Origin of the sequence: Actinospica acidithermotolerans (assembly GCF_018139625.1) — a bacterium.
Classification (GTDB): Bacteria; Actinomycetota; Actinomycetes; order Streptomycetales; family Catenulisporaceae; genus Actinospica; species Actinospica acidithermotolerans.
Map to the genome: position 1 here is coordinate 1 of NZ_JAGSOH010000019.1, position 82,603 is coordinate 82,603.

Annotated in this window: 60 protein-coding genes and 1 pseudogene; 32 read left to right on the top strand and 29 right to left on the bottom strand. The window is 71.4% G+C overall.

Annotated elements, in window-relative coordinates; all coding sequences use genetic code 11:
* From KDK95_RS38175 to KDK95_RS09580, 4 genes are all read left to right on the top strand, one after another.
* Positions 1-113: SHOCT domain-containing protein (locus tag KDK95_RS38175; RefSeq protein WP_372463296.1), on the top strand; the 113-nt coding region annotated here is incomplete at its 5' end.
* Between the two features lie 74 nt (positions 114-187).
* Positions 188-613, top strand: a complete 426-nt coding sequence (locus KDK95_RS09570) for an SHOCT domain-containing protein (RefSeq protein WP_212517704.1) — start codon at positions 188-190, stop codon at positions 611-613.
* A 126-nt stretch (positions 614-739) separates the two neighbouring features.
* On the top strand, positions 740-1,429 hold the full coding sequence (locus KDK95_RS09575) for an alpha/beta hydrolase (protein ID WP_212517705.1): 690 nt from the start codon (positions 740-742) through the stop codon (positions 1,427-1,429).
* Between the two features lie 30 nt (positions 1,430-1,459).
* Positions 1,460-1,861, top strand: coding sequence for a DoxX family protein (locus KDK95_RS09580; RefSeq protein ID WP_212517706.1), 402 nt, complete (start codon positions 1,460-1,462; stop codon positions 1,859-1,861).
* Between the two features lie 12 nt (positions 1,862-1,873).
* Here KDK95_RS09580 and KDK95_RS09585 read toward each other — a convergent pair whose 3' ends face one another.
* Both KDK95_RS09585 and KDK95_RS09590 read right to left on the bottom strand, forming a co-directional pair.
* A complete protein-coding gene (locus KDK95_RS09585) occupies positions 1,874-4,111 on the bottom strand; it encodes an MMPL family transporter (RefSeq protein WP_212517707.1) in 2,238 nt (745 codons plus the stop codon).
* Positions 4,112-4,420: 309 nt separating this feature from the next.
* Complete coding sequence (locus tag KDK95_RS09590; RefSeq protein ID WP_212517708.1) at positions 4,421-5,116, bottom strand: TetR/AcrR family transcriptional regulator; 696 nt, start codon at positions 5,114-5,116, stop codon at positions 4,421-4,423.
* A 159-nt stretch (positions 5,117-5,275) separates the two neighbouring features.
* Between KDK95_RS09590 and KDK95_RS09595 the strand changes: the two genes are divergently transcribed.
* On the top strand, positions 5,276-5,851 hold the full coding sequence (locus KDK95_RS09595; RefSeq protein WP_212517709.1) for an NUDIX domain-containing protein: 576 nt from the start codon (positions 5,276-5,278) through the stop codon (positions 5,849-5,851).
* Positions 5,852-5,892: 41 nt separating this feature from the next.
* Here the strand turns inward: KDK95_RS09595 and phoU are convergent, their stop codons facing one another.
* From phoU to KDK95_RS09610, 3 genes are all read right to left on the bottom strand, one after another.
* Positions 5,893-6,543 carry a phosphate signaling complex protein PhoU gene (gene phoU, locus KDK95_RS09600; protein WP_212517710.1) on the bottom strand — a complete coding sequence of 217 codons (651 nt, stop codon included), beginning with the start codon at positions 6,541-6,543 and terminating at the stop codon, positions 5,893-5,895.
* Positions 6,544-6,607: 64 nt separating this feature from the next.
* The gene (locus KDK95_RS09605) at positions 6,608-7,180 is read right to left on the bottom strand and encodes a Clp protease N-terminal domain-containing protein (protein ID WP_212517711.1); all 573 of its coding nucleotides are present in this window, start codon (positions 7,178-7,180) and stop codon (positions 6,608-6,610) included.
* Positions 7,177-7,401 carry a helix-turn-helix domain-containing protein gene (locus tag KDK95_RS09610; RefSeq protein ID WP_212517712.1) on the bottom strand — a complete coding sequence of 75 codons (225 nt, stop codon included), beginning with the start codon at positions 7,399-7,401 and terminating at the stop codon, positions 7,177-7,179. The genes KDK95_RS09605 and KDK95_RS09610 overlap by 4 nt, the downstream gene beginning before the upstream one ends.
* Before the next feature lie 251 nt (positions 7,402-7,652).
* Here KDK95_RS09610 and KDK95_RS09615 point away from each other — a divergent pair, with 251 nt between their 5' ends.
* Positions 7,653-9,410, top strand: coding sequence for an esterase (locus KDK95_RS09615; RefSeq protein ID WP_372463295.1), 1,758 nt, complete (start codon positions 7,653-7,655; stop codon positions 9,408-9,410).
* 129 nt (positions 9,411-9,539) lie between these two features.
* Here KDK95_RS09615 and KDK95_RS09620 read toward each other — a convergent pair whose 3' ends face one another.
* Entirely contained in the window at positions 9,540-9,869 is a 330-nt protein-coding gene (locus KDK95_RS09620; protein WP_212517714.1) for an antibiotic biosynthesis monooxygenase family protein, read from the bottom strand.
* Positions 9,870-10,047: 178 nt separating this feature from the next.
* Here KDK95_RS09620 and KDK95_RS09625 point away from each other — a divergent pair, with 178 nt between their 5' ends.
* Positions 10,048-10,728, top strand: coding sequence for a GAP family protein (locus tag KDK95_RS09625; RefSeq protein WP_212517715.1), 681 nt, complete (start codon positions 10,048-10,050; stop codon positions 10,726-10,728).
* Here KDK95_RS09625 and KDK95_RS09630 read toward each other — a convergent pair.
* Together KDK95_RS09630 and KDK95_RS09635 are read right to left on the bottom strand one after the other, a co-directional pair.
* Positions 10,725-11,072 (bottom strand): hypothetical protein, encoded by a 348-nt coding sequence (locus KDK95_RS09630; RefSeq protein WP_212517716.1) that lies wholly within the window; start codon positions 11,070-11,072, stop codon positions 10,725-10,727. The genes KDK95_RS09625 and KDK95_RS09630 overlap by 4 nt on opposite strands.
* Positions 11,073-11,194: 122 nt before the next feature.
* Complete coding sequence (locus KDK95_RS09635; protein ID WP_212517717.1) at positions 11,195-12,070, bottom strand: aldo/keto reductase family oxidoreductase; 876 nt, start codon at positions 12,068-12,070, stop codon at positions 11,195-11,197.
* Between the two features lie 142 nt (positions 12,071-12,212).
* On the opposite strand from KDK95_RS09635, the gene KDK95_RS09640 reads away from it, so the two are divergent.
* A complete protein-coding gene (locus KDK95_RS09640; RefSeq protein WP_212517718.1) occupies positions 12,213-13,076 on the top strand; it encodes a helix-turn-helix domain-containing protein in 864 nt (287 codons plus the stop codon).
* A gap of 119 nt (positions 13,077-13,195) precedes the next feature.
* Positions 13,196-13,630: a hypothetical protein gene (locus KDK95_RS09645; RefSeq protein ID WP_212517719.1), complete on the top strand. Its 435-nt coding sequence runs from the start codon at positions 13,196-13,198 to the stop codon at positions 13,628-13,630.
* Between the two features lie 98 nt (positions 13,631-13,728).
* On the opposite strand, the gene KDK95_RS09650 is transcribed toward KDK95_RS09645, so the two are convergent.
* Positions 13,729-15,150 carry an FAD-binding oxidoreductase gene (locus KDK95_RS09650; RefSeq protein ID WP_212517720.1) on the bottom strand — a complete coding sequence of 474 codons (1,422 nt, stop codon included), beginning with the start codon at positions 15,148-15,150 and terminating at the stop codon, positions 13,729-13,731.
* A 291-nt stretch (positions 15,151-15,441) separates the two neighbouring features.
* Between KDK95_RS09650 and KDK95_RS09655 the strand changes: the two genes are divergently transcribed.
* Entirely contained in the window at positions 15,442-16,605 is a 1,164-nt protein-coding gene (locus KDK95_RS09655; protein ID WP_249160803.1) for an alpha/beta hydrolase family protein, read from the top strand.
* Here the strand turns inward: KDK95_RS09655 and KDK95_RS09660 are convergent.
* Complete coding sequence (locus KDK95_RS09660; RefSeq protein ID WP_212517722.1) at positions 16,594-18,084, bottom strand: GntR family transcriptional regulator; 1,491 nt, start codon at positions 18,082-18,084, stop codon at positions 16,594-16,596. The two genes, KDK95_RS09655 and KDK95_RS09660, sit on opposite strands and share 12 nt — an antisense overlap.
* Positions 18,085-18,202: 118 nt before the next feature.
* Between KDK95_RS09660 and KDK95_RS09665 the strand changes: the two genes are divergently transcribed.
* Positions 18,203-19,891, top strand: a complete 1,689-nt coding sequence (locus tag KDK95_RS09665) for an APC family permease (RefSeq protein WP_212517723.1) — start codon at positions 18,203-18,205, stop codon at positions 19,889-19,891.
* 104 nt (positions 19,892-19,995) lie between these two features.
* Here the strand turns inward: KDK95_RS09665 and KDK95_RS09670 are convergent, their stop codons facing one another.
* Complete coding sequence (locus KDK95_RS09670; protein ID WP_212517724.1) at positions 19,996-21,159, bottom strand: glycosyltransferase; 1,164 nt, start codon at positions 21,157-21,159, stop codon at positions 19,996-19,998.
* 202 nt (positions 21,160-21,361) lie between these two features.
* Between KDK95_RS09670 and KDK95_RS09675 the strand changes: the two genes are divergently transcribed.
* Entirely contained in the window at positions 21,362-21,841 is a 480-nt protein-coding gene (locus tag KDK95_RS09675; RefSeq protein ID WP_212517725.1) for a cupin domain-containing protein, read from the top strand.
* Here KDK95_RS09675 and KDK95_RS09680 read toward each other — a convergent pair.
* Both KDK95_RS09680 and KDK95_RS09685 read right to left on the bottom strand, forming a co-directional pair.
* Complete coding sequence (locus KDK95_RS09680) at positions 21,832-22,281, bottom strand: PNPOx family protein (RefSeq protein WP_212517726.1); 450 nt, start codon at positions 22,279-22,281, stop codon at positions 21,832-21,834. The genes KDK95_RS09675 and KDK95_RS09680 overlap by 10 nt on opposite strands.
* A gap of 332 nt (positions 22,282-22,613) precedes the next feature.
* Entirely contained in the window at positions 22,614-24,020 is a 1,407-nt protein-coding gene (locus KDK95_RS09685) for a glucose-6-phosphate dehydrogenase (RefSeq protein WP_212517727.1), read from the bottom strand.
* A gap of 208 nt (positions 24,021-24,228) precedes the next feature.
* Between KDK95_RS09685 and KDK95_RS09690 the strand changes: the two genes are divergently transcribed.
* Positions 24,229-25,143 (top strand): serine hydrolase domain-containing protein, encoded by a 915-nt coding sequence (locus KDK95_RS09690; RefSeq protein ID WP_212517728.1) that lies wholly within the window; start codon positions 24,229-24,231, stop codon positions 25,141-25,143.
* Between the two features lie 547 nt (positions 25,144-25,690).
* On the opposite strand, the pseudogene KDK95_RS38180 reads toward KDK95_RS09690, so the two are convergent.
* Positions 25,691-25,783 (bottom strand): annotated as a pseudogene (locus KDK95_RS38180) (dihydrofolate reductase family protein); the annotation flags it as partial.
* Between the two features lie 174 nt (positions 25,784-25,957).
* Between KDK95_RS38180 and KDK95_RS09700 the strand changes: the two are divergent.
* Positions 25,958-27,562: an MFS transporter gene (locus tag KDK95_RS09700; RefSeq protein ID WP_212517730.1), complete on the top strand. Its 1,605-nt coding sequence runs from the start codon at positions 25,958-25,960 to the stop codon at positions 27,560-27,562.
* Positions 27,563-27,819: 257 nt separating this feature from the next.
* Here KDK95_RS09700 and KDK95_RS09705 read toward each other — a convergent pair whose 3' ends face one another.
* From KDK95_RS09705 to KDK95_RS09715, 3 genes are all read right to left on the bottom strand, one after another.
* Positions 27,820-28,611: a citryl-CoA lyase gene (locus KDK95_RS09705; RefSeq protein ID WP_212517731.1), complete on the bottom strand. Its 792-nt coding sequence runs from the start codon at positions 28,609-28,611 to the stop codon at positions 27,820-27,822.
* The gene (locus KDK95_RS09710; protein WP_212517732.1) at positions 28,608-29,795 is read right to left on the bottom strand and encodes a CaiB/BaiF CoA transferase family protein; all 1,188 of its coding nucleotides are present in this window, start codon (positions 29,793-29,795) and stop codon (positions 28,608-28,610) included. Before KDK95_RS09710 ends, KDK95_RS09705 begins: the two co-directional genes overlap by 4 nt.
* 108 nt (positions 29,796-29,903) lie before the next feature.
* The gene (locus KDK95_RS09715; RefSeq protein ID WP_212517733.1) at positions 29,904-30,704 is read right to left on the bottom strand and encodes an IclR family transcriptional regulator domain-containing protein; all 801 of its coding nucleotides are present in this window, start codon (positions 30,702-30,704) and stop codon (positions 29,904-29,906) included.
* A gap of 130 nt (positions 30,705-30,834) precedes the next feature.
* Here KDK95_RS09715 and KDK95_RS09720 point away from each other — a divergent pair, with 130 nt between their 5' ends.
* Genes KDK95_RS09720 through KDK95_RS09730 form a run of 3 tightly spaced genes read left to right on the top strand, consistent with a single transcriptional unit; the run spans position 30,835 to position 33,547 of the window.
* A complete protein-coding gene (locus tag KDK95_RS09720) occupies positions 30,835-31,695 on the top strand; it encodes a DODA-type extradiol aromatic ring-opening family dioxygenase (protein ID WP_212517734.1) in 861 nt (286 codons plus the stop codon).
* On the top strand, positions 31,692-32,054 hold the full coding sequence (locus KDK95_RS09725) for a hypothetical protein (RefSeq protein ID WP_212517735.1): 363 nt from the start codon (positions 31,692-31,694) through the stop codon (positions 32,052-32,054). The genes KDK95_RS09720 and KDK95_RS09725 overlap by 4 nt, the downstream gene beginning before the upstream one ends.
* Before the next feature lie 29 nt (positions 32,055-32,083).
* On the top strand, positions 32,084-33,547 hold the full coding sequence (locus tag KDK95_RS09730) for an amidohydrolase family protein (RefSeq protein ID WP_212517736.1): 1,464 nt from the start codon (positions 32,084-32,086) through the stop codon (positions 33,545-33,547).
* 189 nt (positions 33,548-33,736) lie between these two features.
* Here the strand turns inward: KDK95_RS09730 and KDK95_RS09735 are convergent, their stop codons facing one another.
* The 5 genes from KDK95_RS09735 to KDK95_RS09755 form a co-directional block, all read right to left on the bottom strand.
* The gene (locus KDK95_RS09735; protein WP_212517737.1) at positions 33,737-34,300 is read right to left on the bottom strand and encodes a DUF4383 domain-containing protein; all 564 of its coding nucleotides are present in this window, start codon (positions 34,298-34,300) and stop codon (positions 33,737-33,739) included.
* A gap of 47 nt (positions 34,301-34,347) precedes the next feature.
* Entirely contained in the window at positions 34,348-35,811 is a 1,464-nt protein-coding gene (locus KDK95_RS09740; protein ID WP_212517738.1) for an SDR family oxidoreductase, read from the bottom strand.
* Positions 35,812-35,940: 129 nt separating this feature from the next.
* Positions 35,941-39,015 (bottom strand): glycosyl hydrolase, encoded by a 3,075-nt coding sequence (locus KDK95_RS09745; RefSeq protein WP_212517739.1) that lies wholly within the window; start codon positions 39,013-39,015, stop codon positions 35,941-35,943.
* Positions 39,016-39,118: 103 nt separating this feature from the next.
* Entirely contained in the window at positions 39,119-42,508 is a 3,390-nt protein-coding gene (locus tag KDK95_RS09750) for an alpha-L-rhamnosidase (RefSeq protein ID WP_212517740.1), read from the bottom strand.
* 522 nt (positions 42,509-43,030) lie between these two features.
* A complete protein-coding gene (locus tag KDK95_RS09755) occupies positions 43,031-43,234 on the bottom strand; it encodes a hypothetical protein (RefSeq protein ID WP_212517741.1) in 204 nt (67 codons plus the stop codon).
* Positions 43,235-43,596: 362 nt separating this feature from the next.
* Between KDK95_RS09755 and KDK95_RS09760 the strand changes: the two genes are divergently transcribed.
* The 4 genes from KDK95_RS09760 to KDK95_RS09775 all read left to right on the top strand — a co-directional run bounded on the left by KDK95_RS09760 (position 43,597) and on the right by KDK95_RS09775 (position 47,631).
* Positions 43,597-43,782, top strand: a complete 186-nt coding sequence (locus KDK95_RS09760) for a hypothetical protein (protein WP_212517742.1) — start codon at positions 43,597-43,599, stop codon at positions 43,780-43,782.
* Between the two features lie 86 nt (positions 43,783-43,868).
* Positions 43,869-45,671, top strand: a complete 1,803-nt coding sequence (locus tag KDK95_RS36795) for a serine/threonine-protein kinase (protein WP_212517743.1) — start codon at positions 43,869-43,871, stop codon at positions 45,669-45,671.
* The gene (locus KDK95_RS09770) at positions 45,668-46,531 is read left to right on the top strand and encodes a patatin-like phospholipase family protein (RefSeq protein WP_212517744.1); all 864 of its coding nucleotides are present in this window, start codon (positions 45,668-45,670) and stop codon (positions 46,529-46,531) included. The genes KDK95_RS36795 and KDK95_RS09770 overlap by 4 nt, the downstream gene beginning before the upstream one ends.
* Positions 46,528-47,631 carry a 1-acyl-sn-glycerol-3-phosphate acyltransferase gene (locus tag KDK95_RS09775; protein WP_212517745.1) on the top strand — a complete coding sequence of 368 codons (1,104 nt, stop codon included), beginning with the start codon at positions 46,528-46,530 and terminating at the stop codon, positions 47,629-47,631. The genes KDK95_RS09770 and KDK95_RS09775 overlap by 4 nt, the downstream gene beginning before the upstream one ends.
* Before the next feature lie 49 nt (positions 47,632-47,680).
* Here KDK95_RS09775 and KDK95_RS09780 read toward each other — a convergent pair whose 3' ends face one another.
* The 5 genes from KDK95_RS09780 to KDK95_RS09800 all read right to left on the bottom strand — a co-directional run bounded on the left by KDK95_RS09780 (position 47,681) and on the right by KDK95_RS09800 (position 64,725).
* Complete coding sequence (locus KDK95_RS09780) at positions 47,681-48,439, bottom strand: ABC transporter ATP-binding protein (RefSeq protein WP_249160798.1); 759 nt, start codon at positions 48,437-48,439, stop codon at positions 47,681-47,683.
* Positions 48,436-49,422 (bottom strand): ABC transporter ATP-binding protein, encoded by a 987-nt coding sequence (locus KDK95_RS09785; protein ID WP_212517746.1) that lies wholly within the window; start codon positions 49,420-49,422, stop codon positions 48,436-48,438. The genes KDK95_RS09780 and KDK95_RS09785 overlap by 4 nt, the downstream gene beginning before the upstream one ends.
* On the bottom strand, positions 49,419-52,094 hold the full coding sequence (locus KDK95_RS09790) for a hypothetical protein (protein WP_212517747.1): 2,676 nt from the start codon (positions 52,092-52,094) through the stop codon (positions 49,419-49,421). The genes KDK95_RS09785 and KDK95_RS09790 overlap by 4 nt, the downstream gene beginning before the upstream one ends.
* A complete protein-coding gene (locus KDK95_RS09795) occupies positions 52,091-54,769 on the bottom strand; it encodes an FtsX-like permease family protein (RefSeq protein ID WP_212517748.1) in 2,679 nt (892 codons plus the stop codon). The genes KDK95_RS09790 and KDK95_RS09795 overlap by 4 nt, the downstream gene beginning before the upstream one ends.
* 299 nt (positions 54,770-55,068) lie before the next feature.
* Positions 55,069-64,725: an RHS repeat domain-containing protein gene (locus KDK95_RS09800; protein WP_212517749.1), complete on the bottom strand. Its 9,657-nt coding sequence runs from the start codon at positions 64,723-64,725 to the stop codon at positions 55,069-55,071.
* A 137-nt stretch (positions 64,726-64,862) separates the two neighbouring features.
* Between KDK95_RS09800 and KDK95_RS09805 the strand changes: the two genes are divergently transcribed.
* Positions 64,863-65,948, top strand: coding sequence for a LamG domain-containing protein (locus KDK95_RS09805; RefSeq protein ID WP_212517750.1), 1,086 nt, complete (start codon positions 64,863-64,865; stop codon positions 65,946-65,948).
* Positions 65,949-66,002: 54 nt separating this feature from the next.
* Here the strand turns inward: KDK95_RS09805 and KDK95_RS09810 are convergent, their stop codons facing one another.
* A complete protein-coding gene (locus tag KDK95_RS09810) occupies positions 66,003-66,965 on the bottom strand; it encodes a transglycosylase SLT domain-containing protein (RefSeq protein WP_212517751.1) in 963 nt (320 codons plus the stop codon).
* 64 nt (positions 66,966-67,029) lie between these two features.
* Positions 67,030-68,964 (bottom strand): right-handed parallel beta-helix repeat-containing protein, encoded by a 1,935-nt coding sequence (locus KDK95_RS09815; RefSeq protein WP_212517752.1) that lies wholly within the window; start codon positions 68,962-68,964, stop codon positions 67,030-67,032.
* Positions 68,965-69,081: 117 nt separating this feature from the next.
* Here KDK95_RS09815 and KDK95_RS09820 point away from each other — a divergent pair, with 117 nt between their 5' ends.
* The 10 genes from KDK95_RS09820 to KDK95_RS09865 form a co-directional block, all read left to right on the top strand.
* Entirely contained in the window at positions 69,082-70,923 is a 1,842-nt protein-coding gene (locus KDK95_RS09820) for a right-handed parallel beta-helix repeat-containing protein (RefSeq protein WP_212517753.1), read from the top strand.
* Entirely contained in the window at positions 70,920-71,960 is a 1,041-nt protein-coding gene (locus KDK95_RS09825) for a hypothetical protein (protein ID WP_212517754.1), read from the top strand. The genes KDK95_RS09820 and KDK95_RS09825 overlap by 4 nt, the downstream gene beginning before the upstream one ends.
* Positions 71,960-73,243: a hypothetical protein gene (locus tag KDK95_RS09830; RefSeq protein WP_212517755.1), complete on the top strand. Its 1,284-nt coding sequence runs from the start codon at positions 71,960-71,962 to the stop codon at positions 73,241-73,243. The genes KDK95_RS09825 and KDK95_RS09830 overlap by 1 nt, the downstream gene beginning before the upstream one ends.
* A complete protein-coding gene (locus tag KDK95_RS09835) occupies positions 73,243-74,052 on the top strand; it encodes an alpha/beta hydrolase family protein (protein WP_212517756.1) in 810 nt (269 codons plus the stop codon). Before KDK95_RS09830 ends, KDK95_RS09835 begins: the two co-directional genes overlap by 1 nt.
* A gap of 86 nt (positions 74,053-74,138) precedes the next feature.
* The gene (locus tag KDK95_RS09840; RefSeq protein WP_212517757.1) at positions 74,139-76,484 is read left to right on the top strand and encodes an ATP-binding protein; all 2,346 of its coding nucleotides are present in this window, start codon (positions 74,139-74,141) and stop codon (positions 76,482-76,484) included.
* Positions 76,485-76,696: 212 nt separating this feature from the next.
* A complete protein-coding gene (locus tag KDK95_RS09845; protein WP_212517758.1) occupies positions 76,697-77,368 on the top strand; it encodes a sigma-70 family RNA polymerase sigma factor in 672 nt (223 codons plus the stop codon).
* 15 nt (positions 77,369-77,383) lie between these two features.
* Positions 77,384-80,227: an ATP-binding protein gene (locus KDK95_RS09850; RefSeq protein ID WP_212517759.1), complete on the top strand. Its 2,844-nt coding sequence runs from the start codon at positions 77,384-77,386 to the stop codon at positions 80,225-80,227.
* A 91-nt stretch (positions 80,228-80,318) separates the two neighbouring features.
* Positions 80,319-81,227 carry a hypothetical protein gene (locus KDK95_RS09855; RefSeq protein WP_212517760.1) on the top strand — a complete coding sequence of 303 codons (909 nt, stop codon included), beginning with the start codon at positions 80,319-80,321 and terminating at the stop codon, positions 81,225-81,227.
* Positions 81,228-81,335: 108 nt separating this feature from the next.
* The gene (locus KDK95_RS09860; protein ID WP_212517761.1) at positions 81,336-81,653 is read left to right on the top strand and encodes a hypothetical protein; all 318 of its coding nucleotides are present in this window, start codon (positions 81,336-81,338) and stop codon (positions 81,651-81,653) included.
* A 140-nt stretch (positions 81,654-81,793) separates the two neighbouring features.
* Positions 81,794-82,603: protein kinase domain-containing protein (locus KDK95_RS09865; RefSeq protein ID WP_249160809.1), on the top strand; the 810-nt coding region annotated here is incomplete at its 3' end.

Below are 82,603 nucleotides of genomic sequence, written 5' to 3' on the forward strand. Positions count from 1 at the left end.
GCTCCGACATGGACAGCAAGATCTCCCGGCTCAAGGAGCTCGGCGCGCTGCACGACCAGGGTGTGCTCACCGACGCCGAGTTCGAGGCGCAGAAGGCCAAGGTCCTGGCCTAGCCGGCCGGGCCTCGGCAGGTGCTCGACGACAGGCCCGGCTCGCCCGAGCCGGGCCGAAGGGAAAGGAAACCCCGGTGAACTACCCGTTGCTCAACGTCTTCCTCACCACCATGTGGTTCTTCCTGTGGATCCTGTGGTTCTTCCTGCTGTTCCGGATCTTCGGGGACATCTTCCGCGACCACGAGCTGAGCGGCTGGGGCAAGGCGGCCTGGTCCGTGTTCGTCATCGTGCTGCCCTTCGTGGGCGTGTTCGTCTATCTGATCGCGCGCGGGCGCGGCATGGGCGCCCGGGAAGTCGCGCAGGCGCAGCGCAATGAGCAGGAGTTCCGGGCCTACGTCCGGGAGGCCGCGGGAACCGGCAGCGGACCGGTCGAGGCGGCCGACGCGAAGGGCGGCGGCGGCCAGGCCGACCAGCTGGCGAAGCTCGCCGACCTCAGGGCCCACGGCGACATCAGCGAGGAGGAGTTCCAGCGCGCGAAGGAGCACGTGCTCGCCGCGTAGCCCGCGCCGGCGACGGCGTGTCGCGGGTCGCGCGAGTGGCCAGGGACCACGCCGTGGGCTATCACAGAGCATGTGACCAATCCGGATGACCGATGGCCCCGAACCGGGTTCGTGCACGATATCGACATGGGGCAGACGGGCGGCGCGGGCGGCAGGCTCGTGGGGCTCGCGGCGGCGGCCGGTTCGACCAGCGAGCCGGCCGCCGTCGTGCTGCTGCTGCACGGCGGCCGCGCCCACTCGTACGACCCGGTCTCCCGGGGCAACCTGGCCGCCGCGCGGATGGACGCGCTGGCCAGGGGGATCCGGCGGGAGCGGACGCTGCCGGTCCTCGCGCTGCGCTACCGGGTGCGCGGCTGGAACGACGAGGGCGGGTCGCGCACCCCCGACCCGGTCAGCGACGCGTGGCTCGCCCTCGAGGCCGTCGAGAACGGCCTCGGCCCGGTCCCGGTGATCCTGGTCGGCCACAGCCTCGGCGGCCGGACCGCGGTGCGCGTCGCCGAATACCCCACGGTCCGCGCGGTCGCCGCGCTCGCGCCCTGGCTACCGCCGGACGAGCCGGTCGACCCGCTCGCGGATCGCACCCTGCTGGTCGCGCACGGGCGCCGCGACCGGGTCACGGACGTCGGCGACTCCGTCGCGTTCGCCACCCGCGCGAGCGCCGTGGCCGACGCGGTCTACCTCAAGGTGCTCGACGACGGCCACGCGATGCTGCGCCGGCCCGGCGAGTGGCGGCGGCTCGTCGTGCGCTTCGCCGCGCTGGCCGCGTTCGGCTCGTCGGCGGGCGCCCTGGACGCAGATCGGGTCGGCGGAGAATGATTTCAGACCACGAAGACGAGGAGCGGCAGAGTGTCGAAGACCCGTGAGGCGGGGAAGTCCACGGCCGCGAAGTCGGCGTACGCCCTGGCCGGGCTGCTGGCCGCGGCCGGCTTGACCCATCTGGCATACCCGAAGCCGTACGACCGGATCGTGCCGCGGGTGCTGCCCGGCCCGGCGCGCTGGTGGACGTACGGCAGCGGGGCCGCCGAGCTCGCCGTCGCCGCCGCGGTCGCCCACCCGCGCACCCGCCGGAGCGCCGCCGCCGCGGCGGCCGGCCTGCTGGTCGCCGTCTTCCCGGCCAACGTCCAGATGGCCAGGGACTGGCGCGGCCGCGGTACCACGGCGCGCAACCTGGCCTACGCCCGGCTGCCGTTGCAGGCCCCGCTCGTCGCGTGGGCGCTCCAGGTGCGGCGCTCCGCGTCTCGCGGATAGCGCGCGGCACTGTCACGACGAGACGGGTTCGGCATCGGCTTCCGCGACGCGCTCTGCGATCGGCTCCTCGCCAAGGTGCGGCAGGATCCTGTCGAGCCACCGCGGAATCCACCAGTTGACGCTCCCCATCAGGAACATGGCGGCGGGGACGATGACCAGCCGGACGACGGTCGCGTCGATCAGCACGCTGACTCCCAGGCCGAGTGCGAGCATCTTCACGACGACGCTGTTCGAGAGCATGAACGCGAAGAACACGCTGGCCATGATGAGCGCCGCGCAGCTGATCACCCGCGCGGTCACGGACAGGCCGGTGGCGACGGACTCGTGGTTGTCGTGCCGGGCGAGCCAGGCCTCGCGCACGCGGGAGAGCAGGAAGACCTCGTAGTCCATCGAGAGTCCGAAGACGATCGCGAACATCATCATCGGCACGTACGACTCGATCGGCACCTTCTCGCCGACGCCGAGCAGCGAGCTGCCCCAGCCCCACTGGAAGACCGCCACGACCACGCCGTAGGCGGCGCCGAGCGAGAACAGGTTGCACAGCGCCGCCTTGAGCGCGAGCACCGGGCTGCGGAAGCTGGCCAGCAGGAGCAGGAACGCGGCGGCGATCACCACGACGATGATCAGCGGCAGCCGCGAGCTGACCTGGTTGCGGAAGTCGAGTTGCAGGGCGATGGTGCCGGTGACGTACCCGGTCGCGCTCGTGCCCGCGACGGCCTTCGGCAGTGTGCTGTCGCGCAGGGTGCTCATCAGCGTGACCGTCGCGGCGTCCTGCGGTCCCGAGACCGGGGTGACCGTGGTGATCAGCACGTCGCCGTCCGAGGTGGCCTTGATCGGCGCGACCGAGGCGACGTCGGCGGTCGAAGACAGACCTGACCGCAGCGACGTCTTCAGGCCGGAGACCCGGCCCGCGTCGATGCCCTGGACGTCGACGACGATGGTGAACGGGCCGTTCGTGCCCGGCCCGAAGGCGGCGCTCATCTGGTCGTACGCGACGCGATCGGTGTAGCCGACCGGATCGGCGCCGGCGTCGATGTGGCCGAGCCGGAGGGAGAGCGCCGGGATCGCGAGCGCGCACAGGACGAGCAGTCCGCCGAGCAGGAAAGTCACCGGGCGCCGTCCGACGAGCGCGGCGTACGCGTGCCAGCCGCTGCCGGTCTGCGCGCTCTCGGCGATCGGCTTGCGCACCCGCAGCCGGTCGATGCGCCGACCCGCCATGCCGAGCAGCGCGGGGACCAGGGTCAGGGCACTGAGCGCACCGACGGCCACCGTGATTCCGGCGGCCAGGCCGAGCTTGCCGATGAACGACAGGCCGGAGGCGTACAGGCCCAGCAGCGCGACGATGACCGTGAGCGCGGCGGTCAGCACCGCACGCCCGCTGGACGCGAGGGTGCGCGCCGCGGCGAGATCCGGGGCGACGCCGTCGATGACCTGCTGCCGGTGCCGGGTGATCAGGAACAGGCCGTAGTCGATGCCGACGCCGAGCCCCATCATGATGGCCAGCGTGGGGGAGACGGTCGCGAAGGTGGTCGCGGCGGCCAGCATCCCGAGCAGCCCGAGCCCGGCCGCGCCGCCTATCAGAGCGCTGATGATCGGCAGGCCGGCCGCGAGCACGCTGCCGAAGCCGACGAGTAGGACGATGATCGCCACGGCGATTCCGGCGCCCTCGGAGGCGGTGTCCTTGGTGACGGGCCTGGCCGCCGTGCCGAGCGTCTCGCCGTAGTTGACCTGCACCCCGGCGGCGCGCGCGGGGGCCGTGGCCTGCTCGACCTGCGCGACGTACGAGCTGCCGAGGTCGACGGGGTTCGTGTCGAACTGGACCGTCGAGTACGCCGTGCGCCCGTCCTTCGAGGTCGTCGCGCCGGCGAGCGGGTCGGTGGCGGACAGGACGTGCGGCAGTTTCCGGACGTCGCCGATGCTCGTCTCGATCGCGCTCTCGGCGGTGGACAGTTGGCCGGAGGCGACCGCGAACACGATCTGGCCGCTCTGCCCGCCCGCCGCCGGATCGTGCGCCTGCAGCACGTTGATGCCGGTCACCGACGGCGAGCCGGAGAGGTTGAAGTCGTCGGCGTACGTGCCGCCCAGTGCGCGGTGGCCGACCGTCGCGCCGATCAGGATCAGCAGCCAGACCGCGACCACGGTCCACGCGTGCCGGGCGCACCATCCGCCGGCCCGGGCGAGCAGGCCGCGCGGCCACTCGCCGTCCGAGGCGGGGAGATCGGGCGTGCGGGTTCTGTTTCGTCGGAGCATCGAAGGCCCTTCCCGGGTGCGTCCGCGCGCTGGCGGCCCTGTCGAAGTGGATCCTATTCACATAGTGGCCACTATCGCAATAGCGCCTGCTCGCATCGGCGTGGGACAATCGCGGGGCACGGTGGGAACTCTGGGCATGGTGGGAACAGTGCGAACGCAGGCGCGGTACGGCATGGATTCGACGGCCGAGCGCCCGCCGGAAACGCCGGGAACGCCGAGAGCGCTGGCCGGGGAGATCCCGGGCAGCGCTCTCGGCGGCCGTTCGACGGCGATCACATGTTCTAGAGGCGGGACCCCGCCGCGCTCAGCTCAGTCGTCGGCGTTCTCGCCGGATCCTGACTGCTCGGCACTCGGTCCGGGCAGCTGAACACCCGTCATCGTCGCCTCGGTGAACAGGCAGGCCAGGGTGCGCTCGAACAGGTCCTCGGAGACGAAGCCGGGGTCGATGCGCCGCAATTGGACGAGCCCGTGGAAGAGCGCGATCACGACGGTCGAGATGCTCTGCAGCGGGTAGTCGGTGCCCCGCCCCTGACCCTCCAGGAGTCGGGCGATCACCCCGGTCAGCGCGTCGCGCGACTCGCCGACGCGCTCGGCGAACGTGGCCATCGACTCGGGATTGCGCACGGCGTAGAGCCAGAACTCCGCGCGCAGCGATTCGAAGGCGACGTCCTCGTCCGCGGTCTCGATCAGCAGCTTGCCGAGCCCCGCGGCGGCCGTGCCGTCCGGTTGCCGGCCGTCGATCAGCTGCGCGGCCTCGGCGATGCGGTCGCTCGCCCGCGACTCGAGCAGCGCGAGGAACAGCTCCTGCTTGCCGCCGAAGTTGGAGTAGAGCGCGCCGATCGAGAACCCGGCGCTCTCCGCGATCTCCTCGACCGAGGCTCCGGCGTATCCCTTGCGCGCGAACGTCTCCGCCGCGGCGTCGAGGAGCAGCTCGCGCGTGCGCGCCTTCGACTCGGCCCGGGTGAGGCGCTTCGGCCGCTGCGGGGCCTCCTCGTCTGTCGCCATCGTGCGAGACTATCCAGATAGTGATCACTATGTCAACGGCGCTGCCGCAACACGGCACGGCGGCGAACGGCCGTGCGGTGAACGGCTGCGCGGCGAGCAGCTGTGCTGGGAACGGGTGCGCGGCTGCACTGTCGGCGGCCCTCGGTAGGTTTTCGGTCCGTGATCAGCAACCGCGAACAGATCGCCCGAATCATCGCGTCGATCGACCCTGTCGACGCCGTCGAGCAAGACCACCGGCGCGCGGCGCTGGAGTGGATTGATTCGGGTGCCGAGCTGTACCGATCGGTGCCGCCGGACCAACCGCCGATGCACCTGGTCTCCTACTTCGTACCCTTCGACACCCGTACCGGTTCGGTACTGCTGGCCGCCCATCGCAAGTCCGGCCTCGAACTCCCTCCCGGCGGCCACTGCGAGGCTGGGGAGCTGCCGTGGCAGACCGTGCAGCGCGAGTGCGTCGAGGAACTCGCCGTCCCGGCAGCCGCCTTACCGGGGCTCGGCACCGACCCGCTGTTCGTGACGGTGACGCAGACGCAGGGCTCTGCGGTCCGCCGTCACACCGACGTGAGCCTGTGGTTCGTGATCGACGTCGATCCGGCCGATGCCCGACTTCGCCCGGACCCCGGCGAGTTCGACGGCGTGCGCTGGCTGTCGGTCGAGCAGCTACTCGCGGAACCGATCGAGGCCTTTGATCCACACATGCATCGCTTCGCGCGCAAGCTGATGTCGGCCGTCTGACGTGGTCGAGCGCGTGAGACGTCGAGGGCCGGCCGTCCGCACTACGGCTGATCGTCCCAGGGCTCGCCGGTGCCGAGGTTCTCCACGCGGTGCGCCACCGAGACCGCGTGGTCGGCGAAGCGCTCGTAGTAGCGGCTGAGCAGGGTCACGTCGATGGCCGTCTGCATCGGGTACTTGTCCTCCGCGCTCAGCAGTGCGGCGAACACGCCGCGGTGCAGGCGGTCGACGGTGTCGTCCTGCGCGTCGAGGGTGTTGGCGGCCGTGACGTCTCGCGTCTCGATGATCCGCGCCAGCCGGTTCGACAGCTGCACGCCGATCTCGCCCATCTGCGCGAAGGTGTCGCGCAGTTCGTCCGGGACCGCGCAGTCCGGGAAGCGCATCCGCGCCACGGTGGCTATGTGCCGGGCCAGGTCGCCCATGCGCTCCAGGTCCGCGCTCATCCGCAGCGAGGTGAGCAGTGCGCGCAGGTCGCTCGCGACCGGCTGCTGCTCGGCCAGCGAGCCGGGGGCCTGCACGTCCATTTCGCGGTAGAGCGCGTCGATCGCGCGATCGCCCGAGATCACCGTCTCGGCCAGCCGGAGGTCCGTTTCGAGCAGCGCCTCGGTCGCCTGGGACAGCGCCTGGCCGACCAGCCGGGCCATCTCCGCCAAGGCGTGGCCGGCGTGTTCGGACTCGTTGTAGAGATCGCGCATCGTAACAGTCTCGCAGACCATTGCGGAGGTTCGCACCGCGAACCGGCCGCGGCCAGGCCATGGCCTAGAGAGCACCGCTGATCTCCGCGCTGAGTTCTGGCGCCGAAACCCCGAGCGTGGCGAGAATACTGCGCGCCGCGCTCGCTCTCACATCCAGCAGGACCAGCGCCAGCTCCGCGGTGTCGGGGCGGCCGTCCGGCCGGGCCTCGGCGGCGCGGATCGATCGCTTGAGGCAGGCGCGCGCCTGACGGGTCACCCGCAGGTGACCGGTGACGTCGCGTTTCGCGCGGCTGGACCGTGCGGCGCCCGCACGGTCCAGCGAGCCCGGACCGAACGCCTGCTCGACGCGCGCACGGACGGCGTCGAGGTCGACGCCGATCGTGTCGAGCGCCTCACCGTCGAGATCCCTCTGCCGCGCGGCGGCCGAACGCGAGCGACGGACCAGGGCCGCCAGCTGCTCGTCGACGCGCTCCGGAGTCACGCCCCGCGCCCGGAGAATGCCGCCGACCGCGTCATCGGCCCCGGCCACCCCGTAGAGCAGGTGCTCGCAGCCGATGAAGTGCTGGCCGAAGCGGCGTGCCTGCTCCTGCGCGCGGATGACCGCGCGCCGTGCCTCGCCCTCGATGCGCCTCGTCACGATCGCCTCCCGATCCGTGGCCCGTGCTTGCGGTGCACGGTCTGCTTGGTCACGCCCAGCCGGTCGGCGATCTCCTGCCACGACCAGCCGAGCCGCCGCGCGTTCTCGATCTGCAGCACCTCCAGCCGCTCGGCCAGCTCCCGCAGCGCGGCCACCGCGCGCAGCCCGACGTCCGGGTCCTGACTCGCGGCGCCCTCGGCGATCTCGAGCGTGCTTTCCATGCCGTCAGCATATGCTGACGATCCAGCCGCGTCAACATATGCTGACGCGGCGTCCGGCGCGGCCCGGCCGGACCGGCCGGCGCCCGCTCTCTCACGAAACTGTCATCTAAATTGTTAACAATGTTGAAACCAGGGTTCTACGGTCTGGGTCTCGTACCAGCCGCGCGGTTCGACCCGCCCACGACGCCCCCCGGGCCGGGGGGAGGGGCCGGACCGTGTCCACCTTTCCCGATGCACAAGGAGGTACACGGGTGGAAATCAATCGTAGAACCGTGATTCGGGGCGCCGCGGGGGCCGCGGCCCTGACCGCGATCGGAGTCGCCGAAGGCGCCGCGGGCACGGCTTTCGCGAGCAGCTCGTCGACGAGCGGTTCGTCGACGTCGAGCGCGGCCTACTCGATCGCGCTCGACTCCGCCGCGTGGTCGTACGACGCGACCAACGACGTCTACTACCAGATCGGGAAGATGTACGTCGCGAACCCGGCGGCGACCGACTACGAGAACCTCTCGATCTACGTACCGGGCGCGTATCTGACGGCGACTCTGAACAGCGACGGGTCGACGTATACCGCGACGGTCAACAAGAAGGGCACCGTCGGCAAGTACTCGGCGCAGACGGCGCCCTTCGTCATCCCGGTCAACACCCCAGGCTACGCGGGTCAGGCCCCTGCCACGTCGTACAGCTACAGCAGCGTGTCGGCGTACCTGGAGGCCGGCCTCATCTACGTGTGGCCGGGCCTGCGCGGTCGGGACACCTCGACCAGTACGCGCAACGACGCAGCGCCCTGGGGCGTGACCGACCTCAAGGCCTCGGTGCGCTACCTGCGCTACAACCGGGACGCCCTGCCGGGCAGCACGAACAACATCTACCTGTTCGGCATGAGCGGCGGCGGCGCCCAGGACACGGTGGCCGGCACTTCCGGCGACAGCCCGCTTTACACGCCGTACCTGCGCTCGATCGGCGCTGCGATGCAGGACGCCAAGGGTCGTCCGCTCAGCGATGCCGTCGACGGTGTCATGGCCTGGTGCCCGATCACCAGCCTGCACGAGGCGAACCTGTCGTACGAGTGGAACATGGGCCAGTTCTTCTCGACCAGTACCCGGGCCTCCGGCACCTGGACGAGCGCCTACTCGGCCGACCTCGCGAAGGCCTGGCCGAACTACGTCAACAACCTGGGCCTGCGCGACAAGCACGGCAAGCGCTTGCAGCTGAGCAAGTCCAGCAGCGGCACCTACCTGGCCGGCAGCTACTACGACTATGTGATGGAGGTGATCACCACCTCGCTGAACAACTTCCTGTCCGACACCACGTTCCCGTACACCGTCACCACGCAGGGCGGCCCGCCCGGATCCGGCCAGACCGGGACCTCGACCACGTATGAGACGGTCGCGGACTACTTCGCCGCCCTCAACTCGAGCAGCACGTGGGCCACCTACGACTCCGCAACCAACACGGCGACGATCTCCAGCCTCGAGGGCTTCGTCACCAGCCAGAAGAGCGCGAGCAAGCCGGTCGGCGCGTTCGACGGATACTCGCGCGGGCAGACCGAGAACAACGTCTTCGCGATGGGACTCGACGAGCCCTCGCACTTCGCGCCGCTCACCCGCGACGTCGTCAAGGCGAACCAGGCGACGTACGCGACGTACTCCGACTGGGACTCGTCCTACGGCTACGCCGAGTACGACAGCGACTTCGCCCAGAAGGACGCCGTCGGCAAGGACATCGCCTGGCGCGTCGACGCGTACAACCCGCTGTACTACATCTCGCCGGCCTTCGGCGGCTACCGGCAGTCGCAGGTGGCGCCGAACTGGCGTATCCGCACCGGTATCGCGCAGACCGACACCGCCAACACCACCGAGATCAACGTGATGCTGGCGCTGGAGAACTACGGCATCAAGAGCATGGACTTCGCCACGGTGTGGGCCGAGGGCCACACCGAGGCCGAGCGCGCCGGCGGCGACCCCACGACGAACTTCATCGACTGGGTGGCCTCGATCGTCGCCAAATGACGCCTGACAGCTGACAGCCGGCGGCTGACGACCGGCGGCTGACGGCTGACGACCGCGAAAGCCGGATGCCCGGGTGCCCGACCGCCGATCCACGGCGGCCCGGCACCCGGGCTTTCGTCGCGCTGTGCCCTACTGCGCCTTCGGGCCGCTCTGCTGGACGACGTCGAACGACCAGATCTGCGAGGCGTGCGCGGCGGGGCGCGGCGGCTGGCCGCTCTCGGAGCCGCCGGCGTGCCCGCGGGCGAAATCCTGGGAGGCGTGCCACTTCTGGAAGTCCTCCTCGCTGCGCCAGCGGGTGTAGACGAGGTAGTCGTCCGTCCCCTCGACCGGCCGCAGCAGTTCGAACCACTCGAAGCCGTCGCTGGCCTCCACCGCGCCGGCGCGTCCGGCGAAGCGCTTCTCGAGGGTCTCGCGTGCCTCGGGCGATACCGACAGGACATTGATCTTGACGACAGACATAAGTCGGACGAGCCTTTCTGGAGGGGCGCGGGTGACGTCGCGGTCACCGCCGTTTCCGAGCATATGCCGGGACCGGACCCGCCACGCCGTGCCGTCGGGGTGCTGCCTGATTCGCTCCGTATTACCCTAATTTGGTGCTCGCGCGGGTTCAGGTACGACGTGCGGAGCGGAGTACGAGATGCTGGAAGCGGTGCCCACCGCGCTGGTCGCGGCCTTCTCGCCCTGGACGTTGCTGATCGTCGCGGGGCTGCTGAACAAGGAGCGCCCGCTGCGCCGCGCGCTGGTGTTCCTGGCCGCGGCGGCCGTCGTGACCCTGCTGGTCGGCTTCCTCGTCGTCGAGGCGCTCGGCGGCAGCGGCCTGGAGGACCACCAGCGGCACCCCACCTTCTCGCCCGCGGTCGATCTGGGCCTCGGCCTGGCGATCCTGCTGTCCGTGCCCTTCCTCGCCCGGCGCGCGTCGCGTCCGCCGAAGGACAAGTCCGCCAAGCCGCCGCGCACGTCGCGGTCCGCGCGCAAGAGGCGGCGCCGCCGTCGGGAGGAGGCCGGGGTGCTGGCGGTCATCGCGCTCGGCCTCTTCGCGGGCTCTCCCTCGCCGATGTACCTCGCCTCGCTGCACTCGGTCAGCAAGGGCCAGCCCGACGCGGTGGCCAGCACGTTCGAGGTCCTGCTGATCGCCTTCCTGGTGCTGCTGATGGCGGAGATCCCGATCCTGCTCTACGCCGCGTCCCCGGAGCGGACCACCGCGTTCCTGACCTCCGCGAACGCCTGGCTGGCGCTGCACGGCCGGATGCTCGTGGTCTTCGGCGCCGCGGCCGTGGGCAGCTATTTCACCATCGAGGGCCTCGCGCACCTGCTCTAGGCCGACGGACCGCCCGGGCCCGCGGTCCCCTTGTCGGGCACCGGCCTGGCCGCCCCGGCGCGTTTGACCACCCGGGTGCCGACCCGGAACTGGTTGCCCCCGAAGATGGGCGTGGTCATGGTGACGGTATTGCCGTCGTCGCATTTGATCTTCACGCGGCGGGAGTACCCGGCGTCGAACGCGTGCGCCACCTCCGTGTTCTCCACCACCACGCCACGGAACTCGAGTTCCAGCAGCCGCGGATCCACCTCGCGCTCGGCACCGCCGTCCTTGCCTCCGGACACCGAGACCGCGATCGTAGCGATGAAGACGACTACGCAGAAGATCAGGACGGCGGCGATCATCGGCACTCCGGTGGCGAGTCGCGTATGTATCAGAGGTCTTCGTATCATCGAAGCGCGGCGCCGCCGTCGCCGCAACCCGCGCGTCGTGGCGCGGGCTGCGTTCCCGAGCCCCCTTCGCGGGGCTACTGCTTCTCGCTGCCCACCGTGTCCAGCTCGGCGATCGCGTCATCGGGCAGCCGGAGCGCGGCGCCGGCGAGGTTCTCGCGCAGGTGCCGCGCCGAGGACGTGCCGGGGATGAGCAGCATGTTGGGCGAGCGCTGCAGCAGCCACGCGAGGGCCACGGACAGCGGCGTGGCCTCCAGGCGCGCGGCGACCTTGTGCAGCGTGTCGGACTGCAGCGGAGAGAAGCCGCCGAGCGGGAAGTACGGCACATACGCGATGCCCTGGCCGGCGAGGTGCTCGATCAGCGCGTCGTCGCGGCGGTTGGCGATGTTGTAGAAGTTCTGCACGCACACCACCGGCGCGATCGCCTGCGCCTCGGCGATCTGCTCCTGATTCACCGTGCTCAGCCCGAGGTGCCGGATCAGTCCCTGCTCGCGCAGCTCGGCGAGTGCGCTGAAGCCTTCGGCGATGGAGCCGGGCTCGGGGGAGTCGAAGCCGCCGACGCGCAGGTTGACCACGTCGAGCGTCTCGAGCCCGAGGCGCTTGAGGTTGTCGTGCACCTGCTGGACCAGTTCGGCCGGCGTGCGGGCGTGCGGCCAGCCGCCCTGCTCGTCGCGGCGCGCGCCGACCTTGGTCACGATGTGCACGTCGTCCGGATAGGGCGCCAGGGCCTCGCGGATGATCTCGTTCGTGACGAACGGGCCGTAGAAATCGGCCGTGTCGATGTGCCGGATCCCCAGTTCCACGGCCGTGCGCAGGACCTCGATCGCCGCCTCGCGGTCCTTGGGCGGCCCGAAGACGCCGGGTCCGGCCAACTGCATGGCGCCGTAGCCGAAGCGGGTGACGTCCAGGTCCCCCATGCGGAAGCCGCCGCCGGGGAGCTCGTCGCCGCTCATGTGTCCCTTCCCGCTCGCCGGTACCTCCGGGAGCTTTCCTGCGGCCACGCTAGCCACCGCGGCCGGAAACAGCCTGAGCCGCGCCGATCCTGGGAGCGAGGGGACCAGGCACGCCGCCGCCCGGGCTCGTACTGTGGAGGACATGAGCAAGACGGCGAACGCACTCGGGCACTACCTGCGGGCCCGCCGGGAGCTGATCGACCCGGCGCAGGCGGGTCTGGCGGTCGTGGGGGTGCGGCGCACCCCGGGCCTGCGCCGCGAGGAGGTCGCCACCCTGGCCGGGATCAGCGCCGACTACTACCTGCGCCTGGAGCAGGGCCGCGACCGCAATCCGTCCCCGCAGGTGCTCGAGGCCCTGGCCCGGGTGCTGCGGCTGGACGCCGCCGCCACCGAGCACCTGCTGAGCCTCGCGGCCGCCCGCCCGACCCCGGCCCGCCGCGTGCGCCGGGAGACGGTGGCAGCCGGGATCCGGCAGCTGCTCGACGTGATCAACCTGCCCGCTTTCGTGGAGAGCCGCACGTTCGAGGTGCTCGCGGCGAACCGCTTGGCCACCGCCGTCTCCCCGAACATCCGGCCGGGCGCCAACCGGCTGCGCGCGATCTTCCTCGACCCCGGCGAGCAGGAGCTGTACCCCGACTGGGAGCAGACGGCCAGGAACCTGGTCGCCGGATTCCGCGCCTCGGTCGGCAGCGACGTCGAGGACCAGCGGATCGTCCAGCTGGTCGGCGAACTGTCGTTGGCCAGCGAGCAATTCCGGCGGCTGTGGGCCCGGCACGACGTCACCGCGCTGGCCGGCGGCGCGATGCGGCTGAACCACCCGGTGGTCGGCATGCTCGAACTGCGCCGGGAGAAACTGCCGCTCGCCGACTCCGGCGGCCAGATCCTGGCGATCTACCACGCCGAGCGCGGATCCGAGGCCGCACGCCGGCTCGAGCGGCTCGAGCGGCTCGACCGGCTCGGCGCGGAGGCGTCCACCGCGCAGGAGACGGCGCGGCAGACCGCCTGAGGGTCTCGCGCAGACGCGTAGGGTGAGCACCCTTCCACTCTGAGGTTTGTTTCAAGCGTGCGCGGGCAGTAGGCAGCTCTCGAAACAAGCGCGTTACCGGGTCGGAAGGAGCCGTCGGGATGTCGGAGATCGAGCACGACCCGTCGGCGGTTCGCGAATACGAGCGGACGCTGGCCGAAGTGGCCGGGCAGCTGGCGGTGGACGAAGCCGAGGAGACCGTGGCGCTGGCCTGGATCTACGAACTCGACGAGATGCGCCGCGAGGGCCTGCGCCTGGCGCTCACGGCCCGCATCGCGGAGCGCACCGCCCGCGAGACCCTGCGCGCGGCGCAGGTCGCCGGCCGCCCGGGCGAGATCATCCGCGCCCACAACCGATTCGCCCAGATCGAGGCCGAGACCGTCGACGGCCTCGACCGTGCCGACGCCGTACTCGCGACCGTGGACGCCGCCCTGGACGCCGTCTGCCGCGCCGCCCTGGACCGCGGCCGCCGCAACGAGCAGGCCCAGCTGCGCCTGCACGCCGCCTGGGCGGCCGCCTACGGCCCCCGCGACTGATCGCCGCGTCTCAAGAACTCCCGGCCGAGGGCCGGGATCGGTTCGCATCCGGCTCGGCGTCCGCCGTTCCCCGCAACGCCGAGCCGGAAGTCTTTGCGCTAGGCCGCTGCGACGTCGGCGACCTCGGCGAGCCAATGGTTCACGTTGAGGCTGTCATGGTCCTTGGCGAGGTAGCGGTGGAAGCGGCCCTGCGGGTCGCGGGCCGCGATGATCTCCCGCAGCCGTGCCCAGTTCTCGGGCGCCATGAAGCGCAGCTGCCGATGGGTCATGTCGGAGTCGCCGAGGTACTGGCCGGCGGTGACCGGCTGCGCGTAGGCCATCGCCTCGGTCAGCCATTCGCGGTTGCGCGGGAACTCGGCGGCGTCCTCGTAGACGGTGTAGCTGGCGACGTACGCCTCGGTCTGCAGCGAGAAGGCCATGTCCGGTAGGTCGCGCATCGGCGCGTTGCTCATCCAGATGGCGAAACCCTTGTCGGTCGGGTTCGTCGTGAAAAGCGGGCGCAGGTGCTCCACGGTCCGGGCGATGCCGTCCGGTGTGTTGTCGCAGTCGATCCAGGCGTTGTCCGTGATGTACTGCCAGTGCTCCGGGTTCTGCAGCGTCTGCTGGCCGCGCTGCTCGGCGAGGGTCGAGGCGGCGCAGTCCTGGACGAAGATCGCCCGGTCGATCGCGGGGCACTCGTTGAACGGGGCCAGCGCGGCGCGGGCGGTCTCCTCGTCGTCGACCATCGCGAGGCCGGTGATCAGGAACGCGCGCTTCTCGGTGCCGTCCGGCAGCGGGATCGGCGTGGAGACGGCGACGATCTCGACGTCGGTCGAGATGCGGTGGTGCGCCTCGTAGAGCCAGGCCATGACCTCGGCGAAGTCCTCGAGTTCGTAGCCGTGCACGGTGTGGCCCAGGAATCCGAACAGCGGCCGGGTCGCGAGGTGGAAGCGCACCACGACGCCCGGGAACGCCGGTCCGGAGCCGCGCGCGGCCCAGTACAGGTCGGAGTTCTGCGTTTCGTCCGCACGCACCAGCTCGCCGTCCGCCGTCACGACGTCCACCGCGACGACGGATTCGGCGGCCCAGCCCCAGCCGCGCTGGTTCCAGCCCTGGCCGCCCTGCAGCAGGAAGCCGCCGAGCCCGACCGACGGGCAGTGCCCGCCGTTGAAGAACCGGCCGCGCTGCTCCAGGAACGGCGAGAGCTCGTCGCCGCCCTTGACCGCGGGGTTCGCGGTCACGACGCGCGTCTCCTCGTCGTAGGACATCTCGCGCAGCGCCCCGAGGTCGATGAGCAGGCCGCCCTCGCGCACGCTCCAGGCGGCCCACGAGTGGCCGCCCGAGCGGACGGCGACGGTCCAGCCCTTCTCGTTCGCCAGCCGCACTCCGCGCTGCACGTCCTCGACCGAGCCCGCGATGAGCACGGCGTCCGGCTGCCGGTCGGGACGCCGGCCGTTGAAGACCCGGCCCACGCGCGCGTCCTCCCAGTCGGCGTCGCCGGGCAGCACCAGACGCCCGTCGAATCCCAGGCTCTGAGCCATCTTCAACTCCTCGGAGGTCACCGGACCGCGCCGTCCTGCGGTACCGCTACCGATAGTAGGGATCACCCGGGCCCGGCGGTGATGCGTAAATCCGATACCTACCATCGGGGGAAACAGCAGCCCAGTGGCCGTGTGGCGGGTCGGAAGGCGGGCTGTCGCGGCTTCGGTCGAATGGATGCCATCCGTAACGCGGATATCCGGAACGGGGCTCGGACCTAGGGACGAGGGCGGCTCATGCCATAGCGTCGCAGGGGCCGCCAGCGATCACTCTCCAGGAGCAGCACCGTGTTCATGTACTTCCCCACCAACTACGTGTGGAGCCTCTCCGTCGTCGCGACGCTCAACAACGGCGGCTACATCGACGAGGTCGACCGCGCCTGCAAGCCGGTCCTGCTGGCGTCCCAGAACGGCGACGACGCCGGCACCGAGGAGCTGTACGCGTCGTGGGCCGCCGTCGCGGACCGGCTCGTGCGCAAGGCGCAGGACGACGAGGCTCGCGGCCGGCTCATCGGCGCGGGGGAGACCTACTACCGGGCGTCGCTCTACACCTCGCAGTCCGAGCGGCTCCAGTCGCCGAAGTGGGAGGGGCGCAACGCCGCGTATCAGAAGTCGATCGACCTGCTGCTCAAGCACGTCGAGCTGAGCGGCGTGCCGCTGAGCACCGTGGAGATCCCCTACGAGGGCGCCTCGCTGCCCGGCTACCTCTACCGCGCGCCGGGCAGCGGCCCGCACCCGGTCGTCATCCAGTGGAACGGCCTGGACTCGACCAAGGAGATGATGTACTACTCCGGCTTCCCGCAGATGCTCGCCGAGCGCGGCATCTCCACGCTCATGGTCGACACCCCCGGATCCGGCGAGGCGCTACGGCTGCGCGGCCTGACCGCCCGGCACGACACCGAGGCGTGGGCCGGAGCGATCATCGACCACATCGAGCAGAACGCCGGCGAGCTCGGCGTCGACCCGGAGCGCGTGGGCATCGTCGGCTGGTCCCTCGGCGGCTACTACGCCCCGCGCGCGGCGGCCTTCGAGAAGCGGCTCAAGCTCGCCGTCGCCTGGGGCGCCAACCACAACTGGGCCGAGGTGCAGGAGAAGCGGCGCAACCGCGAGGGCGAGAACCCGGTGCCGCACTACTGGGACCACGTGAAGTGGGTGTGGGGCGCGGCCGACATGGACGAGTTCATCGAGAAGACGAAGGGCATGCACCTCAACGGCGTCGCCGAGCAGATCACCGTTCCCCTGCTGATCACCCACGGCGTCGGCGACCGTCAGATCTCCGTCGACTACGCCCACCAGACCTACGAGCAGGCCGTGAACAGCCCCAAGCGCGAGCTGCGGCTGTTCGAGGACCCCGAGGGCGGCACCGAGCACATCTCCATCGACAACATGCCCTACGCGGCAGGCATCATCGCCGACTGGGTCGCCGAGACCTTCAGCGAGCTGGCGTCAGGGGCCTGACGACCGGACGCTCCAGCCGGTCATCGCGCACAACCGGGCCAGCGCGGCAGATCGGTCCACGGCGACATCTCCCGAATGCGCCGCGAACCGATCGCCCGGTGCCAGCCCGGTCGTGTTCGCGGCGATGAGGCGGCCGTCCGAGTTCAGCAGCACGAGCTGTTCCGGCTCCGCGCACAGGGCCGGCATGATGCGGCGTTCGAGATGGTCGCAGAGTACGTCCATCGCCGCGATGCCGAGGGGCCGTTCGCCGTCCTCGAACATCGGCACGGCGAACGTGAATGTGTACTCATTCGTACACGCGTAGTCGACGTACGGCCCGACCACGTGCTGCCGTCTGGTGCGGATCGGCACGTCGAACCATTCGTCGTTGAGGTAGTCGAAGTAGTCCGGCGCGTCCGGATCGAGGTTGACGCGCAGCGCCTCAGGCGTGCCGTCGCTGCGCCGCCACCACCACTCGAGCCAGTGCGCCGCGTCGTGCAAAACGTCGGGCGCGACGACGATACCGGTGCCGACGGCGAGGTCGCTGAACGACTCCAGCGTCTCGTGGAGGCGGGGCCGGAGCATGCCGAGGTCGGCGAGCGCGTATCGCTCGGACGCCTGCGTGGCCCGCACGTAGGAAGCCTGGAACGCATCGGCGGTCTGGCGCAGGCTGTGGAATACGCGCGCGATGTCGTCGGCGAGCGCGGCCCAAGTCCGTTCGAGGTTCATCGGCGCGCTCTGCCCCTCGGCTCGGTAGAGCTCGATGCGCCGCTGGATCAGCAGTTTCGCCTCGTATGCGATCTCTGTTTCGGCCGACCGGCGGGCCAAGTCCGGGTCCGCCTCGGCGATGGCGTCGACCAGTGCGTGCCGGGCGCGGACCGCCTCGGCGTGCTGCTCGACGTCCATCAGGGACCAGACATAGTCGCCGAGCTCGGCGCGCAGGTTCGCCTCCTGCTGCGCGAGGCGCGGCGATTGGGCGGCGGCGGCGAGTTCGGTGGCGAACTCGCTGTCCGCGCGACGGCGCTCGTCCGGCGTCGTCGCGGTGGCCAGCTTGTCGGCTCGCCTGCGCAGCGCCTCGATCTCCAGAGCGGTCGCGCGCTGCGCCGCCAGCGCCGCCGCGGTGCCCGAACTGGCCTGCCGGAGGTCGGCGACCTCCCGCAACTGCCGGGCCGTCAGCGTCGCCAGTCCCTCGCGTCCCAGGATGCTGCCGGACGAGCGCGCCACGAAGCTTCCGCCCGCGCGCCCGCGGCGGGTGACCACGAGGCCTCGCTCGCGCAAGGTCGCCAGCGCCTCGCGCAGAGTCAGCGTGGAGACGCCGAGCTGCTCGGAGAGCGCGGCCTCGGGGGGAAGCCGTTCCCCGGCCGGGATCAGCCCGAGCCGGATCGCCTCCGCGAGCCGGTCGGCGATCTGATCGGCGCGGCCCGGCTGCCCGCCGCCGAGGGTCTCGATCGCGCGGACCGCCGCGGTGGTCAGTGCGGGGACGCTGGGCGCCGTCGCCATCGCAGCCCTCCCTCTTCGCTCGCCGAGAAGCCTTGACGGCATACATTTAAGGTTACATGATTTACGCGATTCCGCACGTCAGCCAACCCGGTTCCCCCTCAACGATGAGCGAGGCACGATGAACGACACCGCCGGCGCGCCGGCCGAGCACGACGAGGACGCGGCCCATCTCGAGCGCCTCGGGTACAAACAGGAACTCCACCGCGTACTCGGACTCTTCGACAACTTCAGTGTGGCCTTCTCCTACCTCTCGCCGATGGTCGGGGTGTACTCGCTGTTCGTCCTCGGCGTGGGCACCGCCGGACCGCGCTATCTGTGGCTGATGGTCCCGGTCGTCGGATTCATGCTGCTGGTCGCCCTCGTCTTCGGCGAGCTGGCGAGCCACTACCCGATCGCCGGAGCGCTGTACCAGTACGGCAAGTGGAGCGTCGGACCGCGCTACGGCTGGTGGATCGGCTGGATCTACGGCCTGGCACTGCTGGTGACGGTCGCGAGCGTCGACACCGGAGTCGTCAGCTACCTGACGACGCTGCTGAACAACATCTTCAAGACCGATCTCAACGGCAGCTCGCACGGCACGATCCTCGTCGTCACCGTTCTGCTGATCGTCATCCAGACGCTGATGAACACGGTCGGCGCGAAGCTGATGGGCCGGATCTCCCGGATCGGCGTGTTCGTCGAGACCATCGGCACGTTCGGCGTCGCCATCGCGCTCGCCGTCGCCGGCTTCCACCACGGCTTCGGCTTCCTGTTCAGCTCGCAGGGCGCGGAGCACGCGGCGTCGAACCCCCTCGGCGTCGACTTCTCCGGCAACTGGCTCACCGGCGCGGCCCTCGTGGCGATCCTGGCGCACGCCTACATCTTCTACGGGTTCGAATCCGCCGGCGACATCGCCGAGGAGACGAAATCGGCCTCGCGCACCGTGCCGAAGGCGATGAGCTCCGCCCTGCTCTACGGCGGCCTGGCCTCGGCCGTGCTCGTCGTCGGCCTGCTGCTGGCGATGCCCGCCGACGCGAAGGGCTACGCCTCGGCCGCGTCCTTCAGCGGCGGCGTCCCCGCGATCCTCGCGCAGCTCCCGTCCTGGGCGCAGGACTTCTTCCTCGTCGTCGTGTGCGTCGCGTTCTTCTCCTGCGGCACCGCGGTCCAGGGCGCGGGCTCCCGCCTGATGTACTCGTACGCCCGCGACGGCGTGCTCCCCTTCAGCAAGAAGCTGAGCTCCGTCTCGAAGCGCTTCCACACCCCGGTCGTCGCACTCGTCGTCGCCGGCGTGGTCCCGATCCTGTTCACGCTGCTCGTCAACGTGACGCCGTCGAAGAACATGCACGTGCTCTGGTTCGACGTCCCCGCAGGCGTCAACGCGCTGACGCTCCTGGTGTCCTTCGGCGTATCAGGCATCTACCTGTCATTCCTGCTCACCGTCATCGGCTCGATGATCGCCCGCGCCCGCGGCTGGCAGCCCGCCGGCTCGTTCCGCCTGGGCCGCTGGGGCTGGCCGGTCAGCATCGCCTCCGCCGCGTACCTGGCGCTGATGCTGCTGAACATCGTCTGGCCCTCCAGCCTGAGCAGCCCGCGCGGCAGCCTGTTCAACTACGGCTGGCTCACGCTGGTCGTCATGCTGGTACTGCTCCTCATCGGCGGCGTCTACGTCGCCATCGCCCGCCCGCACCTGCGACTCACGACGGCGGCGCCCGTGGCGGCCGCGGCAGCCGCCGAGGCCACGGTCCCCGCGCCCGCAGTCGCCGGCGACGCCGCGGGAGCTGCGGAGGCTGGGGCTGCGGAAACTGAGGCAGCGGAGGCCGCCGAGTAGCTGAACGGTCGAAGAGACCGGCGCCGCGCACACCTCTCCCGTACGCGGCGCCGGTCTTTTCGCATCCGCTACACGAGTCGCGTCCGCTTCATGCGTCGCATCCGTTACACGGCTCGCGTCCGCTGTGCGAGCGCTTCCATCAGCGGGAGTGCCTCGGCAGGCTCCGGCAGCCCATTGATCTCGTCCTGAATCCGCCGCGCGGCGGCCGTGTACGACGTGTCGCTCAGCAGCGAAGTCACGGCCCGAGCCGCATCCTCGGCCCTGAACGCCACCGGATCGAGCTCCACCGCCGTACCGAGCTCGACGCACCGCCGCGTGTTGTGCGGCTGGTCCGCGCCCATCGGCAGCAGCACAGACGGGATGCCGTGCGCCAACGAGCCGATGAGCGTGCCCGACCCGCCGTGCGCGATCACCATGTCCGCCTCGGCCAGCACCTCGTCCTGCGGAATGAACGACTCGATGCGCACGTGCTCCGGTTGCGGCCCGAACGACGCGGGATCAAGCTGCCGACCCACGGTCGTCACCACCCGGACCGGCAGGTCGCGCAGCCCGGCGAGCACTCGCTCGAAGACACTCCGGTGCGTGTCGAACGTCCCCAGCGTGAAGTAGATCAGAGGCCTGCCTCCACCTCCGCCTCCACCTCCAGCGCGCTCGCGTCGCACCACCCGGTCACCCGATCCACACCAGAACGTCCCCTCCGGCAGCGGATACCGCGGATCACGCAAGCTGGGCGGCGCAGGCATGATGACCAGTTCCCCGTTCAGCCGCGCCATCTGCGGGTCGGCCACGAGCCCCCACTCCGTCCGCAACGCCGCGATCGGGTCGCGAACGACGTCCGGCCGGGCCAGCCCGCCGGCCAGCAGCACGATGACGTTCACGCACGGAATCCCGAGCACCTCCGCCGCGATCGCCGACCCGAAGTCGACCTCGTCGCGCACGATCACGTCCGGCTTCCACTCCAGCGCGATCTCCCGCACAGCCGTCGCATGCCGCCGAGCACCCCGCCCGGCGAATCCGTCCCGCATGACCTGCTCCTCGCGCGCCAGGTCGACCGGCTCGAGCTGCGGTTCGGCCTCAGCCGCCACGCCGGCCCGCGGCTTGGGCTCACTCGTCCGAAAGGCCGCGAACCCGGCCCCCCGGATCTCCTCGTACCGCCTCCCGGAACCCGCCACGGCCACGGTGTGCCCGGCCGCCTGAGCAGCTCGGGCGAAGGGGACGAGCGGCCGGAAGTGCCCGCTGCCGCCGATGAACGTGAACAGAATACGCATTTCGCCGAGCCTACCCGCCCAGCCCGTGGCACGCGGCGTGCGCTGCACGGCTGGCGGCGTTCCGGTGCTCGCTGCGCGGCGTGCTGCGTGCCTGCGTGCGGCGTACATGCATGCTGCGTGCCGAGTACCGCGAGCCGACTTGCGCAGTGCGTGCGACACGACTAGCTTCGTGAGAGTAAACTCTCATCACTTAGGGGGACCCATGCCCGCAAACCCCGCGGCCGTACCCGTCGCCATCACCACGGCCGACGGCGGCGAGACGATCGATCTCGGTCCGGCGCGTATCAGGATCCTGGAGGACGGCTCGACGACCGGCCACCGGCTCGGCATGGCCGAGATCACCATCGCCCCGCACACCGACGGCCCGCCGCAGCACCGGCACGCGCGGCACGACGAGGGCTTCTACATCGTCTCCGGCACGGCGGTGTTCACCGTCGGCGAGGACCGGCACCGCGCGACGGCGGGCACGCTGGTGATGGTGCCGCCGGGAGCCCCGCACACGTTCGCCAACCCGGGCGACGAGCCGCTGGTCATGGTCAACACGTTCACGCCCGACCTGTACGTGCAGTACTTCAGAGACCTGCGAAAGATGATGGAGTCGACGGGCGCCCCGCTCAGCCCCGACGCCACGGCGACGGTCATGAGCAGCTACGCCACCGAGACCGCGACGGACTACGCCTGATCGTCTGGTCCCATCGCTGGCGGGGCGACGCGCAGAATGCGGTAGTGCTTCTTGCGAAGGACGGTGAGCACGAGTCGGGCCGCGAAAGGGAAGGCCGCCCGTCCGCGCTCAGCGTCGCAGGGACCGACGCCGGTCACACGAAGGGTCGCGCCGCCGTGGATGAGCGTGCAGCCGCCGGCCGCCTCCACGTTGCGCAGCCAATCCACGTTGGGCCCGTAGGTGAGCTCGGCGACGAAGCCCTCGGGCACGCTCGCGAGGAGAAGCGGCGTCCGGTACTCGCGACCGCTCTTGCGCCCCCGGTGGACGACCACGGAGAACGGCCCGCGTCCTGCGAGCGCGAGGCGGCTGGTGGCGCGGTTCAGCGTGTTGTTGAGCGTGCGCAGGTAGCCCTTGCGCAGTCGTTTGAGCAGGTCCCCGCTACGGCCGGCCGTCCTCGTCACGCTCACCGATCTTACGCCGCGGTTTCCGAGGTCTCCGGCGTGAGCGCGCTCACCGCCCAGCGGGAACCGTCCGCCGCACTTTGTCAGGGGCCGGGTCGGCTGCATGATGGGTTCGGTAGCCGCGGACGTGGGTGCGCCGCGGTGTGAGGTGGGACGCCATGGCCGCCGCCGTCATGGACGTCGTCCGCGGCACCGAGCGGGCGAAGAAGGCGACCGCGGAGAAGTAGAAGCACAGCCGGAAGCGGAGAGGGGAACCGGCGGACGGCCCGGCAACCCGCGTACGAGCGGGCGCCGGGCCGTCCGGTGTGCCTTCTGGCCTTACATCAAGAGCCTCATACTTCGTCCGGCGTCCACGGCTTGTGCCACTTGGCGTGGCCGCGCACCAGCTTGTCGGCCTCGGCGGTCGGACCCCAGCTGCCGCGTTCGTAGGAGTGGACCGGCGGTGCGGCGTCGATCAGGGGCTGCACGATGCGCCAGGACTCCTCGACGCTGTCCTCGCGGGCGAACAGCTGGGCGTCGCCGACGAGGGCGCCGTGCAGGAGGCGCTCGTAGGGCTCGAGGGGCTCGCCGAGCTCCTGGGCGAACGAGGAGTCGAGGGTGAGGGGCACCCAGCCGCCGTCGTTGTCCTTGGCGGTCAGCGCGAGGCGCAGGCCCGGGTTCGGGTCGATGCGCAGCACGATCTGGTTCTGCTCGGCCTGCTGCAGCTTCGGCAGGAACGCGAGGCGCGGGGACCGGCGCAGGTGCAGGCGGACCTCGGTGACGCGCTCGGCCATGGCCTTGCCGGCGCGCAGGAAGATCGGGACGCCGGCCCAGCGCCAGTTGTCGATCTCCAGGCGCAGCGCGGCGTACGTCTCGGTGTCCGAGTCCTTGCGCACGCCCGGCACGTCGAGGTAGCCGGCGTACTGTCCGCGCACATAGTGCTTCGGGTCCGCGGCGCTGACCGACTTGAGCAGCTCGCCGGTCTTGTCGCGCAGGTCGTCCGCGCCGGCGCCGACCGGGGGCTCCATGGTGACGAGCGCGAGCACCTGCAGCAGGTGGTTCTGCACCACGTCGCGCAGTGCGCCGACCGGATCGTAGAACGCGCCGCGGTCCTCGACGCCGAAGTTCTCCGCCATCGTGATCTGTATGGCCGAGACGCTGTGCCGGTCCCAGAGTTCGGCCAGCGCCAGGTTCGCGAAGCGCAGGTACTCGACCTCGATGACGGGGGCCTTGCCGAGGAAGTGGTCGAGGCGCAGCAGCTGCTCCTCGGCGAGCACCGCGCGCAGCCGCGTGTTCAGGTCGCGGGCCGAATCCAGGTCGTGGCCGAACGGCTTCTCCACGGCGACGCGTGCGCCGGTCAGCATGTCGTGCGCGCCGAGCTTCTCGACGATCGGCCCGAACAGCGACGGCGGCATCTGCAGGTAGTGGACGGCGCGGGCGTCGGGGCCGAGCTCCTCGGCGAGCCGGGCGTAGAGCGCGTCGTCCGTCACGTCGCCGGAGATGTAGGACAGCCGCTTGGCGAACCGCTCGAACACTGTCTCGTCGACCTTCTCGCCGGAGTCGGCGATGCTGGTCTTCGCGTGCTCGATCAGTTGCGCGAGAGTCCAGTCCTGGGCCGCGACGCCGATGATCCGGCAGTCGAGCAGCCCGCGCCGCTCCAGGCGGTAAAGGGCGCGCAGAGTCATCTTGCGCGCGAGGTCGCCGGTGATTCCGAAGTCGACCAGGGTGTCGGCCGGCTTGCGGTTGTCGTCGCTCGCCATGTCCTGCCTTCCGGGTAAGTGCCTCTCCGGGCGTTGCACCGGATGATTCCACACCAGCGGCCTCCATGCGCCCAGCGTGACGTGGTTCCGAACGCGCCTCGGGGGCGACCGCCGCGGCGAGGGTGACTCCGGGGTCCGGGGCCATGAGGCCAGGGTGACGCGGCGCACGCGGCCGCGAATGTCAGACCCCGCTATTAGGCTCGCCCCCATGCGAGAACTCGTTGACGCCCTGGTTCGGTCCGCCGCAGGAGAGGGCATGGAACTCTACGGCGTGCACGTCTACCGCCGCGGTGCCGAGCCGGTGGAACACAGACTGCGCTCGGACGACCGAGTCGACGTGCGGTCGGTCTCGAAGACCTTCACGTCCGTAGCGCTCGGCATCGCCGAAGCCGAAGGCCGCCTCGCCCTCGACGACCCGGCCCTCGTGTACTATCCCGAGCTGGCCGGTTCCGCCGCGCCCGGCCTGGACCAGGTCACGCTCCGGCACTTGCTCACGATGACGTCCGGCAGCCCGCACTCCTGGTCCGCCTACGACCCCGTCGTGGTCCCGGACCTGGCCGCCGACTTCTTCGCGACCCCGCTGGCGCACGAGCCCGGCACGTATTTCAGCTACACCGGCATCGGCCCCTACATAGCGGCCCGCGCCCTGCGCGTCGCGACCGGCGCCAACGTCCGCGACTACCTGCTGCCCCGTCTGTTCACCCCGCTGGGCATCCACAACCCCCAGTGGCACACCTGCCCCCTCGGCCACCCGGTGGCGGAAAGCGCCCTCCACCTGACGACGTCCGAACTGGCCCGCTTCGGCCGCCTGCTGCTCGACGAGGGCCGCCACGAAGGCCGACAGCTGATCCCCGCCGAATACTGCGCACGCATCGCGACAGAGACCGTGTCGACCGTGCGGGACCCAGCGTACGAAGGCTTCCGGCTCTCGGACCGTTACGGCCTCGGCGTCTGGTGCACCCCCGGGGACAGAACGTACAAGATGGCAGGCCGCTACGGTCAGCTCTGCATAGTCTGCCCGGACAAGGAAGCGGTGGTGACCGTGACGGCGCACGTGGAAGGGGGCTCCGGGCGAACCTCGATAACGGCCCTCGTAGACGAGGAGATCGTGAGCCGCCTATGAAGGCGGCCGCTCCTCGAAAGCGGCAGCGCCCGTCCGCACTCGGGCGGGCGGACAGGCGGCCAGCTCCGGCGGCCGCCGTGGACGCTCCGGCGGTGCGAGGTGTGACCACGGCGCCTGTGAAAATGCCTGTGACAACGTTGTCATGCCATTCCAGACAGCCCCGGACAGCAGACAGCCCGCAGGTCGCTTCCTGCCGGATCGGTGCGCAACCGCACCGGTCCGGCAGGCACCGTGGACGAGACGGTGGATCTGCGGGCCGGGTGTCTGTCTGGAATTCGCCTACCGCCGGTCACCACGACGGGTCGGCCGGCGGCTAGCGGACAGCCACCTCACGCGTCCTGAAACTACACAAGTCAGGATCACCTCCTTTCGGTGTGCCTCACACGCTATGCACGCCGCGGGAGAGACGCAAGGGATTATTTGATCTGCGCGTAGCTCGTGTACGTGATCCCGCCCCGGAACGACTTCGCCGCGAGCGGCCGCAGCCGCGGCACGACGTACCCGTCGGGGAACAGCCGCCGCCCGCGACCATCAGGTCCGACGGATCCTCGCCGCCCTGGCCCTGCGGATCGAACCAGTCGTCGAGCATCTCGATCGAGCCGTCGACGGTGATGTTCTGCGTGATGGCCAGCGTGCGCATGACAGCTCCTTAGTCTGAGGGCCCCACTGATTTCACGTCGCGCCCGCCCTGGGTCTCGGCCATCCGCATCAGCATTACCTGTTGTGAAGCTGAAGTCGACGAGGTGGGCGCGTGCGACTTATCTTGACCGATTACCCGGTGCCATGAACTGGGGCGCCGCGTGATACTCCCGGAATGACGATGATGTCTCAGCGCTTGTCAACTCGCCACGCCAGGGCGACGATCGCTCTCGCCTGTGTCGGGGTGTTCGTCTCCTACCTGCCCGTCGTCGGGGTCTCGACCGCCCTCCCGGTGATTCAACAGGCGCTCAACGCGTCGACAGCCGGACTGCAGTGGATCACCGACGCGTTCATCCTGCCGACCACCGCGCTCCTGCTCTCCTTCGGTGTGATCGGCGATCTGTTCGGACGCAAGAAGGTCTACCTGGCCGGACTCGGCTTCACGGTGATCGGCTGCCTGATCGCGCTGACCGCGCACAGCGTGCTGCAGGTGTGCATCGGGCAGGCGCTGACCGGCGTCGGCACGGCCGCCCTGCTGCCGTCGACGATCGGCCTGATCGCGCACGTGTGCCCGGACCACCGGGCGCGGGCGAAGGCTATCGCCGCGTGGACGGCGTCGCTGGGGCTCGGGCTGACGCTCGGGCCGCTGATCAACGGGCAGATCCTCGAGCACGTCGGCTGGCGCTGGATCTTCCTGCCGACGCTCGTGCTCGGCGCGGCCATCGCCGTGCTCGGCGCGTTGACGGTGGCCGATTCACGGTCCGACCGTGAGCGGCACCTCGACATGCCCGGCCAGATCCTCGCGGTCGTCGGCATCACCGGCCTGGTGTACGGCGTGATCGAGGGCGGCGGAACGGCCGGCTGGAGCTCCCCGCTGGTCATCGGCGCGTTCGTGCTGGCGGCTGTGGCGCTCGTCGCCTTCGTGTTCGTCGAGCGCGACACGTACCCGATGCTGAATCTGCGCCTCTTCCGCTCGCCGGCGTTCTCCGGCGCCGCCGTCGTCATGGCGGTGCTGCTGTTCGCTCAGGTCGGCCTGGTGTTCGCACTCAGCGAGTACTTCGGCCTGGTACGCGGCGCCTCCGCCTGGGACATCGGCGTGCGGCTGATCGCGCTCAACGGATTCACCGTCGTCCTCGGCCCGCTGGTCGGCCGGATGATGAACCGCCTCAACGCCGGGCTGGTGCTGTTCATCGGCCTGCTCATCGCGGGCGTCGGCGCCCTGCTGGTGAACCTCATCGACGCCGGCACGAGCACGCTCAAGGCCGCGCTCGTCATCGGCGTGCTGGGCATCGGGATCGCGCTCGCGATGGCGCCGATCACCACCATCGCCGTCGACAGCGTCCCGCGCCGCCTCGCGGCGACCGCCGGGTCCGCCAACAGCGCGCTGCGGCAGATCGGCAGCGCGCTCGGCCCGGCGATCTTCGGCGTGATCCTCACGGACCGGACGCTGGCCACGCTTCCCGGCCACCTCGCCGCCACCGGTCTGAGCCAGGCCGACCAGGGGCAGATCAACGGCACGGTGTCGGCCGTCGGCATCCAGGCGGGCGCGTTCCTGCACCTGTCGACGGAGCAGTCCACCGGACAGGCGCTCGCGGCGTACGGCGAGAGCTTCACCGACGCGCTGCACACGTGCGCCTGGGTCGGCGGTATCGGCATCCTCGCCGCCGCGGCCGTCTCGCTCGTGCTGATCGGCGTGCGCAAGCGCAGCGGCGATGGGAACGCGGACGACGGCGTTGCCGGGGCGGACTCGACTCCCGCCGCCCGGGAAGCGGTCCGCTGACGGGGACGATGGAAGAAGGCTGACGGGGACGATGGAGGAAAGAAGTCGCCGGAGGTCGGTGCGTCGCGGCAATCGCCGGTCCGCACCGACCTCCGGCGTTTCGTGCGACCTGCTGCGGCGTTAGGTATCGGCCTCCGCCGTTACGCGCCGACTTCCGCCGTTCCGCTGCCCCCGACCGTTACGCACCGACCTCCGCCGTTCCGCGGCGCCCCCCGACCGTTACGCACCGACCTCCGCCGTTCCGCTGCCCCCGACCGTTACGCGCCGACCTCCGGCGGTACGTAGCGGGCGTTGCGGTCCACGGTCAGGTAGATCGAGTTGGCGACAGGTCGGGTGATCTCCTCGGCGATGTGCCCGATCAGCCCGGCGCAGCGGGCCAGCAGCACCGCGGCCCGTAGCAGTTCCTGGGGCAGGCCGAGGTCCGCGAGGGCGGCGCCGCTGACTCCGGCGCCGTTCAGCGGCAGGGTCTTGCCGAGCACGTCGGGGTGCACGCGGCCGATCGCCTCGAACAGCGCCAGGTGCGGGCCGTAGAGCTGCTCCTCGTGCGCGATCTCGATCAGGCGGGGGGTTCGCGGGTCGCGTTCCTTGTGCACGGGGTGGCCGAGTCCGGGCACGAACTTTCCGGCCGCCTTGCTCCGCGCGACCGCGGCGCGCGCGAGTTCGTCCCACGCCGCGTCGTCCTTCGGCAGGTCGGGGGCATCCGCGAGCACGTCGGCCAAGTAGCGTCCGGTGTCCTCGGTGACGCCGAGGAACCGCGAGCCGCCGCCGAGCAGTCCGGCGGCGAGCGCGCCCTGCACGGCGTCGGGGGCGCTGAGGTACGTCAGGCGCGCGGCGATCGCGGTGGGGGTGAAGCCGTGGTCGGCCAGACCGATCAGCACCGCCTCGAACAGCCGCGCCTCGCCGGGGGTCGGGCGGCGGCGCGTGATCAGCCAGAACGCCAGCTCGCCGAAGCCGACCTCGCCCATCAGATCGCCGGCCACGTCCTGGCCGAGCAGGAAGATGTGCTCGGCGTCCGAGGTGCCGAGCGAGGTGGGGTATTGGAGCGTCACGGCGTGCTTCCTTCGTGTGCGGGGGAGGCGAGCCCGAGCCAGGCGCGGATCTCGTCGCCGTGCTCGCCGAGGGCCGGGGGAGCGAGGTCGTAGCGGGCGGGGGTCTCGGAGAGCCGGATCGGGTTGCGCACGGTCGGCACGTCGCCAGCCCGCACGACCGGCTCCAGGCCGAGCTCCTCGGCGAGTTCCACGCCGCCGCGCACGTCGTTGATCGGGCCGCACGGCACGCCCGCGTCGCTCAGCACCCGGAACCATTCCCGCGCCGACCTGGTCGCGAGCCGTTCGAGCAGCAGCGGGCGCAGCTGCTCGCGGTTGTCGTTGCGCCGGCCGACGGTCGCGAACCGCGCGTCGTCGGCGAGTTCCGGCACGTCGAGCGCGGCGGCGAGTTTCCGGAACTGGCTGTCGTTGCCCGCCGCGACGATGAGCTCGCCGTCGCCGGTGGGCAGGGGCTCGTACGGGAACAGGCTCAGGTGCGCATTGCCCATCCGCCCCGGGACGACCCCGCCCGCGACGTACGCCGAGGTCTGATTCACCAGCGCGGACAGGGCCGTGGACAGCAGGTTCGTCTCGACGTGCTGGCCGAGTCCGGTCGCGTCCCGGTGGTGCAGCGCGGCGAGGATGCCGATCGCCGAGTGCAGGCCGGTCATCACGTCGAAGACGGAGATTCCGGCGCGGTACGGCGGTCCGTCGGGGCCGCCGGTCAGGCTCATCAGCCCGGACATGCCCTGCACCAGCAGGTCGTAGCCGGGCAGCGAGGCGCCGGCCGCCGTGCCGAATCCGCTGATGGAGCAGTAGATGCTGCGCTCGTTCAGGGCTCTGACGGACTCGTAGCCGAGCCCGAACCTGTCCAGCCCGCCGGGCTTGAAGTTGTGGATGAACACGTCGGCGCGCTCCGCGAGCGCGCGGGCCACCTTCAGGTCCTCGGCGTCGCCGAGGTCGAGCACGATCGAGCGCTTGTTGCGGTTGACCGCCAGGTAGTAGGTGCCGGTGTCGCCGCGCCGCGGGGGCACCCAGTGCCGGGTGTCGTCGCCGCTCGGGCCCTCCACCTTGATCACCTCGGCGCCGAGGTCGGCGAGCAGCATCGTGGCGTACGGCCCGGCGAGCACCCGGGAGAAGTCGGCGATCAGGATTCCGGACAGGGGGCCCGGGGCCGGCTCGGCCAGGTCCCGCCGCTCGCTCGTCATGGCGACCTCCGCTCCCGGGGTGGATCACCCCGATCCGCGAGGTGACCGCTGTACGGACATCTGTCCGAAACTCTCGTCGCTCCTCGATCGCTTGTCAAGGAGCGCCGGTCAGCGGCGTTCCGCCTGCGGTCGCGACTGCCACAGCGCCCACTCCGCGGAGACCTCGCCGGCCGCGTGCAGCAGCTTCGGCAGGTATTCGCCGGTCAGCGTGGCGACGCTGGTCTCGGCCGCGTGCACGGTCACGTTCATCGCCGCGCGGACCCGGCCGTCGCCGTCCCGCACCGGCACCGCCACGGAGCGGACGCCCGGCGCGAGCTCCTCGTCGGCCAGCGCCCAGCCGCGCGCCCGGACCGTGCGCAGCTCCTGCTCGATCTCCGCGGGGCCGCGTTCGGCGGTCGGCGCGAGGCCCGACCTGCTCGGCTCCTTCAGAGTCTCCACCAGCTCGTTCGGGTCGAGCGCGGCGAGCAGCACCTTGCCCTGCGAGGTGCGCAGCGCCGGGAACCTCGTGCCGATCTGCACCCGCAGCGCGATGATCTTCGGCACCGAGACGCGGGCCACGTAGACGATGTCCGAGCCGTCGAGCTGGCTCATCGAGCTCGACTCGCCGGTCTGCGCCACCAGTTCCTCGAGGTGCGGCCGCGCGATGTCCCACAGGCCGAGCGAGCCGACGTACGCCATGCCCAGGCGCAGCACCCGCGGCGTGAGCACGTACCCGCCGCCGTCCGCCCGCACGTAGCCGAGCTCCTCCAGCGTGAGCAGCAGCCGGCGCGCGGTCGGCCTGGCCAGATCGGCGGCGGCCGCGATCTCGCTCAGCGTCATCCGCGGCCGCGTCTCGTCGAAGCACGCCAGCACGTCGAGACCGCGGGCCAGCGCCTCGACGAAGTCGGGGCCGGTGCCACGTCGTACCACTGCACACCTCCGAGCGGGGGATCCGTCCGCCCCAAGACTATTGACATTACCGACCGCCTGGCGCAGGGTTCGGGTAGCGCCGCTCTGCGGACAGTTGTCCGATCGTACTCCCGGCTGGAAGGAGGGGCCCGTGGCGAAGCTCGTCGCCATCCTGGCCACCACGCACCATCCGTTCTACTACCGCACCAGCCGGCTGCCCGCCGAGCAGGCGCCGCCGTTTGCGGCCGAGTGGGTGCGGAAGGTCGCCGCCTACCGGGAGACGCTGACCCGGGTGCGCCCGGACGTGCTCGTCATGGTCGGCTCCGACCACTTCCACCAGCTCTGGCTGGACAACATGCCGCAGTTCCTGGTCGGCAAGGCGCCCTTCTACGACGCGAACTACTACAACGAGGAGCGCGAATTCGGGCTGCCGCGATTGCTGCTCATGGGGCACGAGGAGCTGTCCGCGTACATCCTGCGCGAGGGCATCGACCGCGGCTTCGACCTCGCGTTCTCCAACGAGCTGCGCGTCGACCACTCGATCACCTGCCCGATCCTGACGGTGCGTCCGGACAACGATCTTCCGGTGGTGCCGATCTACACCAACATCTTCGCGCCGCCGCTGCCGCGCCCCGAGCGCTTCGTCGCACTCGGGCGCACGCTGCGCGAGCTGATCGACTCCTGGCCGAGCCACCTGCGCGTCGCCGCGATCGGCACCGGGCACCTCTCGCTGGAGCTCGGCGGCCCGCGCCAGTTCGGCCCGCACGGCCCCGACCCCGAGTTCGACGCGAGGGCCGTCGAGTGGATCGCCAAGGGGGACATCGACGGCTGCCTAGCGAACGTGACGCTCGAGAGCCTGCACGAGCCGGGCAACGCGACGCACGGGTTCATGGATTTCATGCTGATGATGGGCCTCGCCGGCTACGCCGAGGCCGACTACGCGGACAGCCTCGACCTGTTCCACACGATGGAGGCCTACTTCACCTGGTACCCGAACGGAGCCGACGCGTGAGCAAGTACCTGGTGGACAAGTTCCTCTTCACGATCGACCGGGACCCCGAGCTCGTCGAGCGCTACCGCGAGGATCCGGCCGGGACGGTCGAATGGTGGGAGCGCGAGCAGGCCGGACGCATCCTGAACTGCCCCGACGCCGAGGCCACGACGTGGCTCGCGTTCACCGAATCCGAACGCGCCGCGCTCGCCGGGCACGACCACGTCGCGCTGTTCGAACTCGGCGCGCACCCGTTTCTGACGCTGACGCTCTGGATCGCCATGTTCGAGCGCGATCACGAGGAGCCGCTCGCGATGCAGCTGGACTACGCCGCGAGGCTCGCGCACAAGTCGCTGCCGTACCCCGATATCAGCACCTGACTTCCCCTCCTCAACGACGAGGTCTCTCCATGACTGCTGAATTCACCCCCGGCCGGCCGATCGTCTTCCGCAACGCCACCATCCTGACGATGGAGGCGGGCGGCGACATCGAGAACGGGGACCTGCTCGTCGTCGGCGAACGCATCGCCGCCGTCGGCCGCGCGCTGGCCGTGCCCGACGACGCGATCGAGATCGACGCGTCCGGCGGAATCCTGATGCCCGGCATGGTCGACACGCACCGGCACATGTGGCAGACCGCGCTGCGCGGCTTCGGCGCGGACTGGACGCTCAGCCAGTACTTCGTGTTCTACTACCTCACCTGGGGCAAGATCTTCCGCCCCGAGGACATCCACGCCGGCAATGTGCTGGCCGCGATCGAGGCCATCGACGCGGGCGTCACCACGACGCTCGACTGGTCGCACGGCCTGCAGACCGTCGAGCACGGGGAGGCCGCGGCCGACGCGCTGCGCACCGCCCCCGGGCGCTTCGTGCTCGCCTACGGCAATCTGCTCGGCGCGCCGTGGGAATGGGCCAACAGCAAGGACTTCCGCGCCTTCGCCGAGCGCATGTCCGGCGCCCGCGACGAGAAACTCGGCTTCCAGCTCGCCTTCGACGTCACCGCCGACCCGGCGTTCCCCGAGCGAGGGGCGTTCGAGGCCGCGCGCGAGCTCGGCCTGCGCGTGACGACGCACGCGGGCGTGTGGGGTGCGACGAACGACGAGAGCATCCGCCTGATGTGGGACCACGGCTTCATGACGCCGGACGTCACCTACGTTCACGCCGCGACCCTCACCGACGACTCGTACCAGCGCATCGCCGCGTCCGGCGGCACAGTCTCGGTCTCGACCGAGAGCGAGCAGAGCGCCGGACAGGGCTACCCGCCCACCTGGCAGCTGCGCAAGCACGGCATCCCGGTCTCCCTCTCCATGGACACAAGCGTGTGGTGGAGCGCGGACCTCTTCTCCGCCATGCGCGCCACGCTCTCCGCCGACCGCTCGCGCGAGCACCTCGAAGCGCACGCCGCCGGGGAAACCGTCGTGCACAACCGGCTGCGTGCCGAGGAGGTCGCGCGCTGGGCCACGGTCGGCGGCGCCCAGGCGCTCGGACTCGACGGCCTGATCGGCTCGCTGACGGTGGGCAAGAAGGCTGACATCGTTTTGATCAAGAACGACGACAGCCCGGCGATGTACCCGCTGCTGCACCCCTACGGCAGCCTCGTCTTCCAGGCGGGACGCGGCGACGTGCACACCGTGCTCGTCAACGGTGAAGTCCTCAAGCACGCCGGCAAGCTTCAGCCCGGTCCGGCCGCCGCGCTCGCGTCCGCGAAGCAGGAAGTAGCCCGCACGCTCGACTACGCCCGCGCCACGATGGGCGACGAGGCCTGGCGCGAGGGTATGGCCCCTGAGATCCCGAGCACCGAGCGCATCCAGAACCCGTACACGTACACGGATTTCGACGGCGGCGACGACCGCCACCGCGCCCAGGAGGCGTGACCGAGAGCTGATTCAGACGGAAGCGATCGAGGCGGAAGACAGCCGAAGCCGGGAGCGCATCCGCATCCGCGTCCGCGTCCCGGCTTCGGCGTGTTAGGGGGCTGCTCAGGGCGTCGCGGGTACGGCCGCCGACAGATCGATCGGCCCGAGGCCGCTACCAGTCCCGACGCCCCTACCAGGCCGGACGGCCTAGTCCCGCCGGACGCCGGGGAGCGCTCCGGCGGGAGGGGCCACCGCGTGGGCGGCGGGCTCCAGGGCCGGGTGCGCCTGCGCGGCGGATTCGGCCTCGGCTTCGGCCGGGTGGCGCGCCTTCCAGTACGGGTTGTCGTGCGGGAGGCCGCCGCTGACCCGGCCGTAGGCGCCGAAGGTCATCAGCATGACGCCGACGGCGAAGCTGAACATGACGTTCTGCAGGTGGAAGGCGAGGAAGTTCGCCTGCGTGTCGAGCAGCGCCAGGTTGACGAAGCCGCTGATGTAGAACACGAAGCCCATGCCGAGGTTGATGTTGGACGCCATGTTCCCGCCGATGAGGGCCCCCGCGATCAGGATCGCCGCGGCCACGATGGAGATCACGCTCAGCAGCCCATTGCTCGACAAGCCGATCACCCGGTCGCCCTGGGTGCTGAAGAAGGCGAGCTGATCGAGCAGCCCCAGCACGCCGAACACGAGCAGCATCAGCCCCATCAGGCCGGCGCCGTAGCGGTAGACGCGGCCGAGGCGGTGGTCCTTCGGGAGGTGGTTCTGGAACGGCATGGTCTTCTTCCTCCGATCGGGCACTGCAAGGATTGCGGCGAGGGGCGCTAGGACGCGCCGCGGGTCAGGTTTCTGGCCATGGCGCCGAAGACCAGGCCGTGGAACGGCTTGATCGACCACCAGTAGAGCTGGCCGGCAAGGCCGCGCGGATGGAACAGCGCGCGCTGCCGGTAGAGCGCGCCGCCGTCCAGCGGATCGACGTTCAGCTCCAGCCAGGCGAGACCAGGCAGCCGCATCTCGGCGCGCAGCCGCAGCATGCGGCCCGGCAGGATCTCCTCGACGCGCCAGAAGTCCACGGCGTCGCCAACCCGCAGCGTCACCGGGTCCCGGCGGCCGCGGCGCAGCCCGACCCCGCCGAAGGCCCGGTCGATCAGGCCCCTGGCCTGCCACGCGACGGGCCACGAGTACCAGCCGGTCTCCCCGCCGATCGCCTCGATCTCGTTCCACACGGCGGCGGGGGAGGCGGTGGTGAAGCGCTCCCTGAGGTCGGTGTAGAGGGATCCGCCGGCCCACGACGGGTCGGTGGGCAGCGGGTCGGACGGCGCGCCGGGCACCGATCCGGAGGACCAGCGCGTGACCACGGCCGCCTCCCGCACGCGTCGCAGCGCGAGATCGACCGCCTCCTCGAACGGCAGCAGCCCTTCCGGCGGGTCGGGGATCACCGCGGCGACGGCGTGGTCGCGGCAGACGGCGTCGTGGTGCAGGGATTCGATCAGCGGCCGGGCGAGCGCGGACGGTATCGGCGTGACCAGGCCGACCCAGTGGCTCGAGAGCCGCGGCGTGAGCACCGGCACCGGGACGATGCGCCGCGGCCCGAGGCCGGCGACGGCGGCGTAGCGCTGCATCATCTGGCGGTAGGTCAGCACGTCCGGGCCGCCGATGTCGAAGGCCCCTGCGACGTCCGCGGGCAGCGTCGCGGCGGCCACCAGGTAGCGCAGCACGTCGCGGATGGCGATGGGTTGAACCCTGCTGTCGACCCACGTCGGGGTGATCATCGCGGGGAGGCGCTCGGTGAGGTAGCGCAGCATCTCGAACGACGCGGAACCGCTGCCGAGGATGACCGCGGCGCGCAGCACGACGGTCGGCACGCCGCTCGCCAGCAGGATCTGCCCGACCTCGCCGCGCGAGCGCATGTGCGGCGAGAGCGTCTGGCCCTCGGGCGCGAGCCCGCCGAGGTACACCAGGCGGCCGATCCCGGCCTCGCGGGCCTGCGTGGCGAAGTTGCTCGCGGCCGCGCGGTCGGCCTGCTCGAAGCGCGGGCCGCCGAGCATGGAGTGGATCAGGTAGTACGCGGTGTCGACGCCCTTGAGCGCGGTGGCGGTGGCCGCCGGGTCCGCGGCGTCGGCCTCGACGACCTCGACCCGGTCGATCCACGGCTGGTCGCGCAGGTTGGCCCGCGACCTGGTCATGCAGCGTACCTGGTACCCCGCCTCAAGCAGACGGGGCACCAGGCGTCCGCCGACGTAACCGGTCGCGCCGGTGACCAGGCACGTCGTCTGTGTCGGCTCCATCTGGTCGAACCTCCGGGCAGCGCGTAACGGGCGAAATCCGATGATTCAGACGATCCGCCGCGCCGCCCGGGTGTGCAAGTCGCACAGGTTCTGCACAAGATGGCTGCCGAGCTCCCGGTGCTCCTCGGGCTAGCTCGCCGCCGCCTGTCCGTACGGCGTGAGCGTCACCGGCCCGATCAGCCCGTATGCCTGCCGGGACGCGATGCCGTAGATGCCCGGCGTGACCACGCGCAGCCGGTTGAGCAGCGTCGTCGCCACCTCCACGACGATCGTGTTCTGCCCGGCCTTGAGCAGCGGGCCGAGGTCCATCGACGCGGCCAGCTGCCTGGCCGGCGGGACCCGCGTGCCGTTGACCCATACGCGGTACGTGTCGAGCACCGTGCCCAGGCTCAGCGTCGCGCCGAGGCCGGAGTTCCAGGTCGACGGCAGGGTGAACTGGGTCGTGTAGCGGCCGACGCCGGACGAGTCCTGCAGCTGCGGGATCGCCGACCAGGCCGCGAGCGCGGTCAGGTCCACCCGCACCACCGGCTTGACCGTGGCGGTCACGTCCGTCGAACCCGGCGCGGGCTGCCAGTCCTCGGCGCTCAGGGACCAGCTCGTGAGCGGGATCGGCGCGGGGACGGCGCCGATCGTGCTGTTGAGGACGGTCCCGTCGGCGAGCGTGGCCGTGTACGAGCCGGCCTGCGCCGCGCGGGTGAGGACCTGCGTGCCGTCGCCGCCGAGCGAGACGGAGTCGGCGCTCGTCGCGGTCACCTGCACCGCGCCGTGCTCGCCCGCCCATCCCGGCTTCGCCAGCACCACGATCGTGCTCTCGCCCGGGTTGAGCGCCACCTGCACGCCGATCCGCCCGTCCTGCACCGTGAACTGCGCGATCCGGGCTGCCGCGCCGGTCCACGCGTTGAGCCGGTAGGGCACGGCGTCCGGATCGACCGGGGTGAGCCAGACCGTCTGGTTGATCGCGGTGATCTTCGAGCTCGCCGCGTGCCGCGCGTTGGCCAGGTAGTACAGGTCCACGTGGCCGTCGACGCGGTGCGAATGCATCAGGCTCGAAGAGGTCTGCGTCACCGCGGGCACGACGCCGAGCTGCGCGAGCGCGTTCGGGATCAGCGACTGGTCGGAGACCGAGACCACGTTCGGCAGCGAGAGCATCTGGGCGATGTCGGCCGCCACCTGCGCGCTGTCGCCGGCCGAGACGACGCCCGTCGCCAGCGGCTTCGACCAGTCGCCGAGCACGACCGTCGGCAGGCCGGCCTTCGCGAAGCCGAGCAGCAGCCGGGCGCCGTCCGGGCTGATCTCCGTCTCGCTGCCGGTGAACTGGTCCGGCCCGAGGATCAGCGCGCCGTACGACGGGCCGTCGGTCGCGAGCCGTCCGCCGACGACCGAGACGCCGGGTAGTTCGAGCGTCCGGTCGGTGGCGAAGCTGTGCGTCCAGCCGGTCGGAATGCCCGACGCAGTGGCCCACGGCGCGCCAATGCCGGTCGCCGTGTAGCCCTTCTGCCGGTAGAAGACGATGTCGTACTTCGGTGTGCCGGACTGCAGCACCCACTGGTTGCGCGAGAAGTACCCGGCGATGTCGGGCATGTGGCCCCATGTCGGCTGCCGCGGACCCCAGGCCTCCGAGTAGCCGATGCCCGTCGTCTGATACGGAGACCACGCCGCGAAGCCCGGCCACGTCGCGCCGGGGGCGTTGCTGTAGGCGAACCCGTGCACCACCGACTGGTTCACGCCCGCGGCGAAGTAGCTGCCGACCGCCTGCAGGCCGGTGTACCAGGTCGTCGAGTACGCGCCGTTGGCGTACGCGAGCGCCTCGCAGGACAGCTTCAGGTGCCCGGCCAGGTCGCGGCCGCCGCACAGCACCCGGTAGTCGTCGAGGTTCTTGAACCCGAGTGTCTCTCCCTCGGGAATGTCCAGGAACGAGGCGAAGAAGAGCGAGTCCGTGTTCAGGCCGTAGGGCTGCATCCGGTACTGCATGCCGTGCCCGTGCGCCCAGTTCTGGAAGCCGAGGAGATGGTTCTCCTGGTATAGGGACGACATCACGGAGTTGACGTCGTCGCGGACGTGGGCGCTCAGCGTCGCGTCGTAGGCGAACTGGAACTTGCCCTTGATCGAGACGATGACGGGCAGGTACGGCACGAGGTCGTAGCCCAGGCTCTGCCGGAAGGCGTCGGGCAGGCCGGAGGTCCAGATCGTCGCCACCGTGGACAGCTCGAGCGAGTCCTCGAAGAAGGCGATGCCGACCTGGCGCAGCAGCGCCTCCAGGCGCGGGTTCAGGATCGAGTCGTCCCACCAGTCGGTGACCGCCTTCGTGCCGATGGCGCTGAAGTGGTCGACCACGTACGCGGTCGGCACCTCGAACGGGCCGCCGCCCTTGGGCAGCTGGCCGACGCCGCGCAGCCAGTACGACAGCAGCACCCAGTTGCTCGAACCGGCAGGCGCCGTCCAGGAGATCTGGCCGTCGCTCACCGAGTCGGTCACGTCGATCAGCGAGGACTGATCGAGCGGCGTGACACCGGAGACGGCGGCGCCGGTCACCCGCAGCGCCTGCACCTTGTAAAGGGTCTGCTTCGTGACGCCGCTGCCGGCCGCCACCACGGCCGCGGGCACCACGCCGCTGTACGTCGCGCCGCCGGCGACCGTGACCACGCCGTGCGCGAGCTCGGTCGAGGCGGCCGGGCTGTCGGGGCCGACCGTCGGCGCGCACACCGGGTAGCCGGGACCGAGCGTCAGGTCGACGGACAGGCCGCGCGCCTTGGCTCGCGTCAGCGCCGCCTCGAGCGCCTCGACCCAGGCGGAACCGCCCCACGGGTAGTTCACGATGTCGAGCGTGTCCAGGCCGCTGGCGTGGATGTCGGAGAGCTCCAGGCCGCCGAAGCCGATGTCGGCGACCTGGTCCACCTCGCGGGCGATCTCCGCCGGATCGACCTGGCCGTTCGGCCACCACCAGCGGAACTTGGGGGCGACCGAGGTCGGCGGGGCGGCGAAGTTCGATCGCCAGGCCCGGCTGACCGCGGCCGGGAAGCCCGGGGTCGAGCCGTCGGCACTGGCCGAAGCCGCGGTGCGCAGCGGCAGCAGCGCGCCGGCGCCCGCGGCGGCGGTCAGGGCGAGCAGCCGGCGACGGGTGAACTCGACGCCCGCGCCTGGCTTGCCGCGGGTCGGGAAGTCCTCGCCCGCCGGGGCGCTCGAACGTGGCTTGCGCTTGGACACTGTTCTCTCTTCTCTGATCGCCGATGATCTGCGTGCTGCGTGCGTGCTGCGTGCTGCGTGCTGCGTGCCGTGCGCGAGCTGCGTGCCGTGTGTTGTGTGCTGGTCACGCCGACGCGGCGCGGAACCGCCAATCGCCGGGGCCGACGCGCCAGGTGGCGTTCGTGCCGTCGTTGCCGGTGAGCTTCGCCCCGTCGGTCGCGGAGACCTGCGCGGCGGAACCGCCCGCCGCGGCGAGCGGAAGCGCGACGGTCGCGGTCGTGTTCGCCGGGACGCTCGCGTCGAGCGAGATCGAGCCCGGGCCGGTCTGCCAGCTGGTGGAGATCCGGCCCTGCGGGCTCTGATACGTGGCGGCCGCCGAGGTCAGCGAGCCGACGACGGCGGGGGCGATCACCAGGTCGCTGAACGCGACCGAGTCCTCGCTCTGGTCGATGCCGCCGACGCCGCCGGTGAACCAGGCGTCGAGCGCGCCGAGCATCCAGTGGTTCTGCGACCCGTTCGTGCCCAGGCCGCCCCAGTCCTCGGCCAGCGAGGTCGAACCGGACACGACCTGGTAGCCGTAGCTCGGCGACGAGGTCAGCGTGGCGATGTCGTGGATCACGTCGTGCCGCCCGGCCCGCGCGAGCACGCGGAAGACCGCGGGCAGCGCGACCTCGCCCACGTCCAGGTGGTTGCCGTTCGCGCGGATCGTCGCGATCAGGGTGCTGAGTACGGCACCCCGGTCGGCGGCCGGCACGAGCCCTCCGTCGAGCGCGAGGGCGTTGCACGCCTGGCTGCCGGAGCTGTAGCTCGCGGTCGAGGCGTTGTAGTACTTCGCGTTGAACGCGGCCGAGATGTTCGTCGCGAGCTGCTGGTAGGTCGCCGCGTCGGAGCCGTTGCCGAGCAGGTTCGCGATCTTGACCATCGTGGTCGCCAGCCGCATGTACGCGTAGCTCGCGGTCACGCCGACCGGCGTCGTCGTGTTCAGCGTGATCCAGTCGCCGAGCCCGTCGTTGAGCAGGTAGCCGGAGGACTGGGTCGCGAGATAGCCCAGGTATTTCTGCATGGCCGGGTAGTAGTCGCGGACCGTCTGCAGATCGCCGTAGAACCGGTACATCTGCCACGGCGCCAGGATGATCGAGCCGCCCCAGTTCGCGTCGTCCCGATAGGCCCCGGCGAACTGCGCGAGCTCCGGCGCCGTGGTCGGCACGAGGCCGTCCTCGCTCTGCGCCTCGGACATGTCGCGCACGATCTTGCGGTACATCGCGGCCACGTCGTAGTTGCGCGCGGCCACGTCGAAGATCAGGCCGATGTCGTCGAGCCAGCCGAGCTTCTCGCGGTGCGGGCAGTCGGTCAGCGTCGAGAACATGTTGCTCTGCAACGCCCGGTTGATGATCGTGTGAATCGAGTTGAGCAGCTCGTCGGAGCAGGTGAACGTCGCGGACTCGGCGTTGGCGGCGCGCAGGACGTGCCGGGTCGCGTCGGTTGTCGCAGGGGCCTGCGGGAGTCCCTCGACCTGCAGATAGCGCAGGCCGTGGTACATGAAGCGCGGGTGCCAGACCTCGTCGCCGGTGCCCGCCGCCGTGTATGTGTCGTAGATCGGCGTCCCGGTCGTGGACTGGTCGATCAGCCCGTTCTTCAGCCGCTCGCCGGGACGCAGGGTGACGACGGTCCCGGCGGGCGCGTTGACAGTCAGCTCCGGCCAGCCCGCGGCGTTGACGCCGTAGTCGAACACGTAGATGCCCGAGGACGGGTTGGTCACCGCGGTCGCGGTACCGCTCTCCACGATCTGCACGCCCGGCATCAGCCGCCCTGACAACGCCGTCCCCGAGGCCGGCTTGCCGGTGACGACAGCGCTCTTCCATTCGCCGCCGGTCAGGTCCGCGCCGAGCGAGTCCCAGCCGGCCTGCTCCCGGCGGGCGTCGTAGTCCTCGCCGCCGTACCAGTTGCTGAAGGTCGTCGCGCCGAGCGAGGTCTGCCAGGCGCCGTCCGTCGCCACGATCTGCGTGCGGCCGTTCGGGTAGGTGAGTTCGAGCTGCGCGATCAGCCGCGGCGGGCCGAAACCGGCGGTGGCCTTGATGTACCGCGACGGGTTGGCGAGCGTGTTGAAGATGTCCCAGGTCCCGCCGCCGAGCTCGACGCCGACCGAGTTCTGACCGTGCCGGATCAGGTTCGTCACGTCGTACGTCGCGTACTGGACCTCCCGCAGTACGTTGCTGACCGGCGGCTCCAGCACGTTGTCGGTGACCGGCCGGCCGTTGACCGTCGCGATGTGGATGCCGGAGCACGAGATGTACAGCCGCGCCTTGTCGACGGAGCTGTTCGGCACGGTGAACTGGCGTGCGAACAGAGGCAGGGCGGCCGGCGCGTTGTGCATGCTGGACGGCGGATACGGCTTGTCGTCCTTCTTCATCGTGCCGACGGTGGTGAACGGCCCGTTCGGCGACTCCGAGACGCCGATGGTGAAGGTGCGCGGGTAGTTCGGCGTCACGCCCCACTGGCTCGGCGCGTCCCAGAGCTGGTAGACGGCGGCGGTGTCGAAGGTGCGGTCCTGGCCGAGGTCGAAGGTCAGCAGGATCGGCGTCGCCGAGACGTCCGTGGCCGGGTGGATCGCGCTCTGGTAGCCGTGCGGCGCGTCGACCGAGCTGATCTTGCCGTCCGTCAGGTACTCCGGCGCCCATTGCCCGGCGACGGTGATGCTCTCCGACGCGGTCACCGCGGCACCCAGCGCGACGTTCACGCCCGGCGCCGAGGAGTCGAAGAGCTCGAATTCCGCCATCTGCAGCTGCGGCTGGAACGCCGGATCGCCCAGCGGGGCCGCCGGACGGCCGAGGTCGGTGACGGTCAGCCGCACATAGCGGGCGGTCTGCGCGCTGGTGAGCGTCACCGTCAGCGGCTGCGGCGCCTCCCACTCGGCATTGCCGATCCAGCTCGCGCTCCAGTCCGACGAGGAGAGCAGGCCGAGCTCCCACGTCGCGGGGGCGCTCCAGTCGGTGACCCGGCCGTCGGCGTCCCAGACGCGCACCCGCCACGACGCCACGGCGCGTGAACTGACCGGACGTCCGCCGTAAGCGATCTGGCAGTTCTGCGAAGACATGACCCGGCCGCTGTCCCACAGGTCGGGCTTGCCCGAGCGCAGCAGCTGCTCGTCGGTGGCGACCTGCACCTGGTAAGCGGTCTGCGCCGCGTACGTCGGTCCGGCGGTGGTGCGCCGCGCGTCGTCGACCAGCTGCCAGCTCAGCGTCGGAGCGGGCAGGTCGACGCCCATCGGGCTCGTCATCGAAGCGGTCCGCAGCGTGTCGATCCGCAGTGGTGCGAACGCCGCACCGGCGGCGTTGGAGCTGCCGGCCGCCGCTGATGAGGCCGTATCGGTGGCGGTGGACGACGCCGTGTCGGCGTGCGCCACGGCGCCGGGGACCATCAGGGCGCTGAGCCCGCCGACCGTCGTCGCGCCGCCGACGGCGATGAAGCGGCGGCGGCCGATGCCGTCCTCGGCTGGGCGCTGGGCCATGACCATGCGGGTGGGTCCTTTCTCGTCAGCATCGGGGAGAAGGGCGCAAGCTTCGCGACACCATTTGAACGTTTCAGTCCGAGGCCGAAAAAAGTGCCTCGAAACCGAGGCGGGGCAGTGCGATCGAGTCGTGCGAGGGCGCGGTCCAGTCGGCGGCCGTGTGCTTGACACACGCGCACGGCGCGGATTTTGCAAGCAGCGAGCGGTGTCTCGATGCTGCGGGCCCGCCGGATCCGGCGCTAGGGCAGGCGGAGCTTCAGCGTGCTGAGACGCTGGTTAACGGCCGGTTTCCAGCCCAGGGAGTAGCCAGGTGGAGCGGGCAGGCGGGCGTACGCGCACCGGCGAGGTGCCCGATCCGGCGCTGCGCCGGGGGCGGCGAATCCGCGTGGCCCCCCGCGCCGGCAGCGGATCGCGTCAGCTTCCTTGCTGGACACCATCGCCTCCCTCGGCGTGGACTGAAACCTTTCAGAACCTCACTACAGCTGGAGAGGCTACGGGTGAACCCCGGGGGCGTCAATACCCGATCGCCTACGCGGTGTCAGGAATGTGCCTTCGATACGGATTCGACACGGATTCGATCCACGCCTGCCGCGCCGGACGCCCGGCGGCATGCCGCACATCGAAGCCGCACATCGAAGACGATCCGGCCGAAGCGACGTACCCGAGCGCCAGGGCGGCATCGACGCCGAAGCGCGGTCCGGTATCGGCCAGAACGTGACCGTGATGATCCATTCGACCCCGGCCGCCCCAATCGCAGCGGTTCCGCGTCCAGCCACCGAGCCCGCGCATCGGAGATCAATTCATCCGCCGACGCCATGGCTCTGCTGTCGATCTTCACTCGAATGCCGCACGCGCCAGCGCGCCGTGGGTGAAGGTGCCCGCGCCACGCGTCGGGCGGGACGAAGGCGTCGAAGGTTTCCTCGTTCACTGATTCGCCCCCGGCGCCCCAGTCTGGCCGACGGGCCCGACAGTGCAGGTGGACGGAGCATGCGGCAGCCGGAATCTGATGAACGCATGAATTCCGGCCCGTGCGGGCACCTGAAGCCGAACGACGCGTCACGACGACGCGTCCGTCGGATGAGGAGGTCACTCCGATGACCGCACCCCGTACGATGCGCCAGTTCATGGACATGACGAAGGGCCGGGCGCTGCAGATCAGGGGCAGGATCACCGGCAGGCGGCGGACCGAGGTTCGCGGCGAGCTGAAGCAGGCCCGCGCCGAGTCCCGCGCCTCCGCCCACCGACTCGCACGGAGGCTACGCCACGTAGCACACTGGTGACAGGGAGCGGTCGCCCGCCGGTGATACCGGCGGGCGACCGGGGTGGAACAGACGCTACGACTGAGGCGAAAGCGCGGATCTGGCAGATGCACAGGGAGGGCGGGCTCGGCGCGGAACGGGTGGAGGCGGGGCTGATGACTGGGCCGTGGACCGCGTGGGAGCAGGGCAGACTCGTCGCGCACCGCTATCGGCTGCTACGTCCGCTGGGTTCCGGCGGCACCGCCGAGGTGTGGGCGGCACGCGACGAGTCGCTCGGCCGCGACGTGGCGATCAAGGCGCTGTCCGGTCTCGACGGCCAGGTGGGCCACGAGTGCGAGCGCCTCGAACGCGAGGCGCGCCTGCTCGCCGCCCTGGACCATCCCAGGATCACCACGGTGTTCGACTTCGCCAAGACGGTCGAGGAGGACGGTGCCACCCACCCGTTTCTGGTCACCGAACTCCTCGAGGGCGAGAGCCTGGGCACGCGGCTCCGCCGGGGCCCACTCACCCCGCACGAGGCAGTGACCGTGTGCGCCGAGATCGCCGACGCCCTCGCGACCGCGCACACCTCCGGCGTCGTGCACCGCGACGTGAAGCCGGGCAACGTCATGCTGACCCCGCGCGGCGCAGTGCTCCTCGACTTCGGCATCTCCCGCCGCGAGGCCGACACCGACCTGACCGGCCAGTCACTCATCGGCACGCCGGCGTGCATGGCTCCCGAGCAGTGGCACGGCAATGCCGCCCGCAGCGCCTCGGACGTGTACGCGCTCGGCTGCCTGCTCTACTGGTGCCTGAGCGGCCACGCCCCGTATCAGGAGCGTGAGCTGCCGGCCCTCGGCGTGGCCCACCTGCTCTCCGCCCCGCCGCCGCTCCCGATCCACGGCCGTCACCACGGCGAGATCAACGCGACCTATACCGCCTGCCTGCGCAAGGATCCGGAGGATCGCCCCAGCGCCCGTGAGGTGGCGGCGGTCCTGGAGCACGCGGCAAGCTCCCGCTCGCTGACCTTCCGCCCGAGCGCATCGACGCCGAAGGCGAACAGGACCACGAGGGCGGCTAGGACCACGAAGGCGGCCAGGACCGCGAAGGCGGGTAGAACGACTACGAAGGCGGGCAAGACGAGTCGCGCAGCACGTGCGGCGACTGCGCCGATCGTCGCCGCGTCAGCAGCGTCGGCCGCCTCAGCCGAGTCAGCAGTGTCGGCCGCCTCTGCCGCCTCTGCAGCATCCGCCGCCTCGGGACCCCTGGCCGCCGCAACAGTCGCGGCAGCGGCGGCATCCCCCTCCACGGCGGCGGTCGGCGCGGACACCGCCGCGATGTCGTCACCGATCGGATTCGCCTTCCCGGACCGCCCGGGCCGTCCTGACCACTCCGACCAGTCTGACCACCACAACCATCCCCATTACGCCGCGTACGTCGCCCTCGCCGGTGCGGCGCTCATCGCGCTGATCGTGATCCCCCTGACCCAACTGGGCGGAAGTCCCGGGGGCCCGGCCGCCACCAATGGAGCCACATCCTCGACGACGTCGGGCGCGGCATCAGGCGCTGGGTCAGGCGAACGGGTGGCCAAGTCGTCCGCGCCGTCGATATCCATACCCGCCAGGTCCGCGCCCGCCATAGCGCCGACCACCGCCCCGTCCACCGCCCCGTCCACGGCACCGACGTTCGCCGCGCCCTCGGATTCGACTCCCCAGTCGTCATCCGCCGCACCATCCACCTTCGCTTCCTCCTCCGCATCGACCACGCATTCAACTCAATCCACGCCCGCGACCGCCACCGGCAGCACCTCCGCCACCGGCACCTCGCCCGCAACCACCACCGACCCGCCGACCACCTCGCCGTCGGATCCGTTCAGCGCGCAGACCACCGGCGGCGGACCTGACGGCAACGGAAAGCATGGGGGCCCATGACAGGCGAATCAGAACCGCCTCGACCCGCGATCCACACCGCGTTCGTACTCGGCGGCGGGGGAGTGCTCGGAGCATGCGAGGTCGGCATGCTGCGCGCCCTGCTCGAAGCCGGCATCGTGCCCGATCTGGTGCTGGGCACCTCGGTCGGCGCGATCAACGGCGCCGTCTTCGCCGCCGAGCCGAGCCTCGACTCCGTCGAGCGGCTGGAGAAGGTGTGGACCGAACTGGACGCTCGCGGCGTCTTCGAGGGCTCGCTGTTCACCAGGATCGGCACCGCCGTACGCACGCGTACGCACCTGCACTCCAACGAGCCGCTGCGGCAGATGCTCGTCGACGCCCTGGGCGACGTGCCGATCGAGGAACTGCCGCTGCGCTTCGAGTGCGTGGCCGCGTGCATCGAACGTGCGGCGGAGACGTGGTTCGCCAAGGGACCCGTCACGGACGCCGTCCTCGCATCCTGCGCGGTGCCCGGACTCCTGCCGGCGGTCGAGGTCGACGGCGAGCACTACTTCGACGGCGGCCTGGTCGACAGCGTGCCGCTGGGTCGGGCAGTCGAACTGGGCGCGCGGCGGATCTTCGTCCTCCACGTGGGACGCGTCGAGCGAGCACTGACCGTCCCGCGCCAGCCGTGGGAGGTGGCCGCCGTAGCCTTCGAGATCTCCCGCCGCCACCGCCTTTCCCGCGCGCTCGCCGACCTGCCGCCCGGCGTCGCGGCCCACCTGCTGCCGAGCGGAAGCGCTCCGGTCGACACGACCGGTGTCTCCAGTTACCTGCGCTACCGCGACTACTCGCGCGCGCACCGGCGCATCGAGGACGCGTACCGCGTGTGCACCGATTACCTGGAATCGATGCCCTCATGATCCCCGACTTCCTCCTGCGTCACACGATCGTGCGCCGCCTGTGCTCCACGGTCCTCCTGCTCCTGCTGTCCGCAATCGCGCTAGTGCTGCTCCCTGTCGTGACCGTGCTCAGTGCCCTGCTGAGCGCGGGGACGAGTGCCCTGCACCGCCTTTCCATGCTCTCCACCCGCGGCAGCCACCTACGCGCCGCCAGATTCGCGGCGTTCGCCGCCACCTACCTGGCCGCCGAGTTCGCAGGACTCTTCAACGCCCTCCGCCTCCGCGGATCAGATCAGGACGCCCACTACGCCCTGCTCACCCGCCTCCTCTCGATGCTCTTCCGCACGGCGCGCAAGGCCTTCCACCTGGAGATCGTCTCCCCTGCTCAGGGCACAGCCCTCCCCGAGGGCCCGCTGATCGTCTTCAGCCGCCACGCCGGACCCGGCGACTCCTTCCTGCTCGCGTACGCGCTGCTGACCGTCGGCGGCCGGCGGCCGAGGCTCGTCGCCAAGGAGATCCTGCGGCTGGACCCGCTGATCGACATCGTCCTCGGCCGCACCCCGAACTGCTTCGTGGGCCGCAGCGAGACCGCCCGCGCCGACGCACCCGGCCGCATCGCCGAACTGTCCGCCTCCCTGGGCCCCCGAGACGCGCTGCTCGCCTTCCCCGAAGGCGGCAACTTCACCACCGAGCGCCGCCGCCGCCTGATCGACCGCCTCCGCCGCCGGCGCGACCGCCGGATACTCGCCACCGCGGCCTCCCTGAACCACGTCCTGCCCGCCAAACCCACCGGCGTCTTCGCCGCCATCGACGCCGCCCCGCCGAGCGCCCATGTCCTGTTCGTCGCCCACACCGGCCTGGACCACATCGAAACCGTCCCCGAAGCCTGGCGCGCCGTCCCGCTCCAGCACCCCGTCCGGCTGGCCTGGTGGTCAGTCCCCGTCACCGACATCCCGGCCGCCGACCCCGCCCGCGAGACCTGGCTCAAGGACCAGTGGACCCGCATCGACGCCTGGATCGACCACGAAGCGGACGCGGACACGGAAGCGGTCGCGGACACGGAAGCCGAGGCGGACGCGAGCGGCGCCCCGGCCCCGCACACCGCCCTCGAAAGCCAGTGATCCGAAGGCACGCCCTCCGGCTGGATCAATAAGCGGTTTTACTCGCGGTTCACGAAGCGGCCACGGCGCCGAACGCTCCGTCGACCGCGGCGTCCTCGGTGAGGTGGCCGTCGGAGATGGTCAGGACGCGGTCGGCGATCTCCATGAGGGCCTGGTCGTGGGTGGCGATGAGAGCGGTGACACCTTCGGTGCGTACGAGGGTGCGCAGCAGCCGCATGATCTGGGCGCCGGTGCGGGAGTCGAGTTGGCCGGTGGGCTCGTCGGCGAGGAGGAGGGCGGGTTCGGCGGCCAGGGCCCGGGCTATGGCCACGCGCTGCTGCTGGCCGCCGGAGAGTTCGTGGGCGCGCTGACGGGCGTGGTCGCCGAGGCCGACCAGCTGGAGCAGGGTTCTGACGCGCTCCTCGCGCCGGGCGGCGGGGACGCTGAGGAGGCGGAGGGGGACGCCGACGTTCTCGGCGGCGGTGAGGATCGGGATCAGGCCGAAGGACTGGAAGATGAAGGAGACCTTCCGGCGGCGCAGGTCGAGCAGGTCGGCGGCGGAGATGGAGTCGAGGCGCCGGCCGGCCACGGTGACGGTGCCGCTGGTCGGGCGGTCGAGGCCGCCGAGCAGGTTCAGCAGGGTGGTCTTGCCGGAACCGGAGCGGCCGCGCAGGACGACGAGTTCCCCGGCGCCGATGGTGAAGCTGACGCCGCGCAGGGCCTGCACCTTCGCGGTGCCGGTGCCGAAGCTGCGGTGGAGGTTCTCGACGTGCACGATCGGCGATCCGGAGCCGGGCGCGGTCGCGTCGGGGGTGGTCGCGGCGCTCATATCGTCGGCTCCTCGCGGTCGTCGCGGTGGTCGGGGTGCGCGCCGTCCGCGCGGCCGTCGCGGACGGTGATCTGCTCGGGTTCCAGACCGAGGCGCACGCGGTCGCGCAGCTCCAGGGCGTCGATGTACTCGGCGGGCAGCTGGATGCGGCCGGCGCGGTCGAGGAGGGCGAACTCCTCGGCCTTGGCGCGGTCGCCGAAGGCGGTACGGAGCACCTCGCTGCTGGTGCGCCCGTCGCGGATCTGGACGGTGCGGGGCACCTGACCGGACACGTTCTCGTCGTGGGTGACGACGAGTACCGCGACGCCGAGTTCGTCGTTGGCGGTGCGCAGGGCCTGGAAGACGGTGTCGGCGGACGCCGTGTCCAGCTCGCCGGTGGGCTCGTCGGCCAGGACGACCTTGGGGCGGTTGGCCAGGGCCACGCCGATGGCCACGCGCTGCTGTTCGCCGCCGGAGAGGCTGTTCGGCTTCCGGTCGGCGCAGTAGCCGATGTCCAGGAGGTCCAGCAGTTCCGCGGCGCGCTTGCGGCGCTGGGAGCGGCTGACTCCGGCCAGGCGCAGGGGGGTCTCGACGTTCTCGCGGGCGTCGAGGTACGGCAGCAGGTTGCGGCCGGTCTGCTGCCAGATGAAGCCGACGGTCTCGCGGCGGTAGCGCAGGCGCTCGCGGCCCTTCATGGTCAGCAGGTCGTGGTCGGCGACCCGGGCCCGGCCCGCCGTCGGGCGGTCGAGGCCGGACAGGATGTTGAGCAGGGTCGACTTGCCGGAGCCGGAGGCCCCGACGATCGCGGTCAGCTCGCCGGGGCGGATCACCAGGTCCAGGCCCTGCAGCGCCTGCACTTCGACGCCGTCGGCCGCGTAGACGCGGACCAGCCGGTCGCACAGGATCAGCGCGTCGGCGCCGTAGCCCGCGCGCGTGCGGGCCTCGGTCTCGGCCTCGCGCTCCAGGCTCGCCAGGTCGGCGGCGGGCGTCTGCGCCTCGGTCATGCGTCCTCTCCCATCCTCAGCTGCGCGGGGACGTTGCGCCGGCGGACGATCGCGGCCTGCAGCAGCACGCCGACGCCGGTCAGGACCAGCGCGGCGGCCACGGTCAGCAGCGGGGTCACGGCGTCGAGCCGCAGCCCGCTCTCGGTCGCCAGTCCGGTGAACACGGTCAGGTTCAGTGCGCTGCCGAAGACCGCGGGCAGCGTCAGCGCGGCCAGCAGGCCGCCGAGCGCGGTGGTCGCGGCCAGCGGCGCGGTCTCGGCCAGGGCGATGCCGCGCGCCTGCCGCGGGCTCAGGCCCAGTGTGCCGAGCAGCGTCAGCCGGCGGGCGCGCGGGGCCGCGGTCAGGGCCAGCGCGAGCAGGATTCCGCAGATCCCGAAGCAGCCGGCCGCCGCCAGGCCGAGCGCGTATCCGAACTCGGCGAGGCCTTCCAGCGGCAGGTGCGTGAGCTTGTCCAGGGCGACGGCGCGGTACGAGACGTGGCTCTCGCCGGGCACCGTGCCGGTCAGCGCGGCGCTCACCCCCGCCGTGTTGATTCCGCTGCCGGACAGCAGGATCTCGGACACCAGCCAGTACTGCGGGTACGCGGCGACGGCCCAGTCCGGGACGAGCAGGAACGGCTCGTCCGGGCCGTACGCGGGCCGGACGGGACTCTGGGCCTGCACCGCGACGACGCGCACCTCGAATGCGGGGGCGGCGCCGGGGGACAGCTCGAATTCCGAGCCGAGCCGGTAGCCGCTGTCCGCGGAGACGACGACGGGGACCGGCCCCGATTCGCGCTGTGCCGGTAGCGCGTCTGCGAACGGCCAGGGGGAATCGGCGGAGACCTCCGTGTACGAGCTCGGATCCACCGCGTAGACCGCGGCGATGTTCGTGCCGGTCAGCGATTGCTGGGCGACGGCGGTGGCGTGCGTGACGCCGGGGACCTTCTCCAGCGCCGCGACCGCCTTCGCCGCGGCTGCCGGGGACACCCCCGTTCCCAGCGCGACCGACGCGTCGGTGCCGGTCTGGAGCCAGGACTCCTCGGACCGCCCCGATTCGACGTTCCGGTACGCCAGGCCGCCGAGTGCCGCGAGCGTGAGCGCGAGGACGATGGCGAACGTGGGCAGCGCGAGGCTCAGGGAGGAGCGCACGGCCCCGGTGAGGCCCAGGAACGCCGTGGCGCCGTTGCGCCGCCGGGCGGCCCGGGCAGCCGGAGTCAGCACGAGTGGGTAGCAGCGGACGGCGATGGCGGTGGCGACGGCCGCCACCAGGATCGGCGTGAGCGAGCCGAGCGTGTTCGAGCCGGCGCCCGTACCCGAGCCCGTGCCTGCCGCCGAACCGCCGAGGCCGGTCTGGCGCAGCAGCGCGACCGCGCCGGCGGCGAGCAGCACGAGTACGAGTTCGAGGACGCGCCGCCTGGCCTTGGGACGCCGGCGGACCGGGTCCGTGTTCTCGGCGCGCGATTGAGCGGCGCCTCGGTGATCGAGGACGGCGAGCAGCGGCGGTCCGCCGAGCACGACGAGGCAGACGGCGCCGAAGAGGTACCCGGACTGCGCGGTCGTGGAGCCGATCAGCGTTTCCGCGGCGATCCCGGCCGCGGCGAGCGCGAGGGCGGTCGGCGGGCCGAGCTCGCCGAGGACCTGGAACGCGAGCTGCGGCAGAGACTGGCCGCGGGCCCGCAGCAGCGTGAAATCCGTGCGACGACGGTCGACCAGCAGCCGCGCGCACAGCAGGACGGTGGCCGAACCGACCGTCGCCGCGCCTGTCAGGATCAGTCCCAGCACGGACTCGACCGCCGAACGCTCGGCCTCGAAGCCGGCGATGGTCGTGGCGGGTCCGGCGGTGATCTGGAGGTTGAGTTCCGTGGCCACGGTCCCGGAGGCGAACGCGGTCATCTGGGCTTGCAGCGCCGCGGTCTCCTGCGCCGTGTACCGGCTGGTGTCCAGCGGGACGCCGTAGACGGAGATGACCGCGTCCGGGGTCCCGTTGGTGTTCACGACCGAACGCAGTGCGGACAGCTCGCCCTCCCCGATGAGGGCGCCGGTCGACCAGAGGATGTTTCCGCCCGGCTCCACAACCTGGGAGGGCGCGGCCAGCTCCGCGTCGTAGTTCCAGAAGGAGGACGACGGATCGGTCGGATCGACGATTCCGGTGACCCGGAACCCGTACGCGATCCCCTCGATATCGAGGGTGTCGATCACACTGCCGACCCGCGCGCCGTAGAACTTCGCGCTCGCGGCGGTGAGAGCGACGTCGAAGACTTCGCGGCCGTCGACGACGTTGACGCCCTCGGGCAGCGATCCGGTCAGCAGCCGCTCGTGCGAGCCGAGCTGAGCCCGGTACTCGAGCTCGATCGTCGCGGAGTACGCATCGGTGCGCACTCCGAGCCCCTTGGCGAGGCGGGCGCCGGCCCAGGCCTGACCCGTCAGCGGATTCAGCTCGGCCGGAACGCCGTACGCGAAGGCGTTCAGCGTGCTGGTCAGCCTGGCGGTGCTCGGCGGGGCGTCCCCCTGTGCCGTGATCGCCCGGTTGACCGAACCGGTCGCGTCGAGACTCTGCTGAAGCGAGCTCGTGAGCTGCCGCTCGACCAGGCCCGGGACGCCCGCCGCGAACAGCGCCGTCAGGAAGCTGAGGACGATCAGCAGCAGGACGCCGGGATAGCGCCGTGCGGTGAAGACGTGCGGCCGGCTCATCGGCCCGCCCCCTCACGGAGCACGGCAGCCGATTCGCGGCGACGGGCTCCGGCGAGCACGAAGGTGAGCAGCGGCACGGCGAGCAGCGCCGCCACACCGACCAGAACCTGCGTCCACGGCGTCAGCACCGTCACCGCGGGCTGCGGCTTGGAGGCGCTCGCGGTCAACGTGGCCACGGGGATCACCACCCTTCCGAGGAGCAGCCCGAGCGCGACGCCGGCCAGCGCTCCGGGACCGGCGAGCAGCATCTGTTCGAGGCAGAGGGTGCCTGTCCGCCCGCCCCGGGAGAACCCGAGCGCGTCGAGAAGCGCGAACTCGGCCGACCGCTCCGCGCGCGTGCTGAGGACGCTGACGATCAGGCCGCACAGGGCCAGCAGCGTCGTCGCGATGGCCACGGCGAGCAGCGCACGCAGCGATTCCTCCGTCAGCGGCGCTGAGCGCAGTTGGCCCTGGACCTGCGAGCGGAAGGTGACGACGGCGCCGGCGGGCAGCCCGCGCGGCGTGTCGGTGGACGAATCGCCGAGCCACACCTCGTTCGGCGCGAGATTCACCGCCGCTTCGCCGACGACCAAGCCGCCGCCCGGGGTCGAGATCGACGGGAAGCCGGACACGATCGCCACGATCCGGACCGTGATCGTGCCCGAACCGACGGGCACCGACGTGAGATCGCCGACGCCGAGACCGAGCGTGTGCGCGAGCGTCGAGGTGGCGACGGCCGGAACCTGGCCGCTCGCGCCGGCCTTGCCGGAGACCTCGTTCATCAGGGTGCTGAGCGGCACGGACGAGAGGTCGGAACGCAGCTGCACGGTGCGCGCGGCGCTGGCCGGATCGACGGCCAGCAGCGTGGTCAGCAGTGCGCCGCTGTCGGGGACGAAGGTCGAGCGGTGGAGCGGGCTCACCTCGTGCACGCCCGGCGACGCGGCGAGCGCGGCGAGGTCGGACGACGTGAAGCCGGCCCCGGTCACGCGCGCGTCCGCGTCGGCGCCGACGGTGAAGGCGGCCTGATCCGCCGCGGAGCGCTCGGCGCTGGCGTACTCGCTCAGCGAGAGCACGCCGGTGGCGACGGCCAGCATCGTGAGCAGCACCGGGCCGGCGAGCTTCAGCGGCCTGCGGCCGGTCTGCCAGAACGCCAGCGGCACGGCCAGCGTCCGGCTGCGCCGCGTCAGCCGGTCGCCGAGCCGCGCGAGGAGCGGCAGCAGCCGCAGCGCGAGGGTCGCGCCGGCCGCGAGGGCGAGCGCGGGCGCGGCGATCGCGATCGGGTCGTAGGTCGAGTTGCCCGACTGGTCGGTGCCGACGATCGAGTTCGAGGTGAGCAGTTGCCAGCAGGCGAAGCCGGCCAGCGCGAGCAGGGCGAAGTCGAAGCCCGCCCGGCCGGCGGCGGTGAACGCGGCCTGCCTGCTCTGCCGCGCGCGCAGCGCCAGCGGCGAGACCGCCGAGGTGAAGGCCGGCGCCAGGATCACCGCGACGGCCGCGAGCGCGCAGCCGATCACCCCGGCCCAGACGGCCGTCGGGACGGCGGCGTGCGGCAGCGACGCGCTCGCGCCGCCGCCCAAGCGGTCGATCGCCCTCGCCAACGGTCCGGCGGCAAACGGCGCGGCGACGACCGCGGGCGCGATGAGCAGCATGGATTCGACGGTGCGCAACCGGATCAGCTGCGACCCGGTGCCGCCGCGTGCCCAGAGCAGCGCCGCTTCCGTCTCCCGCGCCTCGGACAGCAGCCGCACGACGATGAAGAGGGCTGCGAGCGCCACGACGAGCAGTTCGAGCAGCCCGGCGTACACGAGCGACTGCGCGACCTGCGCGGCCGGCGCGAGGCTCGCGAGCAGTTCCGGCAGTTCGGTGGAGGCCCCGGGGTTGCCGAGGTCGGAGTCCGTGCCGAAGGCGGAGATCAGCGACTTCAGGGCGGCGGCGTGCGCGGCGAGCCCGGACGCGCTGATCGCCTGCGTGTCGGGGACGGCCTCCCACTCCATCTGCTGGGCGGAGAGGGTCCCGCCCGCGAGGAACGCCGGGTCGGTGAAGAAGGGGCCGACCGTCGTGGAGCCGCTGCTCTGCTGGCTTCCGGCCCCCGCCAGCGGGTCCAGCCCCCAGTACGCGCCGGAGGCGTCGATCGGCTCGAACACGCCGGTGACGAGGACGGTCACCGCGGAGTCGTCGTCGGTCAGGACCCTGATGCGGCTGCCCGGCGCGACGCCGAGCACAGACGCGGCGGCGCGGTTGAGCGCGACCGGCACTTCGGCATTGACCGATTCGCCGTGGCTCGGCCACGAACCGGCGACGAGCGTGCCGTGCGACCTGAGATCCTGCGGCGCGAGAAGCGCCGCCGCCTTGCCTGCCTTCGCCGCCGAGCCCGTCAGCGAGAGGTCCAGCTCAGGGGCCTCATACACCGTCACCTTCGCGCCGCCGAGCGCGCCGCTCACGTCGCCGCGTATCTCGGATGCGGCCTGGTCGGCGGGAACCGCGGGCATCGAACCCGTGAGCGCGATCGATGTGCCGCTCGCGCTGCGCAGCGCATCGCGTACCGCGGCGTTTCCGGCCTGGCTGCTGTACATGATCAGCGCTGCGGCGAACGCCGTGGTCAGCACCACTGTCGCGATCACGGCCGCCAACACGACGCGATGGACACCCATCCGGCGCAGTGCCACCGGCACCCGCGCGCGACGCGGCTGCAACCCCATCGACTCACCCCCGTTCGCCCGTCAGCGCGCGACGACCGAGCGGACGACTCCTGGCGGTGCGAACTCGCGCGAGGCAAGAGCTTACGACATCCGCCCGTCCGGTGACCGGACGGGCGGATGTCGCAGGCCACGGACTAGGCCGTGTCTTCAAACTATCGCCGGGTCCGCGACGCCTGCCACGCACGCTCGCGGCGTTGCAGGGGCGGTTGCAGACGACCGAGTATGCGCCCGCCCCTGCGCCTTGCGAGCGCACGCGTCAGACGCCGCGGCCTGATCCGACGCAAGTTTGAAGACACGGCCTAGGCGCCGTTTCCGTTCTGGTTACCGCCGTCGCCGTTTTTCGCCGCCTCCTGCTGCGCGGCCACGATCTTCGCGACGTACCCGGCGTTGAGGGTGTCGGCGTGCGAGAGGAGGTCGTTGACGAGGAAGTCGGTGAGCATCTTCTCGCCGAATTGGAGGGTGATGTCGGCGAAGCCGCCCGAGTGGAACCAGCGGCCGGACAGGCCCACGTGGCCCAGCGTCTTGACGGCGCCGACGGTCAGGCCGCCGACGAGGCTTCCGGCCATGGCCCGGCCCGCCGCGTCCCAGAGGGCGTCGCCGCTCAGGACCGTGCCCTCCTTGCCGACGCCGAGGGTCGAGCCGGTGATGAGGGTGGCGAAGAAGCTGCCGAACGCCGGGACGAGCGTGCCGCCGACGAAGTAGTCGAAGGTGCCGGAGCGCCAGCGGGTCGGGTTCTCGTTGCCCGCCCACTCGTTGTCCCAGTGCTTGTCGTTGTTGTACGGCTGGCGGTTCCAGTCCTTGCCGCCGTCGATGTTCCGCAGGCCGTCGCGGAAGTCCTTCAGCCAGGTCTCCGTCAGCACGCCGTAGCCGGCCTTGAAGCCGCTGCGGACGGCGGCGCCCGCGAAGAAGCCGCCGACCTGGCCGGGCGTGAAGTCCCAGCCCTCGGTGGCGCCGGTGATGATGATGTTCGCCACGACGTCGATCGTGAAGTCCTGGAGGAAGTCGAACACCGACTTCTGGCCGATCTTCGTCCACTTGCCGCGCAGCTCGCCGACCGCGCCGTCGCTCCGGGTGAACTGCACCCGGTTGGGCTCGCGCAGCATCCGGTTCCAGCCGCGGAACTCGTTGAGCGCCGGAACCAGGCCCTTGACCTCGCGCTCCAGGCCGACCTGCGTCCACTGGCCGAAGGTGCCGCGCTCCATGATCGCGCCGGAGGTGCCGCGGTAGCGGATCAGATCGCCGTTCAGGTCGGTCATCCGCCACTGCTTCTGGAAGCTCTCCTTCTCGATGAAGTACACGCGGTCGCCGCCGGGGTGCGTCTCGGTGATCGCGTCGCGCTGCCGCCAGACGCTGCCGAAGTCGTACTCCTTCCACACGTTCATGCCGTGCGTGCCCTGGTCGCCGTAGATGCGGACCTTGCCGCCGATCGACTCGCGCACCGTCAGGCGGGTGCCGTCCGGCTGCACCCGGACGTCCCGCCAGTCCGCCGTCTTCGGGCTCCTGGCGTCCTGGGTCAGCGCGTGGAAGTTGCCGTTCGAGTCCTTCCATTCCCGCACGGCCCGGCTGGCGTTGTCCATCTCGCCCTTGGCGTTGAACTTCGCGGACTCCCAGGTGCCGTTGGGCTCGCGCCACGACCGCAGCGACGAGCCCTTGTTCAGCGCGCGGTAGTCGCGGATCTGCAGGAAGCGGCCGTCGTTCCGCTCGAAGTCGGCGAAGGAGTCGTCCCAGGAGCCCTTGCCGCCGTTGCGGTACGAGATGCGCACGCCGTCGTTGCCCAGGCCGTCGTCCCAGCTCCAGCGGCCGGTGCGCGGGTTGCCGCGGCCGACGATGTCGCCCGCGTCCATGCCGCCGAAGTGGTCGTTGCGCTCGATGAGCTGGCCCATCGTGTTGCGGGTGATCGACGGCATGTTGTCGTGCGGGCCGACCCCGTGCGGCTGGGTCGCGTCGAACTGCGGCCTGGCGTCGGAGGTGAAGTGCACGACGTCGCCCTCGTCCGTCGTGTACCTGGCCACGCGCTCGATTCCGGCGGGGTCGGTGAACCGGTCGGCCCACGTCTTGTTGTTGAAGAAGCTGCGGGTGCCGGACTGCACGACCGTGCTGCCGTTCATCTCCCGCCAGTGCAGCGGCGGCCGGCCGGCCGGGTTGTTCAGGCCGGCGGGGTACTGGTCCCAGCTGCGGCCGTCGGCGGTCTTGCCGATCTCGATCTTGTTGCCGTTGTCCAGCTTGATCGTGCTGCGGACGAGCTTGCCGCCGTCGGTGAAGTCGAAGTTCGATCCGTCCGGGGTCAGCACCCGCACGCCGTGCCCGGCCCGCGCCCCGGCCGCGTCCTTCTCGACCCAGCTGAAGACCTGGAAGCGCGAGTCGCCGGTGAAGAATCCGCGGTTCGGGAAGTCCACGGTGTCGTACTTCGAGGTGTGCCACTTCCACAGGAAGTCCGGGATGCGCTGCTCGGAGTACCGGGTGAACTCGAGCGTGTGGTTGTTGGCGATCGTCTCCAGGCTGCCGGTGTCCTTGCCCTGCTGCGAGATCTCCTTGAACGAGGTCTTCACCCCGAAGCCGTTGACGGCGTCGCCCGAGATGCCGTGTTCCCGGTAGTGGCCGGCGTGGGCGACGAAGTTGAAGGCGCTCCAGTGCTCCTGGGCCGGCCGGAACGCGGCGCCGTCGCGGAAGGTGTCCTTCCAGCCGAAGGCCCCGGAGCCCCACGGCGTCCTGGCCCGGTTGCCGCTCAGCTTCAGCGCGCCGTCCTTGTCGAACCGGGTCCAGGTGAACGAGCCGTCCGGCATCTTCTCGCCGCGCACCAGGCCGCCGTCGATGCCGGTGCGGTACTGCCGGATCGTCGCGCCCCAGCTGTTGACATCCTTGGCGTCGACCCCCGCGTCGTCGTTCGCGAAGCGCCGGAAGCCGTTGTCGGTCAGGTGGCCCGCGTCGTCCCAGCTGGTCCACTGGCGCCGGCCGTTCGGGAACTTGAGCACCTCGAGCTCCTGGCCGATCGCCAGCCGCTCGCGGCCGAACAGCGGCGTCTTGTCGGCGCCGGTGAGCAGCAGCGTGCCGTTCTTCTGGAGCGTGGCGCTGCCCGAGCTGTTGTACGCCTTCGGCAGTCCCGCGTCCCGGGCGCCGGCGTCGGTACGGGTCCAGCGGCCCGTCCAGGTGCCGTCCGCCCCCATCCGGAATTCCACGTCGAAGCGGTCCGGCGTCAGGCCGCCCTTCGCGTTCCGGATGCCGATGCGCGCGCCGATGAGACGGTTGCCCAGGTTGAACGTCCGGGTCTCGCCGAGGTGGGCGGCGGCTGTGTCGGTGAGGATGACGCTGTTGCCGTCGGCGCTGCGGGTGAGGGTGAACCGCGTCGAGACCGCGTTGCTGCCGTCGCGGACCTGGAGCGTCGGGTGGTTGTTCGCGTCGCGGTTGAGGTAGTCCGTGTTCAGCTGCAGTCCGCTGGAGTCCTGAAGGTGGTCCTGCCGCGACTCGATCCTGCCGAGGTTCTGGGTGAACTCCGCATAGTCGCCCTCGGTGAGGCCCACCCGGGTGTCGGTGAGCCGGACCACGTTCGCCCGGGTCGTGCTCTGCGCGAAGTGCGGGACGACGGCGTCGGTGTTGTCCCGGACGGTGACCGTCGGCCGGCCGTCGGCGCCGAGGTTGAGGTGGTCCTCGTGGATGTGCAGGTTGCCGAAGTCCTGCAGTTCGGTGCGCCGGTAGTGCATCGCGCCAGTCGCGCCGTCGAACTCGACGTGAGAGCCGCGGGTGGAGAAGGGGTGGATATCGGTGACGTGGAAGTGCCCGTTGGCGGCCCGCGCGCCGCGGAAGTTACCGACCACCGCGTTGGTGTTCGAGTCGCGGATGGTGATGGCCGGGTTGCCGGCGCCGTCGGGGTTGAGGTGGTCCTCGACGAGGTGCCGGTCGTTGAAGTCCCCGAGGTTGAAGCGCTGGGTCCGGATGTTCCCGGTCAGGCCGTCGAACTCCGTATAGGCGTCGTGCGTGTGGCCCAGGCGGGTGTCCGTGACCATGTAGTGCGTGACGCCGAAGCGGTTGACGTCGAAGTCGTGCGAGACGCTGCCGTCCGCGTTGCGGATCGTCGTCGTCGGGAATCCGCCCGGTGTGAGGTTGACGTGGTCCTCGTGGATGTAGCGGCCGCCGAAGTTCTCCACGTTGAGCTGCTGGTAGTGCATCGCTCCGGTGGCGCTGTCGAACTCTGCCACCGAGCCGTGAGCGTGTCCGTTGCCGATGTTGGTGACGACGAAGTCGCCGTTGTGCTCGTCGACCTGGAAGTCGGGCCGTCCGCTGCCGTCGGCGTTGTGCACGCTGATCGTCGGCTCGCCGTGGACGTCGAGGTTGCCGTGGTCCTCGAAGACGTGCAGGCCGCCGAAGTCCTCGAGGTTGGCGCGCCGGGCCAGGATGCTGCCGCTCAGGCCGTCGAACTCGGCCGTCGAGCCGTTGCGGTAGGTGTGGCCGATGTCGGTGACGACCAGGTTCCCGGCGGCGTTGCGGCCCGCCTGCAGGTCCGCCGACACGGTGCCGTCGGCGGCGCGGACGGTGGTCGCCGGATCGCCGTGGACGTCGGGGTTGAGGTGGTCCTCGTGGACGTGCAGGCCGCCGAAGGACTCGAGGTTGGTGCGCCGGGTGATGAGGGCGCCGCTGAGGCCGTCGAACTGCGCTCCGGCCCCGCGCATGTAGGTGTCGCTGGTGTCGGTGAGCACGAAGTTCCCGGCGGGGTCGCGCTCGGCCCGGAAGCCTGCGACCACGGTGCCGTCGTCGGCGCGGACCGTGATCGTCTGCTCGCCGGTGCGGACGTCAGGGGTGAGGTGGTCCTCGTGGATGTGCATCCCGTCGAAGGACTCGAGGTTGGTGCGCCGGGTGATGATGTCCCCGCTGAGGCCGTCGAACTCGGCCGTGGAGCCGTTCGAGTGCGTGTGGCCGACGTCCGTGACGACGAGGTTCCCGGCCGGGTTCCGCTCGGCCTGGAAGTCAGTCAGGACCGTGTCGTCGTGCGCGCGGACGGTGATCGTCGGCTCGTTGCGCGGGTCGAGGTTGATGTGGTCCTCGTGGACCTGCATGCCGTGCGACTGGGCCAGGTTCGTGCGCCGGACCAGGATCCCTCCGGTCACGCCGTCGAACTCCGACGCGGCGCCGTGCGCGTGCGTGTTGCTGACGTCGGTGACGATCAGGCGCCCGTCGCCGGTCCGCTGGATCTCGAAGCCGCCGATCGGCAGGCCGTCCTCGTTGCGGACGGACATCGTCGGCGCGCCGGTGTTCGGGTCGAGGGTGAGGCGGTCCTCGTGGACGCGCAGGCCGCCGAAGTCCTGGAGGTTCGTCTCCCTGGCCCGCACCGAGCCGGTGGTGCCGTCGAACTCGGTGAAGTTGCCCTCCTCGTGGGTGTTGCCGGTGTCGGTGACGGTGAAGTGGCCGTTCTCGTCGCGGATGACGAGGAAGCCGGCCATCGCGAAGTTCTCGTCGTTGCGGATCGTCGTCGTCGCGCCGCCGGTGTTCGGGTCCGCGTGGACGTGGTCTTCGTGGATGTGCAGCCCGTTGAAGTCCTGGAGGTTGGTCCGCTGGGTGAGCACGTGCCCGGTGACGCCGCTGAACTCGGTGGAGGCGCCGTTGCGGTAGTGGCCGGGCGCGATCTCGGTGACCGTGAAGTGGCCGTCGAGGTTCTGGGTGATCTGCCGTCCGCCGATCGCGTTGCCCGCGTCGTCGACGAGAGTGTGCGTCTCGCCGTTCGGGCCTGCCGTGTGATCGGTGCGGATGTGGACGTTCGTCAGGTCGAGGGTGCCGTGGTCGCGTGTCGTGAGCTGGCTGAAGCGGAGGTCGTTGGCCCCGCCGAAAGCGAGTGTGTGGACGCCGTCCTCGCTGGTCAGGGTGAATCCGGCGTGTGCGCCGTCGTGCTCGAAGTTCCAGCGGACGCCGGGGATGTCGCGGAAGGTCGCGCTGCCGTCGCCGTAATTCACCCGCAGGGTGCCGAAGTCGCCGCCGTACTGCGACGTGTGCAGGTCGGCACGGGTCAGCACCGCGTGGTCGACCCCGGTGGAGACCTCGACGATGTCGCCGTTGTGCGAGGTGACCGTGATCGTGTTGCCGTTGATCTCGGCGTGGGTCGGCGGGACGTCGGCACCGTCGTGCGTGGTGATCGACATGGTGTGGGCCTGCGGGTCGTGTATGTCGACCGTGAGATCGCCGATGCCGTGGCCGTCCGCGTGCCGTAGCGGCATTCCGTAGCCGGCCATGTGGCCGCCGGCGTCGTAGCCCATCCAGACGTCGCCGTTGTCGGTGAGGTCCAGCCGGAAGCCGCCGGTGCCGTCCTGCGCCGGATGGAAGGAGAACGCGTCGGTCGTGCCGTCGCGGAAGAAGGCGTGGGCGAGGTTGTTCTCGTGGTCGAGCAGCACGCCCGTCGTCTCGTTGCCGAGGTGGTCGAACAGCTGCCTGGGCTCGATGGTGAGCCTGCCCGCGAAGTCGAACTGCCACATGCGCCAGTCGTTCGCCGCGCCGATGGTGATGTTGCCGTTCGCCGAGTGCTCGACGTCGAGGCCTGTCAGGTGCTCGTCCGCGGTGCGCAGATCGGCCAGGCCGCCCGCGGTGTGGTCGACCGTCACGGTCCCGAATTGCTGGCCGTGCACGTCGACGAGCACGCGCTCGGAGGCGATGAGCGTGCCGTCGTGGCTGAACTCGCGGAACCCGTTGTTGTCGAACGAGTCGATGCGGATTCCGCCGTGCGCGAGGTCGTCGGTGAGGGTGCCGTGGAACAGCGTCTCGCCGTTGTGCACGTTGACGACCTCGCCGAACTCCTGGCGGTCGGTGCCGAAGGAGATCACCAGCTGGTGGTCCTGGCCGAGGGCGCGGGTCGCGACCGTGACTTCGCCGGTGTCCTCGTGGACGTGCAGCGGAACGTCGGTGTCCTTCATGCCGCCGAGCAGCCGCGGCCGCTCCTTCAGCGAATCCAGGACGGCGCCGCGGTCCTGCAGCGTCAGGTCGAGGGCGCTCGTGCGCACGTCGTGCAGCTTCGCGCTCGCCTCGGCGAAGCCCTTGGCAGCGTTCTGCAGGTTGTGGACGGACTCCGCCTGCGCGTTCGTCTGCGGGGCCTTGCCCTTGAAGGCCGGACCGGCCTCACCCACCTTCGGGTCGGCTCCGTGGAACTGCAGGTCGTGGTCGGCCTTCGCCTGGATGAACAGGTTCTGGGCCTGCTTGAAGTCGGTCCAGGCGACGGCCAGCTTCTCGCCGTTGGGGTCGATCAGGCCGGGCTTTCCCGCGAGGTCGGGTTCGGAGAACTCGGTGCCGCGCGAGCCCGCGGAGTGCGCGGCGCCCTCGTCGACGCCGGTGCTCGAGACCGCCGGGATCGAGCTCGAGTCCGTCGCCGGCTCGATGATGTCGTGCTTGGTCCCGAACTGCCCCTCGCTGATGTTCACCCGGATCCCCGAGTCGTTCGCGTGGACGGGGATCTCCGGGTTCGCCTGCAGGTTCCTGATCTCCGGCGGGATGGCGCCGCGCGAGTCCTCGCCGAGCCGGCCGACGTCCAGCTGAGGGGCGGTCAGCCGCGGGGTGCCGGTCGAGGCGTTCAGGTGCACGGCGGTGGCGCTGTCGTTCGCCGCGAGGTGCTGCAGGGCGTTGACGTCCGGATTGGCCAGGTGCAGCGCCTCGCCGGACATGTTCACGTTCAGTTCCGTGTGCGCGTGCGTGCCGATGTTGACGTCCACGTTGGCGACGTTCGCCGTGAGGTTCACGTGCGCCGTGTCCACGTTCGTCACCTCGACGTGGCCCGCGGAGATCGACTTGCCGTCGATCTTCAGGCCGGAGTCGGTCTGGGTGACCGGGAGCCCGTGCATGTCGGCGACGTTGATCTGCGTGTGCGCGATGGCCGAGAGGTTGGGCAGCTCCTGCGCGGTGGGCATCTTCGTGACCGCGTTCGAGGCCAGGTCCACGTTGTGCAGGTCAGAGGTCTGCAGGTTGTTGATGTGCAGCGAGGGGATGTTGATGTGCTGCAGGTTGCCGGTCATGTGCACCGAGCTCGAGCCCAGGTTCGGCGCGCTGGTTTCATGCAGGATCGGCATGTTCAGGTTGCCGTCGTGCAGACCGGAGACGTTGACGTCCGTGGTGTGGATCACCGGCAGGTTCAGGTTGTCGGCGTGCATCGCCGGGACGTTGATGTCAGTCGTGTGGATCGTCGGCACGCTCAGGTTCTCGCCGTGCATTCCGGCGACGTTGATGTCCGCGGTGTGCAATGTCGGCACACTGAGTTCGCCCGAGCGCAGTCCGGCGATGTTCATGTCCCCGGTGTGCATCCCGGCCACGTTGATGTTCGCGGCGTGCAGGTTCGGGATGCTCATGTCGCCGCTGCGCACCGACGAGATGCTCAGGTTGTCGGCGTGCATCGAGGGGATGGACACCTCGGCCGAGTGCAGCGTCGGCACGCTGATGTGCGAGCTGTTCATGTCGATGTTCGCCGGCAGCTTGTCCTCGTGGACGGTCACGAAGGACAGGTCGTTCATCTTCGTGATGACGGTGCCGTTGCCGATGTTGTTGAGTTCCTTGGGGAACCGCAGGTCGGGGATCTCCAGCTTGTTCAGGCCGAAGTTGGTGTGCGGCATGTGCGTGCTGATCGTCCCCACGCTCAGCGCGTCGTGCGTGAACCCGGCGGCGAGGTTGCCCATCGAGATCCGCGGCGCGGAGATGTGCCCGTCCAGCGTCGCCAGGCGGAAGTCCGTGTTCAGATTCGGCAGCGAGGCCTCGAGGCCGTGGCCGATGTTGATGTCGATGGCGCTGGTCTTCGGCACGTCGAGGTAGCCGAAGCCGGCGAAGTGGAACTCGCCCGTCTTCACGCCGCCGAGCGCGAGCTTGCTGAGGTCGAGCAGGTTGGTCGCCGGGGAGGCGGTGATGCCGAGGCCGCGCTCCAGGAAGCCGAGCCGGAACGCGGACATCAGGCCCAGCTTCTCCACCTCGATCGCGTCGATCGGCAGGATCAGGCTCAGGAAGCTGCCGGTCCGCAGGCTGGTGAAGATCTTCAGGCCCCCGGCGACGAACAGCTCGCCGAGCTTGGCGGCGAACGTGGTGCCCGCGGTGATCAGCGTGGTCGGCAGGTCCTTGAGCCCGTTGAGCACCCAGACTCCGCCCTTGAGGACGAAGTTGCCCATCTTCGTGAGCGTCTCGATGGACAGCAGGTCCGTGAACTTCGTGTTCACGAGCAGGTCCATGAAGTCGGACAGGCCCGCGCGGATGGAGACGAAGCCGGTCTTGGCGAACGACGCCATGCCCTTGACCAGGTCCACGAGCTCGCCGAGCGAGATGCCGCGGGTGGTCGGCGCGATCACGCCGAGCAGCGCCAGCAGCAGGCCGCCGATGCTCAGGTTGCCCTGCGCGAACTGGACCAGGGCATTGACGAACAGCACGGCGTTGACCACGAACTCGACGAGCGCGAGCACCCCGCCGAAGATCATCGCGGGCAGGATCAGCAGCAGCGCGATCCACCCGAGGATCTGCAGGAACTCCTCCCACGCGCTCAGCGGGTCGGACGGCCCCGGCAGGTTCTCGATCGCCGAGGCCGCGGTCTTCGCCGCGGACGTCAGGTCGGAGCCGGCCTGCGAGGCGGTCGAGGCCCAGCCCTTGACCGTGGAGTCGGTCGACTTCAGCCCGGAGTTCTGCGCCTGGGTCAGCAGGTTGTCCGCGGTGGTCTGGTGGTCGTTGAGGGCGGTGAGGTAGGTCTGCAGCACCGGCCCGGCCTGGGTGAAGGCGGTCTGCGCGCTCTTGACGAAGTTGGTGATCCGGCCGTTCATCTGAGCCTTGAGCGCGTCCGCCGTGGCCCCGGAGAGGTTGCCCGTGTCGGCGTAGCCGTTCACCTTGTTGATGGTGTCGAGGATCGTCCCGTAGTCCGTCGCCAGGGTGTTGATCAGGTTCAGGACGTCCTGGACCTGGTCCGGGTCGCCCGGGGTGGGGTCGCTGGACAGGCCCAGGGCGGACCAGTCGCTCGGCCGCGTCATCGCTTGCTCTTCTCTTGGGTCCGGGGTGAACGCGGCATGGCGCTGCTGCGTACCACAGCACCGAAGGCGGTGCCGGAGCCGGGCCGCCGCCCGTGCCGAGGCCGCCTGCACGACCACCCGAGGAGTGTGCGGAGATCATGTTCCGTGACCGGAAGCCAGAGTCCGATCAGTCGAAGTTCGTCTGGAGCGAGGCCGGCGCGCGGGCCGAGGCGGCCCGGCCGAAGCCGGAGGCCGAGGACGCGCCGCCCGCGCCCGCCGGATCCTGGCCCGCGCGGCACGGCCGGGCCCTGGTCGCCGCCGCGGTGATCGTGCCGCTGGCCGGCGGCGGCGCCGGCCTGACCGCGTACTACAGCGGGCAGCACGGTTCGGCGATGACCGTGTCCGAGGCCGCGCAGGAGTCGCTGAGCCCGAGGACCGCCGTCAGCGTGCTCAGCGCGAGCCCGAGCGCCGACCCGAGTCTGAGCCCCAGCCCGAGCAAGAGCCCGAGCCCCTCGCCGTCGCCGAGCAGGACCACCGCCGAGCCCGTTCCGCCCGCCAGCACGGTCACCGTCGTCAAGACCGTCGCCGCCACGCACGCCGCGGCCGCCAAGACCACCAGTTCGCCGCTGATCGGCTCCTGGCCGCTCAACCACAGCGCCGCCGACCTCACCGGCGGGCACAACGGCACCGCGTACAACGTCAGCTGGGACGGCGGCACGGGCGTGTTCACCGGTGCCAGCGACAGCTTCGTGGCCACGTCCGGCCCCGTCGTCGACACCGGACCCGGCAAGAGCTTCACGGTCTCCGCCTCCGTCTACCTGGTGGCGTTCCCCTCCGCCCCGCATTACGCGGACACGGCTGTGAGCCAGGACGCCGGTACCGACAGCGGCTTCTACCTGCAGTACTTCCAGCCGGGCAACTGCTGGGCCTTCTCCCGCGTCGCGACCGACACCACCAACCCGACCGAGGCCGACCGCGCCACCTCCAGCAGTACGCCGCAGCTGAACACGTGGACCCACCTGGTCGGGGTCTACGACGGCAGCACCGGAAAGATGTCCCTCTACGTGAACGGCACCCTCGAGGGCACAGCCACCGACAGCACGCCCTTCGCGAGCAACGGCTCCCTGGCCATCGGCCGCGCGTTCTACGACGGCGGCGACACGGACGGCTTCGACGGTCTGATCACCGAGGTGAAGGTGTACGACGTGGCCCTGAACGCGTCCCAGGTCGCGGCGCTGAGCTGAGACGGCCCCGCCGTGGCGGGCGGCCGGCGTGTGGAGTCTCATCGACCGGCCGCCTTAGTAGCCCCGCCAGCAGCTGCCGTCGCAGCGTGCCTGGACCATCTCGTCGAGCGAACCGTAAACGGCGGCGGCGTAGCGGGCCGCGGCGATGATGTTGTCCACCGGGTTGTAGATGTCGGTGTAGCCCGGCAGCGCGTACTCGTCGAAGGTGGACTGGATCGTCTGCATCAGGCCGATCGACGGGTGTCCCGACGCCGCGTTCGAGTCGGACTCGTTCACCGAGTCGGGGTTGCCGCCGGACTCGTGCATGGCCGTCTCGTACACGGCCTTGTAGGAGACGTCGTATCCGTGCCGCTTCAGGACGCTGATCGCCTCATTGATCCACTCTTTGAGGGAGCCGCCGGACGAGGTGGCGACCGTCGCGTCCGAGGCCTGCGTCGACGAGGCCTGACTGCTGCGGTGGGCCGTCGTGCTCGTCTTCTGCGACGCGGAGCTCGTGCGGTGGTGGGTGAGGGAGGCCTGCGCGGTCACGACGTCGGATTGCGCGGCCTCGGTCCTCACGGCCGTCGGCAGCGTGAGCGACCAGCCCGGCATGATCAGCGAGGGGTCGGTGAAGCGCTCGCCGTCCGACTCCTCGCGGTCCTTGTTCAGCGCGAAGATCTCGGTGTAGTCGCTCGCGTCGCCGAGTTTCCGCTCCGCGATCGCGGAGAGCGTGTCGCCCTCCTTGACCTTGTACACCACGGTCGCCGTCTCGGGCTTCGTGGCCGTCGCCTTGGCCACGAGTACGACGTGCGTGTCCTTCTCCGGCGCCACCACGACCCGGTGGCCGACCTCTGCGACGGGTGTGCGGTGCTGCTCGTCCGCCGTCGTGGCCGTCGTCGAGTGCTGATCGTTCTGGGCGTTGAGCGCTGCCGCTCCGGGCATCGCCACGGCGCCGATCGCCGCGGTGCGCAGGGCGACCATCCGTACCTTCGTCGCCGAACCCGGCTTGCGGTGCTGCGGCTTCCGCGAAGTCGACATGAGAGCGCTCCCTGAGGGGTGGAGTGTTCGCTTCCTCGGATTACGGGGCGGAGCGGGCGGTCGTTCAGGCGAGCGTCGTCGGAGCCTGCGACACCTCGGGGGCGGGCTGCGGCGCGGGCGCCTGGGCCTCGGCCCCGGCCGCCGGCTCCGGGTCGGCGAAGGGCAGCGGCACGTCCTGCGGCAGCAGCACGACCAGGTCCTCGGTCGTCGGCTCGGCGAGCGCGGCGGTGCGCTGCGCGTGCCGCTCGGTCAGCACCTGGAACAGCTGCCGGGCCGAGCGGCCGTTGCCGAAGCCCGCCTCGCGGCGCATCGAGGCGAAGAAGCGGATGATCGCGTCCTCGGTGCCGGGGCCGAGCTCGTACCTGTGCTCGACGACCTGGTTGCGCACGATCTCGGCGAGCTGGCCGGAGGAGTAGTCGTCGAACATCAGGGTTCTGGTGAACCGGGAGGCCAGTCCGGGGTTCGAGTCGATGAACCGGTGCATCTCGCCCGGGTATCCGGCGACGATCACCACGACCTCGTCGCGGTGGTCCTCCATCAGCTTGACCAGCGTGGCCACCGCCTCCTGGCCGAAGTCGTTGCCGCCGCCGAGCGGGACCAGCGAGTAGGCCTCGTCGATGAACAGCACGCCGCCGAGCGCCTTGCGGAACACCGCCGTCGTCTTCGGGGCGGTGTGCCCGACGTACTCGCCGACCAGCGAGCCGCGGTCCGTCTCGACCAGGTGCCCGTGCTCGATCATGCCGATCGCGTGCAGGATCTTGCCGTAGAGCCGGGCCACGGTCGTCTTGCCGGTACCGGGGTTGCCGGCGAACACCAGGTGCCGGTTGGTCGGCGGCGGGGGCAGCCCGATCTCGATCCGCCGCCGGGCCAGGCGCATCACGTTGATCATGGCGGTGACGTCGCGCTTGACCGAGTCGAGCCCGATCAGGTTGTTCAGCTGCGCGATCAGCTCGTCCAGCGTGCTCTCCGGCTCCGCGTCCTCGTTCCCGTCCTTCCCGGGCGGCGGCAGGGTGGAGACCGCCACGTCGCTCACCTGCACCTCGCTCAGCCGCGGCTTCGCGGAGTCGGCGATGTCCAGATCCTGGTCCACGTGGTGGATCTTCAGCGACCGCAGCACCGGATCGGCCCGCTCGCCGACGTGCACCGCGGGGAAGGCGGTGCCGAAGATCTCGCCGTCCTCGAACTCGCCGTGCGAGTCGTCCGCGAAGAAGACCCCGTTCTTCCCGGCCCCGGCCACCACCACGCCGCGCGCCTTCGCGGTCCCGCCGGTCCACACGACCAGCGCCGAGCCGCCCGCCTCCTCGATCCGGCAGCGGTCGATGCGCGCCGTGGTGCCCGCGCCGACCAGGATCCCGGCGCGCTCCGTCTTGTGCACGGTGCAGCCGCTGAGCGCGACCCGGCCGGTGGTCTCCGCGCTGATCCCGCTCAGCCCGCTCTCCCGGACCGAGCCGCCGTCGATCCGCAGCGAGGACTCCTCGGTGGCCCGCACCCCGTGCTCCCTGCTCGAGGCCACGACGCAGTCCTCGAGCTCCAGGTCCGCCTTCCCGGCCAGGTGCACGGCGCTGAACGCGGTCTCACCGAGCTCGCAGCCGATCAGCCGGGCCGTCGCGTTCCCGCCGAGGAACAGGCCGTTGCCGTTCACGCTGGTGATGTGGCTGCGCTGGGCCGTGAGCCTGGCCTCGTCGCGCAGGCCGACGCCGGTGGAGGAGGCGCCGCGCACCACGCAGTCGCTCAGCTTGAGCCGGACCGCGCCGCCGGCCATCAGGCCGGCCCCCTCGATCGTCAGGCCGCGCAGCTCGGTGTCCGCGCGCACCGCGCAGGGCTTCTCCAGCCGGATCGTCACCGACCCAGGGCCCTCGGCCGCGACCAGCGTGACCGGGCGCGCGAACGAGAGCTGCTCGCGGTAGCTGCCCGCGGGGATCTCGACCACGGCGCCGTCCGAGGCCGTGGCGAGCATCGTCATCACGGGTCCGGCGTGCGCGGCTGTGCTTCCTGACATCTCCACACCGAGGGCTACGGCCGTCCGGCCCTTGTCGTTCACCCGCCGGGTGAACGACGCGGCCGATCCGCACGTAGCCCTCGGTGTGCGGGGTCATCTGAAGGGAGCCGGATCGCCGTGACGCCACTGCCGCAGGAGGCCGTCGCCGGGACGCAGCAGCGCCGCGTCCCCACGCGCGAACGGCTGTCGCTCAACCTGATGATCGCGAATTCGACCGAGTCGGAGATCGTGCTCGCCGCCGGCACCTACCGGGAGCAGATCGTGCTCGACCGGCCGGTCACGCTCGTCGCGGCGGGCGATCCCGGTTCGGTGCGGATCCTCGCCGAGCGCGGTCCGGCGCTCGTCGTGCGTTCCACGGCCACCGTCCGCGGCATCGTGCTGGAGTCAAACGATCCGACCTGGCCGGCGCTCTTCGTGGAATCGGGCTCGCCGGTGTTCGAGCAATGCGAGGTGCGCGGCGCGCGGGCCGAGGCGGCAGGCAGCGCGACGCCGACCTTCCGGCGCTGCACCTTCAGCACCTCGGCGCACGCCGGGATCTACGTCCGCGAGCGCGGCGGCGCGCGTATCGAGCGCTGCGCGTTCAACAACATCCGGGGCCACGCGCTCGTCGCCGCCGGCACCGCGCGGCTGGAGATGCACGAGAGCCGCGTGGAAGCCTCGGAGGGCGCCGGGCTGCGGCTGCTCGACGAGGCGCGCGCGGACGTGCTCTCCAGCACGTTCTCGGCCTGCCAGGGCCCCGGCGTCACGGTCGCGAACGCGGCGTCCGCGCGCCTGCTCGGCTGCCGCATGATCGGGGGAGCGGCCGAGGGAGTGCGGGTCGACGGCAGCTCGCCGCTGCGCTCGGCCGCCGCCGTCGCCGCGGATCCGGCCGAGCCGACGCCTGGCCAGATCCTGCACGCGCTGAGCTCCGGACCGCTCGCCGAGCTGCACGGCGTGGTCATCGAGGACTGCGACATCGTCGGGGTGGCGCTGGAGGGCGTCGTGGTCGGCGCGGGGCAGGCGCGGCTCGATCGCAGCAGGCTGACGGGCGCCCGCCGGGCCGGGGTGCTGGCCGGCGGGTCCGCGAAGGTCGAGATCCGCGAGTGCGCCATCGCCGGAGCGGCCGCCGCCGGGGTCCTGGCCCGCGGCACGGCCAAGGTGCGCGCCGAGAGCACGGACATCACCGGCTGCGGGCCGTACGGCATCTCCGCCATCGAGCACGCGGACGTCGAGGTCACCGACAGCCGCGTGACCGACAGCGCGCTCGTGTCCACGCACCTGACCGGGCACGCCACGATCCGCGCCCTGCGCAGCACCCTGCGGGACAGCCGCGGCCACGGCGTGCTCGCGCGCGGCCACGCCATCGCCGAGCTGACCGGCTGCCGGATCGAGACCTGTACGCGCGACGGCGTGCGCGTCGAGGGCGCGGCCGATGCCGTGCTCCGGGACAGCGAGGTCGCCGGCTGCCGGATCGGCATCGTGCTGGCGACGCGGCACCACCCGGTCGTGCGCGGCTGCCGCGTGCGCGACGTGCAGCGGATGGGCATCGTCGTCGGCACCGGAGGCATGCCGGTGATCGGCGACTGCGAGGTCGAGCGGACCGGGGACGGCGGGATCTTCCTCGACCACGGCAGCGCGGCGCACATCGAGGACTGCCGGGTGCGGGATGTGGCCGGCGGCGGCATCGTGGTCGGCGCGGGTGCCCACCCGACCGTGCGCCGTGCCAGCGTGACCGGCAGCGGCGACGCAGGGCTCTACTTCCACGACGGCGCCGCAGGCGTATTCGAGGACTGCGAGATTACCCTGCGGCCCGGCGGATCCGCGGTGCGGATGGGCGTCGGCGCGACGCCGGAGGTGCGCGGCCTGCGCGAGACAGCCGAGGCCGCCGCCGCACCCGCGCCGGTCGAGGACGAGCGCCCGCTGATCGAGGACGAGCGCCCGCTGATCGAGGACGAGCGCCCGATGGTAGAGAGCGTGTGACGGCGATGGTCAGCATTCCCGAGGTGCACAGCGGTCTCGGCATCCGCGCCGCGGTGCGCGAGAAGCTCTCGACCGTCGTCGGCGGCCGCGAGGACACCGGCCGTCCCCAGCCCCCGCGCACCGCCGCGCTTCCCGGACGTCCCGGCGTCGGACCGGCTCCGGGCCGGCCCCGCAAGCTCGCGGAACCGCTCGCCGATCCCGCGACGTGGCACGCCGTGGACGCCGCCGAGCGCTGGGCCGGCAGCGGATCCACCTGGCCCTACGCGGTGCTTCTTGGGCCCGAGACGGCTACCGTGCGCATCACCGGACCCGTGCCAGCGGTCACGGTCGAGCGCGCGGCGCTGGCCGCCGCCGACCCCCTCGCGCAGCCGGGCCGCGCTCCATCCGCCTACGCCTGCCTCGGATCGAACGGCGCCGACCTGATCTTCCTCGACCTCGCGCTGATCCCCGGCGTGCTCACCGTCGACGGCGACGCCACCGCCGCCAGTGCGTTCATCAGCGGCCTGACGGCGCAGTTGGTGGCCGGCGGCGCGCATCGCGTGGCCTCCATCGAGCAGTGGCCGCAGGCGCTCGACGAACTCGAAGACGAGGGCGCCGGCAAGCTGGCGTTCCTCATCTGGCCCCACCCCGACGCCGAGACCGCCGCCCGGCTGCATCGCGCGGCCGACCTGCGCCCCTGGCTGCGCATCATCGTGATCGGCGACACCAACGGGTCGCGCTGGCCGCTGACGATCACCGCGGACGGCGTCGTCACCTCGCTCGCTCTCGGCCTGTCTGCCGCGACCACGGGCCTACCGCAGCAGCTCGAGCCGCGCGCCGTCCTGCGGGAAGCGGTGGCCGCCGCGCTGCCTCCCACGACGCCGGTGCCCGCGCTCGCCGCCGCTGAGCCGAAGCGCAACGCCGCCCCCGAACTGCCCCCGCTGTCCCTCGACGAGCATCCCGGCCTGCTCCCGCTGCCCCCGCGCGACCCGGCGCTGAGCATCGAGCCGTTCGCACCGTCGGCCAACGTCCCGGCCCTGGCGGGAGGACCGAGCTGATGGCGATTCAGGACACCCTGCCATCCGACCCGATCCGGGTGCGTCGCCGCGACCCGCACTCGCTCGTCGAGGTCCGCGCGGTCGGCGGCGTGGACGCAGGCCGGATCTGGTCCCTCGGCATGGGCACGCACACGCTGGGGCCGGCCCCCGACAGCGCCGTCCACCTTCGGGGGGCGCACGCCGGTCGCCCGGGCGTGCGGCTCACCGTCACGGCCGGCGGCGAGGCCTGGCTGGCGATCCCCGACCCGCGCCCCGAGAACAGCGCGCTGCCGCCCGAACCCGGCGTGCCCACGCTGCGCACCCTCCGTCCGATGGAGCCGGCCGGCACGCCGTGGGCGTTCCCGCAGGACGCGGCGAGTGCCGCGCAGGAGCTGCGGTGGCCGGAGGGCGCGCAGCTGTCGATCTACGGCACGCGGCTGAGTGTGGCGCGCATCCGGCCCGTCCGCTCGGCCGACCGCGCGCCCGCCTCGGACCTCGAACGCGTCGAGCGCGACGCCCTGTTCGAGCGGGCCGTCCGCTGCGCCGAGGTGCCCGACCCGGCCGCCCTCGCCGCGGACGTGACCGGGCGGCGGGCGACTGTCGGCTGGCGCAAGCCCGGCATGGACGGATTCCTGCGGCTGCGCCTCGGCTCCGCCGACGGCGGCTCGCGCACCGAGCGCTGGATCCTGCCGGGCCTGCCCTGCGCCGTGGACCTCGCGGACGCCGGGATCCTCGGCGTCGCGTCCGTGAACCTCGAGGCGGCCCGCGCCCTGGCCCGCTGGCTCGTCGTCCAGGCCGCGACGCACTGCGCCCCCGACGACCTCGGCATCCGGATCCTCGCCGATCCGTCGGCCGGCCGGTCCTGGGAGTGGGCCGCGAAGCTGCCGCACGGCTCCCGGCAGGGCGAGGCACCCGCGGCGACCGACCCGCGCAGCGTCGGCCGCAACATCGCCGAACTCGCCGCCGAACTCGCCGCGCGCGCCGAGCTGCCGCCCTCCGAGGACCGGCCCAGCCGGGCCCTGCTCGCCGTGATCGACCGTGCGAGCATGCTCCGGGAGGTCGACGGGGTCGCGCAGATCCTCGGCAGGGGGCCGGAGTTCGGCATCTACGCGATCTGCGTGGACACCATCGCCGCGATCGTGCCCGAATGCCGGGTCGTCGGGCGCACCACGGCCGACGAGCTCGCGCTGAGCGTCCGGCGGCAACCCGAGAGGGACCGCGGCGGCATCACCCCCGACCTGGTCGGCACCGAATGGTGCACCCGGGTGGCCGGCACCCTCGCGTCAGCCGGGTCGACGGGCTGATGAAGCTCACGCACGGCAGGACGCTCGCGGTCCGCTACGGCCCGCGCGAGTCGCAGAGCGCCGAACTGCACCTGCCGAGCGGCGAGGGCCCCCATCCGGTGGTCGCGCTGCTGCACGGCGGGTTCTGGCGCGCCTCGCAGGATCGCGAGTCGATGCGGCCGCTGGCCCGGGACCTCGCGCGGCACGGATTCGCCGCGCTCAACCTGGAGTACCGCCGCATCGGCGAGCCGGAGGCGGGCTGGCCCGGCACCTTCCTCGACGCCGCGGACGGGGTGTCCCTGGCCGAGCAGCTGCCCGATCTCGACGCGCGCCGGGTGGCCGTCGTCGGGCACTGCTCGGGCGGCCACCTCGCGCTGTGGGCCGCCGCGTGGCTCAGCGGCCTGCGGTTCGGCGCGCAGGCGGGTACGCGGGTCGTGCGGGCCGTCGTCACCCTCGGCGCCGTCACCGACCTGCGCGCCGCCGAACGGGACGCGCTCGACCTGCCCGCGCCGCTGGCCCCCGCCGACGGCCCGCGCGCGGCCGTCGCTCTGCTCGGCGGCGCCTCGGTCGCCGTGGCCGGGCGCTACCGGCTCGGCTCGCCGCTCGACCTGCTGCCGCTCGGCCGCGAGACCGCGCAACTGCTCGTGCACGGCGCCGCGGACGAGATCGTGCCGCTCGACCACGCACTGCGCTACGCGCGCCGGGCCGAGCAGGTCGGCGACTGCGTCAGGCTGCTGCGATACCCCGGGATGGGGCACTTCGACATGCTCGATCCCGGGCACCCGGCATGGCGTGCCTCGCTGCGTCACCTTCATGAGAATCTGTTGTGATGAACTCTGCGACAATATCGGCTTAAGGCCTGGTCACAGGCCTACATCGGCTGGTTGTGCGTACCGGAACGGGCTACTGTGCAGACATGGCGCCCCCTGGCGGACCGGAGTCCGCGCTGGTCGGTCGGCACGTCGCGATCGCCGCGCTGCACGAAGCACTCGGCGGGCTCGCGCGCGGCCGCGGCCGCGGTGTGCTGATCGAGGGCGAGCCCGGCAGCGGGAAGACCTCGCTGCTGGACACGCTCCTGCGTGCGGCCGGAGCCGATGGCGGGCGGTTGGCGGTGCGCACCGCCGCCTGCGTGGACGCCGACCGGCGCACGCCGCTCCACGTCCTTCTCAGGGCCCTGCGTATGAAGTCCGCGGACGCGGCCCTGGAGGCCATCGCCGTCACCCGGGTCCTCGTGCTCGTCGACGAACTCTGCGCCCGCGGCCCGGTGGTGCTCGCCATCGACGACCTGCACGCGGCGGACGAGGCGACGCTGCTCGTCTGGCAGCGCCTGTGCGCGGTCGCCGCGCGTGCCCCGCTGCTGCTGGTCGGCGCGGCCCGGCTGCTGCCGCGCAGACCCGAGATCGACCGCGTCCGCAGCATCCTCAAGGACAGTGACGGCCTCGTCCTCGCCCTCGATCAACTGGCCCCTGACAACGTTGCCGAACTCGCCGCCCGGCTCCTCGGCGCGGCGCCGGGGCCACGGCTGATCAAGCGGCTCGAATCGGCCGGCGGCAATCCGCGGCTCGTCCGCGAGCTCGTCGAGGCGCTGAGCAAAGCCGGGGCCATCGAGTTCGACGACGCCGGAGCGGAGCTCGCCGCCGATGCCGCGCCGGAGCCGGTGGACCTCGTCGCGGCGACCGTCGCCGCCCGCCTCCGCTACCTCGACGAGGAAATCAGAGAGCTGCTGCGCACGGCCGCCCTGCTCGGCGCCGAGTTCTCGGTCACCGAACTCTCCGCCGTCCTGCGCCGGCCCGCCGGATCGCTCGCGACCGCCATCCAGGAGGCGATCGCCGGGGGAGTGCTGGAACCGGTCGGACCTCGGCTGCGCTTCCGGCACGGACTGCTGCGCCAGGCACTCCAGGAGTCCACGCCCGGCCCGGTACGCGAGGCCATGCGCCAGATCGCCATCCGGGCCCTGATGGACCGCGGCACACCGGTCGAGCGGATCGCGGAGCTCATCGCCGCCGACCCGGACATCGCCGACGGCTGGGAGACGCCCTGGGTGGCCCGGCACGCCGTGGCACTCGCCCAGCGCGCGCCCGACCTCGCCACCGACATCTTCGACCACGTACTCGGCCGCGACGGCATCGGGACGACGGAGCGCGCCGGGCTGCTCGAAGGCCTCGCGACACTGTCCTTCACGCTGCACGGGCTCGGTCGCCGCGATGAGGCCGAACGCGTCGCCGCGCGGATCGAAGCGGAACCCAGACTACCGTCGGTGTGGCAGGCCCGACTCGCCGCCCGCGCAGCGGATTCGGCGGCTGAAGCGGCCAAGGCGCTGGCAGCCGGCCGAGCGCTGGCCGACCCGATGACCGTCGGCTACGCGCTGGCGGCCGAGGCGGTCGTCCGCTTCCGCGCCGGCGACGGCACCGGCTGCCTCGACGCCGTCGAGCGCGCGCTGCACGCCATCGGGCCGCCCCCGAGACTCCCCGACTGCCGCCGGGTCCTGGCCGACATCGGCGCCGCCGTGCGCGCCGACCTGGCCTACCGGGAAGGCCGCTGGGACGACGCGCGCGTCGAGATCGACGCCGTAGCCGACCAATCCGAGCTGCACGGCCTCGCCGCCCTCATCGCGCTCCGCCGGGACGACGACCGCGCCGCGCGATCCCACCTCGCGGCCGTGGGGGAGCAGGACGCGTACGCGCTGCTCGCCCGAGCCGCGTACGCCGAGCGCGCCCGCCGGCCCGACGAGGCACGCGAACTGCTCGGCGCGATACCCGCCTCGCGTCAGACCGCGTCCGCGCGGCTCGCGGCCGTCCGCCTGGGCCTCGCGGACGCGGCCACGAGTCAGCTCTCTGCCGAGGTAGGGTTCCTGCGCGACGCCGGCCGCCCGGCCGATCTCGGCCAGGCGCTCGAGGAACTGGCCGTGCACCGGGCCCGCGACGGGGACGAGGCAGCCGCCCGCGAGGCCGCGGGCGAGGCGCTGGCCGGCTACGCGGAGCTCGGCGCAGCCTGGGACTCCCGGCGCGCCGTGGCCCGGCTGCGGGCCCTCGGCGTGCGCATCGGCGCCCGGGCCGGACGCCGGCCGAGCAGCGGCCCGCAGGCGCTGACCGAATCGGAGCTGCGCGTCGCGGAATTCCTCAGCCAGGGAAAGTCCAACCCTGACATCGCGGTCGAATTGTCGCTCTCCCGGCGCACCGTCGAGACGCATGTGTCGCGCATCCTCGCGAAGCTCGGCGTGCGTACCCGCCGCGAGGCCGCCGAGCTCCTGCGCGGGGAATGAGGCGAACGGCCGGGGAATTCGACGACGCCGCGAGGCAAACAAGCATCGAATTCTGCTCCCGATTTAAGAAAGGCTTATCGAATCCGCGGCCGGTAACCGTGAATACGTACGTGAGGCCGGGAAAAGGTCAGTAGAAGTGGCGGATGTCTCGACGGACACCGTGGTTGAAGCTTGGAACACGTACGGTGCTTTCCCGCGAGAAGAGACGGACGATGACCCCTGCATCGCCTGCCGCCTGCCTCGAGCAGGCCCCTGCCCACGCCGCTCACACCGCCCATCCCGTCCGCCCGGCCGTGGCCGCCCCGCCTGCCGCGGCCACCGCGGCCGCCCGGCCCGGCCCGCCGCGCAGCGCCGCGTACCGCATGCGGACCATCTACGACCTGCACTCGGCCGCCCTGCTGCGCACCCTGCTGAACTGGACCTACGGGGACTGGCAGGCCGCCGAGGACCTGATGCAGGAGACCATGGTGCGCGCCTGGCGGCACCTGGAGACCCTCAACGCCGACCCGCAGACGCTGCGCCCCTGGCTGTTCACCGTGGCCCGCCGGATCGCGATCGACCGCTTCCGGGCCCGCACGGTCCGGCCGCCGGAGACCGAGCCCGAGTCGCTGGACGAGGCCGTCGAGCCCGGTGAGCCCTACGAGCTGCTGCTCGACCGGGAGACCGTGATCGGCGCGCTGCGCGAGCTCAGCGAGGTGCATCGCAGTGCCCTGGTCCAGGTCTACCTGATGGACCGCACGGTGCCCGAGGCCGCCGCCGCGCTCGGCGTACCGGAGGGTACGGTGAAGTCCCGGCTGCACCACGGGCTGCGCGCGGTGCGCGCGGTCGTCGGCTGCGTCGGCCGCTGCCGCCCCGGCGCCGAGTGCCAGGGAGCCTGCGCCTGAACTAGCATTGCTCCGGTGCTGAGCGACCCGGATAAGAACCCTGCGGAATTTTTCATCGGCCGGGCCGGCCTGCGGGCCGCCCTGGCGCAGGCGCTGGCCGAGCTGGCCGACGGGCGCGGGCGCTCGGTGCTGATCGAGGGGGAGCCGGGCATCGGCAAGTCGGCGCTGGCCGCCGCCGTGCTCGGCGAGACCGACGCGCGGATCGAGGTGCTGCGCGGCGGGTGCGACGAACTGGGGCGCCGCTTCCCCCTCTCGGTCCTGGTGACCGCCCTCGGGGTGAGCGCCGACGCGGCGGACCCGGACCGCGCGCGGGCCGCGCGGCTGCTGGCCCGGCCCGCCGAGCCCGGTTCCGCGCACCGGCCGGCGGTCGCCGCCGGCGACGGCGCGACGGCCGCCGCCGAAACCCTCGCGGAACTCGTGGACCGGCTCTGCGCGCGCGGACCGGTGCTGCTGGCCGTCGACGACCTGCAGTGGGCCGACGACGCCAGCCTCGCGCTGTGGAGCCAGCTCAGCCGCGTGGCCGCGCAGTCCCCGCTGCTGCTGATCGGCCTGTGCCGGCCGACGCCGCGCCCCGACGGCCTGGCCGAGCTGCGCGCGGAACTCTCCGCCGCGGACCACGGCCTCGTCCTGCCGCTCGATCCGCTCCCCGACGCCGAGGTCGCCCGACTCGCCGCGCGGCTGGCCGGCGGCGAACCGGGGCCCGCGTTCGCCGAGGTGCTGGCCTCCGCGGCCGGAAATCCGCTGTACCTCAGGGAGATCGTCGACGCGCTCTGCCGATCCGGGCGCCTGCGGTCCGAGGGCGACCGCGTGGAACTCGCCGCGGCCGAACCCGGCGACCCGTCCGTCGCCTCGCTCGCGGGCGCCATCGCGGACCGGCTCGACTTCCTGAGCCCGCGGTGCCGCACCGTGCTCCAGGCCGCCGCCCTGCAGGGCCTGGTGGTCACCGCCGAGCAGGTCTGCGCGCTCGCCGGACTCCCGATGGCCGAGATCGAGCCCATGCTGCGCGAGGCGACCGAGGCCGGCGTGATCGAACCGGCCGGCCCCGCGCTGCGCTTCCGGCACGGCCTGATCCGCCAGGCCCTGTTCGAGTCCATGCCCGAGGCGCTGCGCGTCGCCATGTACCGGGACGCGGCCCAGCAGCTCATCGTCTCCGGAGCCCCCGTCGAACGCACGGCCGAGGCGGTGCTGCGCGCCCTCGACGCCGCCGACGGCTGGGAGCTCGACTGGCTCGTGGACAGCGCCGAATCCCTCGCGTACCGCGCGCCCGCCATCGCCGTCGAACTGTTCGAGCACGCGCTCGCCCACACCGGCGGCGCCGTGGACGAGCGGACCGGCCTGCTCGAAGACAAGCTCGCCGCCGTGCTCTTCCTGACCGGCCGCTACGAGCAGGCCGAGACGCTGGCCCGGAGCATCCTCGCGAGCGGGCCGGAGGCCGAGCGCCGCGGCTACGCCTCGTGGATCCTCGCGCAGGTGCTGCTCCGCGTGGCCCGCTACGACGAAGCCCTCGAATTCGTCGCCGAGGCCACCGGGACCGTGAGCGCGCTGTGGGGAGCACGGCTGTCCGTGGTCCGCGCGATGGTCCTCAACCGCACCGCCGACCCGGCCGCCGCCCGCGACGCCGCCGAGCGCGCACTACGGCTCGGCGAGGACCTCCACGACCCGCTGACCATCGGCTACGCCCTCCTGCCGCTCTCGCTGCGCAGCGTCACCGAGGGAGACCAGACGGGCGCCCTCGAACGCATGGACCGAGCCCTGGCCGTCATCGAGGACGATCCCCGGCTCGACGACCTGCGCATGATCCTGCTGACCAACCGGGCGACCGTCCTGGACGTCCTCGACCGCCAAGAGGAGTCGATCGCCTCACTGCGCCGAGCCGCCGCGATCGGCGAACGGACGGGCACCGCCCGTCTCAATATGCTGCGTCTGCACATCGGCACCGCGTCCTTCAACCGCGGCGACTGGGACGACGCGCTCACCGAGTTCGACGCACTCGGCGACCTGGAATCCTTCGTCGACCTCCCGGTGGTCTACCACGGTATGTGCGCCCTGATCGCCGCGCACCGCGACGACGCCGAGGCACTCACCGCCGAGTTGCGGGCACTCGACGAGATCGGCGACGTCGACTGGGCCGCGGCCCTGATCCCCGGCCTCGCGGCCCGCAGCCTCGCCGCGGAGCGCGAAGGCCGGCTCGCCGACGCCGCCGAGATCCTGCGCGTCCTCGTCGACCCCCGGGAACCGCGCTTCCACGAGGCGCGCGCCGACTGGCTGCCCTACCTCGTACGCACCGCACTCGCCGCCGGTGACACCCGGCTGGCCCAGGAAGCCGCCGACGCCGCGCTCGAGGAGTACGAGGTCGAACCCATCGCCTACAAGCGGGCCATGCACGGCTGGTGCCGCGGCCAGGTCGAAGCGGACCCGGAACCCGTCCTCGCCGCCGCCGAATACTTCCGTGCCGCGCACCGCCAGATGGAACTCGGCAGCGCCCTGGAAGACGCCGCCGAACTCCGGGCCGCCGCCGGCGACCTGGAAGGCGCCCGCGCCGACCTGGCCGCCGCACTCGCCGTCTACGCGGCCCTGGACGCCTCCTGGGACAGCCAGCGGGCCGCCGCCCGGCTGCGGCGCTACGGCGTCCGCCTCGGCGTACGCGGGCCCCGCCAACGCCCCCGCCACGGTTGGGCCGCGCTCACCGACACCGAGCTGCGCGTCGCCGAACTGGCCGCCGCCGGCATGTCGAACCCTGACATAGCGGCCAGGCTGCTGCTCTCCCGCCGGACCGTGCAGACGCACGTCTCGCACATCCTCGGCAAGCTCGGCGCCCGCTCCCGCCGCGAGATCGCCCGCTACGCGACAGAGCACTGAACGAGGACCGGGCGGGCACTGAACGATCCGCGCCGCGCGCCCGTACCCCTGTGCGTCGGGGACCGGGTACGGAAGGAGCGGATGACAGGCGATGAGCGACGGCAGCTACAACTACGCGAATCTCGTCATCGATTACAGCCTGCTGAATCAGGCGGCGACCGACATCTCGGCCCTCTCGCCCGAGATCTCGAAGATCAAGGGGGCCGCCCACGCGGTGTACCGCGGCGGCGAGACCTACAGCGTGCCCGGCCAGAACAACGACAACAACGCGGAGCTCGGCCCGTACGAGGGCGGCCTGTACGGCGCGATGGGCCGGTTCTACGGCCGGTGGGCCACCGACATGTCGAACGCGATGGACTCGCTCAACAAGATGGCCGGGTACTTCAAGGGCGTCGCCGACAGCTTCATGGAGACCGACGCCTCTCAGGCCGCCGGCCTCAACATGAGCGCCGCCATGTCCGCAGTCCTGCGCTACCCGATGGCGCTGGACCAGTGGTACACCGACCAGGCCAACGCGGCGAAGGAGGGCGTTGCCTTCACCGAGCCCGAGCCGACTGCCCCGAGCAGTCCCTTCAGCCTGGCCGGCAGCAACAACAACGTGACCACGACGTACACCACGCAGACTGACACCAACGTGCCGGACGCCGACAAGTCCTCGCACACGACGAACGAGGTGTTCGCCAGCGAGACCACCACGGTGACCGTCAACGGCATGACCTACAAGGAGACCACGACGTTCCAGGCCGACCAGGGCTGGGGCACGAACGGCTCCCCGACGCAGAACACGACGCAGGTCATCAACAACCCGGACGGCTCGACCGACACCATCACCACCACGACGAACACCAGCGGCGCCGGGAACATGACCGACGTCAACAGCGACGGCACCACCACCACGTACACGCGCGCCGACTGGAACTCGCCTTGGGTGGACACCTCGCCCACGGACACGAGCTCCTCGACCAGCAGCGGCCCCGACGCCGCTCCGTTCGTCGACTAGTCCGCCGGAGGGCCCGACCGCCGGACACCACCAGACCGCCGGGTCGCCGAGACCTGGCCGGCCACCAGGCCACCGCCCACACCACTCCGAACCGAAAGGCAGCCAGCCATGCCCGATATCGATATCAATTACGACGACATCACCCAGGCCTCCACCCTGCTGAACAACGCCGCGAACAACACCATCGCGCCGGAGCTCACGACCCTGTACAACCGGGTCGACGCGCTGCTCAAGGACGGCGGCGGCCTGTACATGATGCAGACCAGCCCGGCGATCTGGGCCCAGTACGAGCAGTTCGACACCTCGGCCCGCCAGTGCGTCTCGGCGATCACCAGCTTCGCCAGCATGTTCTCCAGCCTGGTCACCAACCTGCAGTCGATGGACAAGAACCTGGCCTACAACGTCTCGAACCCCTCCGGCGGCTGATCCGCGGCCGCGGATCCGGCCGAGGGATCGCCGGGCGCGGGGCGCCGCGGCGGTCCGCGGCGGACGGCGGCGGACGGCCGCGGCCGGGAAGCGAAGGGGGCTTGGCGGGCCCGCAGGACGTGGAGGAGAAAGTGACCGTGATGCCGGGCTCCCCCCAGGCGATCTTCGCGGACCTGGCGGCGTCGCTCGGCGTGACCGAGCTGGTGCCGCTGGCGCAGGGTGGGCAGAAGTTCGTACTGCGCGCGCTGCGCGAGGGGCAGCCCGTCGCGGTCAAGGCCATGCTGGTTCCGCCCGGCCCGGCCTACGCCGCCGCGCTGGACCGGGCGCGCCGGGAGACCGGGATACTCGCGGCGGTCGACTCGCCGCGAGTGGTCCGGCTTCTCGGCGAACTCCGGGAACTGCGCTACGACGGCGTCCTGCCGTACGGCGTCGCGTGGGTCGAGGAACTGCTCGACGGCACCGACCTGGACAAGCTCCTGGGCACGCCGTGGCCGCCGGTCGAGGCGGCCCGGCTGCTCCTGCACCTGGCCGAGGCTTTGGCCGCCCTGCACGAGAAGGGCATCGTCCACCGCGACCTGAACCCGGTCAACGTCCGCAAGCGAGCGGACGGCGCCTACTGCGTCATGGACCCCGGCCTCGCCCACCGAGCCGACGAGCCCGACCCCGCCGACGCCCACTGCATCGGCACCGTCGGCTACCTGAGCCCCGAACACGCCCCCGGTGCCAAGGTCGTTCCGCAGAGCGACGTCTACTGCCTCGGCATCCTGATCTACCGCGCCCTGACCGGCGACCTCCCCCCGAAGCCCGACGCAGCTCTCCCGATGGACCCGTCCGACATGAAGCTCCTCCCCGAGGGCCCCGAGCCCCTGGCCACGATCGTCCGACGTTGCCTCCATCCCGACCCCACGCACCGCTACCTCAACGGCGCCGCACTCCTCACAGAGCTGGCT

What these genes read in the sequence shown, in the direction of transcription:
- KDK95_RS09575 (WP_212517705.1), top strand. Translation starts at nt 740, where the DNA reads ATGGGGCAGACGGGCGGCGCGGGCGGCAGGCTCGTGGGGCTCGCGGCG.
- KDK95_RS09585 (WP_212517707.1), bottom strand. Translation starts at nt 4,111, where the DNA reads ATGCTCCGACGAAACAGAACCCGCACGCCCGATCTCCCCGCCTCGGAC.
- KDK95_RS09590 (WP_212517708.1), bottom strand. Translation starts at nt 5,116, where the DNA reads ATGGCGACAGACGAGGAGGCCCCGCAGCGGCCGAAGCGCCTCACCCGG.
- phoU (WP_212517710.1), bottom strand. Translation starts at nt 6,543, where the DNA reads ATGCGCGATCTCTACAACGAGTCCGAACACGCCGGCCACGCCTTGGCG.
- KDK95_RS09610 (WP_212517712.1), bottom strand. Translation starts at nt 7,401, where the DNA reads ATGGAAAGCACGCTCGAGATCGCCGAGGGCGCCGCGAGTCAGGACCCG.
- KDK95_RS09620 (WP_212517714.1), bottom strand. Translation starts at nt 9,869, where the DNA reads ATGTCTGTCGTCAAGATCAATGTCCTGTCGGTATCGCCCGAGGCACGC.
- KDK95_RS09625 (WP_212517715.1), top strand. Translation starts at nt 10,048, where the DNA reads ATGCTGGAAGCGGTGCCCACCGCGCTGGTCGCGGCCTTCTCGCCCTGG.
- KDK95_RS09630 (WP_212517716.1), bottom strand. Translation starts at nt 11,072, where the DNA reads ATGATCGCCGCCGTCCTGATCTTCTGCGTAGTCGTCTTCATCGCTACG.
- KDK95_RS09635 (WP_212517717.1), bottom strand. Translation starts at nt 12,070, where the DNA reads ATGAGCGGCGACGAGCTCCCCGGCGGCGGCTTCCGCATGGGGGACCTG.
- KDK95_RS09640 (WP_212517718.1), top strand. Translation starts at nt 12,213, where the DNA reads ATGAGCAAGACGGCGAACGCACTCGGGCACTACCTGCGGGCCCGCCGG.
- KDK95_RS09645 (WP_212517719.1), top strand. Translation starts at nt 13,196, where the DNA reads ATGTCGGAGATCGAGCACGACCCGTCGGCGGTTCGCGAATACGAGCGG.
- KDK95_RS09650 (WP_212517720.1), bottom strand. Translation starts at nt 15,150, where the DNA reads ATGGCTCAGAGCCTGGGATTCGACGGGCGTCTGGTGCTGCCCGGCGAC.
- KDK95_RS09655 (WP_249160803.1), top strand. Translation starts at nt 15,442, where the DNA reads ATGTACTTCCCCACCAACTACGTGTGGAGCCTCTCCGTCGTCGCGACG.
- KDK95_RS09660 (WP_212517722.1), bottom strand. Translation starts at nt 18,084, where the DNA reads ATGGCGACGGCGCCCAGCGTCCCCGCACTGACCACCGCGGCGGTCCGC.
- KDK95_RS09665 (WP_212517723.1), top strand. Translation starts at nt 18,203, where the DNA reads ATGAACGACACCGCCGGCGCGCCGGCCGAGCACGACGAGGACGCGGCC.
- KDK95_RS09670 (WP_212517724.1), bottom strand. Translation starts at nt 21,159, where the DNA reads ATGCGTATTCTGTTCACGTTCATCGGCGGCAGCGGGCACTTCCGGCCG.
- KDK95_RS09675 (WP_212517725.1), top strand. Translation starts at nt 21,362, where the DNA reads ATGCCCGCAAACCCCGCGGCCGTACCCGTCGCCATCACCACGGCCGAC.
- KDK95_RS09685 (WP_212517727.1), bottom strand. Translation starts at nt 24,020, where the DNA reads ATGGCGAGCGACGACAACCGCAAGCCGGCCGACACCCTGGTCGACTTC.
- KDK95_RS09690 (WP_212517728.1), top strand. Translation starts at nt 24,229, where the DNA reads ATGCGAGAACTCGTTGACGCCCTGGTTCGGTCCGCCGCAGGAGAGGGC.
- KDK95_RS09700 (WP_212517730.1), top strand. Translation starts at nt 25,958, where the DNA reads ATGACGATGATGTCTCAGCGCTTGTCAACTCGCCACGCCAGGGCGACG.
- KDK95_RS09710 (WP_212517732.1), bottom strand. Translation starts at nt 29,795, where the DNA reads ATGACGAGCGAGCGGCGGGACCTGGCCGAGCCGGCCCCGGGCCCCCTG.
- KDK95_RS09730 (WP_212517736.1), top strand. Translation starts at nt 32,084, where the DNA reads ATGACTGCTGAATTCACCCCCGGCCGGCCGATCGTCTTCCGCAACGCC.
- KDK95_RS09735 (WP_212517737.1), bottom strand. Translation starts at nt 34,300, where the DNA reads ATGCCGTTCCAGAACCACCTCCCGAAGGACCACCGCCTCGGCCGCGTC.
- KDK95_RS09740 (WP_212517738.1), bottom strand. Translation starts at nt 35,811, where the DNA reads ATGGAGCCGACACAGACGACGTGCCTGGTCACCGGCGCGACCGGTTAC.
- KDK95_RS09750 (WP_212517740.1), bottom strand. Translation starts at nt 42,508, where the DNA reads ATGGTCATGGCCCAGCGCCCAGCCGAGGACGGCATCGGCCGCCGCCGC.
- KDK95_RS09755 (WP_212517741.1), bottom strand. Translation starts at nt 43,234, where the DNA reads ATGGATCATCACGGTCACGTTCTGGCCGATACCGGACCGCGCTTCGGC.
- KDK95_RS09760 (WP_212517742.1), top strand. Translation starts at nt 43,597, where the DNA reads ATGACCGCACCCCGTACGATGCGCCAGTTCATGGACATGACGAAGGGC.
- KDK95_RS36795 (WP_212517743.1), top strand. Translation starts at nt 43,869, where the DNA reads ATGCACAGGGAGGGCGGGCTCGGCGCGGAACGGGTGGAGGCGGGGCTG.
- KDK95_RS09770 (WP_212517744.1), top strand. Translation starts at nt 45,668, where the DNA reads ATGACAGGCGAATCAGAACCGCCTCGACCCGCGATCCACACCGCGTTC.
- KDK95_RS09775 (WP_212517745.1), top strand. Translation starts at nt 46,528, where the DNA reads ATGATCCCCGACTTCCTCCTGCGTCACACGATCGTGCGCCGCCTGTGC.
- KDK95_RS09780 (WP_249160798.1), bottom strand. Translation starts at nt 48,439, where the DNA reads ATGAGCGCCGCGACCACCCCCGACGCGACCGCGCCCGGCTCCGGATCG.
- KDK95_RS09785 (WP_212517746.1), bottom strand. Translation starts at nt 49,422, where the DNA reads ATGACCGAGGCGCAGACGCCCGCCGCCGACCTGGCGAGCCTGGAGCGC.
- KDK95_RS09790 (WP_212517747.1), bottom strand. Translation starts at nt 52,094, where the DNA reads ATGAGCCGGCCGCACGTCTTCACCGCACGGCGCTATCCCGGCGTCCTG.
- KDK95_RS09795 (WP_212517748.1), bottom strand. Translation starts at nt 54,769, where the DNA reads ATGGGGTTGCAGCCGCGTCGCGCGCGGGTGCCGGTGGCACTGCGCCGG.
- KDK95_RS09800 (WP_212517749.1), bottom strand. Translation starts at nt 64,725, where the DNA reads ATGACGCGGCCGAGCGACTGGTCCGCCCTGGGCCTGTCCAGCGACCCC.
- KDK95_RS09805 (WP_212517750.1), top strand. Translation starts at nt 64,863, where the DNA reads ATGTTCCGTGACCGGAAGCCAGAGTCCGATCAGTCGAAGTTCGTCTGG.
- KDK95_RS09810 (WP_212517751.1), bottom strand. Translation starts at nt 66,965, where the DNA reads ATGTCGACTTCGCGGAAGCCGCAGCACCGCAAGCCGGGTTCGGCGACG.
- KDK95_RS09815 (WP_212517752.1), bottom strand. Translation starts at nt 68,964, where the DNA reads ATGTCAGGAAGCACAGCCGCGCACGCCGGACCCGTGATGACGATGCTC.
- KDK95_RS09830 (WP_212517755.1), top strand. Translation starts at nt 71,960, where the DNA reads ATGGCGATTCAGGACACCCTGCCATCCGACCCGATCCGGGTGCGTCGC.
- KDK95_RS09835 (WP_212517756.1), top strand. Translation starts at nt 73,243, where the DNA reads ATGAAGCTCACGCACGGCAGGACGCTCGCGGTCCGCTACGGCCCGCGC.
- KDK95_RS09840 (WP_212517757.1), top strand. Translation starts at nt 74,139, where the DNA reads ATGGCGCCCCCTGGCGGACCGGAGTCCGCGCTGGTCGGTCGGCACGTC.
- KDK95_RS09845 (WP_212517758.1), top strand. Translation starts at nt 76,697, where the DNA reads ATGACCCCTGCATCGCCTGCCGCCTGCCTCGAGCAGGCCCCTGCCCAC.
- KDK95_RS09855 (WP_212517760.1), top strand. Translation starts at nt 80,319, where the DNA reads ATGAGCGACGGCAGCTACAACTACGCGAATCTCGTCATCGATTACAGC.
- KDK95_RS09860 (WP_212517761.1), top strand. Translation starts at nt 81,336, where the DNA reads ATGCCCGATATCGATATCAATTACGACGACATCACCCAGGCCTCCACC.